This is a genomic window from Paracoccus yibinensis, from assembly GCF_030846195.1.
Lineage (GTDB): Bacteria > Pseudomonadota > Alphaproteobacteria > Rhodobacterales > Rhodobacteraceae > Paracoccus > Paracoccus yibinensis.
Genome location: NZ_JAVCWH010000002.1, coordinates 392276 through 503857, shown reverse-complemented (window position 1 = coordinate 503857; position 111582 = coordinate 392276). Strand labels below are relative to the sequence as shown.

General features: G+C 66.5%; 106 protein-coding genes, 3 tRNA genes and 1 other RNA gene (2 of these 110 only partly in view). 68 read left to right on the top strand and 42 right to left on the bottom strand.

All coding sequences use genetic code 11. The features are described 5' to 3' along the window. The 6 genes in view from RAH32_RS06090 to RAH32_RS06065 are tightly spaced (at most 12 nt apart) and all read left to right on the top strand, a layout consistent with a single transcriptional unit that may run on beyond the window. Nucleotides 1-318 carry the 3' portion of a succinate dehydrogenase, hydrophobic membrane anchor protein gene (locus tag RAH32_RS06090; protein WP_306606108.1) on the top strand. The gene continues 69 nt to the left of window position 1, outside the view, so 318 of the gene's 387 nt are visible here — the last part of the coding sequence; the start codon falls outside the window, past its left edge; it ends in the stop codon at nucleotides 316-318. 7 nt (nucleotides 319-325) lie between these two features. After that, nucleotides 326-2128 (top strand): succinate dehydrogenase flavoprotein subunit, encoded by a 1803-nt coding sequence (gene sdhA / locus RAH32_RS06085; RefSeq protein ID WP_306606107.1) that lies wholly within the window; start codon nucleotides 326-328, stop codon nucleotides 2126-2128. Then, on the top strand, nucleotides 2128-2493 hold the full coding sequence (locus RAH32_RS06080) for a hypothetical protein (RefSeq protein WP_306606106.1): 366 nt from the start codon (nucleotides 2128-2130) through the stop codon (nucleotides 2491-2493). Before sdhA ends, RAH32_RS06080 begins: the two co-directional genes overlap by 1 nt. 1 nt (nucleotide 2494) lies before the next feature. Continuing rightward, on the top strand, nucleotides 2495-2812 hold the full coding sequence (locus tag RAH32_RS06075; RefSeq protein WP_306606105.1) for a hypothetical protein: 318 nt from the start codon (nucleotides 2495-2497) through the stop codon (nucleotides 2810-2812). 3 nt (nucleotides 2813-2815) lie between these two features. Continuing rightward, a complete protein-coding gene (locus RAH32_RS06070) occupies nucleotides 2816-3652 on the top strand; it encodes a hypothetical protein (RefSeq protein ID WP_306606104.1) in 837 nt (278 codons plus the stop codon). A 12-nt stretch (nucleotides 3653-3664) separates the two neighbouring features. Continuing rightward, nucleotides 3665-4444 (top strand): succinate dehydrogenase iron-sulfur subunit, encoded by a 780-nt coding sequence (locus tag RAH32_RS06065; protein ID WP_306606102.1) that lies wholly within the window; start codon nucleotides 3665-3667, stop codon nucleotides 4442-4444. 95 nt (nucleotides 4445-4539) lie between these two features. Here the strand turns inward: RAH32_RS06065 and glyS are convergent, their stop codons facing one another. From glyS to RAH32_RS06050, 3 genes are read right to left on the bottom strand one after another with little or no spacing between them, the layout of a single operon-like run. Continuing rightward, nucleotides 4540-6846, bottom strand: a complete 2307-nt coding sequence (glyS, locus tag RAH32_RS06060; RefSeq protein WP_306606100.1) for a glycine--tRNA ligase subunit beta — start codon at nucleotides 6844-6846, stop codon at nucleotides 4540-4542. Beyond that, a complete protein-coding gene (locus tag RAH32_RS06055) occupies nucleotides 6846-7310 on the bottom strand; it encodes a DUF6446 family protein (RefSeq protein WP_306606098.1) in 465 nt (154 codons plus the stop codon). The genes glyS and RAH32_RS06055 overlap by 1 nt, the downstream gene beginning before the upstream one ends. Further along, nucleotides 7307-8224, bottom strand: a complete 918-nt coding sequence (locus RAH32_RS06050) for a glycine--tRNA ligase subunit alpha (RefSeq protein ID WP_306606096.1) — start codon at nucleotides 8222-8224, stop codon at nucleotides 7307-7309. The genes RAH32_RS06055 and RAH32_RS06050 overlap by 4 nt, the downstream gene beginning before the upstream one ends. A 106-nt stretch (nucleotides 8225-8330) precedes the next feature. Here RAH32_RS06050 and RAH32_RS06045 point away from each other — a divergent pair, with 106 nt between their 5' ends. Further along, nucleotides 8331-9635 (top strand): peptidoglycan-binding domain-containing protein, encoded by a 1305-nt coding sequence (locus tag RAH32_RS06045; RefSeq protein WP_306606094.1) that lies wholly within the window; start codon nucleotides 8331-8333, stop codon nucleotides 9633-9635. Nucleotides 9636-9780: 145 nt separating this feature from the next. Here the strand turns inward: RAH32_RS06045 and RAH32_RS06040 are convergent, their stop codons facing one another. The 3 genes from RAH32_RS06040 to RAH32_RS06030 all read right to left on the bottom strand — a co-directional run bounded on the left by RAH32_RS06040 (nucleotide 9781) and on the right by RAH32_RS06030 (nucleotide 13277). Further along, nucleotides 9781-10134 carry a hypothetical protein gene (locus tag RAH32_RS06040; protein WP_306606092.1) on the bottom strand — a complete coding sequence of 118 codons (354 nt, stop codon included), beginning with the start codon at nucleotides 10132-10134 and terminating at the stop codon, nucleotides 9781-9783. Nucleotides 10135-10306: 172 nt separating this feature from the next. Next, nucleotides 10307-11758 (bottom strand): TrkH family potassium uptake protein, encoded by a 1452-nt coding sequence (locus RAH32_RS06035; protein ID WP_306606090.1) that lies wholly within the window; start codon nucleotides 11756-11758, stop codon nucleotides 10307-10309. 31 nt (nucleotides 11759-11789) lie between these two features. Next, the gene (locus RAH32_RS06030; RefSeq protein ID WP_306606088.1) at nucleotides 11790-13277 is read right to left on the bottom strand and encodes an MFS transporter; all 1488 of its coding nucleotides are present in this window, start codon (nucleotides 13275-13277) and stop codon (nucleotides 11790-11792) included. 82 nt (nucleotides 13278-13359) lie between these two features. On the opposite strand from RAH32_RS06030, the gene RAH32_RS06025 reads away from it, so the two are divergent. Continuing rightward, complete coding sequence (locus RAH32_RS06025) at nucleotides 13360-13911, top strand: TetR/AcrR family transcriptional regulator (RefSeq protein ID WP_306606086.1); 552 nt, start codon at nucleotides 13360-13362, stop codon at nucleotides 13909-13911. Here RAH32_RS06025 and ccmE read toward each other — a convergent pair. From ccmE to RAH32_RS06010, 3 genes are all read right to left on the bottom strand, one after another. Further along, nucleotides 13908-14357, bottom strand: a complete 450-nt coding sequence (ccmE, locus tag RAH32_RS06020; RefSeq protein WP_306606565.1) for a cytochrome c maturation protein CcmE — start codon at nucleotides 14355-14357, stop codon at nucleotides 13908-13910. The genes RAH32_RS06025 and ccmE overlap by 4 nt on opposite strands. Before the next feature lie 19 nt (nucleotides 14358-14376). Continuing rightward, on the bottom strand, nucleotides 14377-15189 hold the full coding sequence (locus tag RAH32_RS06015) for a glutamate racemase (protein ID WP_306606084.1): 813 nt from the start codon (nucleotides 15187-15189) through the stop codon (nucleotides 14377-14379). Between the two features lie 88 nt (nucleotides 15190-15277). Further along, nucleotides 15278-18667: an indolepyruvate ferredoxin oxidoreductase family protein gene (locus RAH32_RS06010; RefSeq protein WP_306606081.1), complete on the bottom strand. Its 3390-nt coding sequence runs from the start codon at nucleotides 18665-18667 to the stop codon at nucleotides 15278-15280. Between the two features lie 151 nt (nucleotides 18668-18818). Here RAH32_RS06010 and RAH32_RS06005 point away from each other — a divergent pair, with 151 nt between their 5' ends. The 10 genes from RAH32_RS06005 to RAH32_RS05960 all read left to right on the top strand — a co-directional run bounded on the left by RAH32_RS06005 (nucleotide 18819) and on the right by RAH32_RS05960 (nucleotide 28890). Beyond that, nucleotides 18819-19742: a LysR family transcriptional regulator gene (locus RAH32_RS06005; RefSeq protein WP_306606079.1), complete on the top strand. Its 924-nt coding sequence runs from the start codon at nucleotides 18819-18821 to the stop codon at nucleotides 19740-19742. A gap of 306 nt (nucleotides 19743-20048) precedes the next feature. After that, nucleotides 20049-22229: a phosphoribosylformylglycinamidine synthase subunit PurL gene (gene purL, locus RAH32_RS06000; RefSeq protein WP_306606078.1), complete on the top strand. Its 2181-nt coding sequence runs from the start codon at nucleotides 20049-20051 to the stop codon at nucleotides 22227-22229. Beyond that, complete coding sequence (locus RAH32_RS05995) at nucleotides 22226-23368, top strand: bifunctional 2-C-methyl-D-erythritol 4-phosphate cytidylyltransferase/2-C-methyl-D-erythritol 2,4-cyclodiphosphate synthase (RefSeq protein ID WP_306606076.1); 1143 nt, start codon at nucleotides 22226-22228, stop codon at nucleotides 23366-23368. The genes purL and RAH32_RS05995 overlap by 4 nt, the downstream gene beginning before the upstream one ends. 4 nt (nucleotides 23369-23372) lie before the next feature. After that, a complete protein-coding gene (locus RAH32_RS05990; protein WP_306606074.1) occupies nucleotides 23373-23870 on the top strand; it encodes a phosphatidylglycerophosphatase A family protein in 498 nt (165 codons plus the stop codon). Continuing rightward, nucleotides 23867-24337, top strand: coding sequence for a CinA family protein (locus RAH32_RS05985; protein ID WP_306606072.1), 471 nt, complete (start codon nucleotides 23867-23869; stop codon nucleotides 24335-24337). The genes RAH32_RS05990 and RAH32_RS05985 overlap by 4 nt, the downstream gene beginning before the upstream one ends. A gap of 76 nt (nucleotides 24338-24413) precedes the next feature. After that, the gene (locus tag RAH32_RS05980; protein WP_306606070.1) at nucleotides 24414-25025 is read left to right on the top strand and encodes a holin-associated N-acetylmuramidase; all 612 of its coding nucleotides are present in this window, start codon (nucleotides 24414-24416) and stop codon (nucleotides 25023-25025) included. After that, the gene (locus tag RAH32_RS05975) at nucleotides 25016-25540 is read left to right on the top strand and encodes a holin family protein (RefSeq protein ID WP_306606068.1); all 525 of its coding nucleotides are present in this window, start codon (nucleotides 25016-25018) and stop codon (nucleotides 25538-25540) included. Before RAH32_RS05980 ends, RAH32_RS05975 begins: the two co-directional genes overlap by 10 nt. Nucleotides 25541-25642: 102 nt before the next feature. Next, nucleotides 25643-27604, top strand: a complete 1962-nt coding sequence (locus RAH32_RS05970; RefSeq protein ID WP_306606066.1) for a heme lyase CcmF/NrfE family subunit — start codon at nucleotides 25643-25645, stop codon at nucleotides 27602-27604. After that, nucleotides 27601-28056, top strand: a complete 456-nt coding sequence (locus RAH32_RS05965; RefSeq protein ID WP_306606064.1) for a cytochrome c-type biogenesis protein — start codon at nucleotides 27601-27603, stop codon at nucleotides 28054-28056. The genes RAH32_RS05970 and RAH32_RS05965 overlap by 4 nt, the downstream gene beginning before the upstream one ends. Before the next feature lie 63 nt (nucleotides 28057-28119). After that, nucleotides 28120-28890, top strand: coding sequence for an enoyl-CoA hydratase-related protein (locus tag RAH32_RS05960; RefSeq protein ID WP_306606062.1), 771 nt, complete (start codon nucleotides 28120-28122; stop codon nucleotides 28888-28890). Here the strand turns inward: RAH32_RS05960 and RAH32_RS05955 are convergent. The 3 genes from RAH32_RS05955 to RAH32_RS05945 all read right to left on the bottom strand — a co-directional run bounded on the left by RAH32_RS05955 (nucleotide 28887) and on the right by RAH32_RS05945 (nucleotide 31444). Beyond that, nucleotides 28887-29618 carry an NUDIX hydrolase gene (locus tag RAH32_RS05955; protein WP_373429671.1) on the bottom strand — a complete coding sequence of 244 codons (732 nt, stop codon included), beginning with the start codon at nucleotides 29616-29618 and terminating at the stop codon, nucleotides 28887-28889. The two genes, RAH32_RS05960 and RAH32_RS05955, sit on opposite strands and share 4 nt — an antisense overlap. Next, complete coding sequence (locus RAH32_RS05950) at nucleotides 29567-29974, bottom strand: DUF983 domain-containing protein (protein WP_306606058.1); 408 nt, start codon at nucleotides 29972-29974, stop codon at nucleotides 29567-29569. Before RAH32_RS05950 ends, RAH32_RS05955 begins: the two co-directional genes overlap by 52 nt. Nucleotides 29975-30058: 84 nt before the next feature. After that, nucleotides 30059-31444: a diguanylate cyclase gene (locus RAH32_RS05945; RefSeq protein ID WP_306606056.1), complete on the bottom strand. Its 1386-nt coding sequence runs from the start codon at nucleotides 31442-31444 to the stop codon at nucleotides 30059-30061. A gap of 100 nt (nucleotides 31445-31544) precedes the next feature. On the opposite strand from RAH32_RS05945, the gene RAH32_RS05940 reads away from it, so the two are divergent. From RAH32_RS05940 to RAH32_RS05930, 3 genes are read left to right on the top strand one after another with little or no spacing between them, the layout of a single operon-like run. Continuing rightward, entirely contained in the window at nucleotides 31545-31832 is a 288-nt protein-coding gene (locus RAH32_RS05940; RefSeq protein ID WP_306606054.1) for a DUF3572 domain-containing protein, read from the top strand. A gap of 52 nt (nucleotides 31833-31884) precedes the next feature. Further along, nucleotides 31885-32400 (top strand): heme NO-binding domain-containing protein, encoded by a 516-nt coding sequence (locus tag RAH32_RS05935; RefSeq protein ID WP_306606052.1) that lies wholly within the window; start codon nucleotides 31885-31887, stop codon nucleotides 32398-32400. Continuing rightward, nucleotides 32397-33407, top strand: a complete 1011-nt coding sequence (locus RAH32_RS05930) for a GGDEF domain-containing protein (protein ID WP_306606049.1) — start codon at nucleotides 32397-32399, stop codon at nucleotides 33405-33407. The genes RAH32_RS05935 and RAH32_RS05930 overlap by 4 nt, the downstream gene beginning before the upstream one ends. Here the strand turns inward: RAH32_RS05930 and tpiA are convergent. The 3 genes from tpiA to RAH32_RS05915 form a co-directional block, all read right to left on the bottom strand. Next, on the bottom strand, nucleotides 33382-34125 hold the full coding sequence (tpiA, locus tag RAH32_RS05925; protein ID WP_306606047.1) for a triose-phosphate isomerase: 744 nt from the start codon (nucleotides 34123-34125) through the stop codon (nucleotides 33382-33384). The two genes, RAH32_RS05930 and tpiA, sit on opposite strands and share 26 nt — an antisense overlap. Nucleotides 34126-34214: 89 nt before the next feature. Continuing rightward, nucleotides 34215-34586, bottom strand: a complete 372-nt coding sequence (locus tag RAH32_RS05920) for a HesB/IscA family protein (protein WP_306606045.1) — start codon at nucleotides 34584-34586, stop codon at nucleotides 34215-34217. A 141-nt stretch (nucleotides 34587-34727) separates the two neighbouring features. Continuing rightward, nucleotides 34728-35081: an SUF system Fe-S cluster assembly protein gene (locus RAH32_RS05915; RefSeq protein WP_306606044.1), complete on the bottom strand. Its 354-nt coding sequence runs from the start codon at nucleotides 35079-35081 to the stop codon at nucleotides 34728-34730. A 121-nt stretch (nucleotides 35082-35202) separates the two neighbouring features. On the opposite strand from RAH32_RS05915, the gene tgt reads away from it, so the two are divergent. From tgt to RAH32_RS05900, 3 genes are all read left to right on the top strand, one after another. Next, nucleotides 35203-36333, top strand: a complete 1131-nt coding sequence (gene tgt, locus RAH32_RS05910) for a tRNA guanosine(34) transglycosylase Tgt (RefSeq protein WP_306606042.1) — start codon at nucleotides 35203-35205, stop codon at nucleotides 36331-36333. A 107-nt stretch (nucleotides 36334-36440) separates the two neighbouring features. Beyond that, nucleotides 36441-37610 (top strand): ribonuclease D, encoded by a 1170-nt coding sequence (gene rnd / locus RAH32_RS05905; protein WP_306606563.1) that lies wholly within the window; start codon nucleotides 36441-36443, stop codon nucleotides 37608-37610. A gap of 5 nt (nucleotides 37611-37615) precedes the next feature. Further along, nucleotides 37616-38608, top strand: a complete 993-nt coding sequence (locus RAH32_RS05900) for a GNAT family N-acetyltransferase (protein WP_306606040.1) — start codon at nucleotides 37616-37618, stop codon at nucleotides 38606-38608. Between the two features lie 14 nt (nucleotides 38609-38622). Here the strand turns inward: RAH32_RS05900 and RAH32_RS05895 are convergent, their stop codons facing one another. Then, complete coding sequence (locus tag RAH32_RS05895; RefSeq protein WP_306606038.1) at nucleotides 38623-39381, bottom strand: PAS domain-containing protein; 759 nt, start codon at nucleotides 39379-39381, stop codon at nucleotides 38623-38625. 230 nt (nucleotides 39382-39611) lie between these two features. Here RAH32_RS05895 and gmk point away from each other — a divergent pair, with 230 nt between their 5' ends. The 3 genes from gmk to RAH32_RS05880 are packed head-to-tail and all read left to right on the top strand — an operon-like array spanning nucleotide 39612 to nucleotide 41868. After that, the gene (gmk, locus tag RAH32_RS05890) at nucleotides 39612-40241 is read left to right on the top strand and encodes a guanylate kinase (protein ID WP_306606036.1); all 630 of its coding nucleotides are present in this window, start codon (nucleotides 39612-39614) and stop codon (nucleotides 40239-40241) included. After that, a complete protein-coding gene (locus RAH32_RS05885) occupies nucleotides 40238-40759 on the top strand; it encodes a gamma carbonic anhydrase family protein (protein ID WP_306606035.1) in 522 nt (173 codons plus the stop codon). Before gmk ends, RAH32_RS05885 begins: the two co-directional genes overlap by 4 nt. Beyond that, on the top strand, nucleotides 40759-41868 hold the full coding sequence (locus RAH32_RS05880) for a sensor histidine kinase (RefSeq protein WP_306606033.1): 1110 nt from the start codon (nucleotides 40759-40761) through the stop codon (nucleotides 41866-41868). The genes RAH32_RS05885 and RAH32_RS05880 overlap by 1 nt, the downstream gene beginning before the upstream one ends. Before the next feature lie 303 nt (nucleotides 41869-42171). Here the strand turns inward: RAH32_RS05880 and RAH32_RS05875 are convergent, their stop codons facing one another. Next, nucleotides 42172-42540, bottom strand: coding sequence for a hypothetical protein (locus RAH32_RS05875; protein ID WP_306606030.1), 369 nt, complete (start codon nucleotides 42538-42540; stop codon nucleotides 42172-42174). A 391-nt stretch (nucleotides 42541-42931) separates the two neighbouring features. Between RAH32_RS05875 and rpiA the strand changes: the two genes are divergently transcribed. The 7 genes from rpiA to RAH32_RS05840 all read left to right on the top strand — a co-directional run bounded on the left by rpiA (nucleotide 42932) and on the right by RAH32_RS05840 (nucleotide 50490). Beyond that, nucleotides 42932-43693 (top strand): ribose-5-phosphate isomerase RpiA, encoded by a 762-nt coding sequence (rpiA, locus tag RAH32_RS05870; protein ID WP_306606028.1) that lies wholly within the window; start codon nucleotides 42932-42934, stop codon nucleotides 43691-43693. Then, the gene (gene gorA / locus RAH32_RS05865) at nucleotides 43690-45087 is read left to right on the top strand and encodes a glutathione-disulfide reductase (protein WP_306606026.1); all 1398 of its coding nucleotides are present in this window, start codon (nucleotides 43690-43692) and stop codon (nucleotides 45085-45087) included. The genes rpiA and gorA overlap by 4 nt, the downstream gene beginning before the upstream one ends. Nucleotides 45088-45192: 105 nt before the next feature. Next, nucleotides 45193-46461, top strand: coding sequence for an FtsH protease activity modulator HflK (hflK, locus tag RAH32_RS05860; RefSeq protein WP_306606024.1), 1269 nt, complete (start codon nucleotides 45193-45195; stop codon nucleotides 46459-46461). 17 nt (nucleotides 46462-46478) lie between these two features. After that, nucleotides 46479-47738, top strand: a complete 1260-nt coding sequence (gene hflC / locus RAH32_RS05855; protein WP_373429680.1) for a protease modulator HflC — start codon at nucleotides 46479-46481, stop codon at nucleotides 47736-47738. A 175-nt stretch (nucleotides 47739-47913) separates the two neighbouring features. After that, nucleotides 47914-49476 (top strand): Do family serine endopeptidase, encoded by a 1563-nt coding sequence (locus tag RAH32_RS05850; protein WP_306606022.1) that lies wholly within the window; start codon nucleotides 47914-47916, stop codon nucleotides 49474-49476. Between the two features lie 93 nt (nucleotides 49477-49569). After that, complete coding sequence (locus RAH32_RS05845; RefSeq protein ID WP_306606020.1) at nucleotides 49570-50094, top strand: 2'-5' RNA ligase family protein; 525 nt, start codon at nucleotides 49570-49572, stop codon at nucleotides 50092-50094. A 72-nt stretch (nucleotides 50095-50166) separates the two neighbouring features. Further along, entirely contained in the window at nucleotides 50167-50490 is a 324-nt protein-coding gene (locus tag RAH32_RS05840) for a 2Fe-2S iron-sulfur cluster-binding protein (protein WP_306606018.1), read from the top strand. 84 nt (nucleotides 50491-50574) lie between these two features. Here the strand turns inward: RAH32_RS05840 and hisA are convergent, their stop codons facing one another. Continuing rightward, nucleotides 50575-51291 carry a 1-(5-phosphoribosyl)-5-[(5-phosphoribosylamino)methylideneamino]imidazole-4-carboxamide isomerase gene (gene hisA / locus RAH32_RS05835; RefSeq protein WP_306606016.1) on the bottom strand — a complete coding sequence of 239 codons (717 nt, stop codon included), beginning with the start codon at nucleotides 51289-51291 and terminating at the stop codon, nucleotides 50575-50577. A gap of 137 nt (nucleotides 51292-51428) precedes the next feature. Between hisA and RAH32_RS05830 the strand changes: the two genes are divergently transcribed. After that, on the top strand, nucleotides 51429-51812 hold the full coding sequence (locus RAH32_RS05830; protein ID WP_306606014.1) for a DUF2147 domain-containing protein: 384 nt from the start codon (nucleotides 51429-51431) through the stop codon (nucleotides 51810-51812). 58 nt (nucleotides 51813-51870) lie between these two features. On the opposite strand, the gene RAH32_RS05825 is transcribed toward RAH32_RS05830, so the two are convergent. From RAH32_RS05825 to RAH32_RS05815, 3 genes are all read right to left on the bottom strand, one after another. Continuing rightward, nucleotides 51871-53034: an NAD-dependent epimerase/dehydratase family protein gene (locus RAH32_RS05825; protein WP_306606012.1), complete on the bottom strand. Its 1164-nt coding sequence runs from the start codon at nucleotides 53032-53034 to the stop codon at nucleotides 51871-51873. 102 nt (nucleotides 53035-53136) lie between these two features. Beyond that, nucleotides 53137-53811: an ABC transporter ATP-binding protein gene (locus RAH32_RS05820; protein WP_306606010.1), complete on the bottom strand. Its 675-nt coding sequence runs from the start codon at nucleotides 53809-53811 to the stop codon at nucleotides 53137-53139. Next, on the bottom strand, nucleotides 53808-55184 hold the full coding sequence (locus tag RAH32_RS05815) for a KpsE/RkpR family capsule polysaccharide export protein (RefSeq protein WP_306606008.1): 1377 nt from the start codon (nucleotides 55182-55184) through the stop codon (nucleotides 53808-53810). Before RAH32_RS05815 ends, RAH32_RS05820 begins: the two co-directional genes overlap by 4 nt. Before the next feature lie 113 nt (nucleotides 55185-55297). Between RAH32_RS05815 and RAH32_RS05810 the strand changes: the two genes are divergently transcribed. After that, nucleotides 55298-56137, top strand: coding sequence for an ABC transporter permease (locus RAH32_RS05810; RefSeq protein WP_306606006.1), 840 nt, complete (start codon nucleotides 55298-55300; stop codon nucleotides 56135-56137). On the opposite strand, the gene choV is transcribed toward RAH32_RS05810, so the two are convergent. The 3 genes from choV to choX are packed head-to-tail and all read right to left on the bottom strand — an operon-like array spanning nucleotide 56138 to nucleotide 58991. Further along, nucleotides 56138-57166, bottom strand: a complete 1029-nt coding sequence (choV, locus tag RAH32_RS05805; RefSeq protein ID WP_306606004.1) for a choline ABC transporter ATP-binding protein — start codon at nucleotides 57164-57166, stop codon at nucleotides 56138-56140. Further along, nucleotides 57163-58011: a choline ABC transporter permease subunit gene (choW, locus tag RAH32_RS05800; protein ID WP_306606002.1), complete on the bottom strand. Its 849-nt coding sequence runs from the start codon at nucleotides 58009-58011 to the stop codon at nucleotides 57163-57165. The genes choV and choW overlap by 4 nt, the downstream gene beginning before the upstream one ends. Nucleotides 58012-58055: 44 nt before the next feature. After that, the gene (gene choX, locus RAH32_RS05795) at nucleotides 58056-58991 is read right to left on the bottom strand and encodes a choline ABC transporter substrate-binding protein (RefSeq protein WP_306606000.1); all 936 of its coding nucleotides are present in this window, start codon (nucleotides 58989-58991) and stop codon (nucleotides 58056-58058) included. Nucleotides 58992-59076: 85 nt separating this feature from the next. On the opposite strand from choX, the gene betI reads away from it, so the two are divergent. Genes betI through betA form a run of 3 tightly spaced genes read left to right on the top strand, consistent with a single transcriptional unit; the run spans nucleotide 59077 to nucleotide 62711 of the window. Beyond that, complete coding sequence (gene betI / locus RAH32_RS05790) at nucleotides 59077-59643, top strand: choline-binding transcriptional repressor BetI (RefSeq protein WP_306605998.1); 567 nt, start codon at nucleotides 59077-59079, stop codon at nucleotides 59641-59643. Further along, nucleotides 59640-61085 (top strand): betaine-aldehyde dehydrogenase, encoded by a 1446-nt coding sequence (gene betB, locus RAH32_RS05785; RefSeq protein WP_306605996.1) that lies wholly within the window; start codon nucleotides 59640-59642, stop codon nucleotides 61083-61085. The genes betI and betB overlap by 4 nt, the downstream gene beginning before the upstream one ends. Before the next feature lie 9 nt (nucleotides 61086-61094). Further along, nucleotides 61095-62711 carry a choline dehydrogenase gene (gene betA / locus RAH32_RS05780; RefSeq protein ID WP_306605994.1) on the top strand — a complete coding sequence of 539 codons (1617 nt, stop codon included), beginning with the start codon at nucleotides 61095-61097 and terminating at the stop codon, nucleotides 62709-62711. A gap of 75 nt (nucleotides 62712-62786) precedes the next feature. On the opposite strand, the gene RAH32_RS05775 is transcribed toward betA, so the two are convergent. Further along, nucleotides 62787-63527 (bottom strand): DsbA family protein, encoded by a 741-nt coding sequence (locus RAH32_RS05775; protein WP_306605992.1) that lies wholly within the window; start codon nucleotides 63525-63527, stop codon nucleotides 62787-62789. A gap of 156 nt (nucleotides 63528-63683) precedes the next feature. On the opposite strand from RAH32_RS05775, the gene RAH32_RS05770 reads away from it, so the two are divergent. The 7 genes from RAH32_RS05770 (at nucleotide 63684) to RAH32_RS05740 (ending at nucleotide 71397) form a co-directional block, all read left to right on the top strand. Next, on the top strand, nucleotides 63684-64820 hold the full coding sequence (locus tag RAH32_RS05770; protein WP_306606561.1) for a pyridoxal phosphate-dependent aminotransferase: 1137 nt from the start codon (nucleotides 63684-63686) through the stop codon (nucleotides 64818-64820). Continuing rightward, complete coding sequence (locus tag RAH32_RS05765; RefSeq protein WP_306605990.1) at nucleotides 64817-66016, top strand: N-acetylmuramoyl-L-alanine amidase; 1200 nt, start codon at nucleotides 64817-64819, stop codon at nucleotides 66014-66016. Before RAH32_RS05770 ends, RAH32_RS05765 begins: the two co-directional genes overlap by 4 nt. A gap of 81 nt (nucleotides 66017-66097) precedes the next feature. Beyond that, nucleotides 66098-68647 carry a penicillin-binding protein 1A gene (locus RAH32_RS05760; protein WP_306605988.1) on the top strand — a complete coding sequence of 850 codons (2550 nt, stop codon included), beginning with the start codon at nucleotides 66098-66100 and terminating at the stop codon, nucleotides 68645-68647. Between the two features lie 97 nt (nucleotides 68648-68744). Next, nucleotides 68745-69872, top strand: a complete 1128-nt coding sequence (gene prfB / locus RAH32_RS05755) for a peptide chain release factor 2 (protein WP_306605986.1) — start codon at nucleotides 68745-68747, stop codon at nucleotides 69870-69872. An 82-nt stretch (nucleotides 69873-69954) separates the two neighbouring features. Then, on the top strand, nucleotides 69955-71022 hold the full coding sequence (locus RAH32_RS05750) for a patatin-like phospholipase family protein (RefSeq protein ID WP_306605984.1): 1068 nt from the start codon (nucleotides 69955-69957) through the stop codon (nucleotides 71020-71022). 56 nt (nucleotides 71023-71078) lie between these two features. Further along, nucleotides 71079-71154: transfer RNA gene (locus tag RAH32_RS05745), tRNA-Val, on the top strand. A 167-nt stretch (nucleotides 71155-71321) separates the two neighbouring features. Beyond that, a tRNA-Ala gene (locus RAH32_RS05740) sits at nucleotides 71322-71397 on the top strand. Between the two features lie 501 nt (nucleotides 71398-71898). Here the strand turns inward: RAH32_RS05740 and RAH32_RS05735 are convergent. Continuing rightward, on the bottom strand, nucleotides 71899-72834 hold the full coding sequence (locus RAH32_RS05735; protein WP_306605981.1) for an ornithine cyclodeaminase family protein: 936 nt from the start codon (nucleotides 72832-72834) through the stop codon (nucleotides 71899-71901). Nucleotides 72835-73052: 218 nt separating this feature from the next. Here RAH32_RS05735 and RAH32_RS05730 point away from each other — a divergent pair, with 218 nt between their 5' ends. Continuing rightward, a complete protein-coding gene (locus RAH32_RS05730) occupies nucleotides 73053-73706 on the top strand; it encodes an SOS response-associated peptidase (protein WP_306605979.1) in 654 nt (217 codons plus the stop codon). Between the two features lie 22 nt (nucleotides 73707-73728). Here the strand turns inward: RAH32_RS05730 and RAH32_RS05725 are convergent, their stop codons facing one another. The 3 genes from RAH32_RS05725 to RAH32_RS05715 are packed head-to-tail and all read right to left on the bottom strand — an operon-like array spanning nucleotide 73729 to nucleotide 75570. Continuing rightward, nucleotides 73729-74169: a YcgN family cysteine cluster protein gene (locus tag RAH32_RS05725; RefSeq protein ID WP_306605977.1), complete on the bottom strand. Its 441-nt coding sequence runs from the start codon at nucleotides 74167-74169 to the stop codon at nucleotides 73729-73731. Continuing rightward, a complete protein-coding gene (locus RAH32_RS05720; RefSeq protein ID WP_306605974.1) occupies nucleotides 74169-75095 on the bottom strand; it encodes a bifunctional riboflavin kinase/FAD synthetase in 927 nt (308 codons plus the stop codon). Before RAH32_RS05720 ends, RAH32_RS05725 begins: the two co-directional genes overlap by 1 nt. Before the next feature lie 31 nt (nucleotides 75096-75126). Beyond that, complete coding sequence (locus tag RAH32_RS05715; RefSeq protein WP_306605972.1) at nucleotides 75127-75570, bottom strand: MaoC family dehydratase; 444 nt, start codon at nucleotides 75568-75570, stop codon at nucleotides 75127-75129. A gap of 127 nt (nucleotides 75571-75697) precedes the next feature. Here RAH32_RS05715 and RAH32_RS05710 point away from each other — a divergent pair, with 127 nt between their 5' ends. Further along, on the top strand, nucleotides 75698-76558 hold the full coding sequence (locus tag RAH32_RS05710) for a class I SAM-dependent methyltransferase (protein ID WP_306605969.1): 861 nt from the start codon (nucleotides 75698-75700) through the stop codon (nucleotides 76556-76558). A 4-nt stretch (nucleotides 76559-76562) separates the two neighbouring features. Here RAH32_RS05710 and RAH32_RS05705 read toward each other — a convergent pair whose 3' ends face one another. From RAH32_RS05705 to RAH32_RS05695, 3 genes are all read right to left on the bottom strand, one after another. Beyond that, nucleotides 76563-77432, bottom strand: a complete 870-nt coding sequence (locus tag RAH32_RS05705) for a TIGR01459 family HAD-type hydrolase (protein ID WP_306605967.1) — start codon at nucleotides 77430-77432, stop codon at nucleotides 76563-76565. Further along, entirely contained in the window at nucleotides 77432-78349 is a 918-nt protein-coding gene (locus RAH32_RS05700; RefSeq protein ID WP_306605965.1) for a manganese-dependent inorganic pyrophosphatase, read from the bottom strand. Before RAH32_RS05700 ends, RAH32_RS05705 begins: the two co-directional genes overlap by 1 nt. A gap of 72 nt (nucleotides 78350-78421) precedes the next feature. Further along, nucleotides 78422-78496: transfer RNA gene (locus RAH32_RS05695), tRNA-Thr, on the bottom strand. 130 nt (nucleotides 78497-78626) lie between these two features. On the opposite strand from RAH32_RS05695, the gene RAH32_RS05690 reads away from it, so the two are divergent. Continuing rightward, nucleotides 78627-79502 (top strand): hypothetical protein, encoded by an 876-nt coding sequence (locus RAH32_RS05690; protein ID WP_306605963.1) that lies wholly within the window; start codon nucleotides 78627-78629, stop codon nucleotides 79500-79502. 98 nt (nucleotides 79503-79600) lie between these two features. On the opposite strand, the gene rpmG is transcribed toward RAH32_RS05690, so the two are convergent. From rpmG to acnA, 3 genes are all read right to left on the bottom strand, one after another. Then, on the bottom strand, nucleotides 79601-79768 hold the full coding sequence (gene rpmG, locus RAH32_RS05685; protein ID WP_022707377.1) for a 50S ribosomal protein L33: 168 nt from the start codon (nucleotides 79766-79768) through the stop codon (nucleotides 79601-79603). Nucleotides 79769-79899: 131 nt separating this feature from the next. Beyond that, nucleotides 79900-80278, bottom strand: an RNA gene (gene rnpB / locus RAH32_RS05680) — RNase P RNA component class A. Between the two features lie 226 nt (nucleotides 80279-80504). Beyond that, complete coding sequence (gene acnA / locus RAH32_RS05675) at nucleotides 80505-83234, bottom strand: aconitate hydratase AcnA (protein WP_306605958.1); 2730 nt, start codon at nucleotides 83232-83234, stop codon at nucleotides 80505-80507. 300 nt (nucleotides 83235-83534) lie between these two features. Between acnA and RAH32_RS05670 the strand changes: the two genes are divergently transcribed. Continuing rightward, on the top strand, nucleotides 83535-84491 hold the full coding sequence (locus tag RAH32_RS05670; RefSeq protein ID WP_306605956.1) for a DUF1223 domain-containing protein: 957 nt from the start codon (nucleotides 83535-83537) through the stop codon (nucleotides 84489-84491). An 81-nt stretch (nucleotides 84492-84572) separates the two neighbouring features. Then, nucleotides 84573-85181 carry an inner membrane-spanning protein YciB gene (locus RAH32_RS05665; RefSeq protein ID WP_306605954.1) on the top strand — a complete coding sequence of 203 codons (609 nt, stop codon included), beginning with the start codon at nucleotides 84573-84575 and terminating at the stop codon, nucleotides 85179-85181. A 1-nt stretch (nucleotide 85182) separates the two neighbouring features. Here the strand turns inward: RAH32_RS05665 and RAH32_RS05660 are convergent, their stop codons facing one another. After that, the gene (locus RAH32_RS05660; RefSeq protein WP_306605952.1) at nucleotides 85183-86079 is read right to left on the bottom strand and encodes an alpha/beta fold hydrolase; all 897 of its coding nucleotides are present in this window, start codon (nucleotides 86077-86079) and stop codon (nucleotides 85183-85185) included. Nucleotides 86080-86622: 543 nt separating this feature from the next. On the opposite strand from RAH32_RS05660, the gene RAH32_RS05655 reads away from it, so the two are divergent. From RAH32_RS05655 to recN, 15 genes are all read left to right on the top strand, one after another. Then, the gene (locus RAH32_RS05655) at nucleotides 86623-89244 is read left to right on the top strand and encodes an Rne/Rng family ribonuclease (RefSeq protein WP_306605949.1); all 2622 of its coding nucleotides are present in this window, start codon (nucleotides 86623-86625) and stop codon (nucleotides 89242-89244) included. Nucleotides 89245-89340: 96 nt separating this feature from the next. Next, the gene (locus RAH32_RS05650) at nucleotides 89341-90084 is read left to right on the top strand and encodes a cytochrome c biogenesis CcdA family protein (RefSeq protein WP_306605947.1); all 744 of its coding nucleotides are present in this window, start codon (nucleotides 89341-89343) and stop codon (nucleotides 90082-90084) included. A 102-nt stretch (nucleotides 90085-90186) separates the two neighbouring features. Further along, nucleotides 90187-91353 carry a putative lipid II flippase FtsW gene (gene ftsW, locus RAH32_RS05645; protein WP_306605945.1) on the top strand — a complete coding sequence of 389 codons (1167 nt, stop codon included), beginning with the start codon at nucleotides 90187-90189 and terminating at the stop codon, nucleotides 91351-91353. Further along, nucleotides 91350-92435 (top strand): UDP-N-acetylglucosamine--N-acetylmuramyl-(pentapeptide) pyrophosphoryl-undecaprenol N-acetylglucosamine transferase, encoded by a 1086-nt coding sequence (locus RAH32_RS05640; RefSeq protein WP_306605943.1) that lies wholly within the window; start codon nucleotides 91350-91352, stop codon nucleotides 92433-92435. The genes ftsW and RAH32_RS05640 overlap by 4 nt, the downstream gene beginning before the upstream one ends. Then, nucleotides 92432-93859 (top strand): UDP-N-acetylmuramate--L-alanine ligase, encoded by a 1428-nt coding sequence (gene murC / locus RAH32_RS05635; protein WP_306605941.1) that lies wholly within the window; start codon nucleotides 92432-92434, stop codon nucleotides 93857-93859. The genes RAH32_RS05640 and murC overlap by 4 nt, the downstream gene beginning before the upstream one ends. Continuing rightward, nucleotides 93856-94113: a DUF2484 family protein gene (locus RAH32_RS05630; RefSeq protein WP_306605939.1), complete on the top strand. Its 258-nt coding sequence runs from the start codon at nucleotides 93856-93858 to the stop codon at nucleotides 94111-94113. Before murC ends, RAH32_RS05630 begins: the two co-directional genes overlap by 4 nt. 66 nt (nucleotides 94114-94179) lie before the next feature. Further along, nucleotides 94180-94668: a DUF421 domain-containing protein gene (locus RAH32_RS05625; RefSeq protein ID WP_306605937.1), complete on the top strand. Its 489-nt coding sequence runs from the start codon at nucleotides 94180-94182 to the stop codon at nucleotides 94666-94668. A 32-nt stretch (nucleotides 94669-94700) separates the two neighbouring features. After that, nucleotides 94701-95642, top strand: a complete 942-nt coding sequence (gene murB / locus RAH32_RS05620) for a UDP-N-acetylmuramate dehydrogenase (RefSeq protein WP_306606559.1) — start codon at nucleotides 94701-94703, stop codon at nucleotides 95640-95642. A 203-nt stretch (nucleotides 95643-95845) separates the two neighbouring features. Next, the gene (locus RAH32_RS05615) at nucleotides 95846-96736 is read left to right on the top strand and encodes a D-alanine--D-alanine ligase (protein ID WP_306606557.1); all 891 of its coding nucleotides are present in this window, start codon (nucleotides 95846-95848) and stop codon (nucleotides 96734-96736) included. Beyond that, nucleotides 96724-97662: a cell division protein FtsQ/DivIB gene (locus tag RAH32_RS05610; RefSeq protein ID WP_306605935.1), complete on the top strand. Its 939-nt coding sequence runs from the start codon at nucleotides 96724-96726 to the stop codon at nucleotides 97660-97662. Before RAH32_RS05615 ends, RAH32_RS05610 begins: the two co-directional genes overlap by 13 nt. A gap of 4 nt (nucleotides 97663-97666) precedes the next feature. Further along, nucleotides 97667-99001, top strand: a complete 1335-nt coding sequence (gene ftsA / locus RAH32_RS05605) for a cell division protein FtsA (RefSeq protein ID WP_306605933.1) — start codon at nucleotides 97667-97669, stop codon at nucleotides 98999-99001. Between the two features lie 222 nt (nucleotides 99002-99223). Beyond that, complete coding sequence (gene ftsZ, locus RAH32_RS05600) at nucleotides 99224-100825, top strand: cell division protein FtsZ (protein ID WP_306605930.1); 1602 nt, start codon at nucleotides 99224-99226, stop codon at nucleotides 100823-100825. A gap of 218 nt (nucleotides 100826-101043) precedes the next feature. Then, on the top strand, nucleotides 101044-101973 hold the full coding sequence (gene lpxC / locus RAH32_RS05595; RefSeq protein WP_306605928.1) for a UDP-3-O-acyl-N-acetylglucosamine deacetylase: 930 nt from the start codon (nucleotides 101044-101046) through the stop codon (nucleotides 101971-101973). Nucleotides 101974-102155: 182 nt separating this feature from the next. Continuing rightward, nucleotides 102156-102974, top strand: a complete 819-nt coding sequence (locus RAH32_RS05590) for an outer membrane protein assembly factor BamD (protein ID WP_373429679.1) — start codon at nucleotides 102156-102158, stop codon at nucleotides 102972-102974. A gap of 34 nt (nucleotides 102975-103008) precedes the next feature. Then, nucleotides 103009-104655 carry a DNA repair protein RecN gene (gene recN, locus RAH32_RS05585; protein WP_306605924.1) on the top strand — a complete coding sequence of 549 codons (1647 nt, stop codon included), beginning with the start codon at nucleotides 103009-103011 and terminating at the stop codon, nucleotides 104653-104655. Between the two features lie 6 nt (nucleotides 104656-104661). On the opposite strand, the gene RAH32_RS05580 is transcribed toward recN, so the two are convergent. From RAH32_RS05580 to RAH32_RS05555, 6 genes are all read right to left on the bottom strand, one after another. Then, nucleotides 104662-105381, bottom strand: coding sequence for a sulfate/molybdate ABC transporter ATP-binding protein (locus RAH32_RS05580; RefSeq protein ID WP_306605922.1), 720 nt, complete (start codon nucleotides 105379-105381; stop codon nucleotides 104662-104664). A gap of 12 nt (nucleotides 105382-105393) precedes the next feature. Continuing rightward, nucleotides 105394-106257 (bottom strand): sulfate ABC transporter permease subunit CysW, encoded by an 864-nt coding sequence (cysW, locus tag RAH32_RS05575; RefSeq protein ID WP_306605920.1) that lies wholly within the window; start codon nucleotides 106255-106257, stop codon nucleotides 105394-105396. Further along, the gene (gene cysT, locus RAH32_RS05570) at nucleotides 106250-107089 is read right to left on the bottom strand and encodes a sulfate ABC transporter permease subunit CysT (protein ID WP_373429670.1); all 840 of its coding nucleotides are present in this window, start codon (nucleotides 107087-107089) and stop codon (nucleotides 106250-106252) included. The genes cysW and cysT overlap by 8 nt, the downstream gene beginning before the upstream one ends. A gap of 2 nt (nucleotides 107090-107091) precedes the next feature. Beyond that, nucleotides 107092-108081, bottom strand: coding sequence for a sulfate ABC transporter substrate-binding protein (locus tag RAH32_RS05565; protein ID WP_306605916.1), 990 nt, complete (start codon nucleotides 108079-108081; stop codon nucleotides 107092-107094). Between the two features lie 26 nt (nucleotides 108082-108107). Beyond that, a complete protein-coding gene (locus RAH32_RS05560; protein ID WP_306605914.1) occupies nucleotides 108108-108326 on the bottom strand; it encodes a hypothetical protein in 219 nt (72 codons plus the stop codon). Between the two features lie 176 nt (nucleotides 108327-108502). Beyond that, nucleotides 108503-109633 (bottom strand): aminotransferase class V-fold PLP-dependent enzyme, encoded by a 1131-nt coding sequence (locus RAH32_RS05555; RefSeq protein WP_306605912.1) that lies wholly within the window; start codon nucleotides 109631-109633, stop codon nucleotides 108503-108505. A gap of 145 nt (nucleotides 109634-109778) precedes the next feature. Here RAH32_RS05555 and RAH32_RS05550 point away from each other — a divergent pair, with 145 nt between their 5' ends. After that, the gene (locus RAH32_RS05550) at nucleotides 109779-110477 is read left to right on the top strand and encodes a type 1 glutamine amidotransferase (protein ID WP_306605910.1); all 699 of its coding nucleotides are present in this window, start codon (nucleotides 109779-109781) and stop codon (nucleotides 110475-110477) included. After that, nucleotides 110474-111582 carry the 5' portion of a glutamine synthetase family protein gene (locus RAH32_RS05545; RefSeq protein WP_306605908.1) on the top strand. 250 nt of this gene lie beyond the right edge of the window, so the window shows 1109 of its 1359 coding nt (coding positions 1-1109); it begins with the start codon at nucleotides 110474-110476; the stop codon falls past the right edge of the window. The genes RAH32_RS05550 and RAH32_RS05545 overlap by 4 nt, the downstream gene beginning before the upstream one ends.

Here is a 111582-nt window from a genome sequence, read left to right as displayed (position 1 = left end):
TGGTTCCTGACCGTCAGTTCCTGCGCCCTGGTCCTGCTGGTTCCGGCCTTCATGCTGGTCATCGGCAATGCCATCGGGCTGTCGCATCCCGAACTGGTGGCCTATTTCGGCCGCCCCTATCCGGCGCTGATCACGGCGCTGTTCATCGTCGTGGGCATGGCGCACTTCATCCGGGGCACCCGCATCATGATCGACGATTATTTCCAACACACGGCGCGCAAGGTGGCGATCATCGTCTCGGTGGTCTTTTCCTGGGCGGTCATCGCGGCGGCGGTTTTCGCCCTTGCCAAGATGACGCTGGTCACGGTCGCGATCTGAGGACATCATGGCAGCATACGATATCCATACGCATGATTACGACGTAGTCGTGGTGGGCGCCGGGGGCGCGGGCCTGCGCGCGACGCTGGGCATGGCCGAACAGGGCCTGCGCACGGCCTGCGTGACCAAGGTCTTCCCGACGCGGTCCCACACGGTGGCGGCCCAGGGCGGCATCGCGGCGTCCCTGTCGAACATGGGGCCGGACAACTGGCAATGGCACATGTACGACACCGTGAAGGGGTCGGACTGGCTGGGCGACACGGACGCCATGGAATACCTGGCGCGAGAGGCGCCCAAGGCCGTCTATGAGCTGGAACATTACGGCGTGCCGTTTTCCCGGACCGAGGAGGGCAAGATCTATCAGCGTCCCTTCGGCGGCCACACGACCGAATTCGGCGAAGGCCCCCCCGTGCAGCGCACCTGCGCCGCGGCCGACCGGACCGGCCACGCGATCCTGCACACGCTTTACGGCCAGTCGCTGAAGAACAACGCCGAGTTCTTCATCGAGTATTTCGCCATCGACCTGATCGTCACGAACGGCGCCTGCACCGGCGTGGTCTGCTGGAAGCTGGACGACGGCACCATCCACGTCTTCAACGCCAAGATGGTGGTGTTGGCGACGGGTGGCTATGGCCGCGCCTATTTCAGCGCGACGTCCGCGCATACCTGCACCGGCGATGGCGGCGGCATGGTGGCGCGCGCGGGTCTGCCCTTGCAGGACATGGAATTCGTGCAGTTCCACCCGACCGGCATCTATGGATCCGGCTGCCTGATCACCGAAGGTGCGCGGGGCGAGGGCGGATACCTGACGAATAGCGAGGGCGAGCGGTTCATGGAACGCTATGCCCCGACCTACAAGGATCTGGCGTCGCGCGACGTGGTCAGCCGCTGCATCACCATCGAGATCCGCGAAGGCCGCGGCGTCGGTCCCGACAAGGACCACATGCACCTAAACCTGATGCACCTGCCGCCCGAGGCCCTGGCCGAACGGCTGCCCGGCATCAGTGAATCGGCCAAGATCTTCGCCGGCGTCGATGTGACCAAGCAGCCGATCCCGATCCTGCCGACGGTCCATTACAACATGGGCGGCATCCCCACGAACTATTGGGGCGAGGTGCTGGCACCCACTGCCGACAACCCGGATGCGATCTTCCCCGGCCTGATGGCGGTGGGCGAGGCGGGCTGCGCCTCGGTCCATGGCGCGAACCGCCTGGGTTCGAACAGCCTCATCGACCTTGTGGTCTTCGGCCGTGCCGCCGCGATCCGTGCGGGGCAGGTGATCGACCGCGCGGGTCATATCCCCTCGACCAACCAGGCGTCGGTCGATCAGGCGCTGGCCCGCTTCGACGGGTTGCGCCACGCCAAGGGCAGCGTGCCCACCGCCGAACTGCGGCTGGAAATGCAGCGCACGATGCAGGCCGACGCAGCGGTGTTCCGCACCGACAAGACCTTGGCCGAGGGCGCCGAGAAGATGACGGCGATCGCCGCCAAGATGGACGACATCAAGGTCACCGACCGGGGCCTGATCTGGAACAGCGACCTGATGGAAACGCTGGAACTGACCAACCTGATGCCGAACGCGCTGGCCACCATCGTCGCCGCCGAGGCGCGCAAGGAAAGCCGAGGGGCGCATGCGCATGAGGACTGGCCCGAGCGGGACGACGCCAACTGGCGCAAGCACTCGCTTGCATGGGTGGATGGAAACGCGGTTAAACTGGATTACCGCCCCGTTCATCTGGACCCTTTGACCAAGGAAGAGGATGGCGGGATCGACCTGAAGAAGATTGCTCCCAAGAAAAGGGTTTACTGATGCGCTTCCAGACTTTCGCCGCCCTGGGTCTTGCCGCTGCCGCCTTGGCAGGCTGCGTGGCCCCGGTCCCGCCCGCGACAACCGTCACCACGCCGCCCGCGGTCGTGACCACGCCGACCGTGCTGGACGCGGCCTCGCGCCAGGTTGCCCGGACCGTCATCAACGCCGAGATGGAAAAGCGCCTGCCCGGCGCCAATGTTGCGCCCTATACCGACTGCGTGGTCAACAACGCCACCACGGCGGAACTGATCGACATCGCCCAGGCCTCGCGCGCGGGTGTTTCGGGCACGGCGGACAGCGTGGCGGCGATCGTCTCGCGCCCCGCCACCACCCAGTGCATCGCCGCGGCGGCGCGCACGGCCTGACATGATGCGCGCGCGGGCGGGACATATGGCCTTGGCCCTGATCGGAATGCTTGCCGCCTGCGGCCCGGTTCCGGTCGAGCAGGCCGAAGTGACCTGCCTGCGCGACGCCGAACTGGCCGTGCGCCCGCAGACCAATGTGGCGGTAGGCATCGGCACCGGATCGTCCGGCACGCGTGGCTTTGGCAGCGTGTCGGTGGATCTGTCGGGCGACTACCTGATGGGGCGCGACCCCTCGCAGGTTTATGACCGCTGCGTGCAGCGCCGGTCGGGCCAGCCGCCCCGGCGGCCACTGGTCGAACAGCCGGGCTGGACGGGCTGACCCATGGCAGGTGCGGGACGAAAAGGGCAGGGGGCGCGTCGCCTGATCGTTCATCTGGGTGTCCAGAAGACCGGCAGCACCTCGATCCAACGGCATCTGCGCCGCAACGCCGATGCCCTGGCTGGGCATCTGGTGGTCCGCACGCCCGAGGAAGGATCGGCCATGCGCCCCCTGGGCCGGGCGGCGGTCGGATACAGCCTGGCGCCGTCGGGCGACGCGGCGCGAACCCTGAAGCTTGCCTTTCGCGAGGTGCTGGACACCTTGCCGGACGATGACGTGCCGGTGCTGATCAGCCACGAAAACCTGGCGGGCGCCATGCCCGGCAACGGGGGCGAAGTGCGGCTTTATCCGGCGTTGCCGCAGATTGCGGCCCTGCTGGCGTCCGAAGCGCATGATTTCACGACGGACTTCGTGATCTATACCCGCAAGCATAAGACGTGGCGTCCCTCCGTCTGGGCGCAGGCGGTCCGGACCGACGGTTATACCCGCAGCCTGGTTGAATTCGAGGCCGAGACTGCCGATCTTCCCGGTTGGGGCGACCTGATCCGCCGCCTGTCGGCCCAAGTCGGCGTGACCCGCTTCCGGCTGGAGGATGAGGACGATTTCCTGCGCCCCGGGCGCCAGCTTCTGCGCCATGCCGGATTGGAAGACGCGCTGATCGACAGGCTGTCTCCGCTGGACGGCCCGGCGAACGGTCGCCTGAACGGCGGCGCCACCGAATTCCTGCGCCGCCTGAACAGTCTGGCGCTGAACCCGCACGCGCATGGCCGGATCGTCGATCTGGTCGCGCACGCAGAACATCTTTTCGCGGCGGACGTGCCGTCGCAAGGCACTTCCTGAGAGGAGCACCCAATGGTCCAGTTCACCCTGCCCAAGAACAGCCAGATCCGGGTCGGCAAGACCTGGCCTGCGCCCCAGGGCGCGACCAATGTCCGCAAGTTCCGCATCTATCGCTGGGATCCCGATACCGGGGAAAATCCACGGCTGGACACCTATTTCGTCGATACCGACAAGTGCGGGCCGATGATCCTGGACGCGCTGATCAAGATCAAGAACGAGATCGATCCGACCCTGTCCTTCCGCCGGTCCTGCCGCGAGGGGATCTGCGGGTCCTGCGCGATGAACATCGACGGCGGCAATCACCTGGCCTGCATCTATGGCATCGACGAGGTGAAGGGCGACGTGTCCATCTATCCGCTGCCGCACATGCCGGTGGTCAAGGACCTGGTGCCGGACCTGACGCATTTTTATGCCCAGCACGCCAGCGTGAACCCCTACCTGATCACCAAGTCGCCCACGCCCGGCAAGGAATGGAAGCAGTCGATTGAGGATCGCAAGAAGCTGGACGGGCTGTATGAATGCATCCTCTGCGCGTCTTGTTCGACCTCTTGCCCCAGCTACTGGTGGAACGGCGACCGCTATCTTGGCCCGGCCGCGCTGCTGAACGCCTATCGCTGGATCATCGACTCGCGTGATGAGGCGACGGGCGAGCGGCTGGACGAGCTGGAAGATCCCTTCAAGCTTTATCGCTGCCACACGATCATGAACTGCACCAACACCTGTCCGAAGGGGCTGAACCCGGCCAAGGCGATTGCGTCGATCAAGCACATGATGGTTGACCGGATGGTGTGATTTGCGTCCCGCGATGGCCGGGGGCCAGCCCCCGGACCCCCGGGATATTTGGACCAAAGTGAAAAGGCCGGAGGTTTTTGCCTCCGGCCCTTTCCTTATCCCTCAATCTTGGTGAAATCCGCGATCTGCTGGCCTGCGGCGCGGATGCGGTGCAGCAGGTTCAGGCGGTTGCGGCGCACGATCTGGTTGTCGGTGTTAACCTGAACGGCCTCGAAGAAGGCGTCGATGGGCGCGCGCAGATGCGCGATGGCCGTCATGGCGGCGGGGAAGTCCTCCGCCGCAATGGCTGCCTTGATCGCCGGTTCGGCGGTGTCGAGGGCAGCGAACAGGGTGCGTTCCTCGTCGGTTTCGGCGAACTTCACGTCTGCGCCGAAGCTGTATTCGACGCCGTCCTTTTCCTCGGCCTGGGCCAGGATATTGCCCGCGCGCTTGAGGCCCTGGGTCAGGTTCCGGCCATCTTCCGTTTGCAGCATGGCGTTCAGCGCCGTTGCGCGGTTCACCACCAGCACGAGGTCGTCGTTGCCGGGCTGCGCCAGAACGGCATCGATGATGTCGTGGCGGATGCCTTGGTCGCGCAGATAGACCTTGAGGCGGTCGTGGAGGAAGGAGAGGAGGTCGGCGGCAATGTTCTCAGGGCGACCTGCCTTTGCCTGCCCATTGAATCTTTCAAAATGATCCTCAGGGGCGCTGGATAAATAATACAATTCTCCAGCCTCGCGAACTTCTAGAAACTGTTCGTGCGCTTCTTTAGTCCAGACCTCCCCTTTTTCGGTCAGCGGGAAAGTCCTTATGACATCAACAGCTTCTTCTAAGACTTTAGCGTCAGGCGTATTGATTCTTATGGTGGCTCTGAAACCTACTGCATGCTGATTAGCTGCCGCCAGAAGACCGCGCTCAACCTGCTTCTCCAGGATAACGCTAACTGGAAAGTTCGGCCTAAGTCGAATTACGCCGAGGGCAGCACGTCTTAAAGCAAATGGGTCTTTTGAGCCTGTGGGCTTTTCATGGATTGCCCAGAAGCCAGCTAATGTATCGATCTTGTCGGCAAGTGCCACCGCTACTGACACCCGCGCGGTAGGCACAGCGTCTGATGGGCCGAGTGGCGAATAGTGGTCGCGAGCAGCATCGGCCACATTTTCGGGCTGGCCTGCCGCAAGCGAGTAATAACGGCCCATCGTGCCTTGCAACTCGGGGAACTCGCCGACCATGGCGCTGCGCAGGTCGAGTTTGGCCAGACGCGCGGCCTTTTCAGCCTGGTCCGCGTCGGCACCGACCAAGGGGGCCAATTCGCGGGCAAGTGCCGCGATGCGTTTGATCCGGTCAGCCTGCGAGCCCAGCTTGTTGTGGAAGGTGACGGACTTCAGGCCCTCGGCCCAGGCACCCATCCCGGCCTTCGCCTCACGCAGGTCGTTCTGCCAGAAGAACGCTGCGTCCGACAGCCGCGCCGCCAGCACCCGCTGGTTGCCGGCCAGGATCGTCGCGCCGTCGTCGGGGGTCTCGATATTGGCGACGGTGACGAAGCCCTCGATCCGGCCGGTCTTTTGGTTGCGGGCCGAGAAGAACTTCTGGTGTTCCTTCATCGAGGTTTGCAGGACCTCGGGCGGCAGGTCCAGGAAGCGGTCCTCGATCACGCCCATCAGGGGGACGGGCCATTCGACAAGGCCCGCGACCTCGGACAGCAACGCGTCGTCGGGCACGATCTCCCACCCGCGCGCGAAGGCGAGGTTTTCGGCGCCCTGGCGGATGGCGGCCTCGCGCTCGGCGCTGTCCAGGATGACATGGGCGCGGCGCAGCTTGGCGGCATAGTCGTCGAAGCCCGTGACGGTGAAGGCGTCGGGCGACAGGAAGCGGTGGCCGCGGGTGGTGTTGCCGGCAGTGATGCCCTCGACCGTCAGGGGGACCACGGTGGCGCCGGCTTCGTCGGACAGCAGGCAGATGATCGAATGCAGCGGGCGGACCCAGCGGAGCGAGCCCGCGCCCCACCGCATCGACTTGGGCCAGGGAAAGGTGCGAATGCTGCTGTCCAGGACCTCGGCCACGATCTCGGCGGCGGGGCGGCCGGGGCGTTCGATCACCGCGAACCAGACCTGGCCCTTCTTGTCGTCGCGCGCTTCCAACTGGTCGCGGGTCAGGCCGGTGGAGCGCAGGAAGCCTTCCAGCGCGGCCTCGGGCGCGTCGGTGCGGGGGCCCTTGCGTTCCTCGCGCGTGGTGGGGCTGTTCGCGGTCAGGCCCTCGACCGCAAGCGTCAGGCGGCGGGGCGTGGAGAAGGCACCGGCGGAGGCATAGGTCAGCCCGGCGTTGACCAGGCCGTCGGTGACAAGCTTCTTCAGATCCTCGCGGGCGCGGGCCTGCATCCGGGCGGGGATTTCCTCGGAGAAGAGTTCGATCAACAGGTCGGGCATCAGTCCATCACTCCGCGTTCCGGGGTCTTGTCGTTGTATTGGTGCCAGCCATAGACGCGGCCGTCGGGATAGATCGCCAGCACGCGGTCCACGTCGGGGCGGATCTCGGCCTGGGACAGCACGGCTTGGGCGGCGCCCGAGGCGAGGTCGTCGGTCAGCTGGCCGTGGTCGAAGCAGTCGAACCAGCCGGGGGCGCCCAGCGGCGTCGCGCCGTTGAAGAGCACGGGGTCGGCAGGCTGCTGGGCCAGGACCGCGCAGGCCCGCCAGCGCAGGGGGGAACTGTCGGCGTCGATGCCCTGGAAGTCGGTGACGGGCAGCGTGGCGGGACCGGCGGCGGTCTGCACGATCATCGTGTCGGCAGGGGGAAGGCGGTCGTAGAAATGGTATTCCTGCAGATACCACATGCCCCCCCCCGCGATCGCCGCGACCGCCAGCAGGCCGATGCCGACGATCTTGCCGTTCATGCCTGTGCGGCCTCGGTCGTGACGAACAGGTCGGCGCAGGCCTTTGCAAGCGCCCGGACCCGGCCGATATAGGCCTGCCGTTCCGTGACCGAGATCACGCCGCGCGCGTCCAGCAGGTTGAAGATGTGGCTGGCCTTGATCGCCTGGTCATAGGCCGGGTGCGCCATGGGGATCGTGCGGCCAGCGCCGTCCACCGGATCGGCGGAAAGGATGCGGGCGCATTCGGCCTCGGCATCCTTGAAGTGCTGGAACAGGGTGTCGGTGTCGGCCTGATCGAAGTTCCAGCGGGAATATTCGCGCTCGGTCTGGCGGAAGATGTCGCCATAGGTCAGCGGGATCGGCGCATCGGGGTCGTTGAAGGGCATGTCCATGACATGCTCGACCCCCAGGACATACATGGCCAGGCGCTCCAGCCCGTAGGTCAGCTCGCCCGAGACGGGGCGGCAGTCGTGGCCGCCGACCTGCTGGAAATAGGTGAACTGGCTGACCTCCATCCCGTCGCACCAGACCTCCCAGCCGAGGCCCCATGCGCCCAGGGTGGGGGATTCCCAGTCGTCCTCGACAAAGCGGACATCGTGGACCATCGGATCCAGGCCGATGGCGCGCAGGCTGCCCAAGTACAGGTCCTGCAGGTTCGCGGGCGACGGCTTGATGATGACCTGGTACTGGTAATAGTGCTGGAGGCGGTTCGGGTTCTCGCCATAGCGCCCATCCGTCGGGCGGCGCGAAGGCTGGACATAGGCCGCGGCCCAGGACCGGCCCCCCAGGGCGCGCAGCGTGGTCGCCGGGTGGAAGGTGCCCGCGCCGACCTCCATGTCATAGGGTTGCAGGACGGCGCAGCCTTGGGCGGCCCAGTAGTTCTGCAACCGCAGGATGATTTCCTGGAAGCTGCGGGGTCGGTTGGGGCTGGTCATCGGGGCCGTCCTTTGCATAGATCAGCACATGCTTGCGCGCCTTCTAGGCGGGGCAGGGAACAGGGTCAATAAAGGCCGCAAGAACGGCCAGCGAAGGGAAACGGGAATGCGGCGCTTGGCATGGGTGGTATTGGCGGCAGGGCTGCCGGTGATGGCTTTCGCGCAGGATGCCGTGATCCGCGTCGAGGCCAAGCGCGGCGACGACGTGGCCGAGGCCGCCGCCCGCTGGGCCAGCCAGCTGGGCGACGTGGTGACCTTTCCCCTGCCGCGCGGCTGGACCGCCATCGCCATCGGTCCCCTGACACCCGAGGAGGCGGCCGAGCGGATCGAGGCGCTGAAGGACGCGCGGCAGATCCCGCAGGACAGTTTCGTGACCGTGCCCGGCGATGATGTGGTGCTGACCCCCGTAGGTGCGGCGCCTACGGTTTCGGAAGCTGCGACTGCGGAACCTGCCGCGCCGCCGCCGAACCTGCCTGCGCCCGGCGCCTATATCCGACTGCAATCGGTGCAGGCACGTGCCGACGCCGATGCCGCCCTTGCCGAATGGCGCAAGACCTTCCCCGAGGCCGGGCTGACGGAATTGCCCAACGGCTGGTTCGGGGTTGTGCTGGGTCCGGTGGGTCGGGCGACGGCGGATGCCTGGCTGGACGTCTTCGAGGATGGCGACGTGGTGCCGGACGACGCCTTCGTGTCGGACGCCTCCGAACTGGGCGCGGTGATCGAGGCGGGGGAGGCCCCCGACCTGCCTGCGCCGCCCGCGACGCCTGCCGAGATGCCGCCCCTGGACCAGGTGCAGCGCGCGCTGCGTTGGGCGGGCGTCTATGACGGAGAGATCGACGGCAAGACCGGCCCCCGCACCCGCGACGCCATCGAAACCGAGATCCTGGCCAGCCGCCTGTCCACCGATCCGGGCACGGCGATGCGCGAACTGATCGCCCGCCGCGACGCCTGGCGGGCCGAGGTCGGGCTGACCATGCTGGACGACCACGCCACCGGACTGTCGGTCATGGCGCCCATGGACCGGCTGGCCTTCGACCGGACGGAACGGGCGCTGTCGATCTATGGCCCCAGGGACGGGTCGGGGGCGGCGCTGATCCTGTTCAGCCAGCCGGGCGGGCAGCAGGAGTTGCTGGATCTCTCTGGCCTTGTGACGGCGCTTGGCTGGGTGCCGCAGCCCACCCGCACGATCAAGCCCGGCCATGTCCTGCTGGAAGGCGCGAACGAAGCCCATATAGGCCGCGCCGAAGGCTGGGTCCGTGACGGCCGGGCCGAGGGCTTCGTGCTGATCTGGCCCGCGGCGGATGCAGAAGGGCAGGCGCGGATCGCGGCCGAGATGTCGGACAGCTTTGCGAGGAAGGGACCTGCGGCGAATGATGCGGCGACAGGCGAAGCGGCCTTGCCGGTGGAATGAGAGCGGACCGGCGACAGCCTGGGTTTGCTGGGGTCCGCTTTGCGGGACGAAGCGGCCGTTCAAAGGGAGATATCCACTGCGGTCGGCCTTTCTGCTGGACGCAGTTCGCCTTTCTCAAGGCGACTTTTAGGGTCTTTCCCTGGCCTTATTTGGGAAAGGCAACGGCATCCAGCGGGTACTCCAACACGGCCAGCATCGGCTGGTCGCCATCTTCGGAAAAGGCAAAGACATGCAGCATGTCGTTCTGCAGCACCACCCGGCAGAACCGACCTTCGGCCGCCAAAGCCGCCGGGCATTCCGGCAGATCGCCATGCTCGACGGTGGCCTCGAAAATCTCATAGGTCATTGCGCCAGCCGGTGTTTCGCGCGGCTGGGTCAGGTTGATCGGTGCAGCGACACCGGCAGTTTCGGTTCCGGTGTCATATTCGCCGGGCACCGAGGCCAACGCCGCAAAACCGGTGGAAAGAGCGAGAGCAGCAACAAAGAAGGCGCGAGGCATATCAGGGCTCCATGCAAGACAATGGATAGTAACTGATAGAAAGAGTCGGTTTATGCAAGAACATTTGAACTGCCTTCATTTTGGCCGGAATGATCAAGCCGAGTGACACCGGCAGGTCTTAGGTTTTCCCTGTATGGGCGACCGGCAGCAATGGACTCCACATGGCAGACCTCTAACCCCGCCAGAACCGCGGCAGCAGCAGCACCAGCACCGACACCAGTTCCAGCCGGCCCAGATACATGCCGAGGCTCATCAGCCATTTGGCGGCTTCGGGGAATTCGGCGATGGACCCATTGGCGGTGATCTCGGGTCCCCAGACGGGGCCGATATTGGCGATGGCGGTCCAGGCGCCGGTCAGGGCCGTGCGGGGGTGCAGGCCGGTCAGCGACAGGCCCACGATCAGCAGCCCGAAGGTCAGCATGAACAGCGTGAAGAAGGCCATGACGGAATCGATCACGTCCTGGTCCAGCGGGCGGCCTTCATAGCGCAGGGCATAGACGCGGTGCGGCGAATGCATCCTGCGCAGCTGCGCGCGCACTGCCTGGAACAACACCAGGTAACGGAACACCTTGACCGAGCAGGCGGTCGATCCGGTGCAGCCGCCGATCAGCCCGCAGATGATCAGGATCGCCAGCGGCAGGTGGCCCCAGGTCATCACGTCGGTGGAAAAGAACCCGGTGCCCGAAAAGGTGGACACGGTGTTGAAAACGGTTTCCCGCGTGATGTCGAAGATATTGCCCTGATGTTGCAGGAAGATCACGCGATAGGCGATGATGATCCCGCAGGCATAGCTGATCCAGCGCAGATAGGCGCGGATCTGCGTGTCCTGCCAGATCGGCGTGAACTGCCCGTGCAGTGCCTGCACCATGCGGATGAACGGGATCGAGGCCAGGATCATGAAGACCGACGCCGCCCATTCCAGCGGTCCCAGAAAGGCCCCGAAGCTGGCGTCATAGTTGGAAAACCCGCCGGTGGACACCGTGCCGAAGGCCTGCACGATCGCATCGAACCCGTTCATGCCCAGCAGCAGATAGGTGACGGTGCAAAAGCCCGTCAGCATGATGTAGATGCGCGTCATCTCGGCCGCGATCTCGCCGGCGCGGGGCATGATCTTGCCCAGGGTGTCGAAGCCCTCGGACCGGAAGAACTGCATCCCGCCAACCTTCATGATCGGCAGGAAGACCATGGCCACGACGACGATTCCCAGGCCTCCGATCCAGTGCAGGATGGCGCGCCACAGATGCGTGCCGCGCGGCAGGCTGTCCAGTTCGGGAAAGGCGGTGGTGCCGGTGGTGGTGACGCCCGACATCGCCTCGAAATAGGCATCGGCCAGGCTGGCGTCCGGCTGGCCCAGCATGAAGGGCAGGGCGCCGAAGACCGGCAGCACGGCCCAAAGGCCCGAGGTCAGCAGAAAGGCCTGCTGGATCGACAGGCTGCGGTAATCGCCCCAGGTCGCGACGGACACCAAGGTTCCCGCCACGACCGTCAGCGCCGCGCATTGCAGAAAGACGACCCAGTGCGGATCGCCGTGCCACCAGTCCACCAGCATGGGCGCCAGCATCGAGACCCCCAGGGTCACGATGATCTTGCCGATCGGATGGGCCACGGGGCGAAGGTCGATCATGGCGACTGCTTGCCTCGTGCCCGTCAGGCCGTCAAGCGCCCTGCTGCACCCCGTGCCCGGCGCGGTTGATCCGGCCGATCCACCAGGCCGCCGCCAGCAGCACCAGCCCCGCCGCCAGCGCGACCATTCCCGTGGCCTGATCGAAGGCCGCGTTGGCGATGGCCAACAGGCGGTCCGCCTGCGGCGCGGGCAGGGTCGCCGCCAGGGCAAGGGCACCGTCCAGCGAATCCGTGGCGTCGCGTCCCGATCCCCCGGCGGCCGCGAAGCTGGCGCTGTAGATGCCCGCAAGCAGGCTTCCCAGGATCGCGATCCCAAGCGCGCCGCCCAGTTCATAGGACACCTCCTCGACCGAGGCTGCCATGCCCGCGCGGTCGGCGGGCGCGTTCAGCATGATGGCCGAGGATGCGGCGGTCATCGCGGCCCCGATGCCCGCGCCCATGATTGCGAAGCTGCCAAGTTCCAGGGCCGAATGGCCGAAGCCCGCGCCATAGGCCAGGATGCCCGCCCCGCTGGCCGCCAGGGACCAGGCCAGCAGGCGTCCCGCGTCCACGCGGGCCATCATCAGGCCCGCGACCGGCCCGGCCACGAAGGCCGCCAGCGGGATGGGCAGGCTGAACAGCCCGGCTTGCAACGGCGACAGGCCCTGGACCAGTTGCAGGCGCTGGGTAATGGCAAGCTGAACCCCCAGCAACGCGGCGGCAGAAACGACGGCGCCAATGACCCCGCCCGCGAAACGGGGGTCGCGGAACAGCGTCAGGTCGATCATTGGACTGGCGCTGCGGCGCAGGCGGCGGACGAACAGTGCCAGGGCGGCAAGGCCCACCAGGGTGGACAGGACCAGCACCGCCATGGACGGCGCGGGCTTGGCGATTTCCTTGATGGCCAGCGTGATGCCGATCAGGCCCACCAGGATCAGCAGCGATCCCGCGGGATCGAAGGGATGATGCCCGTGGCCCTTGCCTTCGGGCACGAAAGCCATTGTCAGGACCAGTGCCGCCAGCACCACCGGCAGGTTGATCAGGAACACGGCACCCCAGTGGAAATGCTGAAGCAGCGCCCCGCCGATCACCGGACCCAGCGCCGCCCCGCCCGATGCGACGGCGGCCCAGATGCCGATGGCCAGGGCGCGGTCGTCGGGATCCTCGAAGGTCTGGCGGATGATCGACAGCGTGGCAGGCATCATCGCCGCCGCGCCGATGGCAAGACCCGCCCGTGCCGCGATCAGCATGACCGGGGAGGGCGCGAACCCCGCCGCCAGCGAGGCCAGCCCGAAGATGACCAGCCCGATCATGAACATCCGCCGGTGGCCATAGCGGTCGCCAAGCGCGCCCGCGCCGGGCAGCAGCCCGGCCACGACCAGCGAATAGGCATTGACAATCCACAGTTTTTCCGTGGCCGAGGCATCCAGATCGCGTGTCAGCGTCGGCAGCGCGGTATAAAGGACCGTCATGTCGATGACGATCAGGAACAGCGCACTTGAAACGACGGCCAGCACGAGCCAGGGGGAACGGGCGGTCATGGTTCACCTGAATATGAAACGCAGCTTGCTGGCGATTCGCCGGATCATGGTTTAAATACGATCGTATGGAAACGGAGAAGTCATGGCAAGACCGCGCAGCATCGACCGGGACAAGCTGCTGGACGCGGCCGAGGAGATCATGCGCAGCCAGGGCGCCGGCGCGCTGACCATCGACGCGCTGGCACGGGCCTGCGGGATCACCAAGGGCGGCGTGCAATACGCCATCGGCAGCAAGGACGACATCATCGACGCCCTGTTCGCGCGGTGGAACCAACACTATGACACGACCTTCGCGGCCATCGCCGGTCCCGATGCGGGTCCGGTGCAGCGGCTGCGCGCCCATCTTGCCGCCACCCGGCAGGCGGACGAGCTGTCGATGTCCAAGGCCGCCAGCCTGATGGCCGGGTTGATGCAGACCCCGGAACATCTGGCTTCGACAGAAAGGTGGTATCGCGACCGCCTGGCGGGGCTGGACCTCTCGACGCCCCAGGGCCGCCGCGCCAGGCTGGCCTTCCTGGCCTGCGAGGGGGCGTTCCTGCTGCATTTCCTGCGCTTCATGCCGCTTGAGGATGCGGAATGGCAGGCGGTCTTTGACGATATCGCCGGAATTCTGGACGGCGGACAGGCAGGCTAGCTGTTCGGATCCTGATACACTCCGGTTTCCTTCAGCGTATCCATGACCTCGCGCGGCATGTAGGTTTCGTCATGCTTGGCAAGCAGGTCGCGGGCTTCGAACCGGCCGTCGCGGTAATAGCCCTTGGCGATGGTGCCTTGGCCCTCGGTGAACAGGTCTGGGCGCGGGTCGCGGCCGACATAGCTGACGGGGATCTCCGCCGCGCCGTCGGTGATGACAAAGTCGAACTGGACCCCGTCGCGGTTGACGATCGACCCGTCCTTTACCAGCCCGCCCAACTGGAAATATTCGTCGGGTTCGGGCGCGGCCTCGGCGACCTGGGTGGGCGAGCGGTAGAGGTTGATGCCGTCGCGAAAGCCGTAGCCGATCAGCCCCGCCGCGATCAGCAATGCCACGGCGGCCGCGACGATCACCTGGATGCGGCGGCGTTTCTTCAGGGATTTCATGCCAGCCATGGCGTCAACCTCATGCTGCCTCGAACCGGATGGGGCGGCGCAGGAACTGGGTGGCCTTGCTGGACACCCGCACCGGATCCCCCGTCGTCAGGTTCTTCGATTCCGTGCCCGATCCCAGGAATTCGGGCCTGCGCTGCAAATAGTCAGCCAGGCTTTCCGCCACCAGTCCTGCCTGGCTGAAAACCTTGACATTCGGGCCAAGCGCCTTCTGGAATGCCGCTTCCACCAGCGGATAATGGGTGCATCCCAGGACGGCGGCCTCGGGGTGGGGCATCCGGCGCAGCAGCGCCTCGACATGGGATGCCACAAGCGCCTCGGCCAGGATTTCGTCGCCCATTTCAATAGCATCGACCACGCCGCCGCAGGGTTGCGCCTCGACATCGACGCCCACGGCGCGGAAGGCCAGTTCCCGCTGAAAGGCGCGGCTGGCCACCGTGGCGGGGGTGGCGAACAGGGCAACATGCTTGACCGCGACCTCGCGGGGCGGCGAATTGTCGCCCCAGCGGCGTTCGGTCAGTGCCTCGATCATGGGGACGAAGACCCCCAGGACGCGCTTGTCGGCGGGCAGCCAGGTTTCCTGCATCCGCTTCAGCGCGGCGGCGCTTGCGGTGTTGCAGGCCAGGATCACCAGGTCGCAGCCTTCCTGCCACAGCCGTTCGACGCCCGCGCAGGTCAGGTTGAAGATATCCTCGGCATCGCGGACGCCATAGGGGGTGTGCTTGTTGTCGCCCAGATAGACCAGCGGCAGGTCGGGAAGACGCGCGGCGATGGCCTGATGGACCGTCAGCCCGCCAAGACCCGAATCGAAAACGCCTACTGCCATGATGTCATCCTTGTCCGCCGCGATGCGCCTTTTAGGACGCATCGCGGGCCTTGGAAATGACTTAGATCAGGTGGTCACCGAAAGGTGGTCATTCGGCCGCCTGCTGCAGGGGCGCCTGCCCGCTGCGGAACTGCGCCAGCAGTTCCGTCCGGCGCAGGGCCGCAGCCTGCTCGGCCTTTTCCTTCACGGGGCCGAAGCCGCGCACGGTCAAGGGCAGTTCGGCCAGTTCGATGGCGATGGGCATGGTGGCGTCCGTCACCTTTGCCAGCACCTCGCGCATGTCCGCCTCGTATTCGCGAATGGCCGCGCGTTCCCGGCGGCGTTCGGCGGCATAGCCGAAGGGATCGAAAGGCGTGCCGCGCAGGAATTTCAGGCGCGCCAGCACCTTGAAGCTGCGCAGCATCCATTCGCCGTATTCGCGTTTCTTCGGGCGGCCCTCGGCGTTCTTGCCGCCCAGGATCGGCGGGGCAAGGTGCAGGGTCAGCTTCCTGTCCCCGTCCCATTGCTGCGCGATCTGTTCGGCGGTGGTCAGGTGCAGGCGCGCGACCTCGTATTCGTCCTTGTAGGCGAGAAGCTTGTAATACCCGCGCGCGACGCTTTCGCGCAGGGGGGCAGGGGCCGCATCGACCAGCTTGCGAAAGCGTTTTGCCAGCCGCTGCCCCTGGTATCCGACCAGCCGCGCCTCGCGATAGGCGATGGGGTCGGGGGGAAGCTGCGTCACCTCGGCAGGCCTGCGGGTCTGGTCGGGGAAGGCCATGGCCCAGCGGCCGATCTGGAAGGCGCGCTGGTTTTCCGCGACCTTGGCGCCGTTCAACTCGATCGCCTGCATGATCGCGTCCAGTGTCAGGGGGATCAGCCCCTGCTGCCAGGCCGCGCCCAGCACCAGCATGTTGGAATAGATCGAATCGCCCAGCATCCGAAGCGCCAGGTCGTTGGCATCGAAGAAGGCCACCCCATCGCGCAGCCGCGCCTGAAGCGAAACCTTCAACTGGTCCGAGGGCACGCGGAAGTCGCGCAGGCGGGTAAAATCGCCGGTGACGATCTCGTGGTCATTGACAACCGCGCCGGTGCGGCCGGTGGTCATCAGCCCGATGGTCTTGGCGCCTGCGGTGACGACCAGATCGCCGCCGATGATGCAGTCGGCCTCGCCCACGGCGACGCGGATGGCGCTGATGTCTTCGGGGCGGTTGGCCAGGCGCAGGTGGATATGGACCGCGCCGCCCTTCTGGGCCAGGCCCGCCATCTCCATCATGCCGGCGCCCTTGCCGTCGATATGGGCAGCCTGGGCCAGCACCGCGCCGATGGTCACGACGCCGGTACCGCCGACGCCGGTGATGACGACATTGTGGGTGCCGTTGATCGCGGGCAGGGCGGGGGAGGGCAGGTCGGGGATGTCGAAGGATTCAGCCTTGGGCTTTCTTAGCTTGCCGCCTTCCACGGTGACGAAGCTGGGGCAGAAGCCCTTGAGGCAGGAGAAATCCTTGTTGCACGACGACTGGTCGATCTGGCGCTTGCGGCCCAGTTCGGTGTCCAGCGGCACGATGGATACGCAGTTCGACTGCACGCCGCAATCGCCGCAGCCCTCGCAGACCTCGGGGTTGATCCAGACGCGGCGGTCGGGGTCGGGGAACTGGCCCTTCTTGCGGCGACGGCGTTTTTCGGCCGCGCAGGTCTGGATATAAAGGATCGCGCTGACGCCAGCCGTCTCGGCCAGTTCGCGCTGGACGGCCATCAGTTCCGACCGTTCCTCGAAGCGCAGCCCGGCGGGGAACTGCTTGCGGTCGATCTGTTCCTTTTCATCATAGACGACGACCAGGGGCTTGACGCCCATGGCGACCAGTTCCTCGGCGATCTGATGGGCGCTCAGGTCGCCTTCGTTGGGCTGCCCGCCGGTCATGGCGACCGCGTCGTTGAACAGGATCTTGTAGGTGATGGTCGTGCCCGCCGCGATGGCCGCGCGGATCGCCAGCGACCCCGAGTGGTTGTAGGTGCCGTCGCCCAGGTTCTGGAAGACGTGCTTGCGGTTCGAGAACGGCGCCTCGCCCACCCAGTTCACGCCCTCGCCGCCCATATGGGTGAAGCCGGTGGTTTCGCGGTCCATCCACTGCACCATGTAGTGACAGCCGATGCCCGCGTAGGCGCGGCTGCCCTGGGGCAGTTTGGTCGAGGTGTTGTGCGGGCAGCCCGAGCAGAACCACGGGGTCCGCGTGGCGATTTCCGGCGCGTTGTCGGCGCGGCGCACTTCGGACAGGCGGGTCAGCCCGGCCTTGATGTGGTCGGTGCCCCGACCTTCCTCGATCAGGATTTCGCCGATCTTCTGGGCGATCATCACGGGGTCCAGCGCATAGCGGGTCGGGAACAGTTCGGCCCCGGTGCGGTCGTGCTTCCAGCCGTGGACGCGGCGGCCGTGCCGGTTGTCGAAGATCGCCTCCTTCAGCTGCACCTCGATCAGCTTGCGCTTTTCCTCGACGCAGACGATCAGTTCGAGGTTCTCGGACCATTCCTGGAAGGACTTCATGTCCAGGGGCCAGGTCTGCCCGACCTTGTAGGTGGACAGGCCCAGCCGCTCGGCCTCGGATTCGTCGATGCCCAGAAGCGACAGCGCGTGCACCAGATCCAGCCAGTTCTTGCCCGCCGCGACAAAGCCGATCTTGGCGCCGGGCTTGCCCCAGACCTTGTGGTCGATCTTGTTGGCGCGGCTGAACGCCTCGGCCGCCCAACGCTTGTAGTCGATCATCCGCGCTTCCGAGGCGACGGGCGTGTCGTGCAGGCGGATGTTCAGCCCGCCCTCGGGCATGGTGAAGTCGGGCGTGACGAAGGACAGCCGGAACGGATCGCCATTGACGACCGAGGTCGCCTCGACCGTGTCCTTCATGGTCTTGAGGCCGGTCCAGACCCCCGCGAAGCGCGACAAGGCGAAGGCATACAGCCCGTAATCCAGAATCTCCTGCACGCCTGCAGGCGACAGCACCGGGATATAGCGGTCGATCATCGCCCAGTCGGACTGGTGCAGCACGGAACTGCTTTCGCCGGTGTGGTCGTCGCCCATGGCCATCACCACGCCGCCATGCGGGGACGTGCCCGCCATGTTGGCGTGCCGCATCACGTCGCCCGAACGGTCCACGCCCGGTCCCTTGCCATACCACAACGCAAAGACGCCGTCGTATTTGCCCTCGCCGCGCAGTTCCGCTTGCTGGCTGCCCCAGATGGCGGTGGCGGCCAGATCCTCGTTCAGGCCGGGCTGGAACAGGATGTTCTGTTCCCCCAGCCGCTTGCCTTCGCGCATCATCGCCAGATCGACGCCCCCCAGCGGCGATCCGCGATAACCTGTCACGAACCCCGCCGTGTTCAGCCCCGCTGCCTTGTCGCGCGCCGCCTGCATCAGCATCAGCCGCACCAAGGCCTGCGTGCCGTTCAGCAGCACCTGCGGCTTGGTCAGGTCGAACCGGTCGGCTAGCGAAAATTCCTGCTTGCTCATTCTGTGGTCTCCTCCGCCTTGAGGGGTATTATAGGTCAGCTTTGCTGACCGACGAAGGAAAAACTGCGTGTGCGGCTTTCGCTTGCCGGAAAGCTGCATTCACGTTAGGTCTGCAAAAATTGCATGGCAGTTGCGGCAGGATTGTAACAGCATGGACTGGGACAAGCTTAGAATATTCCACGCCGTTGCCGATGCCGGCAGCCTGACCCATGCCGGCGATACGCTGCACCTGTCGCAATCGGCGGTCAGCCGGCAGATTCGTGCCTTGGAAGAATCACTTGGGACAACCCTGTTCCACCGCCATGCACGGGGGCTGATTCTGACCGAACAAGGGGAACTGCTGTTCGAGGCGACATCCTCGATGGCGCGCAAGCTGGACACCGCATCGGCCCGGATCCGCGACAGCGAGGAGCATGTCTTCGGCGAGTTGAAGGTGACGGCTACCGTGGGCTTCGGCACGCTGTGGCTGGCCCCCAAGCTGGTCAAGCTTTACGACAAGTATCCCGACCTCAAGATCGACCTCATGCTCGAGGAACGGGTGCTGGACCTGCCCATGCGCGAAGCCGACGTGGCGATCCGCATGAAGGAACCCAGCCAGTCCGACCTGATCCGGCGCCGCCTGCTGTCCGTGCGGATGCGGCTTTATGCGACGCAGGAATACCTGGACAAGGCCGGCGTGCCCGAAACCATGGCCGATCTGTCCCCTTATCGCCTGATCTGCCAGCGGCCCGACCAGCCCCAGGTGGCGGCGGGCGCGCGACTGGTGCAGGAAATCATGGCTCAAAACATCGGGTCCACGCTGACGGTGAACAACTATTTCGGCGTCCTGCAGGCCGTGCTGGCAAACCTGGGCATCGGCGTGCTGCCCGATTACCTGACCGCCGACCATGCGCGTCTGATCCGCGTCCTGCCCAACATCGAATCCGGCGAGGTGCCGGTCTTCCTGGCCTATCCCGAGGAATTGCGCCAAACCCGCCGGGTTGCCGTTTTCCGCGATTTCGTGCTGGAGGAAATCCAGGCGTTCCGCCGCCGCCAAAGCGAAGCCTTGCTGTCAGAGGCGATGGGCAACGACTAAAGTCGCAGAAGCTGGCGCAATTCTGCAACTTTCGCGTGTAGCCATTCCGCAACTGCATGGCCGCTATGCCGTCTGGTCAGGTTCATTGGTCTTGAATCGTTAATAACCTGCTCATAAATCAAGCGTCGAAGGCGATGGTTGGCTTAATCGCTCATCACCTTCTACCTCCCTGTTGGACTTAGGCCGGGCCTCGTGCCCGGCTCTTTTTTTTGGCCGCGGCTTTTTGCGGGTTGCGGGCGGCCCTTTCCATGCGCGTCGTCTGGCCATAAAAGGCGCCCTGATCCACCCCGGCAGGAAGGCACCACGATGCAGGAACCGACGATCACCCCCGACCTGATCGCCGCGCACGGGCTGAAGCCCGACGAATACGACCGTATCCTGGACATCATCGGGCGCGAACCCACCTTCACCGAACTTGGCATCTTCAGCGCCATGTGGAACGAGCATTGTTCCTACAAGTCCTCGAAGAAATGGCTGCGCACGCTGCCGACGACCGGCCCGCAGGTGATCTGCGGCCCGGGCGAGAACGCGGGCGTGGTGGACATCGGCGACGGGCAGGCCGTGGTCTTCAAGATGGAGAGCCACAACCACCCAAGCTATATCGAGCCGCACCAGGGCGCCGCGACCGGCGTGGGCGGCATCCTGCGGGATGTCTTCACCATGGGCGCGCGTCCCATTGCCGCCATGGACGCGCTGTCCTTCGGGCGGCCCGAGCATCCCAAGACCGCGCATCTGGTCAAGGGCGTGGTCGAGGGCATCGGCGCCTATGGCAACGCCTTCGGCGTCCCGAACGTGGGCGGAGAGGTCCGCTTTCACCGCAGCTATGACGGCAACTGCCTGGTCAACGCCTTCGCGGCGGGCCTGGCCGATGCGGATCGCATCTTCTATTCGGCGGCATCCGGTGTGGGGATGCCGGTGGTCTATCTGGGCGCCAAGACCGGCCGCGACGGCGTGGGCGGCGCGACCATGGCCAGCGCCGAGTTCGACGACACCATCGAGGAAAAGCGCCCCACGGTGCAGGTGGGCGATCCCTTCACCGAGAAATGCCTGCTGGAAGCCTGTCTTGAGTTGATGCAGACCGACAGCGTCATTTCCATTCAGGACATGGGGGCCGCTGGCCTGACCTGTTCCGCCGTCGAGATGGGCGACAAGGGCGGGCTTGGCATCAAGCTGATCCTTGACGCCGTGCCGCAGCGCGAAACCGCCATGACGGCCTATGAGATGATGCTGTCGGAATCCCAGGAGCGGATGCTGATGGTCCTCAAGCCCGAGAAGGAGGCCGAAGCCCGCGCCATCTTCGAGAAGTGGGATCTGGACTTCGCCATCGTGGGCGAGACGATTGCCGAGGACCGCTTCCTGATCATCCACGGCAACGAGGTCAAGGCCGACCTGCCGCTGTCAAAGCTGTCCTCCAGCGCCCCGGAATACGACCGTCCCTGGGTGGAAACGCCTGCTGCCGGGGCCATGCCCGACCTGCCCGCGATCACGCCGATCCAGGCGCTGCGGGCGCTGATCGGCTCACCCTCCTATGCCCACAAGGGCTGGGTGTGGGAGCAGTATGACACCCAGGTCGGCGCCGACACGATCCGCCGTCCGGGCATGGGGGCAGGCGTGGTCCGCGTCCACGGCACCAACAAGGCGCTTGCCTTTACCAGCGACGTGACGCCCCGCTATGTCAAGGCGAACCCCTTCGAAGGCGGCAAGCAGGCCGTGGCCGAGGCTTACCGCAACCTCTCCGCCGTGGGCGCGCTGCCCCTGGCCACCACCGACAACCTGAACTTCGGCAACCCCGAGAAGCCCGAGATCATGGGCCAGTTCGTCGGCGCCATCAGAGGGATCGGCGAGGCCTGCGCGGCGCTGGATTTCCCGATCGTGTCCGGGAACGTTTCGCTTTACAACGAGACCGACGGCAAGGGCATCCTGCCCACCCCCACCATCGGCGGCGTGGGCCTGATCGACGACCTGTCGAACCTGATCGCGGGCCTGCCGGAGGATGGCGACGTGGCCGTCGTCATCGGGGAAACGCGCGGCCACCTGGGCCAGTCGGCGCTCGCCGCCGAGGCCTTCGGGATCGAGGAAGGCGACGCGCCGCATGTGGACCTCGCCGCCGAACGCAGGCATGGCGAGTTCCTGCGCGCCAACCGCGCCCTGGTGAAATCCGCGACCGACCTGTCCGACGGCGGCCTGGCGCTGGCCGCCTTCGAGATGGCCGAGGCGGCGGGCATCGGCGTCCGCCTGGACAGCGGCGACATCGCCCAACTGTTTGGAGAGGACCAGGCCCGCTATCTGGTCGCCTGCACGGCGGGAGGGGCCGACGCCCTGCTGAAGGCCGCTGATGCTGCTGGCGTGCCTGCCGCTCAGGTGGGCGTCTTCGGCGGCTTGGCCGTGCAGATGGGCGATGACGCGGGCGATCTGGCCGAACTGTCGCAGCTTTACCGCACCGCCTTTGCCAAGGCGATCCGGGGCGACATGCCGGATCACGCATGACGGTCAGGGCGCCCTCGGGCTATGCCGCCATCGTCACCGCCGCCGGTCGCGGCACCCGCGCGGGGGGCGAGCCGAAGCAATGGCGCGACCTGGGCGGCCGCAGCGTGCTGGCCCGGTCGCTGGAGGCCTTCGCGGGCTTCGACCGCGTGGTGCTGGTGGTCCATCCCGACGACATGGCCCGCGCGCTGCGCCATTTCGCGGGCGGCGTGACCATCGTGACCGGCGGCGACACGCGCGCCGCCAGCGTCATGGCGGGGCTTGAGGCGCTGGAAGGGCAGGCGACCCATGTCCTGATCCACGATGGCGCGCGGCCCCTGGTCAGCGACGCGGTGATCCAGGGCGTGATCGACGCGCTGCAAGCGGGCGCGCCTGCCGCCGCCCCGGCGCTGCCTGTCACCGATGCCTTGTGGCGCGGGGCGGACAACACCGTCACCGCCACCGCCCCCCGCGACGGCTTGTTTCGTGCGCAAACGCCGCAGGGCTTTGCCTTGGACCAAATATCCAAGGCGCACCGCCTCCACCCCGACAACGCCGCCGACGATGTGGAACTGGCCCTCAAGGCCGGGATCCCCGTTGCGATCACGCCGGGGTCCGAGGACAATCTGAAGATCACCTTCCCCGCCGATTTCGTGCGGGCCGAACGCATTCTGGGGACCGCGATGGATATTCGCCTTGGCAACGGCTACGACGTGCACGCCTTCGGGCCGGGCGACCATGTCTGGCTCTGCGGCGTGCAGATCGCGCACGAGGCCGGGCTGGTCGGCCATTCCGACGCCGATGTGGGGATGCACGCCCTGACCGACGCGATCTATGGCGCGCTTGCCGAAGGCGACATCGGCCGTCACTTCCCGCCCAGCGATCCACTATGGAAAGGCGCGGACAGCGCGATCTTCCTGCGCCACGCGGCCGATCTGGCCCGCGAGCGGGGGTTCACCTTCGGCAACGCCGACGTCACCCTGATCTGCGAGGCGCCGAAGATCGGCCCCCACGCCGCCGCCATGCAGGCCCGCCTGGCCCAGATCATGGGCATCGACCCCGCCCGCATCAGCGTCAAGGCCACGACCTCGGAACGGCTGGGCTTCACCGGGCGGCGCGAAGGCATCGCGGCCATCGCCACCGCCGCGCTGCTGAAGGCGTGATGCGATGATCGCGATGATCACCACCGTCTTCGGCATCGGCCGCCTGCGCCCCGGTCCCGGCACATGGGGATCGGCCTTTGCCGTCCTGCTGGCCGTCCTGATCTATCAGGCCGGGGGCGCGCTGCTGATCCCGCTGGGCGCTGTGCTGGCCGCCCTGATCGGCTTCTGGGCCGTGCCGCAGGCGCTGCGCATGACCACCGACGAAGACCCTTCGGAAATCGTCATCGACGAAGTGGCGGGTCAGTGGCTCGCCATGTCCTTCACCGTCATCCCCTTGTGGCGCCACGGGATCTCGATCCTCGACGCCTGGCCAGGCTTTGTCGTGCCCTTCCTGCTGTTCCGCCTGTTCGACATCTGGAAGCCCTGGCTGGTGGGCCGCGCCGACCGACAGGGCGGGGCCGTGGGGGTGATGATGGACGACCTGTGGGCAGGGCTGTTCGCGGGCATCGGGTCCGTCGCGCTGGCGGGCCTTTACCATGCCGTGCTGGAGCCGATGCTGTGAGCCTTGCCGCCGATATCCTTGACGCCGCCCGCGCGCGCGGCGTGATGATCGCCACCGCCGAAAGCTGCACGGGCGGGCTGATCGCAGGCGCCCTGACCGAGGTGCCGGGATCGTCCGACGCCGTGGACCGGGGCTTCGTCACCTATTCCAACGCCGCCAAGCAGCAGATGCTGGGCGTGCGCGCCGCAACGTTGGAGACACATGGCGCCGTTAGCGAGGAAGTGGCGGCCGAAATGGCATCCGGCGCGCTGCGCCTGTCGCAGGCGGGCATTGCCGTGTCGGTGACCGGCATCGCCGGTCCCGGCGGGTCCGAGCACAAGCCCGAAGGCCGTGTCTGCTTCGGCATTGCCCAGCCTTTCGGCACCCGAACCGAAACGGTCGAATTCGGTGCCATCGGACGCCGCCAGGTGCGCGCCGCGACCGTGGACCATGCCCTGCAGATGCTGCTGGACGCCCTGCGGGGCTAGCAACGCACGGCTGGTTAACAACCCGTTAACGCAGCCTCGTCACCCTTGTGCCTCATGTGCAGGACGGGGGTTTTCCATGCCAAGCGTTGAAGAGGTCGCGGCCCAGATCGTCGCGCGGGAAGGCGGTTACGTGAACGATCCCGACGATCCGGGCGGGGCCACCAACTATGGCGTCACCATCGGGACGATGAAGTCCCTTGGCCTGGATCTGAACAAGGACGGGCGGGTCGATGCGACCGACGTCAAGATGCTGACCCGCGCCCAGGCGCAGCAGATTTTCGTGGAACATTACTTCCGCCGTCCGCGCCTGTCGGAATTGCCGCCTGCGGTGCAGGCCAGCGTCTTCGACATGTATGTCAACGCGGGCGCCAATGCCGTGAAGATCCTGCAACGGCTGGTCGCGCGCATGGGCTTTTCCGCGACCGCCGACGGCGTGATCGGGCCGCAGACCATTGCCGCCGCCCATGATGCGGCGACTGCCGCGCCCGCGCATTTCGCCGATGCCTATGGGATCGCGCGGCGGAATTATTACTACGCCCTGGCCGATCAGCGCCCTGCCAGCCGCAAATATGCACGCAGCAAGGCGGGCGGGAAGGGCGGCTGGATTACCCGAGCCGAGGAATTCATCAGCCCCCGCTATCACCTGACCGAGGCCGAGCATCGCGAAAGGACCGCCAAATGGGCATGATCGACCGCTTCATCGGCTTGGGCCAGGGTGTCACCGCCCTGGGCAGCGCCGCAACCGGCATGGCCGAGGTCTTTACCCAGAACGCCACCCGCAAGATGGAGCTTGAGGAGGAGGCCTATGCCCGCGCGATCAACCAGCTGGGACAGGAATTCCAGACCGTCCGCCCGGGCTTTTTCGACAGCTTCGTCAACGGCCTGAACCGCCTTCCCCGACCGCTTCTGGCCTTGGGGACCATGGCCCTGTTCATCTATGCCATGATCGAACCGGAGGGCTTCGGCCTGCGCATGGTCGGGCTGCAACAGGTGCCCGAACCCCTGTGGTGGCTTTTGGGCGCCATTGTCGGCTTTTATTTCGGCGCGCGAGAGGCGCATCATTTCCGCCATCGGGTCTGGCCCGCCCAAGAGGTCAAGACCAGCGTGACGACCACCCAGCAGGTCACGGCAGCGGTTCGGCCCGACGACGACTTTGCCGACAATGCCGCGCTGCGCGACTGGGTGGCAGGCCTGCGCGATTAGGCCGCAGCCCGGCGCACGCAAAACTGACCACGGCGACCAAGGGGGGACTTTTCCCCCCTTTTGCATGGCTCTATGTTGGGCGGACACGGAAGGATCGCCGCCATGACAGCTGAATTCGGCCATTTCGCCCTGATCCTCGCCTTCGCGGTATCGCTGTATCAGACGGTGGTGCCGCTGGTCGGGGCCTCGAAAGGGTGGGGAGGATGGATGGACAGCGCCCGGCCTGCCGCGGTGGCGCAGTTCCTGCTGGTCGGACTGTCTTTCGCGGCGCTGACGGTGGCCTTTGTCACCTCGGACTTCTCGCTGAAGCTGGTCTATGAAAATTCCCATACCGCCAAGCCGATGCTCTACAAGATCAGCGGCGTCTGGGGGAACCACGAAGGGTCGATGCTTCTGTGGGTGCTGATCCTGGCGCTGTTCGGGGCAGCGGCGGCGGTGTTCGGAGACAACCTTCCCCCGGCCTTGCGGGCGCGGGTTCTGGCGGTGCAGGCGGCGATCGGCGCGGCCTTCTATGCCTTCATCATCTTCACCTCGAACCCGTTCCTGCGGCTGGCAAGCCCGCCCTTCGACGGGCGCGACCTGAACCCGCTGCTGCAGGATCCGGGCCTCGCGTTCCATCCGCCCTTCCTTTATCTGGGCTATGTCGGCCTCTCGATGGCCTTCAGCTTCGCGGTTGCCGCCCTGATCGAGGGTCGCGTGGACGCAGCCTGGGCGCGCTGGGTGCGGCCCTGGACGCTGGCCGCCTGGATGTTCCTGACCATCGGTATCGCGCTGGGGTCCTGGTGGGCCTATTACGAACTGGGCTGGGGTGGCTTCTGGTTCTGGGATCCGGTGGAAAACGCCAGCTTCATGCCCTGGCTGCTGGCCGCAGCCCTGCTGCATTCCGCCATCGTCGTCGAAAAGCGCGAGGCATTAAAAAGCTGGACCATCCTTCTGGCGATCATGGCCTTCGGATTTTCGATGATCGGCACGTTCATCGTGCGCTCGGGCGTCATCACCTCGGTCCACAGCTTTGCCAGCGACCCGGCCCGGGGTGTCTTCATCCTGGGGATCCTGGTGTTCTTCACCGGCGGGGCGCTGACGCTTTATGCCGCGCGGGCGGGGCAGATGACCGCCAAGGGGATCTTCGCGCCGGTGTCGCGCGAAGGCGCCCTGGTGCTGAACAACGTCCTGCTGGCCGTGTCAGCCTTCGTGGTCTTCATCGGCACGATGTGGCCCCTGATCGCCGAGATGCTGTGGGACCGCAAGCTGTCGGTCGGCGCGCCCTTCTTCAACCAGGCGTTCACCCCCTTCATGGTGGTGCTGGCGATGGTGCTGCCCCTGGGGTCGATCCTGCCCTGGAAACGCGCGACCTTGGGCCGGGTCATGCGGCCCCTGTGGCCCGCTCTGGCGCTGACGGGGGCGGTGATGGCCCTGATCTTTGCCGTCTCGACGGGGCGGTCCGCCATCGCAGTGATCGGCGCGGGGCTGGGTGCCTGGATCATCTTCGGCGCGGTGGCAGAACTGATCCACCGCACCGGCCAGTCGGGCCTGTCGCGGCTGGTGCGCCTGCCGCGCGCCGACTGGGGCAAGGCCATTGCCCATGGGGGCCTGGGCGTCACCTTTATCGGCGTCGCCCTGCTGACCGCCTGGCAGGTCGAGGATATCCGCGTGGCGCAGGTCGGCCAACCATTCCGGGTTGCGGATTACGACATCACCCTTGCCAGCGTCGATGAGGTGGAGGGGCCGAACTACATCTCGACCACCGCCGTCATGGAGGTCGCGCGAGATGGGCGTCCGGTGGCAGTGCTGCGGCCCGAAAAGCGGGTCTATCCCGTCCAGGCCATGCCCACGACCGAAGCCGCGATCGACAACGGCGTCTTCCGCGACATCTATCTGGTGATCGGGGATGCCCAGGCCGACGGGGGCTGGGCCGTGCGCACCTATATCAAGCCCTTCGCCAACTGGATCTGGGCCGGATCCCTGCTGATGGCGCTTGGCGGCATCGTCAGCCTGTCCGACCGCCGGTATCGCGTGGCTGCCGGCGCCCGCCCGGCGCCTGCGAGAGCGGTGGCCGCAGAATGAGACAGCTTGTCCTTGCACTCGCCCTGCTACTGCCCATGACCGCCTTCGCCGTGCAGCCCGACGAGGTTCTGCCCGATCCCGCGGCCGAGGCACGGGCGCGCGAGATTTCCCAAAAGCTGCGCTGCCCTGTCTGCCAAGGCGAAAACATCGATGAATCGAACGCGCCGATCAGTCGCGATTTGCGTCTGTATGTGCGCGAACGAATCGTTGCAGGCGACAGCAACGACGAGGTGATCGACGCCGTCGTGGACCGTTTCGGCGAGTTCGTGCTGTTCGAACCCCGCGCGCAGGGCGGCAATCTGGTCCTGTGGCTGGCCGGACCCGTCATGGCACTGCTGGCCTTGCTGGGGGCCTGGCGCTTTCTGCGGGGCCGCGCAACGGCCCGCCCCGAGGACACCCCGGCGCTCAGCCAGGCCGAGCGTGACCGGCTGGACCAGATCATGCGCGACTGACGCCGGGTCGCGCTTTTCCCCTGCGCGGTTTCGGTCATGATGCCCCCAACAAGGGGGACCGCCATGAATTACGAAACCATCCAGTTCGCCGTCAGCGAGGGCGTCGCCACGCTGACCCTGAACCGCCCGCAGGTGATGAACGCCCTGAGCAGCCGGATGCGGGCCGAGATCACGGACGCGGTGCAGACCCTGCAGGGGGATGCGCGCTGCCTGGTCATCACCGGGGCGGGGCGCGGCTTCTGTTCGGGCCAGGATCTGACCGACCGGGCGGCGGCAGCCGATCTGGAAGGCACGCTGCGGAACGAATACGAACCCATGCTGCGGGCGATCCGCGCCTGCCGCGCGCCGGTCATCGCGGCGGTGAACGGGGTGGCTGCGGGGGCGGGGGCGAACCTGGCCCTGGCCGCCGATGTGGTGATCGCGACCGAAAGCGCCAGTTTCATCCAGGCTTTCGCGCGGATCGGGCTGGTCCCGGATGCGGGCGGCACCTTTGTCATTCCGCGCGCCGTGGGCATGGCGCGGGCAATGGGCATGATGCTGTTCGCCGAACCCGTCAGCGCCCGCCAGGCCGCCGACTGGGGCCTGATCTGGGAGGCGCTGCCGGATGAGGGCTTCGCCGAAGGGGTCGCCGCCCGCGCGCGCCAACTGGCGCAAGGCCCGACCGCCGCCTATCTGGCGATCCGGGACGCCGTCACCGCCTCGACCCAGAACGACATGGACGCGCAGCTTGCGTTGGAAGCTCGGCTGCAAGGCGCGGCAGGCCGGACGGCCGATTTCGTCGAAGGGGTGACGGCTTTCCTGGAAAAGCGCCCGGCGCGGTTCACCGGACGCTAGGCGATCTGCGCGAAACGCGGGGCAGGGGTGCGGTTGTCGAAGAAAGGCACCGTGTCGGGCACCGGCAGGGGCGCGTCGGGCGCCAGGCCCGCGATCAGGTCGGCCAGTTCGGCCAGCACGACCTCGGTGATGAAGGGCAGGTCCAGCGCGCGCGCCTGGGGCAGGGGCACCCAGTGCAGGTGCGAAAGCTCGTCGCAGGCGCGGCTGAAATCATCGGGGTCGGTCGCAAGACAGGCGGCATCGGCCACGAAGAAATGCGCGTCGAACCGGCGCGGGCGGCCCGGCGGTGTAATGGCGCGGAACAGATAGGTCAGGGAGGCGGCGTCGGGGGCAAGCCCCGCCTCGGCAAAGCCGGGCCAGTCGCAGCGACCGGGACGGCCGATCAACTGGCCCGTTTCCTCGGCCAGTTCGCGCAGGGCGGCGGCGGCAATGGCATCGGGATCGGGCGCGCAATTGGGGCGGGGTTCCTGTGCCAAGCGGCTGCGATGCGGTTCCGCAAGGGGGGCTGCCAGCGAAACGGCCGAATCCGAGGCATCGACCGCGCCCCCTGGAAAGACGTATTTCGACGGCATGAAGACCGCCCCCGCGCCCCGCATTCCCATCAGGACCGAACTGCCGCCCGCGGTCCTGCGCAGCAGGATGACGGTCGCCGCATCGCGGATGGGGGTGGGGTCGGTCACGCCTGCGTCACGGGTTCCGCGCCAAACCCGTGCATCCGCCGCGCCCATTGCAGACCGACGAAGGCCCCCTTGATGCGCGGCAGCAGCAGCAGCGACAGGATCACGGCACCCAGGCCGAAGGTCCAGATCATCGTCATCGCGGATGGCCGCCAGGCGACATAGCTGGCCAGCAGGATCGGCGCGCCCAGGTGCGAGACCAGCAGGATCGTCAGATAGGCCGGGCCGTCGTCGGCGCGCTGATGATGCATCGCCTCGCCACAGGCGGGGCAATGATCGGCGACCTTCAGGAAGGACCGGAACAGCTTCCCCTCACCGCAGGCAGGGCAGCGGCCCAGGGCGCCGCGAAGCACCGCCTGTCCGGTCGGACGTTCGGACATATCGGACGGTGCGGCTTGGGACGACATGGCAATCTCCGGTTTGGTCGGACGCTGCCAATGTAGGGGCTGATCCATTCGGATACCAGACCGGTTCCCGCGCCTTTCGCCCCCTCAGCAGACCGGCTGCGTCGGTGCCATCAGCACGCGGTTGCGCCCCAGCGACTTGGCGGCGATCATCGCGCGGTCCGCACGCTCCAGCGCGATCTCCGCCAGGATGTCGGGGCGGCTGATGCAGAAGGGCGTCTGTTCCATGGCCACCCCGATCGACAGCGTCGCCTGAACCTCTCCTCCGCCCGAGATGCGGGGCAGCAGCGTCGGCTGGGCTTCGACGGCGCGGCGGATTTCCTCGGCCATCCGAAACGCCTCGGCCTCGGTGGCGTTGGGCAGAACCACCAGGAACTCCTCTCCTCCCAGGCGGGCGGTCAGGCCCCGGCTGGACACGATCTCCTCGACCCGGTGGGCGATGTCGCACAGGACGGCGTCGCCCGCCGCATGGCCGAAGCTGTCGTTGATCGCCTTGAAGCGGTCCAGATCCAGCGCCATCACGGCGAAACCCGATTGCCGCCGCATGGCGCCGCGCGCGATCTCGACCAGGCGGGGCATGGCATAGCGGCGGTTGTAAAGGCCGGTCAGGGGATCGGACATGGCCCAGGCCATGTTGCGCTTCATCTCTTCGCGCCGGCTGTCGGCGCGGCGCTTGCGGTCCAACTGGTTGCGCAAGGCCAGCGCGGCGATTTCGGCATTGTTGTCCTCGGCCGGGTCGAGGGGCAGAACCTCGCCCGCGCCCAGATCCAGGGCGATGGCGCAAAGCTCTTCGCGCTCGGGCGCGACGAGGACGGCGAAGCCCGCCTCCTTCGAGCCGTTCCGCGACCGCAGTTCCGACAGAAGCTGCAGGCCGTCGCCCTTGCGGTCGATGTCTGCCGCAATGATGTAGAGATCCGCGCCATCGCCCTGCGCCGCCGCGCTGAGCGTTTCGTCGGGGCTGGATATGGCGAACCGGCAGTTCAGGCGCGGTTGCAGGACATGGCGCCAGCGTTGCGCACGCGCGGGCTGATCGGCCACCAGGACGACATTGCCGGACGGCGCATGGGAAAAGCCCGCCGCCTGTTCGGCCATCCCGAATTCTGGGGAATCGTCCGCCTCGGCGTCCCGCAACAGGCCACGGACCCGGGCCAGAAGCATCTGTTCATCGACCCGGGGATCCAGAACGGCCGCCGCGCCCGCCTCCAGCGCCTCGACCCGGCGCTGGCCGTTGGCCAGGACCAGGACTGGCGTGCGGGGGCGTTCCACGGACACCAGTTGAAAGAAATCCGCCAGCGGCAAATCCGTGAAGCCCGGTCCCAACAGAATCAGATCGGGGCGTCCAAGGCGCAGTTGCGACAGGAGTTCGCTTGCCGACGCGGCCGCCAGCACATCGTAACAGGCGCCAGACAGCCTGACCTTGAGGCTGATCCGGCTGGTTGCGCTGCTTTCCGCGATGAGGATACGCGCAGTCACAGATAACGCCCCTTTACGACAATTTTCCAAAGAATTGCATTGATTCCTTAATAAAGGGTTTCCAAACAGGCAGGACTGGGCCGCATCAGGGAAACATGTGATGACATATACGCGAGAATCCGCGCAGGATCTGGCCATGGGCGTTCTTCTCTACATGGTCGAACGGCCCGAACTGCTGGGCGGGTTCCTGGGCGCGACCGGCCTTCAGCCCCAGGACTTGCGCCAAGCCGCCGGCAATCCCGACATCGCGCTGCACGTCCTGGACTATCTGCTGGAGGACGACCAGCGGGTGCTGGAGGCTGCGGCGGATTTGCAGGTCGTGCCGGGGGACCTGATGCAGGCCCGCACCGCCCTGGCCGGTCCCGGCAGTTACGGCTGGGACATCTGACGTTGGGAATTTCTTCACCTCTTGCCCTTATCACGGGCGGCGGAGGTGACACATGCACGATCTGGTCAGCCGCGCGATCGAAAAATTCCTGATCGAGCAATCGGTTTCCCCCGAAAGCCAGGCGGACACCCTGCCCCCGGGCCGGTTGCTGCATGACGCCGCGCGCAATCTGGACAAGCCTGTCGATGAACTGGTCGAGGATCTGGGGGCCTGGCTGGTCCAGCAAGAGGAAATCTGGCGCCTGCTGCGCTTTTGCGGCCGTGATTTCCTGGATTTCCTTCTGCGGCTCGAGGAATTGCCGGACCGCATCCGGCTGATCACGGACGATGTCGATATCCCCGAAATCAGCCTGTCGCGCAGCGATGACGGTCTGCTCTGGGTCACGTTCTCGGATGGGTCGCCCGTCTGGACGTCCCTGCTGGCCGGTCTCTTGCGGGCCATGGCCGATGATTACGGCACGCTTTGCGTGATCTTCCGACAGGACGGAGGGCTGTGCATCGACGTGTCGGATTCGGCCTTCGCCGCCGCGCGCACCTTCCACCTGTCGGCCAGGGGACAGGCGCGATGACCCATGCCCTGACCCTGGGGCAGGCGGCCCTGGACCGCATGATGCCCATGCATCTGTGCATCGCCGATTGCGGGCTGATCCATTTCGCCGGCCCCACCATGCGCAAGCTGATGCCGCCCGGCGCCCAGGGGGTCGAGGATATCTTCGTCGAGGCGCGGGGCATCGCGACCGGCCATGTCATCGCCGCCATCCGCGCGGCGGAACCGGGCGACCGCCTAGCCCTGCGCCTGCGCCATCACCGCCAGCTGATGCTGCGCGGCCATGTCGTCGCGCCGGGCTTCGGGGGGCTGCTGCTGAATTTCGGCTTCGGGGTGTCGCTGTCGGACGCGGTCGCCACCTTCGGCCTGACCGAGGGGGATTTCGCCCCCACCGAACTGGCGCTTGAACTCATGTTCCTGCAAGAGGCGAACCGCGCCATCCAGCAGGAACTGGCCCGCTTCAACCGCCATCTGATGCTGGCCCGCCAGGATGCCGAGCGTGAGGCGCATACCGATGCCCTGACAGGCTTGCTCAACCGCCGGGGCTTGCAGGCGGTCATGCGCAATGCCCTGGACCCCAAGGGCGACATGCAGGGCTTTGCCCTGGTTCACCTGGATCTGGACAATTTCAAGCAGGTCAACGACCGGCTTGGACATGGCGCGGGCGACCGGCTGCTGGAAAATGTCGCGCGGGTGCTGGGCCGGGCGGTGCGGTCGCGCGATCATGTCGCCCGGATCGGCGGGGACGAATTCGTTCTTATCCTGGGGGGAAGCTGGACCTGCCAGGCATTGACCGCCATCGGCATGCGGATCGTCCAGGGGATCGAGGCGATTTCGCCGGAGGACTGCGCGGTATCGGCAAGCCTTGGGATCGTGCTGTCCGCAGGCTATGGCCCGGACAGCATCGACCAGATGCTGAATGACGCCGACGTGGCGCTCTATCGGTCCAAGCGGGCCGGCAAGGGACGCGTTTCGGTCGCGCCCCTGCCGGTGGACGCCGCGGTCAAGCCGCTGCCAGGGCCGCGATGATCGGCCCGAAGTCGATGGCCTTCAGGCTTGCTCCGCCGACCAGGGCACCGTCCACATCGGGAACGGCAAAGATCTCGGCTGCGTTGCCGGGCTTGACGCTGCCACCGTAAAGCAGGCGCACCTGCGCCGCATCCTGCACCTTGCCCGCCAGGCGTTCCCGCATCAGCGCGTGAACCTCGGCGATCTGGTCCGTGGTGGGGGTGCGCCCGGTGCCGATAGCCCAGACAGGTTCATAGGCGATGACGGTATTGGCTGCCGTGGCTCCCTCGGGGATCGACCCGTCCAATTGCGAGGCGATGACGGTCAACGTCTCGTCGCCGTCCCGCTGGGACTCGGTCTCGCCTACGCAGATGATCGCCGTCAGGCCGGCGGCATGGGCGGCGGCGGCCTTGGCCGCCACCATCGCATCGGTCTCGCCATGATCGGCACGGCGTTCGGAATGCCCCAGGATCACATAGGTTGCGCCCGCATCCTTCAACTGGCCTGCCGCAATGTCGCCCGTATGCGCGCCCGACCGGTTGGCATGGCAATCCTGCCCGCCCAGGGCGATGACAGCGCCGGCCCGTGCCTTCATCGGATGCAGAAGCATGGCCGGCGGACAGATCACGACCTCGCAGCCGGGGGCCGGATGGGCCGTGACAAGGGCGTCGATCTCGGCCAGGGCGGCCAGGTCACCGTTCATCTTCCAGTTTCCAGCAGCCAGTTTACGCGGTGCCATGCTGTCCCTCCAAACGTTTGCAAAGGCTTAGGGGCAGGGGCCGGGCTTCGCAATGATGATAGCGACGAAACCGGGCGCGAATCGCCGCATCAACCGGCGGCGCGGCTTCCTTCCAGCGGTTCGAACCGCACGGATTCCCCGCAGCCGCAGGCGTCGGTCACGTTCGGGTTGCGGAACCGGAACTGCGATTCCAGGACCCCGGTCTCATAGTCGATCTCGGTGCCGAACAGGAACATCTGCGCCTTGGGCGCGATCAGCACCCGGGCCGCGCCCTGTTCGACGACCTCCTCGTTGGGTTCCGCCGCCTGGACCAGATCCATGGTGTATTCCATGCCCGCGCAGCCGCCCTTCTTCAGCCCGATGCGCAGACCGAAGGCGTTCTTGCCCGCCATCAGCCGGGCGATCTGGCGTTCGGCGGCAGGGGTGATCGTGACCGGCACGGATCCGGGAATGGCAAACATGGGCGCGTTCCTTCTGTTCACCCCAAAGATAATCCCCCGGCCCGCCTCCATCAAGACAGGCGGGTTCTTTGCCTTGGTCCAAATATCCCGCAGGGGGTCAGGGGGACGTGAAGTCCCCCGGCGACCGCCGCCAAAGGCGGCCTACATGAAGCCCAGTTCCAGCCGCGCCTCGTCGGACATCATGTCCATCCCCCATTGCGGCTGGAAGGTCATTTCCACATCGACCTGCTTGACCCCCGGAATGGCCTCGACCGCGTCGGCGACCCAGCCCGGCATCTCGCCCGCGACGGGGCAGCCGGGCGCGGTCAGGGTCATGACGACGCGCACCTCGTTCTCGGGGTTGATCTGGATCGTATAGATCAGCCCCAGGTCGAAGATGTTGACCGGGATTTCCGGGTCATAGACGGTCTTGCAGGCTTCCACCACGCCGTCATAAAGCGGGTGGTCCGTGGTCGAGGGCGCAATCAGCGGGGCGCCTTCCTGCAAATCGGTCATGGCGTGTTCCTGTCGAATTTGCCTTCATATAGGCGCCAACCCCCCTCAGGTCCAGAGAGGGCGGATTGCGAAGCCCGTTCCCTTTCGCTAGACACGCCCGGTTCCACAGGCAGGCCCCCCGATGAGCGAGCGTTTCCATTTCACCCTTCACGCGACCGACGGCCGCGCGCGGACCGGCACCATCCACACGCCGCGCGGGGAAATCCGCACGCCCGCCTTCATGCCCGTGGGCACTGCCGCCACGGTCAAGGCGATGCTGCCGGAATCGGTGCGGGCGACCGGGGCCGACATCCTGCTGGGCAACACCTATCACCTGATGCTGCGCCCCGGCGCGGAACGGATCGCGCGTCTGGGCGGGTTGCACCGCTTCATGAACTGGGACCGGCCGATCCTGACCGATTCGGGCGGGTTCCAGGTCATGTCGCTGGCCGCCCTGCGCAAGCTGACCGAAAACGGCGTGACGTTCTCGTCCCATATCGACGGATCCCGCCACCTGCTGTCTCCCGAAACCAGCATGGAAATCCAGCGCCTGCTGGGCAGCGACATCGTGATGTGCTTCGACGAATGCCCGGCACTGCCGGCGAGCGAGGAGGCGGTGGCCCAATCCATGCGCCTGTCGATGCGTTGGGCGCAGCGGTCACGCGACGCCTTTGGCGACCGCCCCGGACACGCGCTGTTCGGCATCATGCAGGGCGGCGTCACGCCGGATTTGCGCGAGGAATCCGCCGAAGCCCTGAAATCCATCGGCTTCGACGGCTACGCCATCGGCGGCCTCGCCGTGGGCGAGGGGCAGGAGGCGATGTTCGGCGTCCTCGACTATGCGCCCGGTTTCCTGCCCCAGGACAAGCCGCGCTATCTGATGGGCGTGGGCAAGCCAGACGACATCGTGGGCGCCGTTCAGCGGGGCGTGGACATGATGGATTGCGTGCTGCCCTCGCGTTCGGGCCGCACCGGGCAGGCCTGGACGCGGCGAGGCCAGGTCAACATAAAGAACGCGCGTCACGCCGACGACCCCCGCCCCTTGGACGAAGATTGCACCTGTCCGGCCTGCACCGGCTATTCCCGCGCCTATCTGCACCACGTCTTCCGCGCGGGCGAGATGATCAGCGGGATGCTTCTGACCTGGCACAACCTGCACTATTTCCAGGAACTGATGGCGGGCCTGCGCGACGCAATCACCCAAGGGCGGCTGGATGATTTCGTGACCGATTTTCACGCAACGCGCGCGCAGGGCGACATCCGGCCGTTGTGATCCGTCAGGCTGGTTGACCGAAAGGACTTTCCAAGGCGAAGGCTTGGTCTTATGTCAGCCGGATCCGGCGGACGAACCGCCCTGCGAAAGCCCTCATGAGCGACGACATCATCACGATTACCCGGACCGACGACCTCGCGCTGTTCTGCGAGAATGCGAAGTCAGCCCCCTATGTCACCGTCGATACGGAATTCCTGCGCGAACGGACCTATTGGTCCAAGCTCTGCCTGATCCAGCTTGCGGTTCCGCCCGCATCGACGCCGAAGGCGCCGGGAGGAGAGGCCGTGCTGGTCGATCCTCTGGCCGAGGGGCTGTCGCTGGAGCCGCTGTACGACCTGTTCCGCCACCCCGGCACCGTCAAGGTGTTCCATGCCGCCCGCCAGGATCTGGAGATCTTCTTTCACGACGCGGGCCTGTTCCCCGTGCCTCTGTTCGACACGCAGGTGGCCGCGATGGTCTGCGGGTTTGGCGAACAGGTCGGCTATGAAACCCTGGTGCGCAAGATCGCCAAGGCCAACCTCGACAAGTCGTCGCGCTTCACCGACTGGTCGCGCCGCCCCCTGTCGGACGCGCAAAAGGCCTATGCCCTGGCCGACGTGACGCATCTGCGCGTCATCTATGAATTCCTGTCGGCCGAGCTTCGCAAGAACAACCGCGAAGGCTGGCTTGCCGAGGAGATCGCGGTCCTGGAAGACCCCGAAACCTATATCACCCGCCCCGAGGAAGCCTGGCTCAAGGTCCGCACGCGCACCAACTCGCCCCGCTTCCTGGCGATCCTGCGCGAATTGGCCCGCTTCCGCGAGGCTTATGCCCAGGAACGCGACATTCCCCGGTCGCGGGTCTTCAAGGACGACGCCATGATCGAGGTCGCCTCGACCAAGCCCCTGACCGAGGCCGATCTGGGCCGGTCCCGCCTGCTTCTGCGCGAGGCGCGCAAGGGCGACATCGCCAATGGCATCCTTGCCGCCGTCAAGGCCGGGATCGATTCGAAGGACCTGCCCCAGGCCAAGCCCGAGGAACCGGGCAGGCCCGGCAATGCCGCGCTGTCCGACCTGCTGCGGGTTCTTCTGAAGGCCAAGGCGGATGAATCGGGGGTCGCGCCCAAGCTGATCGCCTCCTCGGCCGAACTGGACGCCATCGCCCAGGGGGACCGCGACCTGCCCGCGCTGAAAGGCTGGCGGGCCGAGGTGTTCGGACACGACGCCCTGCGCCTTGCACAGGGAGAGATCGCACTGTCGGCCAAGGGCGGCGCGGTGCGCGTCGTCCCGATGGGCTGAACGCGGTGGCGGCCCTGGTCCTGACCCGTCCATGGCCCGAGGATGCGCCCGCCATCGCCGATGCCCTGTCCGGCTGGGATGTGGCGCAATGGCTGACTGCCGTGCCCTGGCCCTATGGGCTTGATGATGCGGCGGCCTTCGTTGCCGGTGCCGGTCTTGACGAACATGCCGTCCGTCATGAGGGCCGTCTGGTGGGCATGGTCCGCGCCTCGGCCAGTTTCGGGATCTGGATGGCGCAGGACGCGCAGGGCCGGGGGCTTGCGGAACGGGCAGCGGTCCTTGCCTTGTCCCGCCGTTTCCTTGGTGGCGCCGACGAGACAAGGGCGAACCACGTCCAGGACAACACTCGCTGTGCGGCGCTGCTGGCGCGGCTGGGTTTTCAGCCATGCGGCCAGGTCACGTTGTGGTCGCAGCCCCGGCAGCAGCAGTTGCCCGGCCTGTCGCTGCGCCTGTCCCGACAGGATTTCGCCCGCCGCCATCCCATCGTCCTGACGACGCCGCGCCTGCTGATCCAGCCTTTCCAGCCAGCCGACCTGCCCGATCTGCATCGCATCGTCACCATCCCCGAGGTGGCGTCGAAATTGCTGGTGTTCCATCCCGACATGGCGCCCGAGGAGATGGAACCCCTGTTCCGGTCGGACGGACTGCTGCCGCCCATGCGCCTGACCGTGCGGCATGGCGGGCGGATCGCCGGGTCGATCGGCATCAGCGGGGGCGATCCGTGGCGCGTCTTCTATTTCCTGGATCCGGCCCTGGCGGGGCAGGGTCTGGGAGAGGAGATGGCGCGCGCCTTTCTGAACGAGATCATCGCCCGGTTCGACCCGCCCGAATTGCTCGCCGACGTGTTCCTGGACAACCTGCCCTCACGCAGGCTGCTGAAGAACCTGGGCTTCCAGCGAGAGGAGGACCAGATGCTGTTCTCGGCCGGGCGCGGTGAGGCTGCGCCGGCCGCAATCTATCGCTGGCACCGGAAGATGCGTCCCTGGCTGCTGGCGTGATTATCCGGTCCTGATCATTCGGTTTGACCCGATGGACGTGACGGTCCCGGCAGGGTGATCAGCTGGAACTGGGACGGCCTGCGTTCCCTGTCGGCGTGGCCCAGGCTGCGCTCCGGCGCGGCCGGTCCTGCGGGCCTGGCGGGCTTTCCCGTCCGTGCGCCTCCGGCGGACCACCCCTCCCGGCCGGGATCCGAGGGGGAGGGGATCAAGGTCTTGCCGCCTTCGATGATGGGCAGAACCTCGTCCTGGATCAGGTCGAACCTGCGGGGGGCGACACCGATCTGGCCTTCGGCGATGATGCAGCCAAGGGCGCGCGTCACGTCGCCCAGATCCGAGGACAGGGGCAGAAGCAGCATCCGCGCCGACAGTTCGGGCCGGGCATATTCGGCTTTGGCGTGCAGCGTCATCTGGGCCAGTTGCGGTGCGCGGAACACCGATTCCAGCACATCCGACAACCGGCCGCGCGAACTGGAATGGGCCAGCGAACAAAAGGCCATGCCCCGCACCTCCATTCCCATCAGGTCGATCAGGTGCTGTCCGGCAAGGCGGAACCGCGCGGCGCCGGGGGCGATCCGTTCCAGGATGAAGGCATAATCCAGCGCGCGCCGGATCCCCTGGGGCTGGATATCGGACCGGGCGGGCACGGCCCGGCCCCTTCGCAGGCTGTCCCAATAGGCGCGCATGTCGGCCATGATGCGGGCAGGCTGAGTCGGGTTGAAATCGGCAAGCTGCACGATCCGGCCTGTCCGATCCGCTTCGGGCGGATACGACATCTTGTCGTCCTTCCATTCCGACAATTCTTTACCCTCGTCACCGCGCGCATCCAGGAACGCAGATACGCTATTACTACAAGATCATGATAAACATAAGTTCGCTCCATGCCGAGTCGTTTCCTAACGGATGGTTAAGACATCTACCGGCGCGTTCCGATCCGCCGCGAGGGGCTTGACCGTCAGGCATCGCTGGTCCATCCCGCCGTCAGATCGCCAAGGAAAGACGACCCATGGACCGGACCGGCCTGCTGATCATCCTGTCATCGCCGTCGGGCGCGGGGAAATCGACGCTGGCCCGGCGGCTGATGGACTGGGATCCCAGCCTGCGCTTTTCGGTATCCGCCACCACCCGTCCCCCACGTCCGGGCGAGGTGGACGGGAAGCATTACTTCTTTACCACCCCAGGCGCCTTTCACCAGATGGTCGAGCAGGGGCAGATGCTGGAGCATGCCGAGGTGTTCGGCAACCTCTATGGCACCCCCCGCGCCCCGGTCGAGGCGGCGATGCGCGACGGGCGCGACACGCTGTTCGACGTGGACTGGCAGGGCGGCCAGCAGATCCGCGCATCGTCCCTGGGGGGGCATGTCGTGTCGATCTTCGTGCTGCCGCCGTCGCTTCCCGAACTTGAACGGCGGCTGCGCGGGCGCGGGCAGGACAGCGACGCGGTGATCGCGTCCCGGATGCAGAAAAGCCGGGCCGAGATCAGCCATTGGGCCGAATACGATTACGTCCTGGTCAACGACGACCTGGACGAGACGGAAGACCGCCTGCGCGCCATCCTGACCGCCGAACGGTTGCGCCGCGACCGGCAGGGGGGACTGGGCCGCTTCGTCAAGCACCTGATGGAGGAGGACGCATGATCTGGCAACTGGACGGCATCGCGCCGCAGGTCGCGGCGGATGCCTGGGTCGCGCCCGACGCGCAACTGATGGGCAAGGTGGTGCTGGAGGACGGCGCCTCGGTCTGGTGGGGGGCCGTGCTGCGCGGCGACACCGAGGAGATCCGGGTGGGACGCGGCAGCAACATCCAGGATCTGTGCGTGCTGCACACCGATCCCGGCTGTCCGCTGGTGATCGGCGCGGATTGCACGGTCGGCCACCGGGCGATCCTGCACGGCTGCACCATCGGCGACGGCGCCCTGGTCGGCATGGGCGCGACGATCCTGAACGGCGCCCGCATCGGTGCCGGGGCGCTGATCGGCGCGGGCGCGCTGATCGCCGAAAACAAGGAAATCCCGCCCGGCGCCCTGGTCATGGGCGCCCCCGGCAAGGTGGTGCGGATGCTGGACGATGCCGCGCTTGAAGGCCTGCGGCAGTCGGCCGCCCGCTACCGCGCCAATGCCGCGCGGTTCCGCGCGGGCCTGCGCCAGGCCGGGTGATGTCCGGGCCGCATCGCCGGGCATCCGATCTGCTGGAAGGCGTGCCCGTGCCGATGCTGGCAGTCGATGACAAGGCGCGCACCATCGGGGCGAACCGCGCGGCGGTGGCGCTGTTTGGCGGGACCGATCTTCTGAACCGGCCTTTCGTCACGGTCCTGCGCCATCCGGCGGTCGTGGCCGCGGTCGATTGGGTGCTGGACCCCGACCGCCATCCCGCACCCCCGCCTGATCCACGGCTGCCCGCCCCGATCGACGGGGTGGCGCGGCTGACGGCCGTGATCGGAGCCGACGGACGCGACATTTCGGCCGAGATCACCGTGGCGCGGCTGCCCTCGGTGCTGGGGCGGGGGGCGACGATCGCGGTGCTGGACAGGTCGGCAGCCGAGGAAGCCGACCAGATGCGCCGCGATTTCGTGGCCAATGTCAGCCATGAACTGAAGACCCCCCTGACCGCGATGATCGGCTTCATCGAAACCCTGCGCGGCCCCGCCCGCGACGATGCCCGCGCCCGCGCCCGCTTCCTGGACATCATGGAGCGCGAGGCAGCCCGCATGAACCGCCTGGTCAGCGACCTGCTGTCCCTCAGCCGCGTCCAGGCCGAGGAACGCCGCCGCCCCCTGGAACGGGTGGACCTGCCCTTGCTGCTGCGGGGCGTGCTGGCGACGATGGACAACGCCGCCAAGGCCGCAGGCGTGACGGTTGAAACCCAGGGCATTGCGGGCAGCCAGGTGGTGCCGGGTGATTCCGACCAGTTGGTGCAGGTGTTCCAGAATCTGATCGAGAACGCGTTGAAATACGGCGGAACAGGCGGATACCTGGGCGTGTCGATGCGCCGGATCGACCATGAACCGCTGCTTCGTGGCCCGGCCTGGGCGGTGGAGATCCGCGACCGGGGCGAGGGGATCGAGGGGATGCACCTGCCGCGCCTGACCGAACGCTTTTATCGGGTCGATACGCATCGGTCCCGGGCGCAGGGCGGCACCGGGCTGGGTCTTGCCATCGTGAAGCACATCGTGAACCGGCATCGCGGCCGGCTGCGCATCGACAGCAGCAAGGGCCAGGGCAGCGCGTTCACGGTGATCCTGCCCGAAAGCGCCAGCCGGGGCTGAAACCCCGCCGCGCGGCTGCGGCGGGGCCGGGTTCCACGCTATTTCGCCTTGCGGGGGCGAAGCACCGACAGCAGCCCAGTCCGCCGGCCAGCATCGGGAATGCCGCAGGAACCGGGACCGGCGACGGATCGGGATCCGGCGTCACGCTGCCGAAGGTCACGTCGTCGAAGACGATCTGGTCGGCCACTCCGGCAAAGCCGGTGCCGCCAGCCACGAAGGGGCAGAAACCTGCGTTGTATTGACCGCCGCAGGTGCTGGGGGTCAGGCCAAGCGAAAGGGAGGCCAGCAGGTTGCCCGTGCCGTTCAGCCCGTCATAGACGCTGATCGATCCGGTTCGAAGATTGCGGAATGGAGGAACGAAAACCCGGCGGTAAAGCCTGCGGCGACGTTCATGAAGGTTTCGTCGCCCGACAGGAAGAACAGTCCGCCCAGCTGGGAATTAGGGTTGCCCTGCCCGCCGCGAGAGGTGTTCGAACAGGTGGTGCCAGGCGTGTTCAGGCAGATCGCCTGGGCGTTTTCGGAAAACTCGATCCCGAAGTCTGTGCCCGAGGTGCCGTCGCTGCTGACACCGTCATTGTAATAATCGCCCACGAAGGCAAAGCCTGAGGGACAGGTCGAGTTCACACCCTCGAAATCGAGAATGATTGTCGCGGCTTGGGTCCGTGAAGCCATTGCAAGAGGAATTGTCCTGGCTGCGCCGCTTAAAAGAGAACTTTTCATGCCTGATCCCTTCGACCCACAGGATTTGTTCAAATGGAGGTTTATTCACCTTGAACTATTCTTTGCTGTTGGATTGGCGACGATCTCTCAATCGGCGAAAACACGATTATAATAACGCATGAAGGATACAAGTCGGAATCAAACATGAAATAGAACGCCGTTTTCCCTGTTTTTTGATCTGACCGGGTAAATGCTCCGGCAGATTATATACACGGACTGCACGCTTCCAATTTCAGAGCCTGGAGATCCTTGCTCCGCAGCCGCCGCGTTTTCCGTCTCGACCGTTCCACATGACCGCAGCTTGGCCTATAAGCATCCAACCAGTCCCAGCCGGAGGCCGCCGATGACCCAGAACACCCAACCTGATCCCGCCAAGCTGGCTGCCGCGCGTGCCGCCGTGGCCCTGGTCCGGGACGGCATGAAGCTGGGCCTGGGCACGGGTTCGACGGCCAGCGTCATGGTCCGCGAACTGGCCGCCCGCGCCAGGGCCGAGGGATTGTCGCTCCGCTGCGCTGCCACCTCGCGCGCGACCTGCGAACTGGCCGAAAGCCTGGGGCTGTCCATCGAAAGCCTGGACGAGATCGGCTGGCTGGACATGACCATCGACGGCGCCGACGAGGTCGATCCCGACCTGCACCTGATCAAGGGCGGCGGCGGCGCGCATCTGCGCGAAAAGATCGTCGCGGCCGCCAGCCGCCGGATGGTCGTCATCGCCGATCCCGGCAAGGTCGTCGAACAGCTTGGCGCCTTTCCCCTGCCGGTCGAGGTTGTGCAATTCGGGTTCGAGACCACCCGCACCCTGATCCGCCGCGCGCTCGAGGATCTGGACCTGGGCGACCGCGACGTGCTGCATCGCCTGAAGGGCAGCGATCCCTGGATCACGGACGAGGGCAACTGGATCCTGGACCTACATCTTGAATGCATCCCCGATCCGGTGGCCCTTGCCCGTGCGCTGGCGGCCATTCCCGGCGTCGTGGAGCACGGTCTGTTCCTGGGCATGTGCCATCTGGCGATCATTGGCAAACCGGATGGCACCGTTGTCCGGCTGGACCGCAATGCCGATATAGACGCCGACATGCTGGCCGGCGAAGGGGACCAGCCATGAACTTCGACTATGACCTATTCGTGATCGGCGGCGGATCCGGTGGCGTGCGCGCGGCCCGCATCGCGGCGGGCGAACACGGCGCCCGCGTGGCCCTGGCCGAGGAAAGCCGCATGGGGGGCACCTGCGTCATTCGCGGCTGCGTGCCCAAGAAGCTGATGATCTTCGCGTCCCAGGCGGGCCTGATGGCCAGCGAAATGCGCGGCTATGGCTGGGAAGGCGCGCAGGCGGGCAGGTTCGACTGGCCGGTCTTCCGATCGAAGCTGGACGCCGAACTGACCCGGCTGGAGCTGATCTATACCGCAAACCTGGAAAAGTCGGGCGTGCAGATCTTCCATCAGCGCGCCACCGTCGTCGATCCCCATACGGTCGCCCTGGCCGACGGCACGACCAGGACCGCCAAGCATATCCTGATCGCGGTCGGGGGCCGCCCCGCCTTGCCCGGCATTCCGGGCGAGGAACTGGGCCTGATCTCGGACGACCTGTTCCTGATGGATGAACTGCCGCGCCGGGTGCTGCTGGTCGGCGGCGGCTATATCGCCTGCGAATTTGCCACCATTCTGGCAGGGTTGGGCTGCGAAACCGTGCAGGTTTATCGCGGCGACGCGGTGCTGCGCGGCTTCGACCGGCAAGCCCGCGACATGGCGACCCTGCAACTGAGCGAGATCGGCATCGACCTGCGGCTGAACGTCACCCCGACCGGCCTGGCGCGGGCGGGCGACCGCATCAGCGTCGCCTTCAACGACGGCAGCCACGAGGATTTCGACGCGGTGATCTGGGCCACCGGCCGCAATCCCTATACCGGCGGGCTGGGACTGGAGAACACCGGCGTCCACCTGCGCGGGAATGGCGCGATCGCCGTGGACGAATGGTCCCAGACCGCGGTGCCCTCGATCTTCGCGGTGGGGGACGTTACCGACCGGGTGAACCTGACCCCCGTGGCGATCCGCGAGGGTCATGCCTTCGCGGACACGATCTTCGGCGGGCGGGCGCGCAAGGTTAGCCACGCCACCATTGCAAGCGCCGTCTATCTGCGCCCACACGAGGTCGCGCAGATCGGATTGACCGAGGAACAGGCGCAGGCGCGGGGCGATGTGGATGTTTATGCCACCGTGTTCCGGCCCATGCGGTCCATGTTCGCGGGCAGCAATGCCAAGGTCATGATGAAGCTGCTGGTCGATCCCGAAACCGACCGGGTTCTGGGATGCCATATCTTCGGACCCGACGCGGGCGAGATGATCCAGTTGGCCGCGATCCCCATCACCATGGGCGCGACCAAGGGCGATTTCGACGCGACGATGGCCGTCCACCCCACCGCGGCCGAGGAACTGGTCACGATGCGCCAACCCACTCGCCAGCACCGGCTGGAGGTTCATGCACAGGCTGCAACCGCCTGACAATTGCGACAGATGGGCGCGGGCAGGGGGCCGTCGGGTTGACTTTTCCCCCCGCTGCACCAGTTTTCAAACAACGGAATTTCGAAGAAGAAAGAAGGACCACGGATGGCAAGTCAGGGCCCTTGGGGCGGCGGAAGCGGCGGAGGAGACGATGAGGATCGCGACAAGCGTCCGGTGAACCGCCCCTGGGGTCAGCAGCAACCACCGAAAGGGCCGCAGCGCCCCGGTGGCCAGCAGCAGATGCCCGAGATCGAAGAACTGATGAAGAAGGGCCAGGAACGCCTGCGCGTCCTGATGGGCGGTCGCGGCAGCGGCAACGGCAATGGCCCGAACGGGGGTGGACCCCGGCGCCCGCAGACACCGGGCTTCCAGTTGAACCGGACCACCCTGACCATCGGCGGCCTGGTCCTGTTGTCCTTGTGGGCCTTTGCCAGCTTCTATCGTGTCCAGACCAACGAGCGCAGCGTCGAGTTCCTGTTCGGCCGCGCCGTGGCCGTTGGGACCGAGGGTCTGAACTTTGCCCCCTGGCCCTTCGTCACCGCCGAGGTCATCCCCGTCACGAACGAACGCGTGACCGAAATCGGCACGGGTGCGCAGGGCGAGATGGACAACGGCCTGATGCTGACCCGCGACCAGAACATCGTGGACATGGAATACCAGGTCGTCTGGAACATCTCGGATCCCGAGAAATTCCTGTTCAACCTGGCCGATCCCGCCGACACGATGCGCGCCGTGGCCGAATCCTCGATGCGCGACATCATCGCGCGCAGCGAACTGGCGCCGATCCTGAACCGCGACCGGGGCACCATCGCCAACGATCTTCAGGAATCCGTGCAGCAGACGCTGGACGCCTATGAGTCCGGGATCAACGTGGTCCGGGTCAACCTTGACCGCGCCGACCCGCCCGCCGAGGTGATCGACGCCTTCCGCGAGGTTCAGGCCGCCCAGCAGGAACGCGACCGGCTTGAGAAGGAAGCCGACGCCTATGCCAACCGCGTCCTGGCCCAGGCCCGCGGTGACGCAGCCCAGGCCCTGGAACAGGCCGAGGCTTATCGCGCCCAGGCCGTCAACACCGCCCAGGGCGAGGCTGCGCGCTTCAATTCGATCTACGAGGAATATGTGAAGGCGCCTGAAGTGACCCGCCGCCGGATGTATCTGGAAACCATGGAAAACGTCCTGGGCCGCGTGGACAAGGTGATCCTTGGCGATTCGCCCGAAGGGCAGGGATCGGGCGTCGTGCCCTATCTGCCGCTGGACCAGTTGCGCCCGCAGGGATCTGGCACGGGCGGCCAGAACGCCGGCCAGACGAGCACCGGCTTGCCCGGTTCGGGGCTGCAAGGCCAGGGCAACGCGAACACGGGGGGTAACAACTGATGGCCAACGCTCGCAGAATTACGGCCGCGACACTGGCCATCCCGTTGCTGATCGTGGTGGCGGTGCTGGTGGCTTCGTCGCTGTTCATCGTGGACGAACGCGAAAAGGCGCTTGTGCTGCGTCTGGGCCGCGTGGTCGACGTGAAAGAGGAACCGGGCCTGGGGTTCAAGTTGCCCTTCCTGGATAACGTCGAGAAATACGATGGCCGCATCCTGGGCCTGCCCACCGTGCCGCTGGAAGTCACGCCTCTGGACGACCGCCGCCTGATCGTGGACGCCTTCGCCCGCTGGCGCATCACCGATGTCGTCCGCTTCCGCCAGGCCGTTGGCGCGGGCGGCATCCAGGGCGCGCAGGGCCGGCTGGAGCCGATCGTGCGCAACGCCATCCGCGAGGTGCTGGGCACCGTGCCGTCTACCAGCGTGCTGTCGGACGACCGGACCGCGCTGATGAACCAGATCCGCGACGAGGCGCGCAACAACTCGGCCGGGCTGGGGGTCGAGATCATCGACGTGCGCCTGACCCGCACCGACCTGCCCGAGCAGAACCTGAACGCGACCTATGCCCGGATGCGGGCCGAGCGTCAGCGCGAGGCCGCGGACGAGATCGCCCGCGGTGGCGAGGCCGCGCAGCGTGTCCGCGCCGCGGCGGACCGGACCGTCACCGAACTGACCTCGGAAGCGTCCAAGCGCGCCGAGATCGTGCGCGGTGAAGCCGACGCCCAGCGGAACGCCATCTATGCCGATGCCTTCGGCCGCGACCCCGAGTTCTTCGCCTTCACCCGGTCGATGACCTCCTACGAACGGGCGCTGCAGGGCGATAACAGCACCATGGTCCTGCAGCCCGACGGCGAGTTCTTCAGCTATCTGAGGGATGACGGATCCAGCCGCGCCAATCCTTCGGCGACCCCCGTGCCTGCGGGCAACTCGGCGGCGGCAGTCCTGGAGCCGCAGACCCAGGAGGAGGAAGAAGGCCTGGTGACCCCGACCGTCACTGACCGCGAAGGCAATCCTCTGGGCGAAAGCGCGGGCGTCAAGCTGACCCCGGTGCCGGAAATGTTGACCACCCCCCCGCAGCAGAGCGACGGCGTGGTGGCGCCTGTCAGTGGGGCGGCCGAGGCACCTCCTGCCGATCCGGCGGGTTCGGCAGCCGATGCGGAAGCCGACCCTGCGACGGCGCCCGAAGCCACTGACGCGGCAGGTGAGCCGGCGGCAGAGCCTGGGGCCGAGGCTGGGGGCGAAGGGACCGAACCAGCCCCTGAGGCCCAGCCTGCACAGTAACAAGGAACGACAGGGGCAGGTGGCGACATCTGCCCCTTCTGCAATAAAAGTCACGATCAGTTCACTGTCCGAGAGCGTGGTTTATTTGCAACGCCGCCCTATTTCTTCTTCATAACACCAGCGGTCCCCGGCCCTCTGTCAGGACCGACGAACTGCGTAAGATGAGGACATCCGCATGAAGACGTTTTCTGCTCGGCATCTTCTGACTGCCTCGGCCTTGGCCGTAACTGTCGGCCTGGGCTTTGCGGCCGCGCAAGACGCGCAGCCCGATATTTCGCCCGAGGCCAGCCAGCAGGCGCAAGAGGCGGCGAACAACAATGAACCGCTGAAGGCAGAACCCCAGGCTGGCTCGTCCGAGGTCATGCCGGACAGCTTTGCCGATCTGGTCCAGCAGGTCGCCCCTGCGGTGGTCAACATCACCACAAGCGCCGTGGTGGCCCAGCCCACCGGCGGCGAGGGCGGGCCGATGTTCCCCGAGGGAAGCCCGTTCTCGGACCTGTTCCGCGACTTCGGCATTCCCGGAATGCCCGGCCAGCCGGGCCAGGGCGGACCCCGGATGCCCCAGCGGTCGAACGCGCTCGGCTCGGGCTTCGTGATTTCGGCTGACGGCTTCATCGTCACGAACAACCACGTGATCGAGGGTGCCGACGAGATCGAGATCGAGTTCTATTCCGGCGAAACGCTGGCCGCCGAAGTCGTCGGCACCGACCCGAACACCGATGTGGCCCTGCTGAAGGTCGAAAGCGAGGAGCCGCTGCCCTTCGTCGAATTCGGCAATTCCGACGACGCGCGCGTGGGCGACTGGGTGCTGGCCCTGGGCAACCCGCTGGGCCAGGGCTTCTCGGCCAGTTCGGGCATCGTCTCGGCCCGCAACCGCGAACTCTCGGGCACCTATGACGATTACCTGCAGACCGACGCGGCCATCAACCGCGGCAACTCGGGCGGGCCGCTGTTCAACCTCCAGGGCGAGGTCGTGGGCGTGAACACCGCCATCCTGTCGCCCAACGGCGGCTCGATCGGCATCGGTTTCTCGATGGCGTCGAACGTTGTGTCCAGCGTCGTGGATCAGTTGCGCGAATTCGGCGAAACCCGGCGCGGCTGGCTGGGCGTCAAGATCCAGGACGTCACCCCCGACATGGCCGAGGCGCTTGGTCTGGAATCCGAGACGGGCGCCATGGTGACGGATGTCCCCGAGGGTCCCGCGAAAGAGGCCGGGATGCGCGCGGGCGACGTGATCACCAGCTTTGCCGGATCGCCGGTCGAGGATACCCGCGGCCTGGTCCGCCGCGTGGCCGAGGCCCCGGCGGGCGAACCGGTCGATGTCGTCGTGCAGCGCCAGGACGGTCCCGTGACGCTCAGCGTGACGCTGGGCCGGCGCGAGACGGCGGAAGGCACGGGCGATACCACCGGCGAGCGTGGCGGGGACGGTCCCGCCCAGCAGGACATCCTGGGCATGTCGCTGTCGGTGCTGACGGCCGAGATGGCGCAGGACATGGGCCTGCCCGCCGACAGCAAGGGCCTTCTGGTGCAAGAGGTCGATCCCGCCAGCGAAGCCGCCGAAAAGGGCCTCGCCCCCGGCGACATCATCACCGAGGCGGGCCAGCAGCCGGTTGCGTCCATTGCGGACCTGAACGCCCGCATCGACGAGGCGCGCGAGGCGGGCCGCAAGTCGCTGCTGGTCCTGGTGCGTCGCGACGGAGAGCCGCGCTTCGTGGCCCTGCCGGTCGGCGAAAGCTGAGGGCCGACGGCGAAAGCCGATAAGGCGCTTCGGGGCGGCTCGCGTTTGCGGGCCGCCCCTTTTCACGACCACAGCGCGGACGGAACTTGAAGGATGGCCGACGACGACCCGCTGATCCTGACCGCGTGGCTGGACGACCGCAGCTTTGACGTTTTCCAGACCATGCGGCAGCGGCATTTCCCGCCCGCGCGCAACCACATTCCCGCGCATCTGACGCTGTTTCATCATCTGCCGGGCGCCGGCATCGGCTGGATCACGCAGGACTTGCAGGACGCCGCACGCAATTTCTCCCCTATGGAAGGCCGGGTGTCGGGGCTGCGCTTCCTGGGCAGGGGCGTCGCCTATGACATCGACTGCCCGGGGATCGAGCGGTTGCGCGACGGCCTTTCGGCGATCTTTTCACAGGCGCTGACCCCCCAGGACCGCCAGCGGATCAGGCCGCATGTCACGATCCAGAACAAGGTCGCCCCATCCGAGGCGCGTGCCTTGTTCGATGAACTATCCGCCGATTTCCGGCCCTTCCCCCTGACCATAAGGGGATTGCTGCTGTGGCATTACCGGGGCGGGCCTTGGGACGGGGCGGGCCGTTTCCGCTTCGGCGCCCCGGCGGATGCATAAGGGGCCGCACGCCCCTTTTCATTGCGGGGGCGATGGCCTATCTGCCCCTCAACAGCAAAGGATACGCAAGCCATGGCCCGCATCACCTATATCGAGCATAACGGAACCCGGCACGAGGTTGACGTGAAGCCCGGCATGACGGTGATGGAAGGCGCGCGCGACAATGGCGTGCCGGGGATCGACGCCGACTGCGGCGGCGCCTGCGCCTGTTCGACCTGCCATGTCTATGTCGATCCCGCCTGGCTGGACCAGCTTCCCCCCAAGGATCCGATGGAGGAGGACATGCTGGATTTCGCCTGGCAGCCCGATCCCGAACGGTCGCGCCTGACCTGCCAGATCAAGGTGACCGAGGCGCTTGACGGACTGGTCGTCCAGATGCCCGAACGCCAGATCTGATCAGGTCGGTCTGTCGCTTGCTCAATCCGACTTAGGGTGGGGTGAAACCCCACCCTACGAGGGCGTCTGCGGTATGCGGCTGACCTATCTCAGCAGCGCCAGGGCCTCGGCCAGATCAATCGCCCCGTCATACAGCGCCCGCCCCGAGATCGCGCCCGCGATCACCTGCGTTTCCTTCAGCGCGCGAAGATCGTCCAGCGACGACACCCCGCCCGAGGCGATGACCGGGATGCCGACCGCGCGGGCCAGGGCTTCGGTCGCGGCGATGTTCGGGCCTTGCATGGCCCCGTCGCGGTCGATGTCGGTATAGATGATCGCGGCGACGCCCGCATCCTGGAACTGGCGGGCAAGGTCGGTGGCCTGCAGCTCGGTCTCGGTGGCCCAGCCACGGGTGGCGACGCGGCCCGCGCGGGCGTCGATGCCGACCGCGATCCGGCCCGGAAAGGCCGCCGCCGCCTGGCGCACGAGGTCGGGATTTTCGACCGCGACGGTTCCCAGGATCACGCGCGTCAGGCCTTTTTCCAGCCAGCCTTCGATGGTCGCCATGTCCCGGATGCCGCCGCCAAGCTGGGCGGGGATCCGGGTGGCCGCCAGGATCGCCTCGACCGCCGCGGCGTTGACCGGATGGCCCGCGAAGGCGCCGTTCAGGTCCACCAGATGCAGCCACTCCGCACCCGCATCCTGGAAGGCGCGGGCCTGTGCCGCCGGGTCGGTTCCGAAGACGGTCGCGGCCTCCATTTCCCCGCGCAGCAGGCGGACGCAGTTGCCGTCCTTCAGGTCGATGGCGGGATAAAGGATCATGGCGCGTCTCCTGGCACTGCGGTCGCGCATCCTTTGCCATGGGGGCGAACGGAACGGAAGGGCGCTGCGACCTGACGTCATGCTTGCCAGAACCAAGGCGCCTGCGCAGCATCCCGCCATCAGGAGGAGGGAACCCCATGCGTCACATCATCGCCACAGCCATTCTTGTCCTGGCGGGCACCGCCGCCACAGCCGACCCGATCGAGGGTGTCTGGCAGACCCAGCCGGACGAAGGATCCTTCGCCCATGTCACCATCGCCCCCTGCGGCGGCGCCTTCTGCGGCACGATCACGCGGACCTATCAGGGAACCGCGGAATACCAGTCGCCGAACCTGGGTCGCCAAATCGTCATCGACATGGCCCCGCAAAGCGGCGGGAATTACGCCGGCAAGGTCTGGCGGCCTTCAAACGACAAGATCTACAACGGCAAGGCCAGCGTCCAGGGCGACCGGATGAGCCTGTCGGGCTGCGTCGCGGGCGGGCTGATCTGCAAAAGCCAGACCTGGGCGCGGGTGCAGTAACACAGGCGGCCAAAGACCAGGCGCCGCGCCGGGATCCGGGCGCGGCGGCATCCGACCCTCAGGCCGTGCGCCACTGCGACACGCAGGGGATCTTGTCCCGGTCGCAGCGGTCCGCGAATTTCCGTGCGATTTCCTGCACCTCGGCCAGCAACCCGTCCTCCAGCTTGATCGGGTCCAGGCCCAGTCCAAGGAAGCGGTCGTTGGCGACGTGCAGGTCGTTCTCGTCCGCCTCGTTGCGGGGGTTCTTCAGGAACGCGACCTCGACCCCGGTCTGATCGGCGATCATCTGTGCCAGGTCGCGGACGCGGTGGGTTTCGGTCATCTGGTTCAGGATGCTGACCCGATCGCCGCGCGCCGGCGGGTTCGTCAGCGCCAGTTCGATGCAGCGGCAGGTGTCCTGGATATGGATGAAGGCGCGGGTCTGCCCGCCGGTGCCATGCACCGTCAGGGGATAGCCGATGGCAGCCTGCATCAGGAAACGGTTCAGCACCGTGCCGTAATCGCCGTCATAGTCGAAGCGGTTGATCAGCCGGTCGTCCATGCGCGTTTCCTCGGTCTGGGTGCCCCAGACGATGCCCTGGTGCAGGTCGGTGATCCGCACGCCGTCGTTCTTGTTGTAATAGAAGAAGAACAGCTGATCCTGGGTCTTGGTCATGTGATAGATCGACCCCGGATTGGCGGGATAAAGGATTTCCTGCCGGTGGGGGCCGTTCTCGGTCTCGATCACCACGTCCAGATAGCCCTCGGGGATCTTCATCCCTGCCGTGCCATAGCCATAGACGCCCATCGTGCCCAGGTGGACCAGATGGATGTCCTGGCCGCTTTCGACGATGGCGGCCAGCACGTCGTTGGTGGCGTTCAGGTTGTTGTTGACCGTGTAACGCTTGTGCCAGCTGGATTTCATCGAATAGGGCGCGGCGCGCTGTTCGGCGAAATGGATCACCGCGTCGGGCTTTTCGTCGCGCAGCAGGGTCAGCAGGCGGTGGTAATGCTTGCCCACCGTGAAGTTTTCGACCCGGATGGCGTGGTTCGTCAGCTCGTGCCAGGCGCGCACGCGTTCGCCCAGGTGCCGGATCGGGGTCAGGCTGCTGACCTCCAGTTCCACATCGATCTTCCGGCGCGACAGGTTGTCCACGATGATGACGTCATGGCCGCGCGCGGACAGATGAAGCGCCGTGGGCCAGCCGCAGAAACCGTCTCCGCCCAGAACGATGATTTTCATGAAGCTGCCCTTATGGATACGCCTTTCGCCGCCTTGTAATGGTGCGGAATGGCAGATGCCATAGCCGCCATGCGGCTGACACGGGACCGTTGCAATCCGTCCCTAGCCTGCCCGGGACACGGCGCGCTGCATGTTGGCCGTATGGGCCGCGATGGCATCTTCCAGATCGTGGAAATAGCTGAGCTGTCCGTTTTCCAGCACCGCCCCGGCCTGGCAGATCTCGCGCAGGGATTGCATCGAATGGGATACGACGACGGCCCCCGCCGCCTTCATGCGCGCATTGAAGACATGGTTCGACTTGGCGCGGAAGGCGGCATCGCCCACGGCCGACACTTCGTCCACCAGATAGGTGTCGAAGGGCACGGCCATGGACACGCCAAAGGCCAGGCGCGCCCGCATCCCCGACGAATAGGTGCGGAACGGCAGATAGAAATGCTGGCCCAGTTCGGCAAAGTCCTCGACGAAGTCGCGCATCTCGTCCGTGTCGATGCCATAGACGCGCGCGACAAAGCGGCAGTTCTGTTCGCCCGTCAGTTCGGCGTTGAAGGACCCCGCGAAACCTACCGGCCAGCTGATCGTGCCGGTCGACAGGATCTGCCCCGAAGTGGGCAGCATCGCCCCCGAGATCATCCGCAGCAGCGAGGACTTGCCCGCGCCGTTGCGCCCCAGCAGCGCGACGGACACGCCCGTCGGAAAGGTCGCGTTCAGATTGTCGGCCACGACCTTTCGCCGCCCGTTCAGCTTGTAGATCTTGGTCAGGTTTTCCAGCCGGATCATCGACGGTCGCGCAGGCTGTAATAGGTCAGGATGCCGACGATCCAGATCAGCAGCAGAAAGCCGCCGATCAGGGGCAGCAGCTTCATCCGCTTGGGGAATTCGGAATCCTCGGCCAGGGTCGGCTTGACATAGGCGGCCAGGTACCGGGTCTGGCGCGCGGCCTCGGCGCGGGCGGCGTCATAGGCGGCAAGGGACGCGACATAGGTCTGTTCCGCGAATTCGCGATCCACCATCAGGCTTTCGAACTGGCCCACGACTTCGGACAGCGCCTCGCCGGTGGCCGTCTCGGAACCGAATTTCTGGCGTTCGGCGGCGATCTGTTCGCGGATCACGTCCACCCGAAGCTGGGTTTGTTCGATCCGGGGATCGTTTTCCTGGGCATTCGCCTGAAGCAGGCCAAGCGCGACAAGCTGTTCGGCCAATTGCGCCTGAAGGGTGCTGACGACGCCGGCTTGGCCCGCGACATCGGCGGCCGGATCGACAAGCTGGTGGCGGTTGCGGAATTCGGTCATCGCCTGGCGGGCGGAACGCAGCCGCTCCAGCGCCTGGTCCAGGTCATTGCGGGCATAACGCAGGGCATCTTCGCGCGCCACGGCGTTCAGTTCGTTCACCAGGATGGTGCTTTCGTCATAGATCGCCTGGGTGATCGCCTGCGCGTCCTTGGGATCGAAGGCCACGACGCGCAGGTCGATCATGCCCTCGTCATAATAGACGCGAACCTTGCGTTCCCATTCCGACAGCAGATCTTCCAGCGAATTGTTTCCGGTATAGGCGAAGACAGGATCGTTCTCGGGCTTGGACCAGATTGCGCGCAGGTCCAGCCGGTCGTCGATGCGCTGCACCAGGTCATGGCTCTGGATGAACTTGTAGAGGATGTCGGTATCGTTGCCCGTGCTCGACGTGGACCCCACGAGAGAGGTCAGCCCGCCCAGCAGTTCACTGGGCGACACGCCCGATTCGGAACGCACCGTGAAGCCCATGTAGGACGCATACTGGTCCTCGGCCCGGGCATACAGATACCAGGTGCTGACCAGGATCGGCAGCAGCACGATCAACACGAAGCTGGCGGCCACGCCCAGATGGCGCGGCTTCAGGCGGGCGGTCGAGGCCGCGGGCTTCACCGGCGCCTGGGGCGGGGGCATCTGCGGGACCGGACGGCCCGGCGCCGCCGGCACGGGACGCGGGGCGGCCGTGCCGCCCGCCGCCGGGTTCGGCTGTGCCGCGGCAGGCTGAGCCGCGGCTGGCTTTGCCGCGGGAGGCTGGCTGGCAGGCACGGGCTTGGGCTGCGTCGGCAAGGGGACGGGGCCGCCCTGGGCGGGGTTGGCAGGACGGGGGGCGTCGGCGTGAACCGGCTTGTCGTTCTGGACGGTCATGCGCAGACACTCGGGGTTGTTGATCTGTCGAGCGGTGTCATACATAAACCGCCCACACAGTTCCAGCGTCCATCCCTGACGGGGGCGTGAACAGGCAAGGGGCAGTCGGGCCTATGTCCAAGATCAATTTCCCATCGGCCGCCGGGGCGCAGCCCCCGGAGGAGACGCTGCGCCTGGCGCACCGGCATCGGTCCTTTTCCAGCTTCCGTGCCATCAGCGCCCTGGTCCTGCGAGAGATGGCGACGACGAACGGCAGGTCCGCCGGCGGCTATGTGTGGGCGGTGGCCGAGCCCGTGGCCGGCATCGTTCTGTTGACGCTGGTCTTTTCCCTGGTCTTGGCCAAGCCGCCCATCGGCACGAACTTCCCGATCTTCTATGCGACCGGGATGGTGCCGTTCCTGTTCTACATGGCGATCTCCACCAAGGTGGCGCAGTCGATCCTGTATTCCAAGGCGCTTCTGGCCTATCCCGCCGTGACCTTCATGGACGCCTTGCTGGCGCGCATGATCATGAACGGCATCACGCAGATGCTGGTGGCCTATATCGTCTTCGCCGCGATCCTGTTCTTCCAGGACACGCGAACCGACCCCCAGGCAGGAGGAATCGCCCTGTCGCTGCTGATGGCCTTTTCCTTTGGCGTCGCCGTGGGGGCGGTAAACTGTTTCCTGAACGAGGCCTTTTCCTGGTGGCCGCAGGTCTGGGCGATTCTGAACCGCCCCTTGTTCCTGATTTCCTGCGTCTTCTTCATGTATGACGATATCCCGGCGCCGTTTTCGGATTACCTGTGGTTCAACCCGCTGGTCCATGTGATCGGGCAGATGCGCAAGTCCTTCTATCCCTCCTATGTGGGGGATTATGTCAGCCCGCTTTATGTGCTGGGGGTGTCGCTGCTTGTCTATGCCTTGGGCCTGGCGCTTCTGATCCGCTATCACCGCGATCTGCAGAACAGCTGATCAGCCCCTCGGGTCGATCAGCCTGCTCAGCACCGCGTCGCGGGTGATGCAGCCGCCGCCCTGGACGGGCAGGGCGGGCCGGTCGGCCAGCAGTTCCATCACCTGCCGCACCGGCATGTCGCGCGGGACCGGATCACCCCCCAGACCCTCGGGCGCATCGCCCGGCTGGACCACGTCGGCGGCGGTCAGGACGCCCAGCGGGTTCATGTGTGCCACGAAGTCGGCGACATAGTCGTTGACCGGGTTCGCGATGATGTCGCGCGCGGTGCCGATCTGGACGATGCGCCCGCCTTCCATCAGAGCAATGCGGTTGCCCAATTTGAAGGCTTCATCAAGGTCGTGGCTGACGAAGATGATCGTGCGGCGGGTCTTGGCCTGCAGTTCCAGCAGCTCGTCCTGCAAGCGCGCGCGAATCAGCGGATCCAGGGCGCTGAAAGGTTCGTCCATCAGCAGGATCGGCGCCTCGGTCGCAAAGGCGCGGGCCAGGCCCACGCGCTGCTGCATGCCCCCCGACAGATCCCCCACCTTGCGTTCTGCCCAGTCGGTCAGGCCGACGGTGGCAAGCTGCTGGTCCACGCGGGCCTTGCGCTCGGCCGGCTTCATCCCCGCCAGTTCCAGCCCCAGGCCCACGTTTTCGCGCACTGTGCGCCAGGGCAGCAGGCCGAATTGCTGGAAGACCATCGCCACATGGCGCAGCCGGATGTCGCGCAGCGCGCGCTTGCCCGCCCCGCTGACGGAAATCATGCCCTTGCCGTCCCAGACCCGGACCTCGCCCCGGCAGACGTGGTTCAGCGCATTGACCGCCCGCAGCAGCGTGGACTTGCCCGATCCCGACAGGCCCATCAGGACCAGGATCTCTCCCTGCCGGACGTTCAGGGAACAGTCGTGGACGCCCAGCACCTGACCTGTGGCGCTGCGGATCTCGCCCCGTTCCTTGCCTTGGTCCATCAGGGGCAAGGCCGTTTCCGGGTGGTCGCCAAAGACGATGCTGACGCGGTCGAATTCGACGGCATTGGGTATGGTGTTCATTTCCGGCCCTCCATCCGCAGCATCCGGTCCAGAAGGATCGCCACCACGACGATCACGAAGCCCGATTCAAAGCCCAGCGAGGTGTTCACGCTGTTCAGCGCGCGGACCACCGGCACCCCCAGGCCCGAGGCGCCGACAAGCGCCGCGATCACGACCATCGACAGCGACAGCATGATGGTCTGGTTCAGCCCGGCCATGATCTGGGGCAGCGCGCTTGGCAGTTCGACCTTCCACAGAAGCTGGCGGGGCGTGGCGCCGAAGGCGGTTGCGGCCTCGACCAGGGCGGGCGGGGTGGATGCGATGCCAAGCTGGGTCAGCCGGATCGGCGCGGGCAGCACGAAGATCACCGTCGCCAGCAGGCCCGGCACCATGCCGATGCCGAAGAACACGATGGCCGGGATCAGATAGACGAAGGTCGGCAGGGTCTGCATCAGATCCAGCACTGGCCGCATCCAGGCATACAGGCGCGGCCGATGCGCGGCGGCGATGCCGATGGGGACCCCGATCGCCATGCACACGAGGCAAGCCGCCAGGACCAGGGTCAGGGACTGCATCATTTCGTCCCAATAGCCCTGGTTCAGCACGAAGAGCAGGCCCGCCGCCACCAGCAGGCAGGTCTTCCAGTTCCGTTGCAGCAACCAGGTCAGCGCCACCGCCAGCAGGATGAACAGGAAGGGATGGGGGGCTTCCAACGCGGCGAGGATCTGGCCGATCAGCCATTCCAACGCGCCCGCTATGGTATTGAACAACCCGGCCGCGTTGGCGTTCAGCCAGTCGAAGACCCCCTTGGCCGTGCGGCCGACCGGGATCTTGTTGTCAGTCACCCATGCCGTCAACTGCTCCATGCGCGATTCCTTGCTGGTTTACGGGAAAGCGGGCGCGCCGGTGATCAACCGGACAGCGCCTCGGTCAGGGCGGCCTGCGCATCGTTGCCGTCGAACGTCGTCACGCCGTCAAGCCAGGGGGTAGCGGCATCGGGATTGGCCGACAGCCATTCCTTTGCCGCATCCATCGGATCCTGGCCGTCGTTCAGGATCATGCCCATGACCTCGTTTTCCATGGGCAGGGTGAATTCAAGGTTCTGCAGGAACTTGCCGACGTTCGGGCATTCCGTGACATAACCCTGGCGGGTGTTCGTGCGCACCTCGGCGCCGCCCAGGTCGGGGCCGAACACCTCGTCGCCGCCGGTCAGATAGGTCATCTCGAACTGGGCGTTCATCGGATGAGGCTCCCAGCCCAGGAAGACGATCGGCTGGTCGGCGCTGCTGGCGCGGGCGACCTGGGCCAGCATCCCCTGTTCGCTGGATTCGACGACCTCGAAGGTGCCCAGGCCGAACTTGTCCTCGGCCACCATCTCCAGCAGCAGGCGGTTGCCGTCGTTGCCCGGCTCGATGCCATAGATCTGGCCTTCCAGCGCGTCCTTGTGTTCGACGATCTTGCTGAAGTCGGTGATGCCCAGATCGGCGCCCGCCTTGTTCGTGGCCAGCGTGTATTTCGCGCCCGTCAGGTTCGTGCGGACCGTGTCCACCGTGCCCGCGTCGCGATAGGGGGCGATGTCGGCCTCCATCGTGGGCATCCAGTTGCCCAGGAAGATGTCCACGTCGTCGGTGGACAGTGCGGTATAGGTGACCGGGACAGACAGCAGCTTCGTTTCCGTCTCGTATCCCAAAGCCTGCAGCACGGTCGAGGCAAGGGCCGTCGTCGCGGTGATGTCGGACCAGCCGACGTCGGAAAACACGACCTGGCGGCATTCGTCGGGTTCCGCGGCGAAGGCGGGACCGGCCACGGCAATCGCAAGGGTGGTGATCAGGCTTTTGCGGATCATATGGTGCATCCCTGTTCTTGATTGGTTGATCAATTAAAGATAGACAGGCATCGAATAGCAACAGTTTCTTTGCACAGGTGCTGCCTTGCCCAAGATTGGGGCCGAGCCTATCCGAAAAGCCGCGTTAATCAACGCCACGATCTTCGAGGTCGGGCGGACGGGATCCCTGGACGTCACCGTGGCCCAGATCGCCCGGCGCGCCGGCATGTCACCTGCCCTGGCACATCATTACTTTGGATCCAAGGATCAGATCTTTCTTGCCGCGATGCGCTATATCCTGCGCGTTTACGGCAGGTCGGTCGCGGAACGGTTGCCTGGACGCGGCCCGCGCGGCCGGCTGAACGCCATCGTCCAGGCCAGCTTCGCACCGCAGAATTTCCAGCGCGAAACCGTCAGCGCCTGGGTCAATTTCTATGCCCTGGCCCTGATCAACCCCGAGGCTGCACGGCTGCTGCGCGTGTATCATCGCCGGTTGCGGTCGAACCTGATTCTGGCGCTGCGCCCGCTGACCGACGATCCGGCGCGCGTGGCCGAAACCCTGGGCGCGCTGATCGACGGGGTTTACCTGCGGGCCGTCCTGACGCGCAGCGATGTGGACGCCGCCGCCGCCGAAAAGCTGATCTTCGATTACCTGGACGAGGTTCTGTCTTGACCCACGACGCCCAACCCGCAGCCAGCCTGTTCATCGACGGCGCCTTCATCGAAGGCGAGGGCGCGGCGTTGCCCGTGTTCTACCCCTATACGGGCCAGGAAATCGCCTCGCTGCGCGAGGCTTCCGTGGCCCAGGTGACGCTTGCCTGCCAATCCGCCGCCCGCGCCCAATCGTCCTGGGCAGCCCTGGCCCCTGCCGACCGGGGCCGCGTGCTGTCCCGCGCCGCCGCCATCATCCGCGAGCGCAACGAGGAACTGTCACGGCTGGAGACGCTGGATACGGGCAAGCCGATTCAGGAAACGCTGGTGGCCGACTGGGCGTCCGGTGCCGCCGCGCTGGAATATTTCGGCGGGCTGGCCGCAACCGTGACCGGGCAGATGATCCCCCTGGGCCGCGACTGGGCCTATACCCGGCGCGAACCTTTGGGTGTCTGCGCGGGCATCGGCGCCTGGAACTATCCCAGCCAGATCGCTTGCTGGAAGGCCGCGCCGGCGCTGGCCATGGGCAACGCGATGGTCTTCAAGCCGTCCGAGGAAACGCCGCTGGGCGCACTGAAACTGGCCGAGATCCTGATCGAGGCGGGCGCCCCTCCTGGCATCTTCAACGTCGTCCAAGGCCGCGGAGAGGTGGGCGCGGCGCTTGTGACCGATCCCAACGTGGCCAAGGTCTCGCTGACCGGATCGGTCCCCACGGGTCGCCGCGTCTATGCCGCTGCTGCCGAGGGGATGCGCCATGTCACGATGGAACTTGGCGGCAAGTCGCCGCTGATCGTCTTCGACGACGCCAGCCTGGACGACGCGGTCGGCGCGGCGATCCTGGCGAACTTCTATTCCTCGGGACAGATCTGCTCGAACGGGACACGGGTGTTCCTGCAACAGGGAATTGCCCGGCGGTTCCTTGACCGTCTGGCCGAACGGCTGGCCACGATCCGCTCTGGCGATCCGCTGGACCCCGAGACGCAGTTCGGCCCGATCATCAACGGCACGCAGGCGGCCAAGATCCGCGCGGCGATCACCGCCGGACAGGATGCAGGCGCGCGGCTGGTCTGCGGTGGCGCGGGCGAGGGGGCCTTCATTCCTCCCACCGTGTTCGCCGATGCCACCGACGACATGACCATCACCCGCGACGAAATCTTCGGCCCGGTGATGACCACCCTGACCTTCGCGGACGAAGCCGAGGCCGTGGCCCGCGCCAATGCCACCGGCTTCGGCCTGGCAGCCGGGGTCTTCACCCAGGATCTGACCCGAGCGCATCGCGTCGTGGCGGCGCTGGAGGCGGGAACCTGCTGGATCAATGCCTATAACCTGACACCCGTGGAAATGCCCTTCGGCGGCGTCAAGATGTCGGGCCTTGGCCGCGAGAACGGCACCGCCGCCATCGAGCATTATTCGCAACTCAAGACCGTCTATGTCGGCATGGGCGCCGTCGAGGCGCCATATTAGGGGATCGCCATGACCGCTGATTACGTCATCGTCGGTGCCGGTTCCGCCGGCTGCACCCTGGCCTATCGCCTGACCGAGGCGGGGCACGGCGTCACGCTGATCGAATACGGCGGCAGCGACATCGGCATCTTCATCCAGATGCCGGGCGCGCTGTCATACCCGATGAACATGCCGCGATACGACTGGGGATTTTCCACCCAGCCCGAACCGCATCTGGGGGGACGGAGGCTCGCCACGCCGCGCGGCAAGGTCCTGGGCGGCTCGTCCTCGATCAACGGCATGGTCTTCGTGCGCGGGCACCGCAAGGATTACGACCACTGGCGCGACAGCGGCGCGGCGGGCTGGGGCTATGACGACGTGCTGCCCTATTTCAAGCGGATGGAGACATGGCACGGCGGCGCGTCCCCATGGCGCGGCACGAACGGTCCCTTGCATGTGACACGCGGCAAGCGCCGCAACCCCCTGTTCAACACCTTCATTCAGGCGGGACAGCAGGCCGGCTGGCCCTATACGCCCGACTATAACGGCGAACAGCAGGAAGGCTTCGGCCCGATGGAGGCCACCATCTGGAAGGGCCGCCGCTGGTCCGCCGCCAATGCCTATCTGCGCCCGGCGCTGAAGACAGGGCGGCTGACCGTGATCCGCGCCTTTGCGCGCCGCATCCTGTTCCAGGGCAAGCGTGCCTATGGCGTGGAAATCGAACGCAATGGCCAGATCCAGGAAATCCGCGCAACGCGCGAGGTCATCGTCTCCGCCAGCTCGATCAACACGCCGAAGCTTTTGATGTTGTCGGGCATCGGCCCCGCCGACCACCTGCGCCAGCACGGCATCACGCCGCTGGCCGACCGGCCGGGGGTGGGGTCGAACCTGCAGGACCATCTTGAAATCTATATGCAATACAAGGCCCTGAAGCCGATCACGCTCTATACCTATTACAACCTGCTGGGCAAAGGCCGCGTGGGCGTGGAATGGCTGCTGCAAAAGACCGGGCTGGGGGCATCGAACCAGTTCGAAAGCTGCGGCTTCATCCGGTCGTCGGATGCCGTGGATTACCCCGATATCCAGTATCACTTCCTGCCGCTCGCCGTGCGCTATGACGGCAAGGCCGCGGCCCAAGGCCACGGCTTCCAGGCCCATGTCGGCCCGATGCGGTCGAAATCGCGCGGCACGGTGCGGCTTGCCTCGGTCGATCCCGCAGCACCGCCGGAAATCCGCTTCAACTACATGTCCCATCCCGACGACTGGGCCGAGTTCCGCGCCTGCGTGCGCCTGACGCGCCGGATCTTCGACCAGCCTGCCTTTGCCGAATACCGGGGCGACGAGATCCAGCCGGGCGCCCAGGTCCAGACCGATGACCAGATCGACGCCTTCATCCGCGACCACGCCGAATCGGCCTATCACCCTTGCGGCACCGCCAGGATGGGCGCGGCCAGCGATCCGATGGCCGTGGTGGACCCGGACCTGAAGGTGATCGGGGTCGAAGGACTGCGCGTGGCCGACAGTTCGATCTTCCCGCGCATCACCAACGGCAACCTGAACGCCCCCTCGATCATGGTCGGCGAAAAGGCCGCCGATCACATCCTGGGCCGTATCGCCCGAGGTGACGACCGAATGGCCGCCGAATAGCCGCTTCTTCTTCACTTAAATATCCCCGCCGGAGGCACCTGCTGGCGCCGCAGGTACGATCGGCGGGAAGGCGCGTCAGCCGTTCCCCTCGCGCGCGGCGGCAACCACGGGTTCCAACCCGTCCGCAGGCATGCCGCGCAACAGGGTATCGCCGATCACGAAGGTCGGCGTGCCCATGATCGCCATGCGTTCCGCCAGTTGCCGGTTCTCGCGCAGCACGGCCGACACGGACTCGGTGTTCATCGTGTTCAGCACCTCGTCGCCGTCCAGGCCGATATCCGCCGCGATGCCTTTCAGCGCCTCGGGCGAGGGCGCGCCGCGCAGGGCCATCAGGGCGTCATGGGCCTTCAGATAACCCTCGTCGCCACCCAGTTGTTTGACCGCGACCGCGAACCGGGCCGAGGTTTCGCTCTCTGGCCCGAGGATCGGGAATTCCTTCAGGATGAAGCGGATGTTGCCGTCGCTTTCGACGATGTCGTGGATCTGGTCGTTGAACTTGCGGCAGTATCCGCAGCGATAGTCGATGAATTCCACCACCGTCACGTCGCCGTCCGGGTTGCCGCCCACCCAACTGTGCCCGTCCTCGAAGATGGCGTCGCGGTTCGCGGCCACCAGGGCCACGTCGTTCTGGGCCTCGGACGCCACGCGGCGTTCCTCCAGCACGTTGATGGATTCCACCAGAACCTCGGGGTTGGCCATGAGGTATTCGCGCACCGCATCCCCGAAGGCCGCCTTCTCGGCGTCCGACATGGCGGAAATGTCGAAGGCCAGGGCAGGGGTCGCGGTCAGCATCAGCGCGGCGATCAGGCGTTTCATCGGGATCCTCAGGTGTTCCATTTCCCCTGACCTTGGCCCCTGCAGGCTGTCTTGGCAAGAAAGCCGCTGACAAAGCTGCGTGACCGGGGGCTTTTCGTGCGCCCTGGCCCGGCGTAAGACATGAAAAAAAGACAAAAGGCCGAAGGCATGAGCAGCATCAGGAAATCCGCCCGCGGACAGGTCGATCCCTTTATCGTCATGGACGTGATGGAAGCGGCGTCCCGCGCCGAGGCCAAGGGCCGGCACATCATCCACATGGAGGTCGGCCAGCCTTCCACCCCCGCGCCCGAAGGCGCGCGGCGTGCCCTGGCGGCTGCCCTGGAACAGCCGCTGGGCTATACGGTCGCGCTTGGCCTGCCGGCGTTGCGGCAGGGGATCGCGGACCTTTACCGCCGCTGGTATGGCGTCGATCTGGACCCGGCGCGCGTCGTGGTGACGCCCGGCAGCAGCGGCGCCTTCATCCTGGCATTCTCGGCGCTGTTCGACGCGGGCGACCGGGTCGCGATGGGCTATCCCGGCTATCCCAGCTATCGCCAGATCCTGCGGGCCATGTCGCTGGAACCCGTGGGGATCCCCACCCGCCCCGAGGACCGCTATCAGCCGCGCCCCGGCGATCTGCCCGACGGCTGCAAGGGGCTGATCCTCGCCTCGCCTGGCAACCCGTCCGGCACGGTTCTGCGTACCGATGAATTGCGCGCGCTGTCGGATGCGGCGCAGGCCAGGGGCATGGCGCTGATTTCCGATGAAATCTATCACGGCCTCTCCTATGGCGACCGCTGCCATTCCGCGCTGGAGGTGACGGACGATGTCTTTGTCATCAACTCCTTCAGCAAGTATTTCTCGATGACCGGCTGGCGCGTGGGCTGGATGGTCGTGCCGGAAGACCATATCCGCACGGTCGAACGGCTGGCCCAGAACATGTTCATCTGCCCGCCCCATGCCAGCCAGGTCGCGGCCCTTGCGGCGCTGGATTGCACGGATGAAGCGGACGCGAACCTGGCCGTCTATGCCGAAAACCGCCGGCTGATGCTGGACGGGCTGCCCAAGGCGGGCTTTCACCGCATCGCGCCGCCAGAGGGTGCGTTCTACATCTATGCCGACGTGTCGGACCTGACGGACGATTCGCTGACCCTCGCGGCCGAGATCCTGGACAAGGCCGGCGTCGCGGTGACGCCGGGCCTGGACTTCGACCCCGAACGGGGCGCCGGGACGCTGCGCTTCTCCTATGCCCGCGCAACTGCCGACATCGCCGAGGGCCTTCGCCGACTGACAGAGTTCATGGCCGCAAGATGAAGGTTCTGGCGCTGATCCTGTCCCTGCTGGTGGCTTTTCCCGTCTGGGGGAACGAACCGGCGCGTCTGGACATCGGGGGATCGGCGCTTGTGGCGACGGGGCGCGGCTGGGGCGGGCCGCAGCCGCTGGAACTGCGGCTGTCCTTGACCAAGGCGGTGCCTTACCGGACCTATCTGGTCGATGGACCGCCCCGCCTGGTGGTCGATGTGAAGGACACCGTTTTCGGTCTGGCCCGGCCCCAGGATCTGTTCGGCGCGAATCTGGCCCCTGCGATCCGCTGGGGACCCTATCGGCAGGGGTGGTCGCGCGTGGTCGTCGAACTGCCGGGGACTTACCGCATCGACAGCGCGGGCCAGCGGGCGCGGGCGGCCCTGTCCCAGATCACCGTGGCCCTTGCCCCCGTCGCGGCCCAGGACTTTGCCCCCCGGCCATCCGCCACCGCCGCCCTGCGCGATCTGCCCGAACCGGCGGAACTGCCCGCCCAGCCTGCGGACGAGGGCTTCACGGTGGTTCTGGACCCCGGCCATGGCGGCTTCGATCCCGGCGCCCTGGCCGAGGGCGAGAGCGAGGCGAACCTGGTCCTGGTCTTTTCGCTTGAACTGCGCGCGGCCTTGCAGGCGCGGGGGATCACCGTGGAAATGACGCGATCCGACGACAGCTTCGTGGCGCTGGAACGGCGGATGACCACGGCCCGGCAGGCACGGGGGGATCTGTTCATCTCGCTTCATGCCGACGCGCTGCCGCAGGGGCAGGCGGCGGGGGCCACGGTCTATGTCTGGAATCCCGCCGCAGATGACCGCGCGGCCGAACAACTGGCGCTGCGCCACGGGCGCGACGATCTGGTGGCGGGCGCGGATCTGACCGGGCATGACGATGCCCTGACGGGGGTGCTGATGGATTTCGTGCGCACCGACACCCAACCCCGATCGGAAAGCTTCGCCCGCTGGCTGACGTCGCGCATGTCGCTGATGGGGATCGGGATGCACGAACGGCCCGTGCAGCGCGCGACCTATTCCGTGCTGAAGTCACCCGACATCCCGTCCGTCCTTCTGGAACTGGGCTTCATCTCGGACCACGACGACCGCGCGAACCTGCTGAACCCGCTGTGGCGCGAACGCATGGTGCAGGTGGTTTCGGACGCCATCGTCGGCTGGGCGCGGGACGAGGCCGCGCGGGCTGCGATGCTGCGTCAATAAGGGCGCAGATCGCCCAGTGTTGTTTTGACCCGAAGGGACCGCGCCGCTATAGACAGGCCGAGTCCACGGAAAGGCCCTTCCTTGCTGCGCAGCATCCTGTCCTTTTTCGGCGCCATCTTTTCGTGGTTCGTCACCGCGAGCTTTTTCATCGCGCTGACGGTGGGCGCGATCTTCTGGATCTATTCGCGCGACCTGCCCAGCCACGAAACCCTGGCCCAATATACCCCGAAGACGATCAGCCGCATCTATTCGGGCGAAGGGCGCCTGATCGACGAATTCGCCGAGGAACGCCGCCTGTTCGTCCCGGTCGAGGAGATCCCCGACGTGGTGAAGCACGCCTTCATTAGTGCCGAGGACAAGAACTTCTACAACCACCCCGGCTATGACGTGCGCGGCATCGTCGGCGCGGCCTGGCAGGCGGTCGCCTCGCGCGGGTCGTCTGTGCGGGGGGCGTCCACCATCACCCAGCAGGTGATGAAGAACTTCCTGCTGTCGTCGGATCGCAGCGTCGAACGGAAAGTCAAGGAACTGATCCTGGCATCCCGGCTGGAACGCACGCTGTCCAAGGACCAGATCCTGGAACTCTACCTGAACGAGATTTTCCTGGGCCAGAACAGCTTCGGGGTGGCAGCGGCGGCGCAGACCTATTTCAACAAGGCCCTGGCCGAACTGGCCCCGCACGAGGCCGCGATGCTGGCCGCCATGCCGCAGGCGCCCAGCAGCTATCACCCCGTGCGCGCCAAGGACCGGGTGACCGAACGGCGCAACTATGTGCTGCGGGAAATGTGGCAGAACGGCTATATCGACGAGGCCACCTATCAGGCCGAGGCGAAGCTGCCGCTGAAGTCGGTGCAGAATGGCGACTTCCCGGCGTTTCGCCAGCAATTGCCGCCGCGCGATTATTTCACGGACGAGATCCGCCGCCAGTTGTCGGCGCAGTTCGGCAACGAGGAATTCTTCGGCGGCGGCCTGACCATCCGCGCCACTGTCGCCCCCGACCTGCAGGCCGCCGCCGCCGATGCCCTGCGTCAGGCACTGGAAGACTATGATCGCGGCACCGGCGTCTGGCGCGGCACGGGCGAGACGATCCCGGCGGAACAACTGACCGACGAGGCTGCCTGGCGCGGCGCGCTGTGGCAGGCCGAGGTTCCCCGCGACATTCCCGGCTGGCACCCCGCCGTCGTGCTGGAGGTGGGCGACAGCGACGCCCGCATCGGCATCGAGGGGATCGAGGAAGACGCCGACGGCCACTGGATCCCGGCCGCCGACGTGCAATGGGCGCGCAAGCGCGGTCCCGATGGCAGGCTTGGCCCGCGCGCGCAGGTGGCGGGCGATCTGGTCGCCGTGGGCGATGTGGTGCTGGTCCGCGCGATGACCCAGGACAGCGACGGCAGCTTCATCCGCTGGACCCTGCGCCAGGTGCCCGAAATCCAGGGCGGCTTCATGGCGATGGACGTGAACACCGGCCGCGTCATGGCGATGCAGGGCGGGTTCAGCTATCAGTCCTCGGTCTTCAACCGCGCCACGCAGGCGCAGCGCCAGCCGGGATCAAGCTTCAAGCCCTTCGTCTATGCCGCCGCGCTGGACAACAACTATACCCCCGCCACCATCGTCGTGGACGAGCCGATCACGCTGAACACGCCCTTCGGACTGTGGGAGCCCAAGAACTCGACCGGCAAGACCTATGGCCCGACGCCCCTGCGCACAGGGATCGAGATGTCGCGGAACCTGATGACCATCCGCATCGCCCAGGACATCGGCATGGAGCGGGTGGCCGAATATGCCGAACGCTTCGGCGTCTATGACGACCTGAAGCCGTTCCTGGCCAATGCCCTTGGCGCGCAGGAAACCACGCTGTTCAAGATGGTCGCGGCCTATGCCATGTTCGCCAATGGCGGGGAACGGGTCGAACCGACGCTGGTGGACCGCGTGCAGGACCGGCGCGGGCGCACCATCTATCGCCACGACCAGCGGGTCTGCGAAACCTGCGGCCAGCAGGCGTTGCCGGCGGGGCAGGGACCGGTGATCGACACCAACCGCGAACGGGTGATGGACGCGGTGACGGCCTATCAGCTGACCTCGATGCTGGAAGGCGCGGTGGAACGCGGGTCGGGCAGCGGGGTGGACCTGCCGGTGCCGATCGCGGGCAAGACCGGGACCACCAACGACGCCAAGGACGTGTGGTTCATCGGCTATTCGTCGAACATCGTGGCGGGCTGCTACCTGGGCTATGACCAGCCGCGCAGCCTGGGCAGCAACGCCTATGGCGGGACGCTGTGCGTGCCGGTGTTCAACGCCTTCATGCGCAAGGCGGTGGCGGAATACGGCGGCACGGAATTCGAGGTCCCGCCCGGCGGCTATTGGGTCAAGATCGACCGCACCACCGGGCAGCGGCTGTCGGACGACGCCACGGGGCCGAATGTCGTGGCCGAATACTTCCGCGACGGCACCGACCCCGACTGGGGATCGCCGCTGATCGTGTCGGGCTTTGGCGACGGCAATGTGGTCCTGCCCTGGCAGGCGGGTGCGGGGTCCGGTTCGGGGACGGCCGTCACCACCTCGACCGGGGAACGCAAGGTCATCCCTAGCCGCACCGATTTCGGGACCATGTCCTCGGGCGGGCTTTACTGAACACCCCTTGGCCAAGGGACCGACCCTTGCCCCACGTCACGGCGCGCGGTATCACCCCTGACCTGACGCCAGCCTGCCCGAACCCGAGGATCCGCCCATGCGCGCCGAGACGCAGTCCACCATCGAAGCCATCCGCAAGTCGCTGACCCTGCTGGGCCAGCGGATGGACTGGCAGACCGCGCCGCACCGGCTGGAGGAGATGAATGCCATGATCGAGGCGGGCGACTTGTGGTCCGACCCCGCCCGCGCGCAGAAGCTGATGCGCGAACGCCAGGCGCTGTCGGACGCGATCGAGACCTATCGCCGCATCGACGGCGACCTGTCCGCCAACGCCGAGATGGTCGAACTGGCCGAGGAGGAAGGAGACGCCGATCTGGTGGCCGAGGCCGAGGCGAACCTGAAGTCGCTGGCCGAAATGGCCGCGCAAAAGGAACTGGAAGCCCTGCTGAACGGCGAGGCGGACGGCAACGACACCTTCCTGGAAATCAACGCGGGCGCGGGCGGCACGGAAAGCTGCGACTGGGCGTCGATGCTGGCGCGCATGTATGTCCGCTGGGCCGAGAAGAAGGGCTACGAGGTCGAGCTTCTGTCCGAAACCGCGGGGGACGAGGCTGGTATCCGCAGCGCCGCCTACAAGGTCAGCGGGCACAATGCCTATGGCTGGCTGAAGTCGGAATCGGGCGTGCATCGGCTGGTCCGCATCAGCCCCTATGACAGCGCGGCGCGGCGGCACACGTCCTTCAGTTCCGTCTGGGTCTATCCGGTCGTGGACGACAACATCGAGATCGACATTCCCGACCGCGACATCCGCATCGACACATATCGGTCGTCCGGCGCGGGCGGGCAGCACGTCAACACCACCGATTCGGCCGTGCGGATCACCCACCTGCCGACCGGGATCGTCGTGACGTCGTCGGAAAAGTCCCAGCACCAGAACCGCGCCAACGCCATGGCCGCGCTGAAGGCGCGCCTCTACCAGATGGAACTGGACAAGCGGAACGCCGAGATCAACGCCCAGCACGCCGCCAAGGGCGACGCGGGCTGGGGCAACCAGATCCGCTCTTACGTCCTGCACCCCTATCAGATGGTCAAGGATCTGCGCACGGGCGAGGAAACCAGCGACACCCAGGGCGTGCTGGACGGCGACCTGGACGCCTTCATGGCCGCGACCCTGGCGCTGGATGTTGCAGGGAAAAGCCGCGCCGAGGCGAACGCCGAGGACTGACCCGTTGCACATGCAACGCCCGCACCCCCGATGGATTTGACGCGCTTTCCCGCTATGCTGTGCGGCAAATCGAGGGACCGCGATGGATGAAAAGCAGATCAACCTGGCACTGCAGGGCGGCGGCGCGCATGGCGCCTTTTCCTGGGGCGTTCTGGACCGGCTGCTGGACGAGGACTGGCTGACGATCTCCGCCATCAGTGGCACATCCGCCGGGGCGCTGAACGGGGCCGCGCTGAAAGGCGGGCTGGCGCGGGGCAACGGCCGGGCAGGGCGGCGCGCCGCACGCGAAAACCTGGACTTCCTGTGGGCGCAGGTAGGCCAGCGCAGCGACAATCGCGTGGTTCGATGGCTCCATTCGATGTTTCCCGCCCCGCAAGGCATGGACCGCCTGACCGAACTGTTTTCCCCCGCCGCCTGGCTGGACAATCTGACGCGGCTGTTCAGCCCCTATGACTATGGCCCCTTCTATGTGAATCCGCTGGCTTCGGTGCTGCGCGATTTGCCCTATCCCGATTTCAGCAACGCGCGCGGCCCGCAATTGTTCGTCGCGGCAACCAATGTGCGGACGGGCCGGATCCGGGTGTTCACGAACGCGGCGGCCACCGCGGACGCGGTGATGGCTTCGGCCTGCCTGCCGAACCTGTTCCAGGCAGTCGAGATCCCCGACCCGGAAACCGGCGAGCTGGAGGCCTTCTGGGACGGCGGCTTCACCGGAAATCCGGCGATGTTTCCCCTGTATGATCAGCGGCTGCCGCGCGACATCGTGATCGTGAACATCAACCCCCTGATCCGCGATGGCGTCCCCCGAACCCCGGCCCTGATCGCCGACCGCGTGAACGAGGTCAGCTTCAACGCCTCGTTGATGGCGGATCTGCGGGCCATCAATTTCGTCAAGCGCCTGTTTGCCGAGGATCGGTTGCAGAACCGGGCGATGAAGAACCCGCTGATCCACATGATCCTGGACGACACGCTGATGAACGACCTGAATGCCCGGTCCAAGCTGATGCCGGCGCCGGGCCTGATGGCGCGGATGAAGCTGGCGGGGCAGACGGCCGCCGACGCATTCCTGCGCGATCACGCGGATGCGCTGAACAACCGCGACACGGTCGATCTGCCTGCCTTGTTCGCCGGTTCGGGGATCATTGGCTAGGATGGCCAAATCGCCACTGGCCAAGGCCGTTGCAGGGCGCTAGAAGGCAAGCCGGCGGGCGGTTAGCTCAGTTGGTAGAGCGCTTCGTTTACACCGAAGATGCCGGGGGTTCGAGTCCCTCACCGCCCACCATTCTCCCTTCTCGACAAACCCGTGATCGCAGGTGGAACAGGTGGTTTGGAATTTGCCGAAAGGCTTTCACAAACTTGCCCCAAGTCCCACATTTTCCACTTGCGCCCCGCTGCGCGCCCCCCTATAGACCCCCCACGCCACGTCGAAAGACAAGGCAGACCTCCGGTGGGGCCATAGCTCAGTTGGTAGAGCGCTTGAATGGCATTCAAGAGGTCAGGGGTTCGACTCCCCTTGGCTCCACCAAATCATTCCATTCGCTGACAGCTTTCCCCTGGTCGTCCAGGGGATCAAGGCCGCGATCCCAACGGCCTTCATGCGCCATATGGAGGGCAAGGTCCGATAAGGACGCGATGTCGACGTCGGGGCTGACGCCAGGCACCTGTCCTGGCGGCACGCCGGTTCGCGCCAGGATCGTCATCAGCCCGGCCGCCTGTCCCGCGATGATGACGGTCTCGATCTGGACGCCAGGCATGAGGGTCGCGCCGGGATCGCTTCCAAGAAAATCCAAGGGATCATGCGGAGCCTGTCGAGCGTAACGGGAATCCCCATGCCGTTCAGCTTGGCCGCGAATCCCGTGGCCGATCTGGTCGGGTTGTTCGTCGCGAAGGGCGCTACAGGCGACGCCGTTCAGAGGTCGCTGATGATGCCGCCGCACGTCACGGGCGGGATCCGTAAAGGAACTTGGGCCGCAACCCCCACCTGCGCCGCAGTCCTGCGATCCAGGCGGCTGTATCATCCTGAGGATCACCCCAGGCGGTCGATGATCCAGGACGCGATCATCAGGTCCAGATGCGCGCCGCCACCGTTCTTGAAGACGGTGATGTCGTCGTCCGACGCGCGCCCCTGGGTGCCGGGTTGCACCAGGTCGTAGAGATCGCCCTTGATGCTGTCTGCCGTGATCGCGCCCGAGCCGAGGGGGATCAGCAGTTCCCCGATATGGGCGGCGGTGTCGCGGCTGTCCACGAACAGGCGGGCGCGGGCCATCAGGACATCGTCGGCCTCTCGCATGTCGGCCTTGTAGGCGCCGATCAGATCGACATGGGTGCCGGGCCGCACCCAATCGCCCATGATGACCGGACTGCGGGCCATCGTCGCCGTCGAAACGATGTCGGCCTGTCCCACCGCCCCTTGCAGATCGGTCGTCGCGTGAAGGTCTGCGCCGATGCCGGACAGACCGGCGACAAGTGCCTGGGCCTGTTCGGGGCGCCGTGCCCAGACCGTCACCGTCTCGATCCCCGGCAGCACTGCCGTATAGGCCTGGACCAGGCTGGCCGCGACCGTGCCCGCGCCGACGATCAGCAGGTGGCGGCTGTCTGGCCGCGCCAGCAGGCTGGCGCCCAGCACCGAATCCGCCGCCGTCTTCAAGGTCGTCACCAGCCGGTTCTCGACGATCGCGCGCAGATGGCCGTCGTCCTTGTCGAAGACCAGCATCGCGCCCTGCACCGTGGGCAGGCCGCGCGACGGATTGGCGTCGAAGACGGTAAAGGGCTTCGCACCATAGCCCAGCCCGGCGATGAAGGCCGACCGGGTCATCATCGTGCCCGTCGCGGGTCCAAGGAAGGTGTCGCGGATTTCGGCGCGGGGCAGCGCGTGGCCCGCCTTCAGCGCCGCGACCGCGCCCGGCCAGTCCAGCCGGCCCATCGCGGCATCATAAGTGATGAAGGGGGGTGTTCCGGTCATGGCCGGGCGCCGCCGATGTCGTGGGTCATGGGTTTTCCTTCAATCTTGTGGGCCATGTGTCGCACGAACGGCAAGTGACTTGGAAGGAATGGTTGCCGGTCCGTTGGTCCGAACTGGATCGACGTGATTGGCGGCAGGGGCAAGGAACAAGCCGACGGTCCCCAGGGTTGCCGGGGGACGCGGGGCAGGGCATCACCTGGGCATCGGGAAAGCGGACCATGTGCAATCTTTACAATCTCACCTCCAACCAGCAGGCGATCCGGGATGCCGCGCGGGCGATGCAGGACAGCCTGGGCAATCTTGAGCCGACCCTTGACCTTTATCCCGACCGTCCCGCGCCGGTGGTTCGCAACACGGCCGAGGGGCGCGAGCTGGCCCGGCTGACCTGGGGGATGCCCACGCCGCCGCAGTTCCTGAAGACGAAGGACGCGCCCGATACCGGCGTCACCAATATCCGCAATACCGCCAGCCCCCATTGGCGTCGCTGGCTGGGGGTTCCGAACCGCTGCCTTGTGCCCGCCACCGCCTTTTCGGAATACGGGGCAAAGCCCGATCCGGTGACGAAGCGCAAGCCACTTTACTGGTTCGGCCTGGATGAATCGCGCCCCCTGTTCTTCTTTGCGGGCATCTGGACGCCCTGGACCGGCACGCGGGGGTCGATGAAGACGCCGCGCCCGGGCGAGCACCAGCTTTTCGCCTTTCTGACCTGCGAGCCGAACGGGGTGGTGGGCAAGGTCCATCCCAAGGCCATGCCGGTAATCCTGACCACCCCCGACGAGATCGAGATGTGGATGACGGCGGAGTGGTCCCAGGCCCAGGTCCTGCAACGGCCGCTGCCCGACCGGCAACTGGTGATCCTGGACGGGGCATGACGGCCCGACCTTGCCCACTGTCTTAGGACAGATCCTCGATGATATAGTCCTCCCAGTCTTCCTCGGTCACCGAGGCTTCGCTGACGGTCCAGCCGCGGACACTGGCGCCGGCGCGATGCACAGTCTCGCGGTCGCCGGAAATCAGGTGGTGCCACTTGTAGAGCGGCCTCCCCTCGTGGCGCAGGCGATAGGCGCAGGTGGCGGGCAGCCACCAGGCGATCTCGGCCAATTTGCGGGGGGTCAGGACGACGCAGTCGGGGACATAGTCGTGGCGGTTGGCATAGCTGCTGCACTGGCACTTGGCGCCGTCCAGCAGCCTGCAGGCGACACGGGTGAAGGCCAGTTCGTTCGTGTCTTCGTATTCGATCTTGTTCAGGCAGCACTTGCCGCAGCCGTCGCACAGCGCCTCCCATTCGTCGGGCTGCAACTGCGGCAACGGCAGTTCCCAGAAGCGGTCGCGCATCAGGCGCCCGCCAGCACCGCGCGGGCCTGGCTGGCATCGGCGGCAATCTGATCGATCAATGTCTGCACGCTGTCGAATTTGGCCTCGTCGCGCAGGAATTCAACCAGGCCGACCGAAAGATGCTGGCCATACAGGTCGCCGTCGAAGTCGAACAGGTGCACTTCCAGGTTGGGCGCATTGCGTCCGAACATCGGGCGCACGCCCAGGCTGGCGACGCCCTGGCAGGACAGCTTGTCCGGCCCGGTCAGCACCTCGACCACCACGGCATAGACGCCAAGGCGGGGCAGGTGCAAGTCGTCCATCTGCATGTTGGCGGTGGGCCAGCCGAATTCGCGCCCGCGCTTGTTGCCGTGGACGACCTCGCCCTCGATCCGGTGCAGGTGGCCCAGCATCCGTTCCGCGTCGCGGGGGCGTCCTTCCGTCAGGGCGCAACGGATGGCGGTGGAACTGTAGTCCTGCCCGCCCGCCCCCACCAGCGGCACAGCGGTCACGCCGAAGCCAAGCTGGCGGCCCAGATCCTGCAACGTCGCGACATCGCCCGCGCGATCCTTGCCGAAGACGAAATCCGCACCCACGGTCACATGGGTCACGCCCAGTCCGCCCACCAGCACGTCGCGGGCAAAAGCCTCGGGCGAAAGGCCCGCCAGAACCGCGCCGAAGGGCAATTCGTAAAGCTGTTCCACCCCCAGCCGGGCCAGGCGGTTGGCGCGGGATTCCGAATTCATCAGCCGGAAGGGCGGGGCATCGGGGGCAAAGAACTGGCGGGGATGGGGTTCGAATGTGACGATGCCCAAGGGGCCACCTGCCTGGCGGGCGGATTCTATCACGGCGCGATGGCCCAGGTGGACGCCGTCGAAATTGCCCATGGCGACGGATGCGCCGCGGGCGCCTGCCGGAAGTCCTGTCCAGTCGCGGTGGATTTGCAAAGGGTGCCCCCACTGGGGCGCGCGCGCCCCGTCAGTCGAACTTGCGGCTTGGCGCCAGAACGACCGCCTCGCCTTTCAGGACGACCGTATCACCCACGAGACAGCGGGTTGCAAGCGTGACCCGCCGTTTCGCGTGGTCGATGGTGTCCACCGTCACCTCGGCCCGGACGGTGTCGCCGGGGCGGACGGGGGCCATGAACTTCAGCGTCTGGCCCAGATAGACCGTGCCATGGCCCGGCAATTGTTCCCCGATCACGGCCGAGATCAGCCCGGCGGTCAGCATCCCATGCGCGATACGTCCTTCAAAGATCGTGTCGCGGGCATAATCGTCGTCCAGATGGACCGGATTGCGGTCGGTCGAGACCTCGGCGAACAGGTTGATGTCGCGGTCCGTCACCTGCTTTTGCAGATAACGGGTCATGCCCACCTCGAGATCCTCGATGACGATCGTGCCGCGGGGAAGATTGTCAAGCATGGCATGTTCCCTGTGATGAGCGATCCGCTTGCCGATGCTGCATAGCAGCGAAGTGTCTTCAACGCAATAAACTTATACGATAACAAAATAAAGTATAATATTATTGCCGTGAGAAGGAGGGGAGGGGATGGTTCAGATTGCAAACCAGCCGCAGGCTGACTTCTGGACCTCGCCCGCCGGGCGGGCTTGGGTGGAACACGGACCGGCCCTGGATGCGACGATGGAAGGGCTGCTTCGGCCCCTGCTGGACGCCGCGGATCTGGACGGATCAGAGGATGTCCTGGATGTCGGTTGCGGCACCGGGGCCAGCACGCTGGCCGCCGCCCGGCGTGTGCCCAACGGCACGGTGCTGGGACTGGACATCGCCGCGCCGATGCTGGAACGGGCACGGCAACGTGCCCAGACCGAAGGAATGGCGAACGTCGCCTTCCACCTGTGCGATGCGCAGGTCGAACGGCTTGCCCCCGCCAGCCGCGATGTCCTCCTCTCGCGCTTCGGGATGAGCTTTTTCGACGACAGCGTCGCGGCCTTCCGAAATCTGTCCCAGGCGCTTCGCGACGGCGGGCGCATGGTCTTCCTGTCCTGGGCGCGTCTGGCGGACAATCCATGGTTCACCATCCCCGAAAAGGCCGCACGGGACTGGCTGAACACCCCGCCCGAGCCGCCGACGAACGGTCCCGGCCCTCTGGCCTTCGCGGATGCGGATCATGTGCTGGATCTGATGGCGCAGGCGGGGCTTGTCGAAGGGCGGGCCGAGACGCTGCAAATCGACCTGACGCCGCCCGGCGGATCATCCGGGGCGGCACGCCTTGCCACCCATGTCGGACCAGCCGCGCGCCTGCTGCGGATTTGCAATGCCTCGCCCCAGGATCGTGAGGCAATCGCCGCGCGGATCGAAGGCGACTTCACCGCCTTCGGCCAAGGCGCGGACATGCGAGTTCCGTCATCGGTGCATGTGTTTTCCTGCCGCGCAAGGCGGCAGGCATAAACTGTCAGCGCAGCCGGCCGATGCTGTATTGCGGGGCCAGCGCATGGCCCTCCAGCCAGTCCAGCAGCAGCGCGTTGTCGGGATTCTCGACATCCGGCCCCAGGGCGTCTGCCGCAAGCCCGCCGGTCACGAACAGCGCGTCGATGCCCTGATCCAGGGCGCCCTTCACATCGGTGAAGATGCCGTCGCCGATGGCCAGGATGCGTGCGCCCGGCCCCAGATCCAGCAGCCGCCGCGCCCGGTCATAGATCGGCGGATGCGGCTTGCCGAAGTAAAGCGACGTGCCGCCAAGACCCTCGTAGTATTCCGCCAGGGCGCCGGCGCAATAGATGCGCGTCTCGCCCATGTCCACGACCACATCCGGGTTTGCGCACAGCAGCGGCAACCCGCGGTCGCGTGCCTGCATCAGGCGGTCGTGGTAATCGGCGGGCGTTTCGGTCAGTTCCTCGAAGGGGCCGGTGGCCACGATCCCCTCGGCATCCTCCAGCGATACGCGCCGGATCACGGGGGCATCGGCGAATTCCGCCGGAATGTCGTCGAAGAAGCCGTCGTCCTTGGCGGTCCCGATATGCCAGACCTTGCGGCCGACACGGCCTTCGAACATCGCTTCCTGCGCGGCATCGCCCGAACTGACCACGATGTCCCAGGCGTCGCGCGGCACGCCCATGCGGTCAAGCTGGGCGATCACGAATTGGTTGGGACGCGGCGCGTTGGTCATCAGGACCACCCGACCGCCCTTTGCCCGGAACGCCTGCAAGGCCGCGACTGCGGCGGGATAGGGCTGCTTGCCGTTGTGCAGGCAGCCCCACAGGTCGCAGAACAGCACGTCGTAATCGGCACCGATCTGCGACAGCGAAGGGATGATCCGGGTCATTACAATGCAAGGACCGGGATGATCTGCTTCTTGCGGCTCATCACGCCGGGCAGGAGCACGGTGTCGCCCGTGACCGCGACGCCGAAGCTGCGCTCGGCCAGACTGCGCACGAAGTCGTTGGGGACCAGCAGGGTCGCTTCCTCGCGCAGGATATCGACGATGAAGCACAGCACCTGGTCCGCGCCGTCCTCGGCCGCGACGCGGGGCATGGCGGCCATCAGCGCGTCCTTGCGAGCCAGCAGCACCTGCGGCGAGGTCGTTTCCAGCACCGTGATGCGCAGCTGCTTGCCGCCCAGCTCGTATTCCTTGCTGTCGGTGCGCAGCAGCGCCTCGTCGGAAAAGGCGCTGATATCAGACTTGGCCGCGAACATCTCGGCCGCATAGTCGGTGATGTTGACGCCCAGATCGGATGCCAGCTTCTCGGCCACGGCGCGGTCATGGGCGGTGGTGGTGGGGCTGCGGAATTCCAGCGTGTCGGACAGGATGCAGGTCAGCATCGCGCCCTTGATCCCCTCGGGCGCGCGGGCCATGTCCTCGCCGATCAGGTCGTGCATGATGGTGGCGGTGCAGGCCAGCGGACGGATGGTGATGTTGATGGGACTGCGCGTCTTGATGCCGCCTGCCAGCAGGTGGTGGTCGATGATCTCGATCACCTCGGCCTGGTCCAGGCTGGCGGGCAGTTCGGCGGGGTTGTTGGTGTCCACGATCACGCAGTGATCGCCCGCCGCGACATCGGCGATGATTTCCGGCTTGTCCAGGTTCCAGCGGTTCAGCATCCACAGGGCTTCGGTGTTCGGCTCGCCTTGCAGGACCGCCTTGGCGGGGGTCTTGCGGACCTCGTTCAGATACCAGGCCCAGATGATGGGGGAACCGGTCGAATCCGTGTCGGGGGCGGTATGGCCGAAGACCTTGATCATGATGCACCTTCGCAGCGTCTGAATGTCGCGCGCGTTATAGGCGGCGCGGCGGGCGATGTCCAACAGGGGAGGTGGTGCCGGTTGAGGGGATTGAACCCCCGACCTTCGGTTTACAAAACCGCTGCTCTACCGCTGAGCTAAACCGGCCCGGTGTGCACTTCCTGCGATAGCCTTTGCCCGCGTCTTGCGCAAGCCGCGAAAGCGGTTTGACTGCGCATCGGGCATCGCTACTGTGCCCCGGCGCCGGCACGGGCGGAAGAAGAAGGATCAGGCCGATATGCAGATGGTGTTTCATCTGGGGGTGCATTGCACGGATGGCGACCGGCTGCTGAAGACGCTGCTGAACAACCGCGACTGGCTGATGCAGCACGGCACCGACGTCATCACCCCCAACCGCCATCGCGGCCTGTTCGAAGAGGCGCTGATGTCGCTGAAAGGCGGGCGCGCGACCGCCGAGATGCAGCAAATCATGCTGGACGCGGTGCTGCACAGCGATTCGCCCGGCCGGGCGATCTTCTCTACGCCCACGTTCATGGGGGCGCCGGGCCGGGTGGTGGGGCAGACGGGGCTTTACCCGCAGATGGGTGCGCGGGCCGCGGCCCTGGCGAACCTGTTCCCCGACCACGAGGTCGAGTTCTTCCTGGCGATCCGCAATCCCGCCGCGCTGATTTCCGAGGTGCTGCCGATCTTTACCGGCGGCGGCTATCACGTCCTGATGCAGGGCCGCCAGCCCACGGACCTGCGCTGGCGCGACCCGATCCAGGCGCTGCTGCGCGCGGTCCCCGGCCGCCGGGTGGTGATCTGGTGCCACGAGGACGTGCCCCTGATCTGGCCCGAGATCGCCCGCCTTGTCGGCGCCATCCCCCCCGATGCGCCCCTGCAAGGCGGATCGATGTATCTCGAGGAGATCCTGGGCGAGGCAGGCATGGCCCGGCTGAGAGAGAAGCTGGCCGCGCAGGACCGGCTGTCCGTCGCGCAGCGCCGGGCCATCTCGTCCGAGATGATCGAGAGCCATGCGCCCGCCGCCGCCCTGGACCAGGTGATCGACCTGCCCGGCTGGACGCAGGAAGTGGTGGACCGGGTGACGGCGAACTATCGCACCGACGTGGGCGAGATCGCGGTCCTGCCTGGGGTGGAGTTCGTGTTGGCGTGATCGGCGCCTGCTGCCCTGGCGGCTGCTGGTGCCCGCATCAGCAAAAGGAAAGGGGCGCCCCTTCGGACGCCCCTTGAACCTGTGGCCGGACAAGATCCTTACTTGATCTTGCCCTCCTTGTATTCGACGTGCTGACGGACGACCGGGTCGTATTTGCGAACGGTCATCTTTTCGGTCATGGTGCGGGCGTTCTTCTTGGTCACGTAGAAGTGGCCCGTGCCGGCGGTCGAGTTCAGCCGGATCTTGATGGTGGTCGGCTTCGCCATGTCATTGCTCCTGCTTCGGGGCAATCGCGCGGCGCAGACCCCGTGGAATTCGTTTGAAGCCCGCCTTTTACCCATGGGCAGGCCGAAGTCAACCCGAATCGCCCGGGAAATCATGGGTCAAAAGGGCCATATTGCGCGGAGGGCCTGTAAGCCGGATTCTGTCCACCGCGCGTGACGCGGCTGGATGACCATTCCTCTGGCCCGGCGGTTGCCCGCCGGATCAAGCTGCCTACCCGGACCTGCTGGGGCAAGGCGGCCCTGCGGGGTTGCCCCCGCGCGCGGTCCCTATTCGGCATTGCTCCCGGTGGGGCTTGCCATGCGGGGCCTGTTGCCAGGCCCCCGGTGGGCTCTTACCCCACCGTTTCACCCTTACCCATGCGGACATGGGCGGTCTGTTCTCTGTGGCGCTTTCCCTGGGGTTGCCCCCGCCGGGCGTTACCCGGCACCGTCGCCTCATGGAGTCCGGACTTTCCTCGACAATCAAGCTGCCGCGGTCATCCGGCCCTCCGCGCAGGCGGGATATGGCGGGGAAGGCGGGCGGGGTCAATGGAAAACCCCCGGGAGTAGGGTGCGTGCTCGCACGCACCGATGGCGCAAAGGTGCGTGCAAGCACGCACCCTACGGGTCTGCGACTTACGCCTCCGGGCAATCGGCCCGAGGCAATGGAAAACCCCCGCTGCGGGACAGCGGGGGTTGGCTTTGGCGCAATGGTGCGTGCAAGCACGCACCCTACGGGTCAGCTTTTGGCCAGGTTGCGCAGCACGTAGTGCAGCACGCCGCCATTCTTGAGGTATTCGATCTCGACCTCGGTATCGACGCGGGCCTTCAACTGGATTTCCTTCACCGTGCCGTCGGCGTAGCGGATGGTGCAGGGCACCAGCGACAGGGGCTTGAAGTCGCCCGCAAGCCCGTGGATCGAGACGGTCTCGTCGCCCTTCAGGCCCAGCGTCTTGCGGTTCTCGCCCGGCAGGAATTCCAGCGGGACCACGCCCATGCCGACCAGGTTGGACCGGTGGATGCGCTCGAAGCTCTCGGCGATCACCGCCTTGACGCCCAGCAGGTTGGTGCCCTTGGCCGCCCAGTCACGGCTGGACCCCGCGCCGTATTCGATGCCGCCGAAGATCACCAAGGGCGTGCCTTGGTCCTGATAGGCCATCGAGGCATCGAAGATCGTCGTCGGTTGGCCGTCCGGCCCCTTGGTGAAGCCGCCTTCGACGCCGTCCAGCATCTCGTTCCTGATGCGGATATTGGCGAAGGTGCCGCGCATCATGATTTCATGGTTACCGCGGCGAGAGCCGTAGCTGTTGAAATCCTTCGGCGCGACCTGGCGCTCCAGCAGATACTGGCCCGCCGGGGTGGTCGGCTTGAACGAACCGGCCGGGCTGATGTGGTCGGTGGTGATCATGTCGCCCAGGATCGCCAGAACCCGCGCGCCGTCGATGTCGCTGATGACGCCCGCTTCCTTGGCCATGCCCTTGAAATAGGGCGGGTTCTGGATATAGGTCGAGGTCGGCGGCCAGTCATAGGTTTCGCTGTCCGTGACATCGACCGCCTGCCAACGCTCGTCGCCCTTGAACACGTCCGCATATTTCGACTGGAACGCCTCGCGCGTGACCGTGGCGTGGACCAGATCGGCGATTTCCTGGTTGGTGGGCCAGATGTCCTTCAGGTAGACGTCGCGGCCTTCCGGCGTCTGGCCGATCGGATCGCGGGTCAGGTCCACGTTCAGGTCGCCCGCGATGGCATAGGCCACCACCAGCGGGGGCGAGGCCAGGAAGTTCGCGCGCACGTCGGGGCTGATGCGCCCTTCGAAGTTGCGGTTGCCCGACAGCACGGCGGTCGCCACCAGGTCGTTGTCGTGGATCGCCTTGGAAATCGCCGGATCGCCCAAGGGACCCGAGTTGCCGATGCAGGTGGTGCAGCCGTAACCAACTAGGTTGAAGCCCAGGGCGTCCAGATCCTCCTGCAGGCCGGCGGCCTCCAGATACTCGCCCACGACCTGCGAACCCGGCGCAAGGGACGTCTTGACCCAGGGCTTGCGGTTCAGGCCAAGCTGGCGCGCTTTGCGGGCGACGAGGCCCGCCCCGATCATCACATAGGGGTTCGAGGTGTTGGTGCAGCTTGTGATCGCCGCGATCACCACGGAGCCGTCGGTGATCGTGTAGTCCTGGCCCTCGACCGCGACGGTCTTGCGGGCATCGGCTCGGGTCAGCACGTCGCCGTCCTCGGCGGGCGCCCCGGCGCGGTAATCCGACACCAGCTTGGCAAAGGTCTGCGCGGATTCGGTCAGCGGCAGGTAATCCTGCGGGCGCTTGGGACCGGAAATCGCGGGAACGATGCTGCCCATGTCCAGTTCCAGCGTCGAGGAATAGACCGGCGCATAATCCGCGCCGCGCCAGAAGCCGTTCTCCTTGGCATAGGCCTCGACCAGGGCGATGCGGTCCTCATCCCGGCCGGTATTGCGCAGATAGCGCAGGGTTTCGTCGTCGATCGGGAAGAAGCCGCAGGTGGCGCCGTATTCGGGGGCCATGTTGGCGATGGTCGCGCGGTCGGCCAACGGCAGGTTGTCCAGCCCTTCGCCGTAGAATTCGACGAACTTGCCCACGACGCCGTGCTTGCGCAGCATCTGCACGACCTTCAGCACCAGGTCGGTGGCGGTGGTCCCTTCCACCATCCGGCCGGTCAGCTTGAAGCCCACGACTTCAGGGATCAGCATGGATACGGGCTGGCCCAGCATCGCGGCCTCGGCCTCGATCCCGCCGACGCCCCAGCCCAGCACGGCCAGGCCGTTGACCATGGTGGTGTGGCTGTCGGTGCCGACCAGCGTGTCGGGATATGCGACCAGCTCGCCGTTCTGGTCGGTGTCGGTCCAGACGGTCTGGGCCAGATATTCCAGGTTCACCTGGTGGCAGATGCCGGTTCCGGGCGGCACCACGCGGAAGTTCTGGAACGCGTTCTGACCCCATTTCAGGAACTGGTAGCGTTCGATGTTGCGTTCGTATTCCAGGTCCACGTTCTTCTGGAAGGCGCGCGGATTGCCGAATTCGTCGATCATGACCGAGTGGTCGATGACCAGATCCACCGGGTTCAGCGGGTTGATCTTCTGCGCGTCGCCGCCAAGCGCCTTGATGCCGTCGCGCATCGCGGCAAGGTCAACGACCGCCGGGACGCCGGTGAAGTCCTGCATCAGCACGCGGGCCGGGCGATAGTTGATTTCTCGCGGGTTCTTGCCGCCCAGGGACGCCCATTCGCCAAAGGCCTTGATGTCGTCCACGGACACGGAAAAGCCGCCATCCTCGAAGCGCAGCAGGTTTTCCAGCACCACCTTCAGCGCGGCGGGCAGTTTCGAGAAATCGCCAAGCCCGGCCTCGGTGGCTGCGGCGATGGAGTAATAGGCGTAATCCTTGCCGCCCGCCGAAAGCTTGCGGCGCGTCTTGGCGGTGTCGGTTCCGATCTGGATGGGCATGGGGGCCTCCCTGTCTGCGAATGGGATGGGTCGGGCTTGCGTGGCCTTGCTTTGCCCCATAGGGCAGGACAGCGCAAGGGCATCACGCGGCAAATTGTATGCAATCGCATACCATGATCGCCGCTGTTGCTCAAGGGCCACCGGGGAACTTTCACGCGGTGCCTAACAAAGCGTTGATTTGTTCCCCGGCAAGGCGCGGGTCTATGCAGGGGGACATTCGTCAACCATCGGACTTCAGGAATGCTGACCGGACCGGCAGCCAGACAGATCAGATCCCTTGCCGTCGCGGGATGGTGCGCCATGGCCGTGGTGCTTGGCGCGGGTGCCGCCTGGGCGCAGGGCGTCGAGGACCCCGGAAAGACGGACACGGCGGCCGCCCCCGGCAGCATGGATGGCGCGGCCCAGGGTTCGGCCGCGGCGTCGGAAGGGCAGGGGGGCGAGGCGCCGATCATCGCCGCGCCCAGCGATCCGGGCCGCTGGGCGCCACCCCCCTCGACCGCCTATGTGCCGTCCGAGATGGGCGGCTTCAACAGCTTCGCCGCCGGGGATACGGTGCCCCTGCCGATGGACCGCTTCAACCCCGACGACCTGCCGGTGGTGGTCGAGCTGTTCACCTCTCAGGGATGTTCGTCCTGCCCGCCCGCGGATGCCATGCTGGCGGGCCTGTCGGACGAAGCGGATATCCTGCCGCTGTCCTTTCATGTCGATTACTGGGACTATCTCGGTTGGGCCGACAGCTTTGCGCGGCCCGAATTCACGGCGCGGCAGGAAGGCTATGCCCAGGCTGCGGGGGAACGGGCGGTCTATACCCCGCAGATCATCGTCGATGGCCAGGATACCGCGGTTGCCGTCGGTCCTGCGCAGTTGATGGGGCTGATCGACGCCAGCCGCGTCGCGCCCGCCATGGTCAGCGTTCAGCGCGAGACCACCCCCAAAGGCGAGGCGATCGAGGTGATGCCCCTGTCCGATCTGGGCGGAAAGGTGGAGATCGTGATGATCCGCTATGCCCCCGAACGCCAGGTGCGCATGACCGCCGGGGAAAATCGCGGCAAGGTCGTCACCTATACCAATGTCGTCCTGTCCCTGGAGTTGCTGGCCGAATGGGACGGGGCCGCGCCCCTGCGCATGACGGTCAGCCCTGATGGGACGGCCGACGACAGCTTCCCCACCGATACCCGCCACGCCCTGCTGGTCCAGCAGGAACACGGCGGCGACGGATTGCCCGGCCCGATCCTGGCGGCGATCCGGCTGGATTGACCCTTGGCCACAGGCCAGGGCTTGCCCGCCCGCCAGCGATGCGAGACAACCTCCTGCGGAACAGCACAAGGGACGGATGCGATGAAGGAACCGAAAGCCTGGGTCATGCAGGTGCTGGAATGGGGGCCGCTGCTGCTGTTCTTCGCGGTCTTCATGCTGAACCGGGGGGATCAGGTTGCGTTGTGGGGACAGGAATACACGCCCCTGGTCTTTGCCACGCTGGTCTTCATTCCCGCGCTGGCGCTGGCGACCGTGATCCGCTGGCGGCTGACCGGCAAGCTGGCGCCGATGCAGATTGCCACGCTGGTGCTGGTCGTGATCTTTGGCGGACTGTCGGTCTGGCTGAACGACCCGCGCTTCTTCAAGATCAAGCCGACGATCATCTATCTGCTGTTCGCGGGGCTTCTGGGATTCAGCCTGATCACCCGGCGCAACTGGCTGGGCGCGATCCTGTCCGAGGCGCTGCCCATGGACGCCGAGGGCTGGCGCAAGCTGACCGGACGCATGGCGCTGTTGTTCCTGGGCCTTGCCATCGCCAACGAGATCGTCTGGCGGGGCATGTCCGAAACGACCTGGGTCTATTTCAAGACCTTCGGGATGCCCGTGGTGATCTTCGTCTTCCTGATGGCGAATGCCGGGTTGTTCCGCGCCCATTCGATCGAGGTGCCGACCGACGACGCCACGAAATAGGTCAGGCCCTGACGCCGCCGAACTGGGCGGGCGAGGCCAGAAGGCGCGACCACCTGGGTTCGATCCGGCCCGGCAGGCGGGTGCGCAGCATGGACAACGGCAAGGCCCAGGGCTGCGCCATTGCGGTGCGATAGAAATCGAACAGACCCCGGCGCAGATAGGGTGTCCAGTGCGACAGGCGCAAAAGCGGGCGTTCGGTCGGAAAGCCCAACCGGTCCAGGGCCGCAAGGGTCGCGTCGTCGTCGATCTGCACGTCCAGCCAGTTGTCCGCCGGGCGATCCAGCCCAAAGCCCAGGGCCTGCCTGCGGCCCCGGTCCAGCCACATCTCCATCGCGAAATCGAACAAGTCGTTTTCGCGCGACGTGATGTTCAGCACCTCGGCCCGCCGGCCTGCGGGGCTGTCCAGGGCGGCAGCGGCCGCGTCCCGGAATTCCGCCCCTGCCAGCAGGACGATGCGGCCGATGCTGCCAGGATCGGCGTGGTGCAGGGCCTGCAATCCCACCCGCGCGCCCAGGGAATGACCGATCAGCGCGACGGGCCGCCCCGTCCGGCCAGCCAGGTCGGACACCAGGGCCGCGACCGCGCGTCCCGCATCGCCCGCCCGGCCATAGGCCCGGCCCAGCATCCCCCGCGCTTCCCATCCGAAGGCCAGTGCCAGCCCTTCGTCGGGGGCATCGGCTCCAAAGCCCAAGGCGCGGGGCCAGGACAGCACACGGCGGTCCGCGCGGTCCGGTTCAAGCGACAGGATCAGTCGATGGGGATCGCAATGCGGCGCGGATGGCGAATAGCGGTATCCGTGGATCATCACGATCACCGGCGCATGGGCAGGCAGAAGGCGAACCGTGTCGGCCAGCCCCTGGGGCAGCCCGCCATCCGCATCGACCTTGACCACCGGCATGATCCCGCCTCCTGTTCCTGCCCAAGGCATGGGCAAAGGGTGCAACACCGGCGTGAAAGAAGCGTTAAGGCTGCGTGACGCACGGTGCGCGCAACGCGTTTACGCAGGCCGGATGCCGCGCATTCCAAGCCATGCCGTTTTCGCCATTGAATTTTCCACCTTGCCCCCTCTATGTTGCGACTATGCGTTTCGCGATCTTCAATTGCGGGTTGTGGGACGCTTCCAGTTTCGCAGCGCGACACCTCTGGCACCGATTCACGGAAGGCGGCATGTGTCACGCGGAAAGCCCGCCCGCGGCGCATGACCATGCGACCGGGCGATATCAGACAGCGGCGCGGCGGGCCTGGCGGCCTTCGCGTCAACCGTAAGGAACAGACGCGATGACGCGCGCAAGGGACGGACAGGATCGGAACGGGGGGGCATCAGGCCTTTCCCGCCGCATCGCCGTTGCCCCAGCCGCGCCCGTGTCCCCATCACAACGCGGCCTTTCGGCGGGGGTGCCCCTGGCACCGCCCGGCGCAGGCGCGCGCGAAAGATTTGAACATGGCAAAGAAAATGCTGATCGACGCCACCCACGCCGAGGAAACTCGGGTGGTCGTGGTGGACGGAACCAAGGTCGAAGAATTTGATTTCGAGACCGTAAACAAGCGCCAGATTTCGGGCAACATCTACCTGGCCAAGGTCACGCGGGTCGAGCCCTCGCTTCAGGCGGCCTTTGTGGATTACGGCGGAAACCGCCACGGTTTCCTGGCCTTCGCGGAAATCCACCCGGATTACTATCAGATCCCCGCCGCCGACCGCGCGGCCCTGATCGCCGAGGAACGCGCCTATGCCGAGGCGCAGGAGGCCGAGGAGGCCGCCCGCAGCAGCCGCCGCAAGCCCCGGGCCGAACGCGCCGAGACGGGCGATGAAACCGCGTCCGCCGACGCGCCAGCCGAGGATGCCGAGGCCGCGTCCGACGACCGTTCCCACGATGCCGCGTCCGACGAAACCGCCGAGGACAATGACGGCGAGGTCGAGGCCACGGCCACGGATGCGTCCGACAAGGACGAGGAGATCGAATCGGTCGCCGAGGAGGACGTGGCCGAGGAAATCCGCGTCCAGAAGAAGCCGCGTCCCCGCCGCTACAAGATCCAGGAGGTGATCAAGGTCCGGCAGATCATGCTGGTCCAGGTCGTCAAGGAAGAACGCGGCAACAAGGGCGCCGCGCTGACCACCTATCTGTCGCTGCCGGGCCGGTATTGCGTCCTGATGCCCAACACCGCGCGTGGCGGCGGCATCAGCCGCAAGATCACCAACGTGGCCGACCGCAAGAAGCTGAAGGACATCGCGTCCGAACTGGACGTGCCGAAGGGCGCGGGCCTGATCATCCGCACGGCGGGCAGCCAGCGCACCCGGACGGAAATCCGGCGTGATTACGAATACCTGCTGCGGCTGTGGGAACAGATCCGCGACCTGACCTTCAAGTCCATCGCCCCCGCCCCGATCTATGAGGAAGGCGACCTGATCAAGCGGGTCATCCGCGACCTCTACAACTCCGAGATCGACGAGGTCCTGGTCGAGGGCGAGCGCGGCTATCGCGTGGCCAAGGACTTCATGAAGATGATCATGCCGACCCATGGCCGGGCGGTGCAGCAATATACCGACCAGATGCCGCTGTTCGCGCGCTATCAGGTGGAAAGCTATCTGGCCGGGATGTTCAATCCGGTCGTGCAGCTGAAATCGGGCGGCTATATCGTCATCGGCGTGACCGAGGCGCTGGTGGCCATCGACGTGAACTCGGGCCGGGCCACGAAGGAAGGCTCGATCGAGGAAACGGCGCTGAAGACCAACCTGGAGGCCGCCGACGAGGTGGCGCGCCAGTTGCGCCTGCGCGACCTTGCCGGCCTGATCGTCATCGACTTCATCGACATGGAGGAACGGCGCAACAACGCCGCGGTCGAGAAGCGGATGAAGGACAAGCTGAAATCCGACCGCGCACGCATCCAGGTGGGCCGCATCTCGGGCTTCGGCCTGATGGAGATGTCGCGCCAGCGCCTGCGTCCAGGGATGCTGGAATCCACGACGCAGCCCTGCGCCCATTGCCACGGCACCGGGTTGATCCGGTCGGACGACAGCCTGGCGTTGACCATCCTGCGCGCCATCGAGGAAGAGGGCACCCGCAAGCGGTCGCGCGAGGTGCTGGTTCGCGCGCCGGTCACCGTGGTCAACTTCCTGATCAACCAGAAGCGCGAACATGTCGCCGGGATCGAGGCGCGTTATGGCCTTTCGGTCCGGCTCGAGGCCGATCCGTCGCTGATCTCGCCCGATTTTGCCATCGAGAAGTTCAAGACCGCGACCCGCAACGTTCCCGAGGTGTCGGCCTCGGTCCTGTCGGTCGATGCCGATCTCATGGCCCAGATCGACGATGAGGACGAGGATCTGCCCGAGGAGGTCGAGGCGGAGGCCGAGGCTGAAACCGAGGGCGATGAAGGCTCTGAGACCTCGACCGCCGAGGATGAGAATGGCGAGGGCCGTTCGCGCCGTCGCCGCCGGCGCCGCCGGCGCAAGGGCGGCGAGCGTCCCGAGGGCGAGGGCGCCGAGGCCGGCGACGATGCCGATGAGATGTCCGACGACGCGACTGACAGCGCCGAGGAGCCCGAGGCCGAGGAAGCCGAACAGAACGGCCGCCGTCGCCGGTCCCGGTCGCGCAGCCGTCGCCGTGGCGGCGATCTGCCCGCCGCCGAGGGTCTGCCCGAGGTTGTCGATCTGCGCGATCAGCCGGATGAGCGTGCCGAATCGCTGCCCGGCCTGAATGCCCGGCCGGAACCGCAGGACCCGCTTGCAGGCGCCTCGCCCGCAGCAGGGGTTTCCGCCTCGGATGCGGCGACCGAGGAAGGCGAGATCGTGGCCTTGTCCGAAATCGCGGTCGAGCCGCAGGCAGCCGAGACCCCTTCGTCCGAGGAGATGGAGCGGTTGCAGGCCGAGGAAACCGTGATCGCCCAGATCGTGGCCGAGGCCCCGGAACAGGCGTGGGCCGAGGAACCTGCGGACGCCGCCCCCGATCCCACCCCGGATCCGGCGCCGGAACTTGTCCCGGAACCCGCCCCGGCGCCAGAGCCTGAAATGGCCGAGGCCGATTCGGACCGGCCCAAGCGGCGCGGCTGGTGGTCCGGCAATCGCTGACGACAAGGGGCGCGGGCGCAAGGCTCGCGCCCTTCTCGCCAAGGCGTGACGCAATGACCCATGGCTTGCGCCGCCCGAACGGGTAAGGTGCCCGCCATGCTGGGAATCGAACTTGCCACCGCCGCCTTCCTGCCTGCCGCCCTTGTGGCGATGCTGGCCGGGATCCTGTCCTTTCTGTCGCCCTGCGTGCTGCCCATCGTGCCGCCCTATCTGGCCTATATGACCGGGGTGGGGGTGAACGGGCTGCGGGCGCAGGAACGCAGCGCCGTGCTGCCCGCGCTGTTCTTCGTCATGGGCCTGTCCACGGTGTTCCTGATCATGGGCTTCGCAGCGTCGGCCTTTGGCCGGGCCTTCCTGCAATACCAGGAGCTTCTGGCCAGGATCGCGGGCGGCGTGGTGATCGTCATGGGCCTGCATTTCCTGCGGGTGATCCGCATTCCCTTTCTGGATCACGAGGCCCGCATCGACGCCGGTGCCCAGGGCGGCGGGGCGTTCGGCGCCTATCTGCTGGGCTTGGCTTTCGCCTTTGGCTGGACGCCCTGCATCGGACCCCAACTGGGCATGATCCTGTCCCTGGCCGCGACGGGGGGCGAGTTGTCGCGTGGCACCGCGCTTCTGGCGGTCTATGCGCTTGGCCTGGGGATTCCGTTCCTGCTGGCCGCGATCTTCATCAACCGCGCCATCGGGTTGATGAACCGCATCAAGCCCTGGCTGCATGTGGTCGAACGCGTGATGGGGCTGCTGCTGGTGATCGTGGGCGCGATGCTGATCACCGGGGCATTTTCGGCCTTTTCCTATTGGCTGCTGGAAACCTTTCCCGGACTTGCTACGCTGGGTTGAACCGGCTGCATTCGCCAGTAGCGCCGACCCGATTTTCGCGCTATGCTGACCGGCAGACCCGGATAAACGGGCGAAACAAGAGGCAGTGACGGCGGTATCCCCATGACCGAGATGGTCTTTGGCACGACGCCCGTGCGGGCGGGCGACCCGATTCTTCCGCGCTGGTGGCGCACGCTGGACAAGTGGTCCCTGGCCTGCGTGCTGGGGCTGTTTTCCATCGGCATCCTGCTGGGGCTGGCGGCATCGGTTCCGCTGGCGGAAAAGAACGACCTGCCGCGCTTCTATTATGTCCAGCGGCAGGCGGTGTTCGGGGCCATGGCCCTGGTGACCATGCTGGTGATCTCGATGATGTCGCCGCGCCAGATCCGGCGCATCGGCGTGATGGGCTTTGCGGCGGCCTTCTTGCTGATCCTGCTTCTGCCCCTGATCGGCGAGGATCACGGCAAGGGCGCGACCCGCTGGCTGTCCATCGCGGGCATCTCGATGCAGCCGTCCGAGTTCCTGAAGCCCGGCTTCGTCGCCATCTGCGCCTGGTTCATGGCCGCGGCCCAGATGGTGGGCGGACCTCCGGGCAGGCTTTATTCCTTCATCACCGCCATGGTGGTCGTGATCCTGCTGGCCTTGCAGCCTGACTTCGGCCAGGCCTCGCTGGTGCTGTTTTCCTGGCTGGTGATGTATTTCATTGCCGGGGCGCCCATGCTGCTGCTGATCTGCGTGGCCGGTCTGGCCATCATGGGCGGCGTCTTCGCCTATGGCGCATCCGAACACTTTGCCCGGCGCATCAACGGGTTCCTGAACCCCGAGATCGACCCCCGAACGCAGATCGGCTATGCCACCAAGGCGATCCAGGACGGCGGCTTCTTCGGCGTCGGCGTGGGCGAGGGCAGCGTGAAATGGTCGCTGCCCGACGCCCATACCGACTTCATCATCGCCGTCGCGGCCGAGGAATACGGCACCGTCATGGTCCTGGCGGTGATCACGCTTTATTGCACCATCGTCGTCCGTTCGCTGCTGCGCCTGCTGCGGGAACGCGATCCTTTCGCGCGCATTGCCGGGGCGGGCCTTGCCTGCGCCTTTGGCGTGCAGGCGCTGATCAACATGGGCGTGGCCGTGCGCCTGCTGCCCGCCAAGGGCATGACGCTGCCCTTCGTCAGCTATGGCGGATCGTCGGTGATCGCTTCCGGCATCGCCGCCGGGATGCTGCTGGCGCTGACCCGCACCCGGCCCCAGGGCGAACTGGCCGAGATCCTGCGCAGGGGCCGCACATGACCGGACGGCTGGCCCTGATCGCCGCCGGGGGAACCGGGGGCCACATGTTCCCGGCGCAGGCCTTGGCCGAACTGCTGCTGGCTGAAGGCTGGCGCGTCCGCCTGTCCACCGACGACCGGGGCGCGCGCTATGCGGGCGGCTTTCCCGAAGGGGTCGAGCGCAGCGTCGTCCGGTCCGCGACCACCGCGCGGGGTGGGCTTTGGGGCAAGCTGACCGCGCCCATCAAGATCGCCGCAGGCGTCCTGGCCGCGCGCGCGGCGTTCCGCAGGAATCGGCCCGCGGTGGTGATCGGCTTCGGTGGCTATCCGACGATCCCGGCCATGTCGGCTGCCCTGTCCATGGGCGTGCCGCGCATGATCCACGAACAGAACGGCGTGATGGGCCGCGTAAACCGCATCTTTGCCCCGCGCGTCCATCGCGTCGCCTGCGGCACCTGGCCCACCGACCTGCCCCCCGCCATCACCGGCGTCCATACCGGCAACCCCGTCCGCCAGGCGGTGCTGGACCACGCCGCGGCCCCCTATGCCGCGCCGGGGGATGGGCTGCTGCACCTGCTGGTGATCGGCGGCAGCCAGGGCGCGCGCGTCCTGTCCGACGTCGTTCCCGAAGCCATCGCCGCCTTGCCCGACGACATGCGCACCCGCCTGCATGTCAGCCACCAGGCCCGTCCCGAGGACGGGGACCGCGTCGCCGCCGCCTATGCCGAGGCTGGCATCAGTGCCGATGTGCAGCCGTTCTTTGCCGACGTTCCCGAACGGCTGGCGCGGGCGCAACTGGTCATCAGCCGGTCCGGCGCATCGTCCCTGGCCGACATCACCGTGGTCGGCCGCCCCGCGATCCTGATCCCCTATGCAGCCGCCGCCGGCGATCACCAGACCGCCAATGCCCAGGCCCTGGCCGAGGTGGGCGCCGCCCTGATCCATCCCGAATCGGTGCTTGACGCCCCCGGCCTGACGCGCGACATCCGCGCGATCCTGAACGACCCCGCCCGCGCGACCCAGATGGCCGCCGCCGCGCTGTTTCTTGCCCGCCCCGACGCGGCGCGGCGCCTTTACGACCTTGTCACGGAGATTGCCCGATGAACGCCGCCACCAAACTGCCGCACGAATTGGGGCCGATCCACTTCATCGGCATCGGCGGCATCGGCATGTCGGGCATCGCCGAGGTGCTGCTGACCCTTGGCTATGACGTGCAGGGCAGCGACGCGAAGAAGTCCAAGATCACCGACCGCCTGGAAACCCTGGGAGCCCGCGTCTTCGAAGGCCAGCGGGCCGAGAATATCGGGCAGGCCGGCGTTGTCGTGATCTCCACCGCGATCAAGAAGGGCAACCCGGAACTGGAGGAAGCGCGCCGCCGCGGCCTGCCCGTGGTCCGCCGGGCCGAGATGCTGGCCGAACTGATGCGGATGAAGTCGAACATCGCCATCGCCGGAACGCACGGCAAGACCACCACCACGACGATGGTGGCCACCCTGCTGGACGCGGGCGGGCTGGATCCGACCGTCATCAACGGCGGCGTGATCCACGCCTATGGCTCGAACGCGCGGGCCGGGGCAGGCGAATGGATGGTGGTCGAGGCCGACGAGAGCGACGGCAGCTTCAACCGCCTGCCCGCCGACATCGCCATCGTCACCAACATCGACCCCGAGCATATGGAACATTGGGGCAGCTTCGACGCGTTGCGCCAGGGCTTTTACAACTTCGCCTCGGGTATTCCGTTCTATGGCCTTGCGGTCTGCTGCACCGACCACCCCGAGGTGCAGGCCCTGGTCGGCAAGCTGACCGACCGGCGCGTCGTGACCTTCGGCTTCAACGCCCAGGCCGATGTGCGGGCGATGAACCTGCGTTACGAAAACGGCATCGCCCATTTCGACATTGCCTTGCAGGGCGAAGGTCCGACCGAGACGGGCGACGTCGAGATGATCGAGGGCTGCACCCTGCCCATGCCGGGCGATCACAACGTTTCGAATTGCCTGGCCGCCGTGGCCGTCGCCCGCCACCTGGGCATCAAGAAGGCGGAAATCCGCGAGGCCCTGGCCAAGTTCGGCGGCGTCGGCCGCCGCTTCACGCGCGTCGGCGAAATCAATGGCGTCACCATCATCGACGATTACGGCCACCACCCGGTCGAGATCGCTGCCGTGCTGAAGGCCGCGCGCCAGGCCACCAAGGGCCGCGTGATCGCCGTCCACCAGCCGCACCGCTATTCGCGCCTGTCGAACCTGTTCGATGACTTCTGCACCTGCTTCAACGAGGCCGACGTGGTCGCCATCGCCGAGGTCTATGCCGCGGGCGAGGATCCGATCCCCGGCGCCAGCCGCGACGACCTGGTGGCGGGGCTGATCGCCCACGGCCATCGCCACGCCCGCGCCATCCTGGACGAGAACGACCTGGAGCGCCTGGTGCGCGAACAAGCCCGGCCCGGCGACATGGTGGTCTGCCTGGGGGCCGGCACGATTTCCACCTGGGCCAACGGGCTGCCGGAACGGCTGCAGGGGCGGGCCGCGTGACCTCGGGCCTGCTTGTCACGATCGGGATCGTGCTGGGGTGGGTAGCTCTGGCCACGATCCAGCGTCGATTGCAGGCGCGCCACCGAAACAGGGCCTTCTGGGCGCTGATCCTGATCGGCATCCCGGTGCTGGGCTGGCTTACCTTGAACGGCGGTCCCATGGCCGGCGTGGCAGGGCTGGCCTTGGGCATTGCGGTGCTGCTGCGCGCCCCGCACCGCAGGTCGGCCAAGCGCATGGTGCCGCCCGCCGAGTGACCGTTGGGGAACCCCGGAAATTCTTGCTGGTTGGCCTTGTCCGATCAACAGCAAGGGGGGACCGCCATGGATCAGCCGATCTTCTTTGACACCTGGGCCAGCCTTGGCCGGGTGCTTCTTGTCGGAAGCCTCGCCTATGCCGGTCTGGTGCTGATGCTGCGCGTGTCGGGCAAGCGCACGCTGAGCAAGATGAACGCCTTTGATTTGGTCGTGACGGTGGCCCTCGGCTCGACCTTGGCGACGGTCCTGCTGAGCCGGTCGGTCCCGCTGGTGGAGGGGCTGGCCGCCTTTGCCCTGCTGATCGGCCTGCAATTCGTCATCACCTGGCTGTCGGTCCGGTCCGACCGTATTCAGGATCTGGTCAAGGCGGAACCGACGGTGCTGGTCAGCAAGGGTCAGCCTGTCCCCACTGCCTTGAAGCGCCAACGGGTCACGATGGAGGAGATCCGAGCCGCGATGCGCCAGTCCGGCCATGCAGACATGGACGGCGATACCACGGTGGTCTTGGAAACCGACGGCTCTCTCAGCGTGCTGGCGGCAGGGGGCGGTGGTTGACCCAAGGCCGCCCTCTGGCTACCACATCGGCCATGATGACCGATCTTCCCCCCACCCGCGGCACGCTGACCCCCAACCGTCCCCTGGACAGCCTGACCTGGCTGCGCGTGGGCGGCCCCGCCGACTGGCTGTTCCAGCCGGCGGACGAGGACGACCTGGCCGATTTCCTGCGCGCCCTGGACCCGGGCGTCCCGGTCTTTCCCATCGGCGTCGGCAGCAACCTGATCGTGCGCGACGGCGGCATCCGGGGCGTGGTGATCCGCCTGGGCCGCGGCTTCAACGCCATCACGGTTGACGGGGGCCTTGTCACCGCAGGCGCGGCCGCTCTGGACGCGCATGTCGCACGGCGGGCGGCGGACGGCGGGCTGGACCTGACCTTCCTGCGCACCATCCCCGGCAGCATCGGCGGGGCGGTGCGCATGAACGCGGGCTGCTATGGCAGTTATGTCGCCGATCATCTGGTCGAGGCCCGCGCCATCACCCGGCAGGGCGAGCGGATCGTGCTGACCCCTGACGACCTGCGCTTCGCCTATCGGCACGCCGAATTGCCCCCCGATAGCGTCCTGACCGAGGCCACGTTCCGCGCGGCCCCTGGCGACCCCGACGCGCTGCATCAGAAGATGGCTGACCAACTGGCCCGGCGCGACGAAACCCAGCCCACAAGGGAACGCAGCGCCGGATCCACCTTCCGCAATCCGGCGGGGTTCAGTTCCACGGGCAGGGCGGACGATGTCCACGACCTCAAGGCCTGGTCGCTGATCGACCGTGCGGGCCTGCGCGGCCACAGCTGGGGCGGCGCGCAGATGTCGGAAAAACACCCGAACTTCCTTCTGAACACCGGCGGGGCGACCGCAGCCGAGCTTGAGGCGCTGGGCGAACTGGTCCGCCGCCGGGTGCTGGAGGACAGCGGCCACGATCTGCAATGGGAGGTGATCCGGGTTGGCGATCCCCTGCCGGGTGCAACCGGGAATTGATTAACGATTTTCGCAACAATCTTTAGCAGATAGCTAAAATTGTCCTTTTGTGATTTCCGCGCATCAGCTATTCTTTCCCGATAAGCGCAGATCGGGGTCCAACCCGGCAGCGCGGGGACAGAAATCCCGGATCAACCGGGGCGAAAGGCGAAAAAGACGTGGCGGGCAGGTCGAGCAGGACAGCCCATACCGTAGCCGTTCTGATGGGCGGACCCTCGGCCGAGCGCGAGGTGTCGCTGTCATCGGGGCGCGAATGTGCGAATGCGCTGCGGATGGCGGGCTATGAGGTGATCGAGGTCGAACTGGGGTCCGAACGCGGCGGCGATCTGGTCGCGCGCCTGGCGGGCCTGCGATGCGATGTCGTCTTCAACGCCCTGCATGGCCGGTTCGGAGAGGACGGCTGCGTCCAGGGCATCCTGGAATGGCTGGACCTGCCCTATACTCATTCGGGCGTGCTGGCCTCGGCCCTGGCGATGGACAAGACGCGGGCCAAGGATGCGCTGCGGGTCGCAGGTCTGCCGGTGGTCGAAAGCGTCATCGCCTGCGCCGATGAGGTGCGCGCCCGCCATGTCCTGCCGCCGCCCTATGTGGTCAAGCCGAACGACGAAGGGTCGTCCGTGGGCGTCTATATTGTCCATGACGGCGCCAACCAGCCGCCGCAACTGGCCGACACGATGCCCGCACAGGTGATGGTCGAAACCTATGCTCCGGGGCGCGAACTGACCACGGCGGTGATGGGCGACCGCGCCCTTGGCGTGACCGAGATCGTGACCGAGGGCTGGTATGACTATGCCGCCAAGTATTCGGTCGGCGGCTCGCGCCATGTCATCCCCGCCGACATCCCCGCCGACATCGCCGAAGCCTGCCTGGATCACGCCGTTCGCGCGCATCGGGCGCTTGGCTGCCGGGGGCTGTCGCGCACCGATTTCCGTTGGGACGACACGCGGGGCCTGGACGGGCTGATCATCCTCGAGGTGAACACGCAGCCCGGCATGACGCCGACCTCTCTGGCGCCGGAACAGGCGGCCCGTGCGGGGATCGGCTTCCCGGATCTGATGCGCTGGATGGTCGAGGACGCGCTGTGCCCGAAGTGATCGACCACCGCCCCAATCGTCAGCCGCCGCCCGTCAGGCGCGACCCGGCGCCCACGCGCCTGCAATACCGGCTGGAGCGCATGTGGCTGCGCCCGATCTGGCGACGCGCGGTGCGGATCGGCGTGCCGGCCTTCCTGGTCGCCATGACGGCGGGCCTGTGGCTGTCGGACGAGGATCGCCGCGCCCTGCTGACCGACGGCATCCAGCAGGTGGTGGACAAGATCCAGAGCCGCGAGGAATTCCAGGTCACGACCATGGTGGTCGAGGGCGCGTCCCCCGTGGTGGACAAGGCCCTGCGCGCGATGCTGCCGGTCGATCTGCCCGCCTCCAGCTTCGACATCGACCTGACGGCGCTGCGGTTGCAGGTGATGCAGCTTGACGTGATCGAATCGATCGACCTGCGCATCAAGCCGGGCGGGATCCTGTCGGCCGTCGTCACCGAACGCGAGCCGGCGATCCTGTGGCGCCATGCGCGCGGGATCGAGATCCTGGACCGCAATGGCCACCGCGTCGCATCCGTCACGGCGCGCGATGTTCGCCCCGACCTGCCCCTGATCGCGGGCGAGGGTGCTGATCTTGCGGTGGCCGAGGCGCTTGCCCTGATGGACGCCGCCGGACCGATCCTGCCGCGCGTGCGGGGTCTGGTGCGCCGGGGCGAACGGCGCTGGGACCTGGTGCTGGACCACGGCCAGCGGATCATGCTGCCCGCGACCGGCGCCGTGATCGCGATGGAGGCCGCGATGGCGCTGGACCGCGCCCAGGACATGCTGGGCCGCGACATCACCGCGGTCGATCTGCGCAATCCGTCACGCCCGGTCCTGCGCCTGGGCATCGACGCGCGCAACACCATCCGCGAGGCACGGGGCGAACCGCTGCTGGGACCGGACGGCAAGGTCGTTCAGGAAGAAGAAAAGAAGGGGGGCTGAAGCGATGGCAGAACTTTATCAGACGCAGCGCGCGATGCGGAACATCCGCCGGGCCGCCCTGCAACGCGGGGTGATCGGGATCCTGGACATTGGCACGTCCAAGATCGCCTGCCTGGTCCTGCGCTTTGACGGAACGGGCACGTTCCGCGAAACCGACGGCGTGGGACCGATGGCCGGGCAGGTCAACTTCAAGGTGATCGGCGCGGCCTCGACCCGGTCGCGGGGGATGCGGCGCGGCGAGATCGAGGTGATGGCCGAAACCGAACGCGCCATCCGCACGGTTGTCGCGGCGGCGCAGAAGGTCGCGGGCGTGCGCGTGGATCACGTCATCGCCTGCCTGTCGGGCGGCCGCCCGGCGTCCTATGGCTTGGCCGGGGAAATCACGCTGGATGCAGGCAGGGTCCAGGATCACGACGTGGCCTCCGTCCTGGCGGCCTGCGACGCGCCCGATTTCGGCCGGGGCCGCGAGGTGTTGCACGCCCAGCCGGTCAATTTTGCCGTCGATAACCGCACCGGCCTGGGCGACCCGCGCGATCATGTCGGCAACCGCCTGGCCTGCGACATGCATGTGCTGACCGTGGACGGCGACGTGATCGGCAACCTGGTCCAGTGCATCCGCCGCTGCGACCTGGAACTGGCCGGGATCGCCTCGGCCTCCTATGCCTCGGCCCGCGCGGCCTTGGTCGAGGATGAACAGGAACTGGGCGCGGCCTGCATCGACTTTGGCGGCGGCGGCACGGGTGTGTCGATTTTCGTCAAGAAACACATGATCTTTGCGGACAATGTTAAGATCGGCGGGCAGCTGGTTACGCAGGATATCGCCCAAGGCCTCCGGGTTCCCCTGCCGATCGCCGAACGGCTCAAGACCCTCAGCGGCGGGGTCGAGGCGACGGGCCGCGACGATCGCGACATGCTGGAAATCGACGGCGGTTCGGATGACTGGGATGGGCGCCGCCGGACAGTCAGCCGCGCCGACCTGATCGGCATCATGCGTCCCAGGGTCGAGGAAATCCTGGAAGGCGTGCGCGAGGTTCTTGACGCGGCGGGCTTCGATTCAATGCCCAGCCAGCAGATCGTGCTGACCGGGGCGGGCAGCCAGATCCCCGGTCTGGACGGTCTGGCCGCGCGCATCCTGGGTCCGAACATCCGCTGCGGGCGGCCCCTGCGCATCGACGGGCTGGCGCACCAGTTCACCGATCCGGGCTTTTCCAGCGCGGTCGGACTGGCGCTGTTCGCCGCGCACCCCCAGGATGAGTGGTGGGATTTCGAGATGCCCGCCCACACCTATCCGGCCCGCAGCCTGCGCCGCGCTTACCGCTGGTTCAAGAACAACTGGTAAGTCATTGACATGGAATGTGTGGCGCCGCTGCGGCGCCACCACATCCTGAGGTATTGGCGAGATACCGCCGAAACAACCTGCGAATACCGCCAGATTTTGCGGATTTCACGCGTTTTTCCAGTGACGCAGGACCACCCGCTCGTTAGAATTGTCAATGACGACGAGGGATTCGACGGGCGGCAGGACATGACCCGATCGACATAGCAAAAAACAGGCGGAACCATGAACCTCAATCTGATGATGAACGACGAAGACGAACTGAAGCCGCGCATCACCGTGTTCGGTGTCGGCGGTGCAGGCGGCAACGCGGTCAACAACATGATCGAGAAGAAGCTCGATGGGGTTGAGTTCGTCGTGGCCAACACGGACGCGCAGGCCCTTGCGGGATCGCGCGCGACCAGCCGCATCCAGATGGGTCCGAAGGTGACCGAGGGCCTGGGCGCCGGCGCCAAGCCCGTGATCGGCGCCAAGGCCGCCGAGGAAACCATCGAGGACATCGTCGACCACCTGATGGGCGCGCATATGTGCTTCATCACCGCCGGCATGGGCGGCGGCACCGGAACCGGCGCCGCCCCGATCATCGCCCAGGCCGCGCGCGAGATGGGCATCCTGACCGTCGGCGTCGTCACTAAGCCCTTCCAGTTCGAAGGCACCAAGCGTATGCGCCAGGCCGACGAGGGCATTGAGGCCCTGCACAAGGTTGTCGATACGCTGCTGATCATCCCGAACCAGAACCTGTTCCGCATCGCCAACGAAAAGACCACCTTCACCGAAGCCTTCGCGATGGCCGACGACGTGCTGTACCAGGGCGTCAAGGGCGTGACCGACCTGATGGTCAAGCCGGGCCTGATCAACCTGGACTTCGCGGACGTCCGTTCGGTCATGGACGAGATGGGCAAGGCGATGATGGGCACCGGCGAAGCCTCGGGCGAGAACCGCGCCCAGGAAGCCGCCGAACGCGCCATCGCCAACCCGCTGCTGGACGAGGTCAGCCTGAACGGTGCCAAGGGCGTGCTGATCAACATCACCGGCGGCTATGACATGACCCTGTTCGAGCTGGACGAGGCCGCGAACGTGATCCGCGACAAGGTGGACAGCGACGCCAACATCATCGTCGGCTCGACCCTGGACCCCGACATGGACGGTTCGATCCGCGTGTCGGTCGTGGCAACCGGCATCGACGCCAGCGTGGCGGCGGCAGATGTTCCCGCCCCCCGCCGCAGCATGGCCGAACCGCTGACGCAGCATCCCTCGCTGGCCCAGAAGCCCGAGGCCGCAGCGCCGCAGCAGGACGATCTGCCCGCGCGCCGCGTCGCCCCTCCGGTCGTTGAAACGCGGTCGGTCGCGGCACCCGCCCCGGCCCCTGCCGCGCGGATCGAGGATGAGATGCCCGCCCCCGCCTATCAGCGGCGCGAGCCTGCCCAACCGGCGATGCTGAACGTGAAGGAAGACGCTGGCTTCATCGCACCGCGTGCCCCGCAGGGCGCCGTTCCGCGCGGCCAGGCCTCGCCCGAGACGCTGGAGCGTCTGCGCCGTGCGGTCGAACACAAGGGCGAACGCCAGCCGCAGCCCGCGCCGCAGCCGGCCGAACCCGTCCGCACGCAAAGCCGCATGGCGGGCTTGGGCCGGATGCTGGAACGGATGGCCGGCCATTCCGACGCCTCGGCGCCGAAGCCTGCCGCGTCGTCGATTTCCGAACGCGTGAACGAACGCGTGGCCGTTCGTGCGCGTCAGCAGGAAACCGATTTCGACGATCTGGCCAGCCCCGATGCCGCCCAGGACAATGTCGAGATCCCGGCTTTCCTGCGCCGCCAGGCAAACTGACCGCGTCACATGCTTGATGCAGAAAAGGCCGCCTCGTGCGGCCTTTTTTCATGCCCGATCAATTCTTCCCACCTGATCTTGCCACCCGGCGCCAGCCTTTTCATCCGAATGTTTCACGGCGTTACAATTCGTTAATTGAATGCCTGGCGCCCTGGGCCTAGGTCATCCGTTAAAGCGACGGATGATTTCGGCGCGAGACGAGAAGAAGGCAGGTTGTCATGCAGGCGACGTTGAAAACGAAGGTGGCGTTCCACGGTGTCGGGCTTCATTCCGGTGCCCCGGCCCGGCTGGAAATCCATCCCGCGCCCGCCGGCCACGGCATCGTCTTCCGCCGCGTGGATCTGACGCCTGCCGTGGATATCCCCGCCCTGTGGGATCACGTCACGCCGTCGAAGCTGTGCACCCTGCTGGATGATGGCAAGGGCACCACGCTGTCCACGGTCGAACATGTGATGGCGGCGCTTGCGGGCACCGGCATCCACAACGCCCTGGTGACGGTGGACGGCCCCGAGGTTCCGATCCTGGACGGTTCGGCCGCGCCCTTCGTGCGGGGCATCCTGCGCGCGGGCATCGTGCTGCAGAACGCCGCGCTGCGGGCCATCCGCGTCCTGCGCCCGGTCGAGGTGCGCGAGGGCGATGCCTTTGCCCGCCTGTCCCCCGCCGACCATCTGGAGATCGACTTCGAGATCGACTTCACCGATGCCGCCATTGGCCACCAGGAAAAGCGCCTGGACATGGCCAACGGCGCCTTCCTGCGCGAACTGGCCGACAGCCGCACCTTCTGCCGTCAGGCGGATGTGGACGCGATGCGCCGGAACGGGCTGGCGCTTGGCGGCACCTATCTGAACGCCGTGGTCGTTGACGGCGCGCGCGTGTTGTCGCCGGGCGGTTTGCGCCACGCTGACGAAGCCGTGCGCCACAAGATGCTGGACGCCATGGGCGACCTGGCCCTGGCCGGGGCGCCGCTGCTGGCGCGCTATACCGGGCATCGGGCGGGCCATGCGATGACCAACCGCCTGCTGCGCGCGCTGTTCGCCGATCCGACGGCCTGGACCTGGGAAACCTGTTCGCCGGCCCTGGAAAACCGTCTGCCGGGCGCGGGCGTTGCGGCCTATGACCTGGCGGCGACGGCTTGGGCGGCCGCCTGAGCGCGGCCTTCCCCAACGTCAGGCAGCGCCGGGAATCGTAGGCAAAATTCAACGGATTGCCATTTTGCGCCCTCTGATGTTCTGTGCTAGAGGGTCCGGGCAGCGCGGCCGGAACGGGTCGGCTGCAAGGAAGAAGTCTTAGGCAGGTGACGATGGCGCGCTCGAAATTCTCGGCTTCCGTGATGGCGGCGATTCTGGCGGGTCTGGTGCTGACGGGTTGCAACAGGGGCGGTGGCTCGGGCGAGCGGCAGAACCTGGATCGCTTCACCGCCGAGGAAATCTACAAGCGTGGCGAGTTCGAGCTGGAAAACAGCCGCAAGCCAGAAGACGCGGTCTTCTATTTCAGCGAGGTCGAGCGGCTTTATCCCTATTCCGAATGGGCCAAGCGCGCGCTGATCATGCAGGCCTATTCCAACCACCGCGCCCAGAATTATGAGGAAGCGCGGGGTGCCGCCCAGCGGTTCATCGACACCTATCCGGGTGACGAGGACGCGGCCTATGCGCAATACCTGCTGGCTTTGTCCTATTACGACCAGATCGACGAGGTTGGCCGCGACCAGGGCCTGACCTTCCAGGCGCTGCAATCGCTGCGCACCGTGATCGAACAGTATCCCGACAGCGAATATGCCCGCAGCGCGATCCTGAAATTCGACCTGGCCTTTGACCATCTGGCGGCCAAGGAAATGGAGATCGGGCGCTATTACCTCAAGCGCCGGCATTACGCGGCCTCGATCAATCGCTTCCGTGTCGTGGTCGAGGAGTTCCAGACCACCACCCAGACGCCCGAGGCGCTGCTGCGGCTGGTCGAGGCCTATCTGGCGCTTGGCCTGACGGACGAGGCGCAGACGGCGGGGGCGATCCTGGGCTATAACTTCCAGTCCTCGCCCTTCTACCAGGACGCCTATGGCCAGTTGCGCGGGCGGGGTCTTGCACCCGAGGCGCGGGGCGACAACTGGCTGAACAATGTTTATCGCCAGATGATCCAGGGACGGTGGCTTTGAGTTAGGGTGCGAACCGCCCTGCAAGGATAAACCGATGCTGAGATCGCTGGACATCCGCAACATGCTGCTGATCGACCGGCTGGATCTGGCCTTTGGTCCGGGCCTGAACGTGCTGACCGGGGAAACCGGCGCGGGCAAGTCGATCCTGCTGGACTGCCTGGGCTTCGTCCTGGGCTGGCGCGGCCGTGCCGATCTGGTCCGCCAGGGTGCCCAGCAGGGCGAGGTGACGGCGGTCTTCGACCTGCCCGCCGGCCATCCCGCCCGCGCCGTTCTGGCGGATGCGGGGATCGAGCTTGAGGATGACGATCTGATCCTGCGCCGGGTGAACGGGGGCGACGGTCGCAAGACCGGCTATGTCAACGACCGCCGCGTGTCGGGCGAGGTGCTGCGGCAGTTGTCGGAAACGCTGGTGGAACTGCACGGCCAGCACGACGACCGCGGGCTTTTGAACCCGCGCGGCCATCGGGCGCTTCTGGATGTCTTTGGGGCGATAGACCTGGGACCAGTGCGCGAGGCCTGGGCCGCGCGCCGCACGGCGCGGCGCGACCTGGATGGGGCCGAAGCACGCCTGGCCGCCGCCCGTGCCGAGGAGGATTTCCTGCGCCATGCCGTCGCCGAACTGGACGACCTGTCCCCCGAGGCAGGCGAGGAGGCGACGCTGGACACCCGCCGCCGTGCCATGCAGGGCGCCATCCGCATCCGCGAGGACGTGGCGCGCGCGCTGAAGATGCTGGGCGGCGAGGGGGCCGAGGGCGCGATGCTGGACGCAACCCGCTGGCTGGAAGGCGCATCCGACCGGGCCGAGGGGCGGCTGGACGAGCCGCTGGCCGCGCTGTCCCGCGCCCTGGTCGAACTGGGCGAGGCGCATCGCGGGGTCGAGGATGCGCTGTCCGCGCTTGACGTGGATCCCGCCGCGCTGGAGGCGACCGAGGAACGGCTGTTCGCCCTGCGCGCGCTTGCCCGCAAGCACAACGTGCTGGCCGACGATCTGGCGGGGCTGGCGGATGAGTTGCGAACCCGCCTGGGCCAGATCGACGCGGGCGAGGCGCAGATCGCCGCCTTGCGCAGGCAGGTCGAGGATGCCGAGGCCCGCTATGACGCCGAAGCCGAGGAAGTGACGCGGACGCGGATCGAGGCCGCTATCGCGCTCGACCGCGCCGTCACCGCTGAACTTGCGCCCTTGAAGATGGAACGAGCGGTGTTCCAGACGCTTGTCACGCCGGGCGAACCCGGCCCGGACGGGCGCGACGAGGTGGCCTTCACGGTTGCCACCAATCCCGGCGCGCCGGCGGGCGCTTTGGACAAGATCGCCTCGGGCGGGGAACTGTCGCGGTTCCTGCTGGCGCTGAAGGTCTGCCTGGCGCGCGGAAATGACGCGCTTGTGCTGATCTTCGACGAAATCGACCGGGGCGTGGGCGGAGCAACCGCGGATGCGGTGGGACGACGGCTCAAGCGGCTGTCCGAGGATGCGCAGGTGCTGGTGGTGACGCACTCGCCACAGGTGGCGGCGCTTGGGGCCAATCATTTCCGCGTGTCGAAGTCGGTCCATGACGACATGACGACCTCGACCGTGGTGGCGCTGTCGGCGCCCGAACGGGTCGAGGAAATCGCCCGGATGTTGTCGGGCGATCGGATCACCGATGCCGCCACGGGGGCGGCACGGGCGCTGTTGCAGGGCTGACACCCGTCAGGCGCTGATGAAGTCCCGGACGAATTCGGTGGCGGGCTTGCCGCGGATATCCTGCGGGCGGCCGATCTGTTCGATCCGGCCCATCGACATCACCACCACCAGGTCGGCCAGTTCCATCGCCTCGTCCTGGTCATGGGTCACGAAGACCGTGGTTAACCCGGTTTCGTCATGGATGTCGCGCAAGCCCTGGCGCAGTTCCTTGCGGACCTTGGCGTCAAGCGCGCCGAAGGGCTCGTCCAGAAGCAGCATCCGGGGTTCGATCGCAAGCGCGCGCGCCAAGGCCACGCGCTGGCGCTGCCCGCCTGACAGTTGCGTGGGATAGCGGCTTGCGATGTCGGGCAACTGAATCAGGTCCAGCAGCTTGGTCACGCGGCGGGTGATCTCGGCCTTGGGGGGGCGTTGGCCGCGCGGGCGGGCGCGCAGGCCATAGGCGATGTTGTCGAAGACGGTCATGTGCCGGAACAGCGCATAGCTTTGGAAGACAAAGCCCGCCCGGCGTTCCTGCACCGTCATGCCGGTCGCGTCCTGGCCGTTGAACATCACGCGCCCCGAGGTCGGAAACTCCAGCCCGCCCAGGATCCGCAACAGCGTGGTCTTGCCCGATCCCGACGGCCCCAGCAGCGCGACCAGGGCGCCCGAAGGGATGCTCAGCGAGACGGGATGCAGGGCGGTGGTGGCGCCGAAGGTCTTTGCGATTTCGTCGATGTCGATATGCATGGACGGTTCCCCTTAATGGCGGCGGGTGGCTGCAAGCTGGTCGGCGTGACGCAGTTCCAGCAGGGTTTTCAGAAGCAGGGTGACAAGGGCAAGCGCGGTCAGCAGTGCGGCCATGCTGAAGGCCGCGACGGACAGGTATTCGTTATACAGCATCTCGATGGTGATCGGCATGGTGGCGGTCTGGCCGCGGATCTTGCCCGACACGACCGCGACCGCGCCGAATTCGCCCATGGCTCGCGCGGTGCAAAGCAGCGTGCCGTAAAGCAGCGCCCAGCGGATGTTGGGCAGCGTGACCGTGCGGAAGGTCCGCCAGCCGGAGGCGCCCAAGGTCAGGGCGGCCTCCTCCTCGGTCCGGCCCTGTTCGATCATCACCGGGATCAGTTCGCGGGCGACAAAGGGGAAGGTGACGAAGACGGTCGCCAGCACGATGCCAGGGATGGCGAAGACGATGGGCCAGCCATGCGCGACCAGCCAGCTGCCGATGGCCGAATTGGCACCGAACAGCAGCACGATGCAGAGGCCTGCGACGACCGGACTGACGCTGAACGGCAAGTCGATCAGGGTGATCAGGAAGGCCTTGCCGCGAAAGTCGAACTTGGTGATGAACCAGGCGGCCGCGATGCCGAAGACGGCGTTCGCCGGGACGGCGATGGCGGTGATGAGCAGTGTCAGGTGGATGGCCGAGCGGGCGTCGCGATTGCCGAGGGATTCGACAGCGGCCAGCCAGCCGTCCCGCAGCGCCTCGGCAAAGACCACGGCCAGGGGGGCGAAGACCAGGATGGCAAGGCCCGCGACCGCAATGGCGATCAGGGCGATGCGCAGAAGCGGCGCTTCCTCGGTGGCGGTGCGGAATGTCGGCAGGGTGGCGTCAGACATGGCCCATCTTCCTTCGGCTGACGATCTGGATCAGGTTGATCGCCAGCAGCATGGCGAAGGAGATCACCAGCATGGCAATGCCGATGGCGGCTGCGGCGTCATAGTTGAATTCCTCGAGCTGGATCACGATCAGCAGCGGCGCGATCTCGGTCCGCAGGGGGATGTTGCCGGCGATGAAGATGACCGATCCGTATTCGCCGACCGCCCGGGCCAGCGACAGGGCGAAGCCTGTCAGGGCGGCGGGGGCCAGCATCGGCAGGATCACATGGCGCAGCGTATGCAGGCGCGATGCGCCAAGCGTGGCCGATGCTTCCTCGACCTCCTGCTCGATCTCCTCGATCACCGGCTGGACGGTGCGGGTGACGAAGGGCAGGCCCACGAAGACCAAGGCGATGAAGATGCCCGCCTGGGTATAGGCGATCTTCAGGCCGACCTGCTGCGCAAGGCTGCCGAACGCCCCGTTCGGGGCGTAAAGCGCGGTCAGCGCGATCCCCGCCACGGCGGTGGGCAGGGCGAAGGGCAGGTCCACGGCGGCGTCCAGGATGCGCTTGCCCGGAAAGCGGTAGCGCACCAGCACCCAGGCCAGCAACACGCCGAAGACCAGGTTGAACAGAGCCGCCAGCAGGGACAGCTTGAAGGAGAGATAGAGCGAGGCCATCACCCGCTCTCGTCCCACGACGTCCAGAACGTTCGTCAGCCCGAAACTGGCGCCCTTCAGAAGAAGGGCGCCGATCGGCAGCAGGACGACGATGGAGAGCATCGCGATCGTGATGCCTGCCGACAGGCCGAGGCCGGGCATCGCCGTCTTGTGGACCAGGGGTCGCGCGGCCATCGTCATTTCACCGTATAGATCTGGTCGAAGATCCCGCCGTCCCCGAAATGTTCGGGCTGGACCTTCTTCCAGCCGCCAAACTCCTCGATGCTGACCAGATCCAGCTTGGGGAAGCGGGCGACATCCTCGGGCGCGGCGGCGCTGTCGTCCCAGGCGCGGTAGAAATGCTTGAAGGCAAGCGCCTGACCTTCGGGGGAATACAGGAAGTCCAGATAGGCCACAGCCAGTTCGCGCTGCGCGTCATTGGCGATGTTGCCTTCGACAATGGCGACCGGCGGTTCGGCCAGGACGCTGACCGAGGGCACGACGATGTCGAACTGATCCTCGCCGATCTCCTTCAGCGCCAGATAGGCCTCGTTTTCCCAGGCCAGCAGCACATCGCCGATGCCGCGCTGCGCGAAGGTGGTGGTCGATCCGCGCGCGCCGGTGTCCAGCACGGGCACATGGGTGTAAAGCTGGCCCACGAAGGCCTTGGGGTCCTGTCCGTTCTTCTCGGCCCAGGCCCAGGCGGCAAGATAGTTCCACCGCGCCCCGCCCGAGGTCTTGGGGTTGGGCGTGATCACCTCGACCCCGTCCTTGACCAGGTCGCCCCAGTCCTGGATGCCCTTGGGATTGCCCTCGCGAACCAGGAAGACGATGGTCGAGGTATAAGGGCTGGAATTGTGCGGCAGCTTCGACTGCCAGTCGGCGGGCAGCTTGCCGGCCTCGGCGATGCGGTCGATGTCGGAGGCCAGCGCCAGCGTCACCACCTGCGCGTTCAGCCCGTCGATGACCGACCGCGCCTGCGCGCCGGACCCGCCGTGGCTGGTTTCGATGGTCGGTGCCTCGTGTCCCTCGGACGCCCATTTTTCGGTGAATGCCGCATTCACGTCGCGATACAACTCTCGCGTCGGGTCATAGCTGACGTTCAGCAGGGTTTCGGCATAAACCGGGGCCGCGATGGCCAGGGCCAGCATCAAGGCGCCAAGGCGGCCCGATTTCGACTTCAACATGAAACCGTCTCCCAAGAATTCTGTCGTTATTGCGTATCGCGGGTGGAAAGCGGTTCGATTCGCGCTTCCCACAGATCAGGGTCGCGGCCTTCCAGCATGGAGGCGGCCGCAGCCTGGGGTTCCTGGCTCAGCGCCAGAAGGGGTGCGCCGTTCAGGCGGTGGACCTGTCCGGTGCGCCGGTCGATCAGCCGGACCGAATAAAGCGGGCGGGCCTTCGCGTCGATATTCCGACCCTGGATCGTCATGGCCGTCTCTCCTGTGACTCGCTGCTTCCTATTCCACAAATAACGACAGGGAAAGTCGTCTTTAGCAAGAGCAAAGACGTATCGAAAATGATGAGGGCCGGAGAAGATCATTCTCCTGTCCGTGGAACGAAAAAGGCCCGCCCCAAAAGGGCGGGCCGGTCGTTCATCCTGCAAGTTCAGGCCGGTATCACCTTGTCCATTACCGTCCGCAGCCGCGCCACGGTGCCGTCCACGTCCTTCAGCTTGTCCAGCCCGAACAGGCCAAGCCGGAAGGTCGAGAAGGCGTCCCCCTCGTTCACGGCCAGCGGAACGCCCGCGGCGATCTGCATCCCTTGGGCGGCGAACTTCTTGCCGTTCTTGATGTCGGGGTCGTCGGTATAGCTGACGACAACACCCGGCGCGGCAAATCCCTGTGCCGCAACGGAACGCACGCTGCGTTCGGCCAGCATCGCGCGCACCGCGTTGCCCAACCGCCATTGCGCGTCGCGGGCGGCGTCAAAGCCCATGGCGCGCGTCTCCTCCATCGCGTCGCGCAGGCCCAGCAGGGCATCGGTCGGCATCGTCGCGTGATAGGCGTGGCCGCCATCTTCATAAGCCGCCATGATTGCACGCCATTTCTTCAGATCCAGCGCAAAGCTGTTGCTGTCGGTGGCGGCCAGCCGTTCCGCCCCGCCTTCCGACAGCATCACCAGACCGGCGGCGGGGGATGCCGACCACCCCTTCTGCGGGGCCGAGATCAGCACGTCCACGCCTGTAGCCTTCATGTCCACCCAGACGGCGCCAGATGCGATGCAGTCCAGCACCATCAGTGCGCCCACCTCATGCGCGGCGTCCGCCAAGGCGCGGATGTAGTCGTCGGGCAGGATCAACCCGGCCGAGGTTTCGACATGGGGCGCAAAGACCGCATCGGGGCGGGCGTCGCGGATCTTTGCCACGACCTCCTCGATCGGCGGGGGGGCATAGGCGGGCTGCGGCTCGTTCCCGGCGGGGCGGGCCATCACCACCGTCGTCTCGCGCGCAAATCCGCCCATGTCGAAGATCTGGCTCCACCGATAGCTGAACCAGCCGTTGCGGACGATCAGCGCGTGGCCCGTGCCGAACTGGCGGGCGACCGCCTCCATCGCATAGGTGCCGCCGCCCGGCACGATGGCCACCTGGGCCGCGCCATAGACCTCGCGCAGGGTTGCGGACAGGTCGCGCATCACCTGCTGGAACCGCTGCGACATGTGGTTCAGCGACCGGTCGGTGAACACGACCGAGAATTCGTCAAGCCCGTTCGGGTCGATGTCGGGGTGAAGATGGGGCATCGCGCTCTCCTGTCCAGTTGGGCGCAGACTAACCCTGACGCGCGCGGGCTGCCAGACCGCCAAAGGGCGCACGGGGACGCACCCCCTTGCGGCCCCCCCGTCCGGGCGACTACCTTGCCGCCGACAGCAGCATCGCAGGGACTTCATGCGCATCGGCATTCTTCAATGCGGCCAGGCGCCCGCCGAATTGAAACAGGACATGGGCGATTATCCCGACATGTTCGTCCGGCTTCTGGACGGACGGGGCTTCCAGTTCCGCACCTGGCATGTCGAGGAGATGGAGTTTCCCGAAAGCGTCCTTGACCAGGACGGCTGGCTGCTGACCGGGTCGCGCCACGGCGCCTATGAGGATCATCCTTTCATACCGCGGCTGGAACAGTTCATCCGCGACGCCTATGAGGCCGCTGTTCCCATGGTCGGCATCTGCTTCGGCCACCAGATCATCGCGCAGGCCCTTGGCGGCAAGGTGGTCAAGCATCAGGGTGGCTGGTCGGTGGGCACGCAGGACTATGACTTCGGGGGCGAAACCCTGCGGCTGAATGCCTGGCACCAGGATCAGGTGGTGGTGCTGCCCAAGGACGCGCAGGTCGCGGGACGCAGCGAATTCTGCGAAAACGCGGCGCTGATCTATGGCGACCGGGCCTTCACGGTGCAGGCGCATCCCGAATTTACGGACGATTTCATCAAGGGGCTGATGGACAAGCGCGGCAAGGGCCGCGTGCCCCAGGACCTGATGGACCGCGCGACCGGCCGCATGGGCGAGGCCAAGGGATCGGCCGCCGTCGCCGAGCGGATCGAGGCCTTCTTCAAGCAGCCGCGCGCCATCAGCAGGGGTGCCGCATGAGCGACTGGATCGACAGACTGCCGCAGGCCGCCCGCGATTTCGTGGCGGGCCGCCGCCTGGACGAGGTCGAATGCATCCTGGCCGACATCGCGGGTGTGGCGCGCGGCAAGGCCATGCCCGCGTCGAAATTCGCGCGTCAGGACAAGTTCTATCTGCCGAATTCCATCTTCCTGCAGACGATCACCGGGGAATGGGCGGACAATCCGCAGGGCGCGTTCACCGAACCCGACATGATCCTGACGCCCGATTTCAGCACCGCGACCGCCGCGCCCTGGACCGCCGACTGGACGATCCAGGTGATCCACGATGCCTATGACCAGCAGGGCAACCCGGTGCCCATCGCGCCGCGCAATGTGCTGAAGCGGATCGTGGGCCTTTATGCCGAACGCGGCTGGAAGCCTGTCGTGGCCCCGGAGATGGAATTCTTCCTGGTCGCCCGCAACATCGACCCCAACCAGCCGATCATCCCGCCGATGGGCCGCACCGGGCGTCGTGCTGCCGCCAAGCAGGCCTATTCCATGTCCGCCGTGGACGAATACGGCAAGGTCATCGACGATATCTATGACTTTGCCGAGGCGCAGGGATTCGAGATCGACGGCATCCTTCAGGAAGGCGGCGCGGGACAGGTCGAGATCAACCTGAACCACGGCGATCCCGTCGCGCTGGCGGACGAGATCTTCTACTTCAAGCGCCTGATCCGAGAGGCCGCGCTGCGCCACGACTGCTTTGCCACCTTCATGGCCAAGCCCATCGAGGGCGAGCCGGGCAGCGCCATGCATATCCACCATTCGGTCGTGGATCTGGCGACGGGGCGCAATATCTTCTCGGACAACAAGGGGGCCGAGACGCCCGAATTTCTGCATTTCATCGCCGGAATGCAGAAGCACCTGCCCGCAGCGGTTGCGCTGTTGGCGCCCTATGTGAACAGCTACCGCCGCTATGTCCCGGACTTCGCGGCGCCGATCAACCTGGAATGGGGCCGCGACAACCGCACCACCGGGCTGCGGGTCCCGATCTCGTCGCCCGAGGCGCGGCGGGTGGAGAACCGGCTGGCCGGGATGGACTGCAACCCCTACCTGGGCATCGCGGCCAGCCTCGCCTGCGG

Excerpts from the sequence above, each read along its gene's own strand:
- RAH32_RS05895 (WP_306606038.1), bottom strand. The coding sequence starts at position 39,381 with ATGTCGTATCCGCCCGAAGCGGATCGGACAGGCCGGATCGTGCAGCTT.
- RAH32_RS05940 (WP_306606054.1), top strand. The coding sequence starts at position 31,545 with ATGACATATACGCGAGAATCCGCGCAGGATCTGGCCATGGGCGTTCTT.
- murB (WP_306606559.1), top strand. The coding sequence starts at position 94,701 with ATGATGACCGATCTTCCCCCCACCCGCGGCACGCTGACCCCCAACCGT.
- RAH32_RS05650 (WP_306605947.1), top strand. The coding sequence starts at position 89,341 with ATGCTGGGAATCGAACTTGCCACCGCCGCCTTCCTGCCTGCCGCCCTT.
- RAH32_RS05730 (WP_306605979.1), top strand. The coding sequence starts at position 73,053 with ATGTGCAATCTTTACAATCTCACCTCCAACCAGCAGGCGATCCGGGAT.
- purL (WP_306606078.1), top strand. The coding sequence starts at position 20,049 with ATGCAGGAACCGACGATCACCCCCGACCTGATCGCCGCGCACGGGCTG.
- RAH32_RS05640 (WP_306605943.1), top strand. The coding sequence starts at position 91,350 with ATGACCGGACGGCTGGCCCTGATCGCCGCCGGGGGAACCGGGGGCCAC.
- hflK (WP_306606024.1), top strand. The coding sequence starts at position 45,193 with ATGGCAAGTCAGGGCCCTTGGGGCGGCGGAAGCGGCGGAGGAGACGAT.
- RAH32_RS05550 (WP_306605910.1), top strand. The coding sequence starts at position 109,779 with ATGCGCATCGGCATTCTTCAATGCGGCCAGGCGCCCGCCGAATTGAAA.
- RAH32_RS05710 (WP_306605969.1), top strand. The coding sequence starts at position 75,698 with ATGGTTCAGATTGCAAACCAGCCGCAGGCTGACTTCTGGACCTCGCCC.
- RAH32_RS06045 (WP_306606094.1), top strand. The coding sequence starts at position 8,331 with ATGCGGCGCTTGGCATGGGTGGTATTGGCGGCAGGGCTGCCGGTGATG.
- RAH32_RS05970 (WP_306606066.1), top strand. The coding sequence starts at position 25,643 with ATGACAGCTGAATTCGGCCATTTCGCCCTGATCCTCGCCTTCGCGGTA.
- sdhA (WP_306606107.1), top strand. The coding sequence starts at position 326 with ATGGCAGCATACGATATCCATACGCATGATTACGACGTAGTCGTGGTG.
- RAH32_RS05715 (WP_306605972.1), bottom strand. The coding sequence starts at position 75,570 with ATGCTTGACAATCTTCCCCGCGGCACGATCGTCATCGAGGATCTCGAG.
- RAH32_RS05655 (WP_306605949.1), top strand. The coding sequence starts at position 86,623 with ATGGCAAAGAAAATGCTGATCGACGCCACCCACGCCGAGGAAACTCGG.
- RAH32_RS05950 (WP_306606058.1), bottom strand. The coding sequence starts at position 29,974 with ATGTCGTCCCAAGCCGCACCGTCCGATATGTCCGAACGTCCGACCGGA.
- RAH32_RS05705 (WP_306605967.1), bottom strand. The coding sequence starts at position 77,432 with ATGACCCGGATCATCCCTTCGCTGTCGCAGATCGGTGCCGATTACGAC.
- ccmE (WP_306606565.1), bottom strand. The coding sequence starts at position 14,357 with ATGAAATCCCTGAAGAAACGCCGCCGCATCCAGGTGATCGTCGCGGCC.
- RAH32_RS05885 (WP_306606035.1), top strand. The coding sequence starts at position 40,238 with ATGATCTGGCAACTGGACGGCATCGCGCCGCAGGTCGCGGCGGATGCC.
- RAH32_RS06010 (WP_306606081.1), bottom strand. The coding sequence starts at position 18,667 with ATGAGCAAGCAGGAATTTTCGCTAGCCGACCGGTTCGACCTGACCAAG.
- RAH32_RS05565 (WP_306605916.1), bottom strand. The coding sequence starts at position 108,081 with ATGTTGAAGTCGAAATCGGGCCGCCTTGGCGCCTTGATGCTGGCCCTG.
- RAH32_RS05690 (WP_306605963.1), top strand. The coding sequence starts at position 78,627 with ATGCAGATGGTGTTTCATCTGGGGGTGCATTGCACGGATGGCGACCGG.
- choX (WP_306606000.1), bottom strand. The coding sequence starts at position 58,991 with ATGATCCGCAAAAGCCTGATCACCACCCTTGCGATTGCCGTGGCCGGT.
- RAH32_RS05725 (WP_306605977.1), bottom strand. The coding sequence starts at position 74,169 with ATGCGCGACCGCTTCTGGGAACTGCCGTTGCCGCAGTTGCAGCCCGAC.
- RAH32_RS05625 (WP_306605937.1), top strand. The coding sequence starts at position 94,180 with ATGGATCAGCCGATCTTCTTTGACACCTGGGCCAGCCTTGGCCGGGTG.
- RAH32_RS05960 (WP_306606062.1), top strand. The coding sequence starts at position 28,120 with ATGAATTACGAAACCATCCAGTTCGCCGTCAGCGAGGGCGTCGCCACG.
- hisA (WP_306606016.1), bottom strand. The coding sequence starts at position 51,291 with ATGATCCTTTATCCCGCCATCGACCTGAAGGACGGCAACTGCGTCCGC.
- prfB (WP_306605986.1), top strand. The coding sequence starts at position 68,745 with ATGCGCGCCGAGACGCAGTCCACCATCGAAGCCATCCGCAAGTCGCTG.
- lpxC (WP_306605928.1), top strand. The coding sequence starts at position 101,044 with ATGCAGGCGACGTTGAAAACGAAGGTGGCGTTCCACGGTGTCGGGCTT.
- tpiA (WP_306606047.1), bottom strand. The coding sequence starts at position 34,125 with ATGGCACCGCGTAAACTGGCTGCTGGAAACTGGAAGATGAACGGTGAC.
- betA (WP_306605994.1), top strand. The coding sequence starts at position 61,095 with ATGACCGCTGATTACGTCATCGTCGGTGCCGGTTCCGCCGGCTGCACC.
- ftsZ (WP_306605930.1), top strand. The coding sequence starts at position 99,224 with ATGAACCTCAATCTGATGATGAACGACGAAGACGAACTGAAGCCGCGC.
- RAH32_RS05840 (WP_306606018.1), top strand. The coding sequence starts at position 50,167 with ATGGCCCGCATCACCTATATCGAGCATAACGGAACCCGGCACGAGGTT.
- ftsA (WP_306605933.1), top strand. The coding sequence starts at position 97,667 with ATGGCAGAACTTTATCAGACGCAGCGCGCGATGCGGAACATCCGCCGG.
- RAH32_RS05825 (WP_306606012.1), bottom strand. The coding sequence starts at position 53,034 with ATGAAAATCATCGTTCTGGGCGGAGACGGTTTCTGCGGCTGGCCCACG.
- gmk (WP_306606036.1), top strand. The coding sequence starts at position 39,612 with ATGGACCGGACCGGCCTGCTGATCATCCTGTCATCGCCGTCGGGCGCG.
- RAH32_RS05995 (WP_306606076.1), top strand. The coding sequence starts at position 22,226 with ATGACGGTCAGGGCGCCCTCGGGCTATGCCGCCATCGTCACCGCCGCC.
- glyS (WP_306606100.1), bottom strand. The coding sequence starts at position 6,846 with ATGCCCGACCTGTTGATCGAACTCTTCTCCGAGGAAATCCCCGCCCGG.
- RAH32_RS05775 (WP_306605992.1), bottom strand. The coding sequence starts at position 63,527 with ATGAAACGCCTGATCGCCGCGCTGATGCTGACCGCGACCCCTGCCCTG.
- acnA (WP_306605958.1), bottom strand. The coding sequence starts at position 83,234 with ATGCCCATCCAGATCGGAACCGACACCGCCAAGACGCGCCGCAAGCTT.
- RAH32_RS05750 (WP_306605984.1), top strand. The coding sequence starts at position 69,955 with ATGGATGAAAAGCAGATCAACCTGGCACTGCAGGGCGGCGGCGCGCAT.
- murC (WP_306605941.1), top strand. The coding sequence starts at position 92,432 with ATGAACGCCGCCACCAAACTGCCGCACGAATTGGGGCCGATCCACTTC.
- choV (WP_306606004.1), bottom strand. The coding sequence starts at position 57,166 with ATGAACACCATACCCAATGCCGTCGAATTCGACCGCGTCAGCATCGTC.
- RAH32_RS05850 (WP_306606022.1), top strand. The coding sequence starts at position 47,914 with ATGAAGACGTTTTCTGCTCGGCATCTTCTGACTGCCTCGGCCTTGGCC.
- gorA (WP_306606026.1), top strand. The coding sequence starts at position 43,690 with ATGAACTTCGACTATGACCTATTCGTGATCGGCGGCGGATCCGGTGGC.
- RAH32_RS06040 (WP_306606092.1), bottom strand. The coding sequence starts at position 10,134 with ATGCCTCGCGCCTTCTTTGTTGCTGCTCTCGCTCTTTCCACCGGTTTT.
- RAH32_RS05875 (WP_306606030.1), bottom strand. The coding sequence starts at position 42,540 with ATGGCTTCACGGACCCAAGCCGCGACAATCATTCTCGATTTCGAGGGT.
- RAH32_RS06025 (WP_306606086.1), top strand. The coding sequence starts at position 13,360 with ATGGCAAGACCGCGCAGCATCGACCGGGACAAGCTGCTGGACGCGGCC.
- RAH32_RS05555 (WP_306605912.1), bottom strand. The coding sequence starts at position 109,633 with ATGCCCCATCTTCACCCCGACATCGACCCGAACGGGCTTGACGAATTC.
- RAH32_RS05665 (WP_306605954.1), top strand. The coding sequence starts at position 84,573 with ATGAAGGAACCGAAAGCCTGGGTCATGCAGGTGCTGGAATGGGGGCCG.
- RAH32_RS06080 (WP_306606106.1), top strand. The coding sequence starts at position 2,128 with ATGCGCTTCCAGACTTTCGCCGCCCTGGGTCTTGCCGCTGCCGCCTTG.
- RAH32_RS05615 (WP_306606557.1), top strand. The coding sequence starts at position 95,846 with ATGGGCGGACCCTCGGCCGAGCGCGAGGTGTCGCTGTCATCGGGGCGC.
- RAH32_RS05920 (WP_306606045.1), bottom strand. The coding sequence starts at position 34,586 with ATGTTTGCCATTCCCGGATCCGTGCCGGTCACGATCACCCCTGCCGCC.
- RAH32_RS05845 (WP_306606020.1), top strand. The coding sequence starts at position 49,570 with ATGGCCGACGACGACCCGCTGATCCTGACCGCGTGGCTGGACGACCGC.
- RAH32_RS06030 (WP_306606088.1), bottom strand. The coding sequence starts at position 13,277 with ATGACCGCCCGTTCCCCCTGGCTCGTGCTGGCCGTCGTTTCAAGTGCG.
- RAH32_RS05980 (WP_306606070.1), top strand. The coding sequence starts at position 24,414 with ATGCCAAGCGTTGAAGAGGTCGCGGCCCAGATCGTCGCGCGGGAAGGC.
- RAH32_RS05810 (WP_306606006.1), top strand. The coding sequence starts at position 55,298 with ATGTCCAAGATCAATTTCCCATCGGCCGCCGGGGCGCAGCCCCCGGAG.
- RAH32_RS06075 (WP_306606105.1), top strand. The coding sequence starts at position 2,495 with ATGATGCGCGCGCGGGCGGGACATATGGCCTTGGCCCTGATCGGAATG.
- RAH32_RS06055 (WP_306606098.1), bottom strand. The coding sequence starts at position 7,310 with ATGAACGGCAAGATCGTCGGCATCGGCCTGCTGGCGGTCGCGGCGATC.
- choW (WP_306606002.1), bottom strand. The coding sequence starts at position 58,011 with ATGGAGCAGTTGACGGCATGGGTGACTGACAACAAGATCCCGGTCGGC.
- RAH32_RS06070 (WP_306606104.1), top strand. The coding sequence starts at position 2,816 with ATGGCAGGTGCGGGACGAAAAGGGCAGGGGGCGCGTCGCCTGATCGTT.
- RAH32_RS05935 (WP_306606052.1), top strand. The coding sequence starts at position 31,885 with ATGCACGATCTGGTCAGCCGCGCGATCGAAAAATTCCTGATCGAGCAA.
- rpmG (WP_022707377.1), bottom strand. The coding sequence starts at position 79,768 with ATGGCGAAGCCGACCACCATCAAGATCCGGCTGAACTCGACCGCCGGC.
- RAH32_RS05820 (WP_306606010.1), bottom strand. The coding sequence starts at position 53,811 with ATGATCCGGCTGGAAAACCTGACCAAGATCTACAAGCTGAACGGGCGG.
- RAH32_RS05975 (WP_306606068.1), top strand. The coding sequence starts at position 25,016 with ATGGGCATGATCGACCGCTTCATCGGCTTGGGCCAGGGTGTCACCGCC.
- RAH32_RS05670 (WP_306605956.1), top strand. The coding sequence starts at position 83,535 with ATGGCCGTGGTGCTTGGCGCGGGTGCCGCCTGGGCGCAGGGCGTCGAG.
- RAH32_RS05830 (WP_306606014.1), top strand. The coding sequence starts at position 51,429 with ATGCGTCACATCATCGCCACAGCCATTCTTGTCCTGGCGGGCACCGCC.
- RAH32_RS05590 (WP_373429679.1), top strand. The coding sequence starts at position 102,156 with ATGGCGGCGATTCTGGCGGGTCTGGTGCTGACGGGTTGCAACAGGGGC.
- cysT (WP_373429670.1), bottom strand. The coding sequence starts at position 107,089 with ATGGCCGCGCGACCCCTGGTCCACAAGACGGCGATGCCCGGCCTCGGC.
- RAH32_RS06050 (WP_306606096.1), bottom strand. The coding sequence starts at position 8,224 with ATGACCAGCCCCAACCGACCCCGCAGCTTCCAGGAAATCATCCTGCGG.
- RAH32_RS05990 (WP_306606074.1), top strand. The coding sequence starts at position 23,373 with ATGATCGCGATGATCACCACCGTCTTCGGCATCGGCCGCCTGCGCCCC.
- rpiA (WP_306606028.1), top strand. The coding sequence starts at position 42,932 with ATGACCCAGAACACCCAACCTGATCCCGCCAAGCTGGCTGCCGCGCGT.
- RAH32_RS05735 (WP_306605981.1), bottom strand. The coding sequence starts at position 72,834 with ATGACCGGAACACCCCCCTTCATCACTTATGATGCCGCGATGGGCCGG.
- RAH32_RS05765 (WP_306605990.1), top strand. The coding sequence starts at position 64,817 with ATGAAGGTTCTGGCGCTGATCCTGTCCCTGCTGGTGGCTTTTCCCGTC.
- RAH32_RS06005 (WP_306606079.1), top strand. The coding sequence starts at position 18,819 with ATGGACTGGGACAAGCTTAGAATATTCCACGCCGTTGCCGATGCCGGC.
- RAH32_RS06065 (WP_306606102.1), top strand. The coding sequence starts at position 3,665 with ATGGTCCAGTTCACCCTGCCCAAGAACAGCCAGATCCGGGTCGGCAAG.
- RAH32_RS05955 (WP_373429671.1), bottom strand. The coding sequence starts at position 29,618 with ATGGGCGCGGCGGATGCACGGGTTTGGCGCGGAACCCGTGACGCAGGC.
- RAH32_RS05700 (WP_306605965.1), bottom strand. The coding sequence starts at position 78,349 with ATGATCAAGGTCTTCGGCCATACCGCCCCCGACACGGATTCGACCGGT.
- RAH32_RS05930 (WP_306606049.1), top strand. The coding sequence starts at position 32,397 with ATGACCCATGCCCTGACCCTGGGGCAGGCGGCCCTGGACCGCATGATG.
- tgt (WP_306606042.1), top strand. The coding sequence starts at position 35,203 with ATGAGCGAGCGTTTCCATTTCACCCTTCACGCGACCGACGGCCGCGCG.
- RAH32_RS05660 (WP_306605952.1), bottom strand. The coding sequence starts at position 86,079 with ATGCCGGTGGTCAAGGTCGATGCGGATGGCGGGCTGCCCCAGGGGCTG.
- RAH32_RS05580 (WP_306605922.1), bottom strand. The coding sequence starts at position 105,381 with ATGCATATCGACATCGACGAAATCGCAAAGACCTTCGGCGCCACCACC.
- RAH32_RS06035 (WP_306606090.1), bottom strand. The coding sequence starts at position 11,758 with ATGATCGACCTTCGCCCCGTGGCCCATCCGATCGGCAAGATCATCGTG.
- RAH32_RS05560 (WP_306605914.1), bottom strand. The coding sequence starts at position 108,326 with ATGACGATCCAGGGTCGGAATATCGACGCGAAGGCCCGCCCGCTTTAT.
- RAH32_RS05965 (WP_306606064.1), top strand. The coding sequence starts at position 27,601 with ATGAGACAGCTTGTCCTTGCACTCGCCCTGCTACTGCCCATGACCGCC.
- RAH32_RS05815 (WP_306606008.1), bottom strand. The coding sequence starts at position 55,184 with ATGACCGTCCAGAACGACAAGCCGGTTCACGCCGACGCCCCCCGTCCT.
- RAH32_RS06015 (WP_306606084.1), bottom strand. The coding sequence starts at position 15,189 with ATGGCAGTAGGCGTTTTCGATTCGGGTCTTGGCGGGCTGACGGTCCAT.
- cysW (WP_306605920.1), bottom strand. The coding sequence starts at position 106,257 with ATGTCTGACGCCACCCTGCCGACATTCCGCACCGCCACCGAGGAAGCG.
- RAH32_RS05915 (WP_306606044.1), bottom strand. The coding sequence starts at position 35,081 with ATGACCGATTTGCAGGAAGGCGCCCCGCTGATTGCGCCCTCGACCACG.
- RAH32_RS05880 (WP_306606033.1), top strand. The coding sequence starts at position 40,759 with ATGTCCGGGCCGCATCGCCGGGCATCCGATCTGCTGGAAGGCGTGCCC.
- recN (WP_306605924.1), top strand. The coding sequence starts at position 103,009 with ATGCTGAGATCGCTGGACATCCGCAACATGCTGCTGATCGACCGGCTG.
- ftsW (WP_306605945.1), top strand. The coding sequence starts at position 90,187 with ATGACCGAGATGGTCTTTGGCACGACGCCCGTGCGGGCGGGCGACCCG.